This window comes from Nocardia sp. CDC160 (assembly GCF_035818795.1).
Classification (GTDB): Bacteria; Actinomycetota; Actinomycetes; order Mycobacteriales; family Mycobacteriaceae; genus Nocardia.
On the sequence record NZ_JAYKYT010000001.1, the window covers coordinates 1,324,119 to 1,439,461 of the forward strand.

General features: G+C 67.6%; 103 protein-coding genes, 3 tRNA genes and 1 pseudogene (2 of these 107 cut by a window edge). 51 read left to right on the forward strand and 56 right to left on the reverse strand.

Going from position 1 to position 115,343, the window contains the following annotated elements; translation table 11 throughout:
- Window positions 1-513 carry the final stretch of a stage II sporulation protein M gene (locus tag VMT40_RS05885; protein WP_326356902.1) on the forward strand. It extends 519 nt beyond the left edge of the window, so only the last 513 of its 1,032 coding nucleotides appear in the window; the start codon falls outside the window, past its left edge; the stop codon is at window positions 511-513.
- Between the two features lie 723 nt (window positions 514-1,236).
- Here VMT40_RS05885 and VMT40_RS05890 read toward each other — a convergent pair.
- A tRNA-Leu gene (locus VMT40_RS05890) sits at window positions 1,237-1,319 on the reverse strand.
- A gap of 293 nt (window positions 1,320-1,612) precedes the next feature.
- On the opposite strand from VMT40_RS05890, the gene VMT40_RS05895 reads away from it, so the two are divergent.
- The 7 genes from VMT40_RS05895 (at window position 1,613) to pknB (ending at window position 11,678) form a co-directional block, all read left to right on the forward strand.
- Complete coding sequence (locus VMT40_RS05895) at window positions 1,613-3,007, forward strand: DUF3662 and FHA domain-containing protein (RefSeq protein ID WP_326356903.1); 1,395 nt, start codon at window positions 1,613-1,615, stop codon at window positions 3,005-3,007.
- A gap of 229 nt (window positions 3,008-3,236) precedes the next feature.
- On the forward strand, window positions 3,237-3,704 hold the full coding sequence (locus VMT40_RS05900) for an FHA domain-containing protein FhaB/FipA (protein ID WP_040862589.1): 468 nt from the start codon (window positions 3,237-3,239) through the stop codon (window positions 3,702-3,704).
- Window positions 3,701-5,212 (forward strand): protein phosphatase 2C domain-containing protein, encoded by a 1,512-nt coding sequence (locus VMT40_RS05905; RefSeq protein ID WP_326356904.1) that lies wholly within the window; start codon window positions 3,701-3,703, stop codon window positions 5,210-5,212. Before VMT40_RS05900 ends, VMT40_RS05905 begins: the two co-directional genes overlap by 4 nt.
- Window positions 5,212-6,687, forward strand: coding sequence for an FtsW/RodA/SpoVE family cell cycle protein (locus tag VMT40_RS05910; RefSeq protein ID WP_326356905.1), 1,476 nt, complete (start codon window positions 5,212-5,214; stop codon window positions 6,685-6,687). Before VMT40_RS05905 ends, VMT40_RS05910 begins: the two co-directional genes overlap by 1 nt.
- The gene (locus VMT40_RS05915) at window positions 6,684-8,159 is read left to right on the forward strand and encodes a peptidoglycan D,D-transpeptidase FtsI family protein (RefSeq protein WP_326356906.1); all 1,476 of its coding nucleotides are present in this window, start codon (window positions 6,684-6,686) and stop codon (window positions 8,157-8,159) included. The genes VMT40_RS05910 and VMT40_RS05915 overlap by 4 nt, the downstream gene beginning before the upstream one ends.
- A 34-nt stretch (window positions 8,160-8,193) precedes the next feature.
- On the forward strand, window positions 8,194-9,783 hold the full coding sequence (locus tag VMT40_RS05920; protein ID WP_326356907.1) for a protein kinase domain-containing protein: 1,590 nt from the start codon (window positions 8,194-8,196) through the stop codon (window positions 9,781-9,783).
- Entirely contained in the window at window positions 9,780-11,678 is a 1,899-nt protein-coding gene (pknB, locus tag VMT40_RS05925) for a Stk1 family PASTA domain-containing Ser/Thr kinase (protein ID WP_326356908.1), read from the forward strand. Before VMT40_RS05920 ends, pknB begins: the two co-directional genes overlap by 4 nt.
- A gap of 84 nt (window positions 11,679-11,762) precedes the next feature.
- Here pknB and VMT40_RS05930 read toward each other — a convergent pair whose 3' ends face one another.
- Genes VMT40_RS05930 through VMT40_RS05940 form a run of 3 tightly spaced genes read right to left on the reverse strand, consistent with a single transcriptional unit; the run spans window position 11,763 to window position 13,535 of the window.
- Entirely contained in the window at window positions 11,763-12,224 is a 462-nt protein-coding gene (locus VMT40_RS05930) for a dCMP deaminase (protein WP_326356909.1), read from the reverse strand.
- Entirely contained in the window at window positions 12,214-12,882 is a 669-nt protein-coding gene (locus VMT40_RS05935; protein WP_326357213.1) for a RibD family protein, read from the reverse strand. The genes VMT40_RS05930 and VMT40_RS05935 overlap by 11 nt, the downstream gene beginning before the upstream one ends.
- A gap of 11 nt (window positions 12,883-12,893) precedes the next feature.
- The gene (locus tag VMT40_RS05940; protein ID WP_326356910.1) at window positions 12,894-13,535 is read right to left on the reverse strand and encodes an aminodeoxychorismate/anthranilate synthase component II; all 642 of its coding nucleotides are present in this window, start codon (window positions 13,533-13,535) and stop codon (window positions 12,894-12,896) included.
- Between the two features lie 147 nt (window positions 13,536-13,682).
- On the opposite strand from VMT40_RS05940, the gene crgA reads away from it, so the two are divergent.
- Both crgA and VMT40_RS05950 read left to right on the forward strand, forming a co-directional pair.
- Complete coding sequence (gene crgA, locus VMT40_RS05945; RefSeq protein ID WP_326312713.1) at window positions 13,683-13,949, forward strand: cell division protein CrgA; 267 nt, start codon at window positions 13,683-13,685, stop codon at window positions 13,947-13,949.
- A gap of 85 nt (window positions 13,950-14,034) precedes the next feature.
- Window positions 14,035-14,478 carry a PH domain-containing protein gene (locus VMT40_RS05950; RefSeq protein ID WP_326356911.1) on the forward strand — a complete coding sequence of 148 codons (444 nt, stop codon included), beginning with the start codon at window positions 14,035-14,037 and terminating at the stop codon, window positions 14,476-14,478.
- Here the strand turns inward: VMT40_RS05950 and VMT40_RS05955 are convergent.
- Window positions 14,475-15,365: a rhomboid family intramembrane serine protease gene (locus VMT40_RS05955; RefSeq protein WP_326356912.1), complete on the reverse strand. Its 891-nt coding sequence runs from the start codon at window positions 15,363-15,365 to the stop codon at window positions 14,475-14,477. The two genes, VMT40_RS05950 and VMT40_RS05955, sit on opposite strands and share 4 nt — an antisense overlap.
- Window positions 15,366-15,393: 28 nt before the next feature.
- Window positions 15,394-15,930, reverse strand: a complete 537-nt coding sequence (locus tag VMT40_RS05960) for a peptidylprolyl isomerase (RefSeq protein WP_326356913.1) — start codon at window positions 15,928-15,930, stop codon at window positions 15,394-15,396.
- Window positions 15,931-16,063: 133 nt separating this feature from the next.
- Between VMT40_RS05960 and VMT40_RS05965 the strand changes: the two genes are divergently transcribed.
- From VMT40_RS05965 to VMT40_RS05975, 3 genes are all read left to right on the forward strand, one after another.
- On the forward strand, window positions 16,064-16,333 hold the full coding sequence (locus VMT40_RS05965; protein ID WP_326356914.1) for a hypothetical protein: 270 nt from the start codon (window positions 16,064-16,066) through the stop codon (window positions 16,331-16,333).
- Window positions 16,334-16,347: 14 nt separating this feature from the next.
- On the forward strand, window positions 16,348-18,186 hold the full coding sequence (glmS, locus tag VMT40_RS05970; protein ID WP_326356915.1) for a glutamine--fructose-6-phosphate transaminase (isomerizing): 1,839 nt from the start codon (window positions 16,348-16,350) through the stop codon (window positions 18,184-18,186).
- 74 nt (window positions 18,187-18,260) lie between these two features.
- Complete coding sequence (locus VMT40_RS05975) at window positions 18,261-18,443, forward strand: hypothetical protein (protein ID WP_326312719.1); 183 nt, start codon at window positions 18,261-18,263, stop codon at window positions 18,441-18,443.
- On the opposite strand, the gene VMT40_RS05980 is transcribed toward VMT40_RS05975, so the two are convergent.
- From VMT40_RS05980 to dnaA, 13 genes are all read right to left on the reverse strand, one after another.
- On the reverse strand, window positions 18,429-19,217 hold the full coding sequence (locus VMT40_RS05980; protein ID WP_326357214.1) for an ABC transporter permease: 789 nt from the start codon (window positions 19,215-19,217) through the stop codon (window positions 18,429-18,431). The two genes, VMT40_RS05975 and VMT40_RS05980, sit on opposite strands and share 15 nt — an antisense overlap.
- 47 nt (window positions 19,218-19,264) lie before the next feature.
- Window positions 19,265-20,260: an ATP-binding cassette domain-containing protein gene (locus tag VMT40_RS05985; RefSeq protein ID WP_326356916.1), complete on the reverse strand. Its 996-nt coding sequence runs from the start codon at window positions 20,258-20,260 to the stop codon at window positions 19,265-19,267.
- Window positions 20,261-20,726: 466 nt separating this feature from the next.
- The gene (locus tag VMT40_RS05990) at window positions 20,727-21,752 is read right to left on the reverse strand and encodes an adenylate/guanylate cyclase domain-containing protein (protein ID WP_326356917.1); all 1,026 of its coding nucleotides are present in this window, start codon (window positions 21,750-21,752) and stop codon (window positions 20,727-20,729) included.
- Window positions 21,753-21,897: 145 nt separating this feature from the next.
- On the reverse strand, window positions 21,898-22,005 hold the full coding sequence (locus VMT40_RS05995; RefSeq protein ID WP_218003181.1) for a DLW-39 family protein: 108 nt from the start codon (window positions 22,003-22,005) through the stop codon (window positions 21,898-21,900).
- A gap of 69 nt (window positions 22,006-22,074) precedes the next feature.
- Window positions 22,075-22,147, reverse strand: a tRNA-Ala gene (locus VMT40_RS06000).
- 30 nt (window positions 22,148-22,177) lie between these two features.
- Window positions 22,178-22,251 (reverse strand) — tRNA-Ile (locus VMT40_RS06005).
- Window positions 22,252-22,389: 138 nt separating this feature from the next.
- Entirely contained in the window at window positions 22,390-23,352 is a 963-nt protein-coding gene (locus VMT40_RS06010; RefSeq protein ID WP_326356918.1) for a DUF3566 domain-containing protein, read from the reverse strand.
- A 45-nt stretch (window positions 23,353-23,397) separates the two neighbouring features.
- On the reverse strand, window positions 23,398-25,911 hold the full coding sequence (gene gyrA / locus VMT40_RS06015) for a DNA gyrase subunit A (RefSeq protein ID WP_326356919.1): 2,514 nt from the start codon (window positions 25,909-25,911) through the stop codon (window positions 23,398-23,400).
- 130 nt (window positions 25,912-26,041) lie between these two features.
- Entirely contained in the window at window positions 26,042-28,084 is a 2,043-nt protein-coding gene (gene gyrB, locus VMT40_RS06020) for a DNA topoisomerase (ATP-hydrolyzing) subunit B (RefSeq protein WP_326356920.1), read from the reverse strand.
- 412 nt (window positions 28,085-28,496) lie between these two features.
- Window positions 28,497-29,057: a DUF721 family protein gene (locus VMT40_RS06025; RefSeq protein ID WP_326357215.1), complete on the reverse strand. Its 561-nt coding sequence runs from the start codon at window positions 29,055-29,057 to the stop codon at window positions 28,497-28,499.
- A gap of 126 nt (window positions 29,058-29,183) precedes the next feature.
- Window positions 29,184-30,389: a DNA replication/repair protein RecF gene (gene recF / locus VMT40_RS06030; RefSeq protein ID WP_326356921.1), complete on the reverse strand. Its 1,206-nt coding sequence runs from the start codon at window positions 30,387-30,389 to the stop codon at window positions 29,184-29,186.
- 58 nt (window positions 30,390-30,447) lie between these two features.
- Window positions 30,448-31,617: a DNA polymerase III subunit beta gene (gene dnaN, locus VMT40_RS06035; protein ID WP_326356922.1), complete on the reverse strand. Its 1,170-nt coding sequence runs from the start codon at window positions 31,615-31,617 to the stop codon at window positions 30,448-30,450.
- A gap of 790 nt (window positions 31,618-32,407) precedes the next feature.
- Entirely contained in the window at window positions 32,408-34,351 is a 1,944-nt protein-coding gene (gene dnaA, locus VMT40_RS06040) for a chromosomal replication initiator protein DnaA (RefSeq protein ID WP_326356923.1), read from the reverse strand.
- A gap of 526 nt (window positions 34,352-34,877) precedes the next feature.
- Between dnaA and rpmH the strand changes: the two genes are divergently transcribed.
- From rpmH to VMT40_RS06085, 9 genes are all read left to right on the forward strand, one after another.
- Window positions 34,878-35,021, forward strand: coding sequence for a 50S ribosomal protein L34 (gene rpmH, locus VMT40_RS06045; protein WP_033085250.1), 144 nt, complete (start codon window positions 34,878-34,880; stop codon window positions 35,019-35,021).
- A gap of 87 nt (window positions 35,022-35,108) precedes the next feature.
- Window positions 35,109-35,495 carry a ribonuclease P protein component gene (rnpA, locus tag VMT40_RS06050; RefSeq protein ID WP_326356924.1) on the forward strand — a complete coding sequence of 129 codons (387 nt, stop codon included), beginning with the start codon at window positions 35,109-35,111 and terminating at the stop codon, window positions 35,493-35,495.
- Window positions 35,492-35,812 (forward strand): membrane protein insertion efficiency factor YidD, encoded by a 321-nt coding sequence (gene yidD, locus VMT40_RS06055; protein ID WP_442789912.1) that lies wholly within the window; start codon window positions 35,492-35,494, stop codon window positions 35,810-35,812. Before rnpA ends, yidD begins: the two co-directional genes overlap by 4 nt.
- A 4-nt stretch (window positions 35,813-35,816) precedes the next feature.
- Entirely contained in the window at window positions 35,817-36,917 is a 1,101-nt protein-coding gene (yidC, locus tag VMT40_RS06060; RefSeq protein ID WP_326356925.1) for a membrane protein insertase YidC, read from the forward strand.
- Between the two features lie 30 nt (window positions 36,918-36,947).
- The gene (locus tag VMT40_RS06065) at window positions 36,948-37,481 is read left to right on the forward strand and encodes a Jag family protein (RefSeq protein ID WP_326356926.1); all 534 of its coding nucleotides are present in this window, start codon (window positions 36,948-36,950) and stop codon (window positions 37,479-37,481) included.
- A gap of 118 nt (window positions 37,482-37,599) precedes the next feature.
- Window positions 37,600-38,337 (forward strand): 16S rRNA (guanine(527)-N(7))-methyltransferase RsmG, encoded by a 738-nt coding sequence (gene rsmG / locus VMT40_RS06070; RefSeq protein WP_326356927.1) that lies wholly within the window; start codon window positions 37,600-37,602, stop codon window positions 38,335-38,337.
- A gap of 307 nt (window positions 38,338-38,644) precedes the next feature.
- A complete protein-coding gene (locus tag VMT40_RS06075) occupies window positions 38,645-39,613 on the forward strand; it encodes a ParA family protein (protein ID WP_442789924.1) in 969 nt (322 codons plus the stop codon).
- Window positions 39,614-39,657: 44 nt separating this feature from the next.
- Window positions 39,658-40,674, forward strand: coding sequence for a ParB/RepB/Spo0J family partition protein (locus VMT40_RS06080; RefSeq protein ID WP_326356929.1), 1,017 nt, complete (start codon window positions 39,658-39,660; stop codon window positions 40,672-40,674).
- Window positions 40,675-40,834: 160 nt separating this feature from the next.
- Window positions 40,835-41,554 (forward strand): GNAT family N-acetyltransferase, encoded by a 720-nt coding sequence (locus VMT40_RS06085; RefSeq protein ID WP_326356930.1) that lies wholly within the window; start codon window positions 40,835-40,837, stop codon window positions 41,552-41,554.
- A gap of 145 nt (window positions 41,555-41,699) precedes the next feature.
- Here VMT40_RS06085 and VMT40_RS06090 read toward each other — a convergent pair whose 3' ends face one another.
- From VMT40_RS06090 to VMT40_RS06125, 8 genes are all read right to left on the reverse strand, one after another.
- Window positions 41,700-42,896, reverse strand: a complete 1,197-nt coding sequence (locus VMT40_RS06090; RefSeq protein WP_326312738.1) for an N-acetylmuramoyl-L-alanine amidase — start codon at window positions 42,894-42,896, stop codon at window positions 41,700-41,702.
- A 220-nt stretch (window positions 42,897-43,116) separates the two neighbouring features.
- Complete coding sequence (trxA, locus tag VMT40_RS06095; RefSeq protein WP_326312739.1) at window positions 43,117-43,455, reverse strand: thioredoxin; 339 nt, start codon at window positions 43,453-43,455, stop codon at window positions 43,117-43,119.
- A gap of 11 nt (window positions 43,456-43,466) precedes the next feature.
- A complete protein-coding gene (gene trxB, locus VMT40_RS06100) occupies window positions 43,467-44,450 on the reverse strand; it encodes a thioredoxin-disulfide reductase (RefSeq protein ID WP_326356931.1) in 984 nt (327 codons plus the stop codon).
- Between the two features lie 109 nt (window positions 44,451-44,559).
- Window positions 44,560-45,471, reverse strand: a complete 912-nt coding sequence (locus VMT40_RS06105; protein WP_326356932.1) for a hypothetical protein — start codon at window positions 45,469-45,471, stop codon at window positions 44,560-44,562.
- Between the two features lie 122 nt (window positions 45,472-45,593).
- Window positions 45,594-46,136, reverse strand: a complete 543-nt coding sequence (gene sigM, locus VMT40_RS06110) for an RNA polymerase sigma factor SigM (RefSeq protein WP_326356933.1) — start codon at window positions 46,134-46,136, stop codon at window positions 45,594-45,596.
- A 314-nt stretch (window positions 46,137-46,450) separates the two neighbouring features.
- Window positions 46,451-50,215, reverse strand: a complete 3,765-nt coding sequence (locus tag VMT40_RS06115) for a murein biosynthesis integral membrane protein MurJ (RefSeq protein WP_326357217.1) — start codon at window positions 50,213-50,215, stop codon at window positions 46,451-46,453.
- 566 nt (window positions 50,216-50,781) lie between these two features.
- The gene (locus VMT40_RS06120; protein WP_326356934.1) at window positions 50,782-53,304 is read right to left on the reverse strand and encodes a DUF6049 family protein; all 2,523 of its coding nucleotides are present in this window, start codon (window positions 53,302-53,304) and stop codon (window positions 50,782-50,784) included.
- On the reverse strand, window positions 53,301-53,927 hold the full coding sequence (locus VMT40_RS06125) for an NUDIX hydrolase (protein WP_326356935.1): 627 nt from the start codon (window positions 53,925-53,927) through the stop codon (window positions 53,301-53,303). Before VMT40_RS06125 ends, VMT40_RS06120 begins: the two co-directional genes overlap by 4 nt.
- A 174-nt stretch (window positions 53,928-54,101) precedes the next feature.
- Here VMT40_RS06125 and VMT40_RS06130 point away from each other — a divergent pair, with 174 nt between their 5' ends.
- Window positions 54,102-55,568: a CCA tRNA nucleotidyltransferase gene (locus VMT40_RS06130; protein WP_326356936.1), complete on the forward strand. Its 1,467-nt coding sequence runs from the start codon at window positions 54,102-54,104 to the stop codon at window positions 55,566-55,568.
- 18 nt (window positions 55,569-55,586) lie between these two features.
- On the opposite strand, the gene VMT40_RS06135 is transcribed toward VMT40_RS06130, so the two are convergent.
- Complete coding sequence (locus VMT40_RS06135; RefSeq protein ID WP_326356937.1) at window positions 55,587-56,354, reverse strand: hypothetical protein; 768 nt, start codon at window positions 56,352-56,354, stop codon at window positions 55,587-55,589.
- Window positions 56,355-56,471: 117 nt separating this feature from the next.
- On the opposite strand from VMT40_RS06135, the gene VMT40_RS06140 reads away from it, so the two are divergent.
- The 8 genes from VMT40_RS06140 to VMT40_RS06175 all read left to right on the forward strand — a co-directional run bounded on the left by VMT40_RS06140 (window position 56,472) and on the right by VMT40_RS06175 (window position 63,639).
- Complete coding sequence (locus tag VMT40_RS06140; RefSeq protein WP_326356939.1) at window positions 56,472-56,894, forward strand: TOBE domain-containing protein; 423 nt, start codon at window positions 56,472-56,474, stop codon at window positions 56,892-56,894.
- Between the two features lie 20 nt (window positions 56,895-56,914).
- Window positions 56,915-57,658, forward strand: coding sequence for a molybdate ABC transporter substrate-binding protein (modA, locus tag VMT40_RS06145; RefSeq protein ID WP_442789925.1), 744 nt, complete (start codon window positions 56,915-56,917; stop codon window positions 57,656-57,658).
- The gene (locus VMT40_RS06150) at window positions 57,658-58,455 is read left to right on the forward strand and encodes an ABC transporter permease (protein WP_326356940.1); all 798 of its coding nucleotides are present in this window, start codon (window positions 57,658-57,660) and stop codon (window positions 58,453-58,455) included. Before modA ends, VMT40_RS06150 begins: the two co-directional genes overlap by 1 nt.
- 10 nt (window positions 58,456-58,465) lie before the next feature.
- Entirely contained in the window at window positions 58,466-60,085 is a 1,620-nt protein-coding gene (locus VMT40_RS06155; RefSeq protein WP_326356941.1) for a DUF885 domain-containing protein, read from the forward strand.
- Window positions 60,078-61,205 (forward strand): sulfate/molybdate ABC transporter ATP-binding protein, encoded by a 1,128-nt coding sequence (locus VMT40_RS06160; RefSeq protein ID WP_326356942.1) that lies wholly within the window; start codon window positions 60,078-60,080, stop codon window positions 61,203-61,205. Before VMT40_RS06155 ends, VMT40_RS06160 begins: the two co-directional genes overlap by 8 nt.
- Before the next feature lie 81 nt (window positions 61,206-61,286).
- Complete coding sequence (locus VMT40_RS06165; RefSeq protein ID WP_326356943.1) at window positions 61,287-62,039, forward strand: LamB/YcsF family protein; 753 nt, start codon at window positions 61,287-61,289, stop codon at window positions 62,037-62,039.
- Window positions 62,040-62,056: 17 nt separating this feature from the next.
- A complete protein-coding gene (locus tag VMT40_RS06170; RefSeq protein WP_326356944.1) occupies window positions 62,057-62,779 on the forward strand; it encodes a 5-oxoprolinase subunit B family protein in 723 nt (240 codons plus the stop codon).
- Window positions 62,776-63,639: a biotin-dependent carboxyltransferase family protein gene (locus VMT40_RS06175; RefSeq protein ID WP_326356945.1), complete on the forward strand. Its 864-nt coding sequence runs from the start codon at window positions 62,776-62,778 to the stop codon at window positions 63,637-63,639. The genes VMT40_RS06170 and VMT40_RS06175 overlap by 4 nt, the downstream gene beginning before the upstream one ends.
- Window positions 63,640-63,665: 26 nt before the next feature.
- On the opposite strand, the gene VMT40_RS06180 is transcribed toward VMT40_RS06175, so the two are convergent.
- The 3 genes from VMT40_RS06180 to VMT40_RS06190 are packed head-to-tail and all read right to left on the reverse strand — an operon-like array spanning window position 63,666 to window position 67,185.
- Complete coding sequence (locus VMT40_RS06180) at window positions 63,666-65,303, reverse strand: DUF4185 domain-containing protein (protein ID WP_326356946.1); 1,638 nt, start codon at window positions 65,301-65,303, stop codon at window positions 63,666-63,668.
- 59 nt (window positions 65,304-65,362) lie between these two features.
- Window positions 65,363-66,718, reverse strand: a complete 1,356-nt coding sequence (locus VMT40_RS06185; RefSeq protein ID WP_326356947.1) for an MFS transporter — start codon at window positions 66,716-66,718, stop codon at window positions 65,363-65,365.
- Window positions 66,715-67,185, reverse strand: coding sequence for an NUDIX hydrolase (locus tag VMT40_RS06190; RefSeq protein ID WP_326356948.1), 471 nt, complete (start codon window positions 67,183-67,185; stop codon window positions 66,715-66,717). Before VMT40_RS06190 ends, VMT40_RS06185 begins: the two co-directional genes overlap by 4 nt.
- A gap of 281 nt (window positions 67,186-67,466) precedes the next feature.
- Between VMT40_RS06190 and VMT40_RS06195 the strand changes: the two genes are divergently transcribed.
- Both VMT40_RS06195 and VMT40_RS06200 read left to right on the forward strand, forming a co-directional pair.
- Complete coding sequence (locus VMT40_RS06195; RefSeq protein WP_326356949.1) at window positions 67,467-68,240, forward strand: pirin family protein; 774 nt, start codon at window positions 67,467-67,469, stop codon at window positions 68,238-68,240.
- A gap of 9 nt (window positions 68,241-68,249) precedes the next feature.
- The gene (locus VMT40_RS06200) at window positions 68,250-68,789 is read left to right on the forward strand and encodes a DUF4190 domain-containing protein (RefSeq protein WP_326356950.1); all 540 of its coding nucleotides are present in this window, start codon (window positions 68,250-68,252) and stop codon (window positions 68,787-68,789) included.
- Here the strand turns inward: VMT40_RS06200 and VMT40_RS06205 are convergent.
- On the reverse strand, window positions 68,779-69,252 hold the full coding sequence (locus VMT40_RS06205; RefSeq protein WP_326356951.1) for a hypothetical protein: 474 nt from the start codon (window positions 69,250-69,252) through the stop codon (window positions 68,779-68,781). The two genes, VMT40_RS06200 and VMT40_RS06205, sit on opposite strands and share 11 nt — an antisense overlap.
- Window positions 69,253-69,342: 90 nt before the next feature.
- Between VMT40_RS06205 and VMT40_RS06210 the strand changes: the two genes are divergently transcribed.
- The 3 genes from VMT40_RS06210 (at window position 69,343) to VMT40_RS06220 (ending at window position 72,671) form a co-directional block, all read left to right on the forward strand.
- Window positions 69,343-70,194, forward strand: a complete 852-nt coding sequence (locus VMT40_RS06210) for a Scr1 family TA system antitoxin-like transcriptional regulator (protein WP_326356952.1) — start codon at window positions 69,343-69,345, stop codon at window positions 70,192-70,194.
- Between the two features lie 31 nt (window positions 70,195-70,225).
- On the forward strand, window positions 70,226-70,606 hold the full coding sequence (locus VMT40_RS06215) for a DUF397 domain-containing protein (RefSeq protein ID WP_326356953.1): 381 nt from the start codon (window positions 70,226-70,228) through the stop codon (window positions 70,604-70,606).
- 82 nt (window positions 70,607-70,688) lie between these two features.
- Window positions 70,689-72,671 (forward strand): M13 family metallopeptidase, encoded by a 1,983-nt coding sequence (locus VMT40_RS06220; RefSeq protein WP_326356954.1) that lies wholly within the window; start codon window positions 70,689-70,691, stop codon window positions 72,669-72,671.
- Between the two features lie 4 nt (window positions 72,672-72,675).
- Here the strand turns inward: VMT40_RS06220 and VMT40_RS06225 are convergent, their stop codons facing one another.
- The 7 genes from VMT40_RS06225 to VMT40_RS06255 form a co-directional block, all read right to left on the reverse strand.
- Window positions 72,676-73,869, reverse strand: coding sequence for an alginate lyase family protein (locus tag VMT40_RS06225; RefSeq protein WP_326356955.1), 1,194 nt, complete (start codon window positions 73,867-73,869; stop codon window positions 72,676-72,678).
- Window positions 73,841-74,920, reverse strand: coding sequence for an ABC transporter ATP-binding protein (locus VMT40_RS06230; RefSeq protein WP_326356956.1), 1,080 nt, complete (start codon window positions 74,918-74,920; stop codon window positions 73,841-73,843). The genes VMT40_RS06225 and VMT40_RS06230 overlap by 29 nt, the downstream gene beginning before the upstream one ends.
- A gap of 25 nt (window positions 74,921-74,945) precedes the next feature.
- Window positions 74,946-76,277, reverse strand: a complete 1,332-nt coding sequence (locus tag VMT40_RS06235) for an ABC transporter substrate-binding protein (RefSeq protein WP_326356957.1) — start codon at window positions 76,275-76,277, stop codon at window positions 74,946-74,948.
- Between the two features lie 34 nt (window positions 76,278-76,311).
- Window positions 76,312-77,103 (reverse strand): carbohydrate ABC transporter permease, encoded by a 792-nt coding sequence (locus VMT40_RS06240; RefSeq protein WP_326357219.1) that lies wholly within the window; start codon window positions 77,101-77,103, stop codon window positions 76,312-76,314.
- A 53-nt stretch (window positions 77,104-77,156) separates the two neighbouring features.
- Window positions 77,157-78,086 (reverse strand): carbohydrate ABC transporter permease, encoded by a 930-nt coding sequence (locus VMT40_RS06245; RefSeq protein WP_326356958.1) that lies wholly within the window; start codon window positions 78,084-78,086, stop codon window positions 77,157-77,159.
- Between the two features lie 261 nt (window positions 78,087-78,347).
- A complete protein-coding gene (locus VMT40_RS06250; protein WP_326356959.1) occupies window positions 78,348-79,250 on the reverse strand; it encodes a L,D-transpeptidase in 903 nt (300 codons plus the stop codon).
- A 294-nt stretch (window positions 79,251-79,544) separates the two neighbouring features.
- Complete coding sequence (locus tag VMT40_RS06255; protein WP_326356960.1) at window positions 79,545-80,840, reverse strand: cytochrome P450; 1,296 nt, start codon at window positions 80,838-80,840, stop codon at window positions 79,545-79,547.
- A gap of 110 nt (window positions 80,841-80,950) precedes the next feature.
- On the opposite strand from VMT40_RS06255, the gene lppU reads away from it, so the two are divergent.
- Window positions 80,951-81,580 carry an LppU family putative lipoprotein gene (lppU, locus tag VMT40_RS06260; protein ID WP_326356961.1) on the forward strand — a complete coding sequence of 210 codons (630 nt, stop codon included), beginning with the start codon at window positions 80,951-80,953 and terminating at the stop codon, window positions 81,578-81,580.
- Window positions 81,581-81,649: 69 nt separating this feature from the next.
- Here the strand turns inward: lppU and VMT40_RS06265 are convergent, their stop codons facing one another.
- The gene (locus VMT40_RS06265) at window positions 81,650-82,315 is read right to left on the reverse strand and encodes a serine protease (protein WP_326356962.1); all 666 of its coding nucleotides are present in this window, start codon (window positions 82,313-82,315) and stop codon (window positions 81,650-81,652) included.
- Window positions 82,316-82,814: 499 nt separating this feature from the next.
- Here VMT40_RS06265 and VMT40_RS06270 point away from each other — a divergent pair, with 499 nt between their 5' ends.
- The 9 genes from VMT40_RS06270 (at window position 82,815) to VMT40_RS06310 (ending at window position 92,383) form a co-directional block, all read left to right on the forward strand.
- On the forward strand, window positions 82,815-83,633 hold the full coding sequence (locus VMT40_RS06270; protein WP_326356963.1) for an MlaE family ABC transporter permease: 819 nt from the start codon (window positions 82,815-82,817) through the stop codon (window positions 83,631-83,633).
- A gap of 3 nt (window positions 83,634-83,636) precedes the next feature.
- Window positions 83,637-84,500 (forward strand): ABC transporter permease, encoded by an 864-nt coding sequence (locus VMT40_RS06275; protein ID WP_326312772.1) that lies wholly within the window; start codon window positions 83,637-83,639, stop codon window positions 84,498-84,500.
- Between the two features lie 10 nt (window positions 84,501-84,510).
- A complete protein-coding gene (locus tag VMT40_RS06280) occupies window positions 84,511-86,004 on the forward strand; it encodes an MlaD family protein (RefSeq protein WP_326356964.1) in 1,494 nt (497 codons plus the stop codon).
- Entirely contained in the window at window positions 86,001-87,044 is a 1,044-nt protein-coding gene (locus VMT40_RS06285) for an MCE family protein (protein WP_326356965.1), read from the forward strand. The genes VMT40_RS06280 and VMT40_RS06285 overlap by 4 nt, the downstream gene beginning before the upstream one ends.
- Entirely contained in the window at window positions 87,044-88,039 is a 996-nt protein-coding gene (locus VMT40_RS06290; RefSeq protein ID WP_326357220.1) for an MCE family protein, read from the forward strand. The genes VMT40_RS06285 and VMT40_RS06290 overlap by 1 nt, the downstream gene beginning before the upstream one ends.
- Window positions 88,036-89,142 carry an MlaD family protein gene (locus VMT40_RS06295; protein WP_326356966.1) on the forward strand — a complete coding sequence of 369 codons (1,107 nt, stop codon included), beginning with the start codon at window positions 88,036-88,038 and terminating at the stop codon, window positions 89,140-89,142. The genes VMT40_RS06290 and VMT40_RS06295 overlap by 4 nt, the downstream gene beginning before the upstream one ends.
- Window positions 89,139-90,242, forward strand: a complete 1,104-nt coding sequence (locus tag VMT40_RS06300) for an MlaD family protein (RefSeq protein ID WP_326356967.1) — start codon at window positions 89,139-89,141, stop codon at window positions 90,240-90,242. The genes VMT40_RS06295 and VMT40_RS06300 overlap by 4 nt, the downstream gene beginning before the upstream one ends.
- The gene (locus VMT40_RS06305; protein WP_326356968.1) at window positions 90,239-91,411 is read left to right on the forward strand and encodes an MlaD family protein; all 1,173 of its coding nucleotides are present in this window, start codon (window positions 90,239-90,241) and stop codon (window positions 91,409-91,411) included. The genes VMT40_RS06300 and VMT40_RS06305 overlap by 4 nt, the downstream gene beginning before the upstream one ends.
- A gap of 90 nt (window positions 91,412-91,501) precedes the next feature.
- Window positions 91,502-92,383 (forward strand): hypothetical protein, encoded by an 882-nt coding sequence (locus VMT40_RS06310; protein ID WP_326356969.1) that lies wholly within the window; start codon window positions 91,502-91,504, stop codon window positions 92,381-92,383.
- A 372-nt stretch (window positions 92,384-92,755) separates the two neighbouring features.
- Here the strand turns inward: VMT40_RS06310 and VMT40_RS06315 are convergent.
- From VMT40_RS06315 to VMT40_RS06355, 9 genes and pseudogenes are all read right to left on the reverse strand, one after another.
- Window positions 92,756-93,184: pseudogene (locus VMT40_RS06315) on the reverse strand (ribonuclease H family protein); the annotation flags it as partial.
- 10 nt (window positions 93,185-93,194) lie between these two features.
- A complete protein-coding gene (locus VMT40_RS06320) occupies window positions 93,195-93,695 on the reverse strand; it encodes an SRPBCC family protein (protein WP_326356970.1) in 501 nt (166 codons plus the stop codon).
- A 66-nt stretch (window positions 93,696-93,761) separates the two neighbouring features.
- Complete coding sequence (gene lhgO, locus VMT40_RS06325) at window positions 93,762-94,970, reverse strand: L-2-hydroxyglutarate oxidase (RefSeq protein ID WP_326356971.1); 1,209 nt, start codon at window positions 94,968-94,970, stop codon at window positions 93,762-93,764.
- Window positions 94,967-95,683 (reverse strand): hypothetical protein, encoded by a 717-nt coding sequence (locus VMT40_RS06330; RefSeq protein ID WP_326356972.1) that lies wholly within the window; start codon window positions 95,681-95,683, stop codon window positions 94,967-94,969. The genes lhgO and VMT40_RS06330 overlap by 4 nt, the downstream gene beginning before the upstream one ends.
- A gap of 379 nt (window positions 95,684-96,062) precedes the next feature.
- A complete protein-coding gene (locus VMT40_RS06335; RefSeq protein ID WP_326356973.1) occupies window positions 96,063-96,854 on the reverse strand; it encodes a TIGR03084 family metal-binding protein in 792 nt (263 codons plus the stop codon).
- 75 nt (window positions 96,855-96,929) lie between these two features.
- A complete protein-coding gene (locus VMT40_RS06340) occupies window positions 96,930-98,285 on the reverse strand; it encodes a hypothetical protein (protein ID WP_326356974.1) in 1,356 nt (451 codons plus the stop codon).
- A 120-nt stretch (window positions 98,286-98,405) separates the two neighbouring features.
- On the reverse strand, window positions 98,406-99,245 hold the full coding sequence (locus VMT40_RS06345) for an alpha/beta fold hydrolase (protein ID WP_326356975.1): 840 nt from the start codon (window positions 99,243-99,245) through the stop codon (window positions 98,406-98,408).
- 53 nt (window positions 99,246-99,298) lie between these two features.
- Complete coding sequence (locus VMT40_RS06350) at window positions 99,299-99,871, reverse strand: TetR/AcrR family transcriptional regulator (protein ID WP_326356976.1); 573 nt, start codon at window positions 99,869-99,871, stop codon at window positions 99,299-99,301.
- Window positions 99,864-100,715, reverse strand: a complete 852-nt coding sequence (locus VMT40_RS06355) for an alpha/beta fold hydrolase (RefSeq protein WP_326356977.1) — start codon at window positions 100,713-100,715, stop codon at window positions 99,864-99,866. The genes VMT40_RS06350 and VMT40_RS06355 overlap by 8 nt, the downstream gene beginning before the upstream one ends.
- A gap of 279 nt (window positions 100,716-100,994) precedes the next feature.
- Here VMT40_RS06355 and lon point away from each other — a divergent pair, with 279 nt between their 5' ends.
- From lon to VMT40_RS06370, 3 genes are all read left to right on the forward strand, one after another.
- Window positions 100,995-103,379 carry an endopeptidase La gene (lon, locus tag VMT40_RS06360; protein WP_442789926.1) on the forward strand — a complete coding sequence of 795 codons (2,385 nt, stop codon included), beginning with the start codon at window positions 100,995-100,997 and terminating at the stop codon, window positions 103,377-103,379.
- Between the two features lie 128 nt (window positions 103,380-103,507).
- Window positions 103,508-104,317, forward strand: coding sequence for a heavy metal-binding domain-containing protein (locus VMT40_RS06365; protein ID WP_326356979.1), 810 nt, complete (start codon window positions 103,508-103,510; stop codon window positions 104,315-104,317).
- Complete coding sequence (locus VMT40_RS06370; RefSeq protein WP_326356980.1) at window positions 104,314-104,685, forward strand: DUF5073 family protein; 372 nt, start codon at window positions 104,314-104,316, stop codon at window positions 104,683-104,685. The genes VMT40_RS06365 and VMT40_RS06370 overlap by 4 nt, the downstream gene beginning before the upstream one ends.
- Before the next feature lie 82 nt (window positions 104,686-104,767).
- Here VMT40_RS06370 and VMT40_RS06375 read toward each other — a convergent pair whose 3' ends face one another.
- The 6 genes from VMT40_RS06375 to VMT40_RS06400 form a co-directional block, all read right to left on the reverse strand.
- On the reverse strand, window positions 104,768-105,760 hold the full coding sequence (locus VMT40_RS06375) for an oxidoreductase (protein WP_326356981.1): 993 nt from the start codon (window positions 105,758-105,760) through the stop codon (window positions 104,768-104,770).
- 52 nt (window positions 105,761-105,812) lie between these two features.
- On the reverse strand, window positions 105,813-106,595 hold the full coding sequence (locus VMT40_RS06380; protein ID WP_326356982.1) for an enoyl-CoA hydratase/isomerase family protein: 783 nt from the start codon (window positions 106,593-106,595) through the stop codon (window positions 105,813-105,815).
- A gap of 30 nt (window positions 106,596-106,625) precedes the next feature.
- A complete protein-coding gene (locus VMT40_RS06385) occupies window positions 106,626-107,711 on the reverse strand; it encodes a DNA polymerase IV (RefSeq protein ID WP_326356983.1) in 1,086 nt (361 codons plus the stop codon).
- Window positions 107,712-107,744: 33 nt separating this feature from the next.
- A complete protein-coding gene (locus tag VMT40_RS06390; RefSeq protein ID WP_326356984.1) occupies window positions 107,745-108,218 on the reverse strand; it encodes a hypothetical protein in 474 nt (157 codons plus the stop codon).
- 166 nt (window positions 108,219-108,384) lie between these two features.
- Window positions 108,385-109,344, reverse strand: coding sequence for a class I SAM-dependent methyltransferase (locus tag VMT40_RS06395; RefSeq protein ID WP_326356985.1), 960 nt, complete (start codon window positions 109,342-109,344; stop codon window positions 108,385-108,387).
- Between the two features lie 91 nt (window positions 109,345-109,435).
- On the reverse strand, window positions 109,436-111,316 hold the full coding sequence (locus tag VMT40_RS06400) for an ABC transporter ATP-binding protein (RefSeq protein WP_326356986.1): 1,881 nt from the start codon (window positions 111,314-111,316) through the stop codon (window positions 109,436-109,438).
- 129 nt (window positions 111,317-111,445) lie between these two features.
- Here VMT40_RS06400 and VMT40_RS06405 point away from each other — a divergent pair, with 129 nt between their 5' ends.
- Together VMT40_RS06405 and VMT40_RS06410 are read left to right on the forward strand one after the other, a co-directional pair.
- Entirely contained in the window at window positions 111,446-114,271 is a 2,826-nt protein-coding gene (locus VMT40_RS06405) for an FAD-binding and (Fe-S)-binding domain-containing protein (protein WP_326356987.1), read from the forward strand.
- Between the two features lie 77 nt (window positions 114,272-114,348).
- Window positions 114,349-115,245, forward strand: coding sequence for a DNA-3-methyladenine glycosylase family protein (locus tag VMT40_RS06410; RefSeq protein ID WP_326357221.1), 897 nt, complete (start codon window positions 114,349-114,351; stop codon window positions 115,243-115,245).
- A 17-nt stretch (window positions 115,246-115,262) separates the two neighbouring features.
- Here the strand turns inward: VMT40_RS06410 and VMT40_RS06415 are convergent, their stop codons facing one another.
- Window positions 115,263-115,343, reverse strand: partial view of an ABC transporter substrate-binding protein gene (locus VMT40_RS06415; RefSeq protein ID WP_326356988.1) — the end only. 1,209 nt of this gene lie beyond the right edge of the window; only the last 81 of its 1,290 coding nucleotides appear in the window; its start codon lies off the right edge, out of view — the gene reads right to left on this strand; it ends in the stop codon at window positions 115,263-115,265.

Consider the following 115,343-nt stretch of genomic DNA (forward strand, 5'->3'; position numbering starts at 1 on the left):
GTGCTGTTCCTCGGCGTGCTCATCCTGCCCGCGGTCTACATGCTGTTCATGAACGCGCTGAACCTCGGAATCAGTGCCGGATTGATGGCCGCGGCCGGACGCTTGGGCCCGTTCTTCGGCTGGCTGCTGCCGCACGGAATGCTGGAGCTCACAGCCGTTTTCGTGGCGGGCGGGGCCGGTCTGAAGCTGGGCTGGACGCTGATCGATCCGGGCCGGGAGAGCCGGGCGCGGGCGCTGGCCCGACAGGGCCGGGCGACGGCCGTGATCGCCCTCGGACTGGTGGGCGTGCTGCTGGTTTCCGGCTTCCTGGAGGGCTTCGTGACGCCCAGCGGACTGCCCACCGCACTGCGGGTCGGTATCGGGGCGCTGGCCGAACTCGGCTTCCTCGGCTACGTCCTCGGGCGCGGCAGGATCGCGGTGCGGGAGCTGGAGGCGGCGGATCGCCCGGAGCACATCACGGGCTATTCGATCGAGAAGGGTCCGGAACCGGTTGTGGGAGTGGCGACTTCGTAGTCGCGGAACCGTTCGGATTGAGTTCCACTGGCCGCAGCGAGTCCGGCTCAGCTGCGGCCAGCGTTGCCGATGACTCTACACAATCGTTATGGCTACGCAACCTCCGACTTGCCCCGCAAGCGTATATAGCGACCAGGCGAAACACCCCTTCCCCGTGGGGAACCCGGCAAGATCGCTAATTCTCGGCATCCACTTAGCGGACGGTCTGCCCGAGCCCAGAAAACTAGACTTGCGGTCGCCTTCGGACCCGAGTTTCAACCCCTTGCGCGCGATGCGTTTCGAACCTCGCCGAAAGGTTTGCGAAAAAGGCGCAAGTTTTCCGCTAACCATCGGTTCAACCCACGTTAAGCTGGCGTTTCGTCGCAGCTAGCGCCGTTTGCCCACCGATCGCCACAGATCAAACAAACCGAAAGTTTGTTTGGCACCGTTTTAGCCAAATGATCATCAGGCATTGCCCGGACGTAATCGGACGCATACCCCAAACGGCATCTTCCGGCAAACGATTTTCACCCCCGTGACGGCCCGAAATCACCCTCCGGCAACGCCTCCGGCGACCCTCCCCCACCAGGGTGTGCGATCTTCGTCACATCCGGTTTGACCTGGGAATTTCCGAGTCTCACCGAGCGGAATCCGCGCGGCGAGGACTCGGTCGCGCACACCGGACCGCGAACCCGGCCCGGACATAGCAGAAGGCCCCGATCCATTGGATCGGGGCCTTCTCGGTGGGCGAAGGGGGACTTGAACCCCCACGTCCTTACGGACACTGGCACCTGAAGCCAGCGCGTCTGCCATTCCGCCACTCGCCCGAGCGACGAGAAGAAAGTTATCACGGGGTACGGGCCAAAACGAAATCGCCTGGTTATCGGGGGTACGCGGGCGAGATCGTGATGTAGCTACGACCCGGGAACCTTGGCTCGCCGCCAAGAGTTACAGGTGTGGACGATCGTGGATATCATGCAATCACCGTGTCCCTGCGGCGACACGCCATGTCTGCGTGTTGCCACTTCGGATGCATCGCGCATGCCACGGCCGGTCACGAACGACACGACGCACGCTTCCTCGCGCGGGAGCGTCGAAACCCTGGAAGGGAGGGGGCTCAATGGGGATCGTTTCCCGATTCGAACGCCGTCTCCAGGGGGCTGTCGGGGATGTGTTCGCCCGCGCCTTCGGCGGGAGCGTGGTACCCCAGGAGGTCGAGGCCGCACTGCAGCGTGAGGCCGCCGACCATGTCCAGGATCTCGGCGGGGGCCATCTCTTGGCGCCCAACAGCTACGTCATCACCGTCAACGAGTCCGATCTACGGCAGCTCGTGGCGGGTGAGGGCCAGCCGGAACGCGATCTGGCCGCGCAGGATTACGAGCTCACCAAGCGCGCATTCACCAAACATCTGCAGGATTACATCCGTGAGCAAGGGTGGCAGACCTACGGCGAAGTGCACGTGGAGTTCGAGGCATCCCCTACGCTGCACACCGGACAGTTCAGGACACGCGGCCGGGTGGATCCGGACGCGGGTGGGCGGGCAGGCCCGTCACCGGGACCTGAACGTCCACAACGACCCAACCCGCAACCAGGAGCTGGCCCCATGACGCAGAACTCAGGCTACGACCCAAGCCGTGAGCCCGCGGAGTCCGATCCGCGGAACCGCGGGTACGCGCCCCCGCCTGCGGGCCGCCCCGGGCAGCAGGGGTACGCCGATTACGGCCGCGGTGGCCAGCAGCAGGGCTACGAGCAGGGCGGCTACGGCCAGTCCGAGCAGGGCTACGGCGAGTACCAGAACGGCTACGACTACCAGCAGCAGGGCGGCGGGTACGGCCAGCAGGGCTACGCCGACCAGGGCTACGGGCAGGCGGGCTACGGCCAGTCCGAGCAGGCCTACGGCCAGCAGCCGGGCTACGCCGATCAGGCGTACGGCCAGCAGCACGGCTACGAGCAGGGCTACGCCGACCAGGGCTATGGCCAGCAGGGCTATGCCGAGCCGGGCTACGGCCAGCAGCCGGGCTACGGCCAGCCGGGCTACGCGGACCAGGGCGGCTACGGCCAGCAGGGTTACGCCGAGCCGGGCTACGGCCAGCAGGGTTACGGCCAGCAGGGCTACGACCAGTACCCGGATCAGGCCGGTTACGGCGACGAGCCGGGCTACGGGCAGCCGGGCTACGGCCAGCAGGGCGGCTACGGCGCGGGTGCCGCGCCCGCTCGCGGCGGCTCGAGCTACTCGGCCACGCTGCAGCTGGACGACGGCTCCGGGCGCACCTACCAGTTGCGCGAGGGCAGCAACATCATCGGCCGCGGCCAGGACGCGCACTTCCGACTGCCGGATACCGGAGTTTCCCGGCGGCACATCGAGGTTCGCTGGGACGGCCAGACCGCGATGCTCTCGGACCTCGGTTCGACCAATGGCACGCTGGTCAACGGGTCACCCGTCCAGGATTGGCAGCTGGCCGACGGGGATGTGATCCGCGCCGGACATTCCGAGATCCTGATCCGGATCGTCTGATCCCGTAAGCTCGCGGTGCAGGTCACGATATGGCTAGGAATTCCTCGGTCGTATCGTGATCGCAACCGGTCGACGGCCCTATGATGCTGCCAACACTCGCGGCGGAGTCTGGTCGCGCTAACCAGCAGAGCACCGACGCTGACCAGCAACACACCGGTTGGGGGTCACGGAGCCATACCTCCGTAACTTGCCCGTACCTACGACACGGTCGAACAGGAGGTGGAGCACCGTGCAGGGACTGATCCTGCAATTGACCCGTGCGGGGTTCCTGCTGTTGCTGTGGCTGTTCGTGTGGGCGGTGCTCCGGACCCTGCGCAGCGATATCTACGCGGCATCCGGCCTCCGGGTCGCGCCTCGGGCCGCAGGCGGTTCCGCGGTGCTCCCATCGTTTCGCCGGGGCCAGAAGGGCGCCAAATATCTCGTGGTGACTCAGGGTTCTCTCGCCGGTACCCGTATCTCGCTCGGCACGCAGCCGGTGCTGATCGGGCGTGCCGACGACTCCACTTTGGTCCTCACCGACGACTACGCCTCCACCCGCCACGCGCGGCTGTCTCCGCGCGGTGAGGATTGGTATGTCGAGGATCTCGGTTCCACCAATGGGACCTACCTCGACCGGTCGAAGGTCACCACTCCGGTGCGAGTTCCGCTCGGCACCCCTGTCCGTGTCGGCAAGACAGTGATCGAGCTGCGATCGTGACTCTTGTTCTCCGCTACGCAGCGCGTAGCGACCGTGGTCTCGTCCGAGCCAACAACGAGGATTCCGTCTACGCGGGCGCGCGACTGCTCGCGCTGGCCGACGGCATGGGCGGCCACGCCGCCGGTGAGGTCGCCTCGCAGCTGATGATCGCCGCGCTGGCGCATCTGGACGACGACGAACCCGGAGACGATCTGCTCGGCAAGCTCAATCGTGCTGTGCACGAGGGCAATGCCGCCATCGCCGACCAGGTCGAGGAGGAGCCGGAACTCGACGGCATGGGCACCACGCTCACCGCCATCCTGTTCGCCGGGCGCAAACTCGGCCTCGCCCACATCGGCGACTCCCGCGCCTACATGCTCCGCGAGGGTCAGCTGACCCAGATCACCCGCGACGACACCTTCGTGCAGTCGCTGGTGGACGAGGGCCGAATCACGCCGGAGCAGGCCCACACTCATCCGCAGCGCTCGCTCATCATGCGCGCGCTGACCGGCAACGAGATCGATCCCACCCTGGTGGTGCGCGAGGCGCGGGCCGGGGACCGGTACCTGCTGTGCTCGGACGGTCTCTCGGACGTGGTCAGCGACGAGACCATCGCCAACACCCTGCGCGAGGGCACCACCGACGAGGCGGCGGACCGGCTCATCGAATTGGCCCTGCGCAGTGGCGGTCCCGACAATGTGACCGTGGTGGTCGCCGACGTCATCGACCTGGACTACGGCCAGAGCCACCCCATCGTGGCGGGCGCGGCGTCGGGTGAGGACGAGGACACGCCCCCGCCGAACACCGCCGCGGGCCGGGCCGCCGCCATGCGCCCGCCGCGCGCCACCCCGCGCCGCGCGATGCAGACGCCCGAACCCGAACCGCCCAAGAAGAGTCACAAGCTGCGCTGGCTGGCGCTCTCGCTGGCCCTGCTGGTGGCCGTGGGCGCGGGTCTCACGGTGGGCTACAACATGATTCGCAGCAACTACTACGTCGGCGTGGACGGCGAGAAGGTGGTCGTGCTGCGCGGCCTGCCCGGTTCGGTGCTGGGCTACTCGATTCGCGATGTGGATCAGGTCGGATGTGTCACGCGCGCGGGCGAATTGACGCTGACCGGGGCCGGTGACAAGTTTCCCGCCGGGTGCGCCCAGTTGACCCGCAACGATCTTCGCCCCAGCGGCCGGGATTCGGTCGACAAGGGTCTGCCGCCGGGCTCGCGCGACGATGCCGTGAAGCAGATCCGCAATCTGGTGCAGACCGAGCTGCTGCCGCCGTGTGAGAAGCCGCAGCCGCCCGCGCCGAGCACCCCGGTGCCCCCGCCCGCCACCGACCCGAATCAGCCGGGCGGCGCGGTCACCACCACGCCCGCCGCGCCGACCACCCCGGCCACGCCCGGCGGCCTCACCGGCGGTGAGCGCACCGGCGAGCCCCACACCCTGGAACCCCACAAGTCCGACCAGCCGACCGCTCCTGTCACCACCACCACGGCTCCGCAGACTCCGGGGCAGAACTGCAGGATGGCGGACTGATGTCCGCACCGGCACCGCCGTCCACTGGGGCCTTCCCCAGTCCGCCCGGCGGATTCGCTCCTGCGCCGCCGCCCGCCACCCGGCGCAATGTCGAGTTGTTGCTGCTGGGTCTGGCCGCCGTCATCACGACGGTGTCGCTGGTGCTGGTGGAGGCCAGTCAGGAGCAGGCGATCACCTGGGAGATCGCCAAACTCGGTGCCGCGTATCTGGCCCTGTTCGGTGTCGCGCATCTGGCGGTGCGGCGGTTCGCGGCCTTCGCGGATCCCCTCCTACTACCGATCGCGGCGCTGCTGAACGGGTTGGGCCTGGTGATCATTCACCGCGTCGACCTAGCACAGGCCCAGGACGCCGCCTTCGCCTCCCTGCCCATCCCCTCCCCCGACGCCAACCAGCAGGTGCTGTGGACGGGGTTGGGGATGGTGGTTTTCATGGGGTTGTTGATCGCGCTGCGGGACTACCGGAGCCTGGCCCGCTACGCCTACACCCTCGGGCTGATCGGCGTGATCGCGCTGGCACTGCCCGCGGTGCTGCCGGATCGGTATTCGATGGTGAACGGCGCGAAGATCTGGATTCGCCTGCCCGGCTTCAGCGTTCAGCCCGGCGAGTTCGCCAAGATCGCGCTGATCGTGTTCTTCGCGGGCGTGCTGGTGTCCAAGCGCGACCTGTTCACCGGTGCGGGCAAGCACGTGTTCGGCATGGAGTTGCCGCGCATGCGCGATATGGGTCCGGTGCTGCTGGTGTGGATGCTCTCGGTGGGCGTGCTGGTGGTGGAGAAGGATCTGGGCACCTGCCTGCTGATCTTCTGCACGGTGCTGTGCATGCTCTACATCGCGACCGAGCGGGTGGGCTGGGTCGTGGTCGGCATGGTGCTGCTGATGATCGGATTCGTGTTCGCCTACAACATGTTCGGGCATGTGCGGGTGCGGGTGGAGACCTGGCTGCATCCCTTCGCCGACTACTCCAATACCGGCTATCAGATCTCGCAGTCGCTGTTCGGGCTGGCCACCGGCGGATTGGCCGGGACCGGGCTGGGTAGCGGGCGGCCCTCGCAGGTGCCGTTCGCCAAGACCGACTTCATCATCTCCGCGATCGGGGAGGAGCTCGGCCTGATCGGGCTGACCGCCATCCTGATGTTGTTCTGCGTGTTCACCATTCGCGGCATCCGCACCGCGCTGGCCATTCGCGACAGTTTCGGCAAGCTGCTGGCCGCGGGTCTGGCCTTCACCATCGCCATCCAGGTGTTCGTGGTGGTCGGCGGTGTCACCAAGCTGATTCCGCTGACCGGTCTCACCACGCCGTTCATGTCCTACGGCGGTTCGTCGTTGCTGGCCAACTACGTGCTGCTGGGTCTGCTGATCAAGGTGTCCGACGCCGCGCGGCGTCCGGCCCCCGCGCGCAAGCGGGCCGAGCCGGTCGTCCCGATCGCCGACGCGTCGACGCAATTGCTGCGCAAGGTAGAGGGGGGTGCCGCGTGAACACGCCTCTGCGCCGGGTGGCGCTGGCGGTCATGGTGATGATCGTCGCGCTGCTGGCCAATGCCACCTACGTGCAGGTGTTCAAGGCGGACAGCCTGCGCAACGATCCGCGCAATGTGCGCGTCCTGTTGGACGAGTACGCGCGTCAGCGCGGCCAGATCTCCGCCTCCGGCACGGTGCTGGCGAGTTCGGTGGCCACCGACGACCGCTACAAGTACCTGCGCACCTACCCGACCGATCCGCTGGCCTACGCGCCCGCCACCGGCTACTACTCGATGCAGTACGGCAGCAACGGGCTCGAGCACGCCGAGGATTCGGTGCTGAACGGTTCGGACAACAGCCTTTTCGGGCGACGGCTCATCGATATGATCTCCGGCCGGGATCCGCGCGGCGGCAATGTGGTGACCACGCTCAACCCGGTCATGCAGAAGGTGGCCTACGAGCAGCTGACCGCCAAGAACCTGACCGGTTCGGTGGTGGCCATCGAGCCGAGCACCGGTCGCATCCTGACAATGGTGTCCACGCCGTCGTACGACCCGAACCTGCTGGCCGGGCACGATGGCGCGGCGACCCAGAAGACCTGGGAGCAGCTGCAGCAGGATCCGCGCCAGCCCATGCTGAATCGCGCCGTGTCGCAGACCTATCCGCCGGGTTCGACCTTCAAGGTGATCGTGACCGCGGCCGCGCTGTCCAATGGCATCGCCAAGCCGGACGATCAGTTCACCGCCGCGCCGCGCATCACGCTGCCCGACACCGCCACCACGCTGGAGAACTACAACGGCAGCCACTGCGGTCCCGGCGACGCCCAAACCGCTTCTCTCACCGAGGCTTTCAAGTACTCGTGTAACACCGCCTTCGCGGAGCTCGGTATGAAGGTGGGCGCGGCCAAACTCAAGGACGAGGCCAACGCGTTCGGAATCGGGACCCAGCATCCCAATATTCCGATCCCGTGGGCGGACAGCACCGTCGGCACCATTCCCGACAGTGCGGCCATGGCCCAGTCCAGCATCGGACAGCGCGATGTGGCGCTCACCCCGCTCGACAACGCGGTCGTCGCGGCCACCATCGCCAATGGCGGCGTGCGGATGAAGCCGTATCTGGTGGACCAGCTGCAGGCGCCCGACCTGAGCACGCTGGAGACCACCAAGCCGACCTCGGTGGGTCAGGCGGTCACCCCGCAGGTGGCAACCCAGATCACCAATCTGATGCTGGAGTCGGAGAAGAACACACAGGGAGGGACTCAGCCGCGCTCGTACCAGATCGCGTCCAAGACCGGTACGGCCGAGCACGGCAACGATCCGCGCAACACCCCGCCGCATGCCTGGTACATCGCCTTCGCACCGGCGCAGAACCCGAAGATCGCGATCGCGGTGATCGTGGAGAACGGTGGCGACCGCGCCCTGGCCGCGACGGGCGGCTCCGTCGCCGCGCCGATCGCCCGGGCGGTGCTGGACGCCGGGCTGGGGGGCTGAACGACATGAAAGTGCAAGGTAGACAGGGTCGAGAATGCTGAACAACGGTGCGATGATCGCGGACCGGTACCGGCTGCAGCGGCTGATCGCCACCGGCGGCATGGGCCAGGTCTGGGAAGCGCTGGACACCCGGCTGGACCGCCGGGTCGCGGTGAAGGTGCTCAAGGCGGAGTTCTCCACGGATCCGACCTTCCGGCAGCGTTTCCGTACCGAGGCGCGGACCACCGCGCAGCTGAACCACCCCGGCATCGCGAGCATCTACGACTACGGCGAGACCCAGGACCCGTCCGGCGGCGAGATCGCCTACCTGGTCATGGAATACGTGCAGGGCGAACCGCTCAACGCGGTGCTGTCCCGGCTCAACCGGCTCTCGGTCGCGCAGGGTCTGGACATGCTCGAGCAGACCGGGCGCGCCTTGCAGGTCGCGCATCAGGCGGGGGTCGTGCACCGGGATGTGAAGCCGGGCAACATTCTCGTGACGCCGACCGGTCAGGTGAAGATCACCGACTTCGGCATCGCCAAGGCCGTGGACGCCTCCCCGGTCACCAAGACCGGCATGGTGATGGGCACCGCCCAGTACATCGCGCCCGAGCAGGCCACCGGCGAGGACGCCACCGCCGCCTCGGACGTGTACTCCCTCGGCGTGGTCGGCTACGAAGCCTTCTCGGGCGCACGGCCGTTCACCGGTGACGGCGCGCTGACGGTGGCCATGAAGCACGTGCGGGAGACCCCGCCGCCGCTGCCCGCCGATCTGCCGCCGAACGTCCGTGAGCTCATCGAGATCACCATGGCCAAGAATCCGGCCCAGCGCTACGCCGACGGCGGCGAGTTCGCCGACGCGGTGGCCGCGGTGCGCTCGGGCCGCAGACCCACCCCGCCCGGCGGAATTCCCATGGCGCCGTCCATGACCGGGGCCACCCGGGTGCTGCCGCCCGGGCCGACCATGATCATTCCGGGGGCCCGGGCCGATCAGGCCACCACGCGCTACGCGCCGCCGCCGCAGGCCGTGCGGCCGCCGATCGCGCCGACCGGGTCCACCACCGTGATGTCCGGTCCGCGCACGCCGGTGGGTCCGATGACCTTCACCGGCGCGGACGACAAGACCGGCGGCGGTCGGTTCACCAATGGTCAGAAGGCGATGGCCGGTCTGGCCGTCGGTGCGCTGATCCTCCTCGCCGGTGTCGGGATCGTCTTGGCCAGCAGCAATACTCACGAGTCCACGCCGCCCGCGCGGACCAGCGCGGTGGTCGCCCCGCCGGTGGCGACGCCGAGCACCACCACGCCGACACCGACCACCACGACGCGCGAACGTCCGGTGCCGCCGCCCCCGGTGACGACCTACGAGCCGCCGCCGACCACCACGCCCGAGCCGACGACCACGCCGCCGCCGACCACCACCACACCGCAGAAGACCACGACCACCGCGCCGACCACGACCTCGCAGCGACCGACCACCACCGCTCGCTGGCCCTGGCAGCAGGGCGACATACCATCATGGCCAGTGACTCCCGGTGCGAACCCCGGCGGCGCGAACCCGGGTGGCGGTGTGAGTCCGGGCAGTGACCGCAGTCCGATGTACCAGGACCCCTATTCATCCACAGTCCCGCAGCAAGGATTGCCATGACGACCCCGAAGAACCTCTCCTCCCGCTACGAGCTGGGCGAGATCATCGGGTTCGGCGGCATGTCCGAGGTCCACAAGGCTCGGGATCTGCGGCTCGGCCGCGATGTCGCGATCAAGGTGCTGCGCGCCGACCTGGCCCGCGACCCCACGTTCTATCTGCGCTTCAAGCGCGAGGCGCAGAACGCGGCCGCCCTGAACCATCCGGCCATCGTGGCGGTGTACGACACCGGCGAGGCCGAGGTGGACGGCGGCCCGCTGCCCTACATCGTCATGGAGTACGTGGACGGTGACACCCTGCGCGACATCGTGCGCGGCAAGGGTCCGCTGCCGCCCCGGCGCGCCATGGAGGTCATCGCCGATGTGTGTGCGGCGCTGGACTTCTCGCACCGCAACGGCATCGTCCACCGGGACATGAAGCCCGCCAACATCATGATCAACCGGGCGGGCGCGGTGAAGGTGATGGACTTCGGCATCGCCCGCGCCATCGCCGACAGCTCCAATCCCATGACGCAGACGGCGGCCGTCATCGGCACCGCCCAGTACCTCTCGCCGGAGCAGGCCCGCGGCGAGCAGGTGGACGCCCGCTCGGACGTGTACTCGGTGGGCTGTGTGCTCTACGAGATCCTCACCGGCGAACCGCCTTTCACCGGCGATTCCCCGGTCGCGGTGGCCTACCAGCACGTGCGGGAGGATCCGCGGCTGCCGTCGCAGGTGCATCCGGGCGTGCCGCGCGAACTCGACTCGGTGATTCTCAAGGCCATGAGCAAGAACCCGGCCAACCGGTATCAGACGGCCGCGGAAATGCGCGCCGACCTGATCCGGGTGCTGGGCGGGCAGAAGCCCACCGCGCCCATGATCATGACCGACGAGGACCGCAGCTTCGACGACGAACTGCCGCCGCCGCGCAGCTACCGCACCGTCGAACGCCGCGACGACACCACCGAACAGGAGATCGTCGAGGCGAATCCGCGCCGCCGCACCGCGCTCATCGCCATCCTGGCCGCGGCCGCCGTCGCGGTGGTGGGCGTGCTGGGCTGGATGCTCATCGGGCCGGGCTCGCGGCCGGATCAGGTCACGGTGCCGGACGTGGCCAATCAGAATTATCAGCTGGCGCAACGGGATCTGGAGAAGGCCGGTTTCACGGTCGCCATCCAGCAGAAGAACGATCCCAAGGTGGCGCAGGGCAATGTCATCGCCACCCAGCCGCTGGGCGGTTCCCGGGTCGCCAAGGGCAGCACCGTCACCATTCAGGTGTCGGCCGGGCCGCAGCAGGTGCCGGTGCCGAAGCTGGCCGGGCTCACCCAGCAGCAGGCCGAGCAGACCCTGAATTCGCAAGGGCTGCGCCTGAATCCGGATGTGAAGCACGAGGCATCGGCCGCCGAGGACAAGGACAAGGTCGTCTCGCAGACCCCCGACGCGGGACAGAAGGCCGACTCCGACAGCCAGATCACCATCACCCTCGGCTCCGGCCCGGACAAGGTGCGGGTGCCCGATGTGGTGGGCCAGAGCATCGATGTCGCGCAGTCCACGCTGGCCGACACCGCCGGATTCAAGGTGACCGTCCAGGAGGTGCCGAACAACCAGCCCAAGGGCACGGTCATCGCCACCAATCCGGCCGCGGGCACCCAGGCCGACAAGGGGTCCAGCATTACCGTGCAGGTCTCCAGCGGCGACCAGTTGACCATGCCGGATCTACGCGGCCTGACCCCGGCGCAGGCCGTGGACATGTTGCGGCAGAAGGGCTGGAACGGTCAGATGAGCCAGAACACCATGAGCACGCTGAACGCGGGCGAGGTGGGGCGCATCCTGGCCCAGCAGCCCACCGCGGGCTCGGCGCTGGGCAAGACGCAGACCGTGACGATCACGACCGGTGTGCTGTCGCTCGGCCCGCCGTGATGCCGTCGTCCTGATGTGCAGCGCAAGGGGTCCCGGGCATTGCCCGGGGCCCCTTGTTTCATGTGAAACCTTCGCGATTGAAAACTAAAGGCGCAGATGCCGGTTCATCGACATCGCCTCGTCGGCCAGATCGTCCAGTTCGACGACCTCCACCCCGTGCTCGCGCAGCTTCTCCACGCCCACACAGTTGTCGACGAAGGTGGCGGGCTCGCGCCAGGCGATGACCACCCGCCGAATCCCCGCCGCCAGAATGCGATCCGTGCACGGCGACCGATCCTGACTGGCACGCTGCGAGCAGGGTTCCAGGGTGCTGTAGAGGGTGGCGTGCGGCAGCCGCGGATCGTCCGGCTCCAGCTTGTTCAGCGCCGATTCCTCCGCGTGCACCTTCTCATCGGTCTCCCGCGACCAACCGTGCTCGATCTCCACCCCGTCCGCGCCCACGATCACCGCGCCCACCGCGAAGGCGGTATCGCTGTGCGGGCACAGCCGTGCCAGACCGATGGCATGGCGCATCCATCCGCGATCCAGGCGCGCCTCATCCGACATCGGAATCCTCCTTGGGCAGATAGCGCAGCAACGCGATATCACCGATGCGGCCGACATCGGCCAACTGCATACGGTGATTCGGCCCGCCCGGGAAGGCGGCGGGCCCGAGAAAGCGCGGGGCCGCCGGATCACCGACCACCAAAGGCGCGACGGCCATCCAGATCTCATCGGCCAGACCGGCGGACAGCAACGCGGTGTGGATGGAACCGCCGCCCTCGACCATGAGCCGCGCGACACCGCGTTTGCCCAGATCGTCGAGGAGTTCCCCGAAATCGATTGCCGCGCCCAGGGATACGACCTCGGCCAAGCCGTGCAAGGTGTCACCGATCCGGACGGCCCCGGAATCGGTGGTGTAGACCAGCCGTTCACCGCCGCTGTGCCAGAAGCGCAGCGCCGGATCGAGATCGCCACCGGCGGTGACGATCACGCGCACCGGGTGGTCCGGCTTGCCCGCCGCGACCCGATGCAGCCGCCGGTCGGCGCTATTGACCAGCAGGCGCGGATTGTCCCGCCGCAGGGTTTCCGCGCCGATGAGGATGGCATCCGAGTCGGCGCGCAGGGCATCCACGCGATCGAAATCGGCCGCGTTGGAGAGCATCAGGCGATCCGGGCTCGCGTCGTCGATGTACCCGTCGATGCTGACGGCCACCGACAACATGACATGCGGCCTCATGACGCCAGCGCCGCTACCTCCGCCTCCAGGGTCTGCACCAGTCCCTCCGCCGGACGCGCGCCGCACACGCCCAGCCAGTTGGCGAGCATGCGGTGCCCGCCCTGGGTGAGCACGGATTCGGGGTGGAACTGCACACCGTGGATGGGCAGATCGCGATGCCGCAGGGCCATGACGATGCCGGATTCGGTGCGGCCCAGCACCTCCAGCTCCGGCGGCATGGTCTCCTCGAGGACGGTCAACGAGTGGTAGCGGGTGGCGGTGAAGGGGTCGGGCAGCCCGGCCAGCACGCCCGCGCCGATGTGGAAGACCTCACTGGTCTTGCCGTGCAGCAGTTCGGGGGCGCGGGTCACGGTCGCGCCGAACGCCTCACCGATGGCCTGATGCCCCAGGCACACCCCGAGCAGTGGGGTGCCGTGCTTCGCGGCGGCGTGCACCAGCGGAATGCTCGCGCCCGCGCGATCCGGACTGCCCGGCCCGGGGCTGATCAACACCCCGTCGAAATCCCGCACGACCTGATCCACATCCGCGAGCCGATCATCGTCGTTGCGCCAGACCTCGGCATCCACACCCAACTGTCCGAGATACTGAACCAGGTTGAACACGAAGCTGTCGTAGTTGTCGACGACCAGTACACGCATGATTCGAGAGTAGTTGCCCCGGCGCGCGCCGTCGCATGCAATACCGCCGAACCGTGTCACCACAATCGCCGGGACTCCCCGGCGACGCTTTCCACAGCGTTGCCGGGATAATGTCTACGCAGACAGAACGCCGATAACGAGGACGTCATGCCTAAGTCGAAGGTCCGGAAGAAGACGGATTACACGATCAACCCGTCCAGCCGCACGCCCGTGCGCGTGAAATCGGCCGGTCCGTCGCCGGTTTGGTACGTGGCCATCATGCTGGGCTTCATGCTGGCGGGGCTGGCCTGGCTGCTGGTCTACTACCTGGCCAATGAGCACATCGGCTGGATGAGCGATCTGGGCGCGTGGAACTTCCTGATCGGTTTCGGCCTCATGGTGGTCGGCCTGATCATGACCATGCGCTGGCGTTAACTCTCCGCGTGAGTGTCTTACATCATTGTTATTCATACACACCTGTGGATGACCTTGTGGACAACTCGAGGAGGGAGTGGGGACAGTGACAGCGACCGATCCCTCCTCCCGCCTGGCCTGGTCCACCCCCGGGGCCGCGCTCGCGGCCTGCGGCATCGGCGGCATCGCGCTGGCCGTGGCCGCTTTTCTCTCGAACGACGGTCCCGGCCGCCTGCTCATCGGGCTGGCCGCGCTGGGGCTGCTCTTCCTGACCGGCATGGGTCTGCGGCAGCGGCCGCGGCTCTCGGTCGAACCCGGTAACCCTGTGCATATCGTGGTGCGCGGACTGGCCGGGCCGCAGCGCTACACACCCCAGCAGATCCTCCGCGTCCGCGTGGTGAACTATCGGCGACTCGGTCGCCGCATGCCCATGCTGGAGATGGACGTGGATCACGACGGGGACGAGAAGCTCATCATCTTCGGCCGCTGGGATCTGGGCGCGCACCCCGAGGACGTGCTCGAGGTGCTGCGCATTCACCTGTCGCGCTAGACAGGCAGGTACGGGAGCACCGGCCCCGAGGGCGCGGTGAGCACCGCGACCAGGATCGCGATCACACCGACCGCGGCGACCGCCGCCCAGCCGATGTTCATGGCCGTCTTGGGGTTTCGCGCCCCCGCCCACCTCGGGAGGTAGAGGACGCCGGTGGTGGCGACCGTCCCGGCCAGCAGGCCACCCAGGTGCGCCCAGATCGAGATGCCCGGCACCGCGAAGGTGATGAACAGGTTGATCACCAGCAGAACGGCGATCTGGGTGAGGTTCTGCCGGGTGCGGAGCATGATCACGGCCACCGCGCCGAAAATGCCGAAGATCGCGCCCGACGCGCCGCCGGAATGGCTCTGCGCACCGTAGAGCGCGATCACCGCCGCCGAACCGCCCAGCAGCGACACCAGATAGACGGCCAGAAACCGCGCCCGCCCCAAGGCCACCTCGCAGTAGGGCCCGAGCATGTAGAGCGAGAACATGTTGGCCAGCAGGTGAATCGGACCGTAGTGCACGAATCCGGAGGTGATCACCCGGAACCATTCGCCATTGCCGACCTGGACGGGCACCAGTTCCAGGCTTCGGAGCAGGCTCGAGAGATCGTTGTTCGTCACGCTCTTCGCCTGGAAGGCGGTGGCGGCGAAGACAATCACATTGATCGCGATCAGCGCGTAGGTGACGTACGGGGTCGGTATCCGCGACACCTGTGTCCCGGCCGCGTTGCGCACCGGTCGAATGTCACTGCGTCCCTGCCGCACACACTCCACGCAGTGCTGTCCGACCGCGGCGGCGGTCAGACACTCCGGGCAGGCCGGTCGCCCGCACCTGGTGCAGGCCAGACCGGTGGGCCGGTCCGGGTGGCGGTAGCAGGTCGGTGCGGGCGGCTGGGGCTGCATGGGAATTCTCTTCGGGTCCGGCGTCGAGTCAGGAGATGGTGATGCTGTTGATCACGACCTCGTCCTTGGGCCGGTCGTTGCGGTCGGTGGCGGTCGCGGCGATGGCGTCGACCACCTTGCGGGAATCGGGGTCGAGGACCTCACCGAAGATGGTGTGCCGCCGGTTCAGGTGCGGTTGCGCGCCGACGGTGATGAAGAACTGGGAGCCGTTGGTGCCCGGTCCGGCATTGGCCATGGCCAGCAGGTAGCCGCGGTCGAAGCGCAGTTCCGGGTGGAACTCGTCCTTGAATTCGTAGCCGGGCCCGCCGCGGCCGGTGCCGGTCGGGTCGCCGCCCTGAATCATGAATCCGTCGATCACCCGGTGGAAGACCGCGCCGTCGTAGAACGGGCCCGAGTCGGTCCCGGACGCGTTCTTGGTGGTGTACGGCGCGGAACCGTCGGCCAGGCCGATGAAGTTCGCGACCGTCTTGGGGGCGTGGTTACCGAAGAGCGAGATCTTGATGTCCCCGTGGTTGGTGTGCAGCGTGGCCACGGCGGTCTGATTCGGTGAGGTCACGCCCGCCATCGTAGGTGCAGGCCGGATCTACACCCCGAATCGGCACACTCCCAGCAGCCGGAATCGCCGCACACTGTGATTCCCTGCCCGAATTCGGGCAGAAAAGTGGCGGAACTGGTCGCGGCATGGCAAGTTCGGTCGGGTGAATGACGGGGTTCCGGCCGATCTGGTCCGCCATGTGGCGGCCTCCACCGGCCTGCCGCCCGCCGTCGCGGCCCGCGTGGTCGCCGACGTCGCCGGATACTTCGACGAGACCGCCGAGCAGTTCGTGCGCCGCAGACATGCCGAACTCCAGGCCCGCCAGGTCCGCAATGCCGAGATCTGGCAGCGCCTGGCCGACGAACTCGCGCAGCGCCCGGTGGCCGCCCCCGAATTCACCGAACGACAACTGCGTCGCATCGTCTACGGGTAGGAGTCCGTCGCGCAATGTGTGGAATCGTCGGGTACATCGGACACCGTGAGTCCGTCCCGGTCCTGCTGGAGGGCCTGCACCGGCTCGAATACCGGGGCTACGACTCGGCCGGGCTGGCCGTGCCGCACCGGGGCCGCCTGCGCGTCACCAAGACCCAGGGCCGGGTCCAGGACCTGCGCGACCGGGTCGACGCCGAGGGCGCGCGGCTGAAGGGCAATGTCGGCATCGCCCACACCCGCTGGGCCACCCACGGCGAGCCCTCCGACGCCAACGCGCACCCGCACCTGGACGGCTCCGGCCGGATCGCGGTGGTGCACAACGGAATCGTGGAGAACGCCGAGGAGCTGCGCGCCGCGCTCACGGCCGAGGGCGTGGAATTCGTCTCCGACACCGACACCGAGGCCATCGCGCACCTGGTGGCCGCCGCCCTGGACGGCACCGATTCGCTCGAGGACGCGGTCCGCACCGCCCTGCACCGGGTCGAGGGCACCTACGGCCTGCTGGTGCTCGACGCCCGCCGCCCCGACGAACTGGTGGTGGCCCGCAACGGCTCCCCCATCGTGCTCGGCGTCGGCGACGGCGAGATGTTCGTGGCCTCCGACGTGGCCGCCCTGGTGCACCACACCCAGCGCGTGGTGTTCCTCGACGACGGCGAGCTGGCCACCGTGCGCGCGGGCGAATTCCGCACCAGCACACTGGGTCTCGAGGCGCGCCGCACCGACAAGATCCCGACCACCATCGAGATGGCGGCCGAGGATTACGCGCTGGGCGGGTACCCGGACTTCATGCGCAAGGAAATGGCCGAACAGCCCGACGCCGTGCGCCGGGCCCTGCGCGGCCGCCTCGACGAACGCTTCGCCACCGCCGTGCTGGGCGGGCTCAATATGGACGCGCGCGAACTGCGCGGCATCAGCAAGGTGGTGTTCCTGGGCTGCGGCTCGGCCTACTACGCGGGCCAGCTCGGCGCGCAGCTGGTCGAGGAGCTGGCCCGGATTCCGGCCACCGCCGAACCGGCCTCGGAATTCCGCTACCGCAATCCGGTGGTGGATCCCGACGCGCTGTACATCGCCATCAGCCAGTCCGGCGAGACGCTGGATACCCTTGCGGCCGTTCAGGAATTGCAGCGCAAGGGCGGCCGGGTGATCGGCGCGGTGAACGTGGTCGGCAGCGCCATCGCCCGCGAATGCGGTGCGGGCGTGTTCCTGCACGCGGGCCCGGAGGTGTCGGTCGCCTCCACCAAGGCGCTCACCAATATGACGGTCTCCTTCGCCATGTTGGCGCTGCTGCTGGGCCGGGTGCGCGATCTGTCGGCGGCCGGGGGCGAGCGCATCGTGTCCGGGCTGCGCGCGCTGCCCGACGCCATCGACGCGGTGCTCGCCGACGACGCGTCCATCGCCGAGATCGCGACCCGATACGCCAAGGCGCGCAGCATGTTCTTCATCGGCCGGGTGCGCGCCTGGCCGGTGGCGCGCGAGGGCGCGCAGAAGCTCAAGGAGATCTCCTACATTCACGCCGAGGCGTATCAGGGCTCCGAGCTCAAGCACGGCCCGCTGGCGCTCATCGACGCGGAGATGCCGAGCATCGTGCTGGTGCCCGACGACGAACTGCTGGCCAAGAACATCACCACCATCGAGCAGATCAAGGCGCGCGGCGGACCGGTCATCGCGGTCACCAATGCCGAGCTGCCGGATGAGTTGGCGGACGCGGTGATTCGGGTGCCGCGGGTGTGCGCGGAACTCGACCCGATCATCCTGACGATTCCGCTGCAGCTGCTGGCGTATCACACCGCCATGGCGCTGGGGCGGGACGTGGACAAGCCACGCAACCTTGCCAAGAGCGTCACGGTCGAGTGAGGCCGAGGGGTGTGAGGGCTAGGCCCCACACCCCCATCCGTGCACGAATTCCCTTGCTGTGCCAGCATGGTCGGATGGAGCTGGGGAGCGTTCGTAACAAGGTCATCGTGGCCGCCCTGATCGCGATTGCGGGCGGCGTCATAGCGTTCTTCGTGAGCAAGCGCCCGCAGCCGCCCGCACCGGCCCCGGAGCCGCCGCGCCTGGGCTACTCGCGCAACGGCTCCGCACCGACGCCGGACCTGTCAGCGGCTCACTGATTTTTTGTACTGCCGCAATGCCAGCGGCACGAAGATCGCCAGAATCACGACCACCCAGATGAGGGTGGTCGCGACCGGATGCCGCATGGGCCACACGTCCGGGGTTTGCGCCAGCGGACTGGTATTGCCGAACAGGACACGCGTCGCCTGCGTCACCGCGGATACCGGATTCCACTCCGCGATCACGCGCAGCACGGTGGGCAGATTCTCCGACGGCACAAAGGTGTTCGCGATAAAGGTGAGCGGGAAGATCACCATGAAGCTGGCGTTGTTGAAGACCTCCGGCGCCCGCACCAGCAGGCCCACCACGGCCATCATCCACGACACCGCGTACGCGAACAGCAGCAACAGCACGTAGGCCAGCACCGCGTCCAGGAACGAGCCGCGGATGCGCCAGCCCACCAGCAGACCGGTCAGCGACATGACCACCAGACTCACCACATTGATCACCACATCGGCGACCGTGCGCCCGATGAGCACCGCCGACGGGGCCATGGGCAGCGACCGGAAGCGGTCGATGATGCCCTTCTGCATGTCCTCGGCCAGACTCGAGCCGGTGAAGGTCGCGCCGAACACCACGGTCTGGGCGAAGATGCCCGCGATCAGGAATTCGCGATACGAGGTGCCCTGCAGCTTGATCGCCGAACCGAAGACGTAGGCGAACAGCAGCACGAACATGATCGGCGACAGCGTCGAGAAGATGAGCACGTCCGGGACGCGGCGAATCTTGATGACATTGCGCTTGGTGACGGTCACGCTGTCGGTGACCACCATGGCCAGACGCTGTGCGGGCGAAGGCTTCTCGGCGACGGCGAAGGCGGTCATCGGGCACCACCGCCGACCTTCTCATCGGCCTCGCGATCACCGTTGATCAGTTCCTCGGCCTCGTGCCCGGTCAATGTGAGGAACACATCGTCGAGCGAGGGCCGCCGCAGACCCACGTCGTGGATCTTCACCTCGTGCTTGGTGAGCTGACCGATGGCGTCGACCAGGGCCTGCGAACCGTCCTCGACCGGAACGATGATCCGGCGCATGCCCGGCTCGAGCCGAATCTCCCCGTGCGCCAAGCCTTCCAGCGCCTGCCGCGCGATGGCCAGATTGTCCACGTGATCGACCACCAGCTCGATGCGGTCACCGCCGACCATGGCCTTGAGCTCGTCGGAGGTGCCTTCGGCGATGACCCGGCCGTGGTCGATGACCGCGATGGAATCGGCCAGCCGATCGGCCTCCTCCAGATACTGGGTGGTCAGCAACAGCGTGGTGCCGCCCGCCACCAGCTCCTCGATCACGTCCCAAAGATCCAGGCGCGCACGCGGATCCAGGCCGGTGGTGGGTTCGTCCAGGAACAGCACCGGCGGATTCGCGACCAGCGCGCCCGCCAGATCGAGGCGGCGGCGCATACCGCCGGAGTAGCCCTTGACCGGGCGGTCGGCGGCGTCGGCGAGCCGGAAACGCTCCAGCAGCTCCCGCGCGCGCTCCTTACTGCGCTGCACACCCATGTGGTACAGCCGCCCGACCATCTCCAGATTCTCGAAGCCGGTGAGGTATTCGTCGACGGCGGCGTACTGGCCGGAGGTGCCGATGCGCGACCGCAGCAGCTGCGGATCCTTCAGCACATCCACCCCCGCCACGGTGGCGTGGCCGGAATCCGGGATCAGCAGGGTGGTGAGCACGCGCACCGTGGTGGTCTTGCCCGCGCCGTTGGGGCCGAGCAGAGCTGTCACGGTGCCTTCGGGAACGGACAGGTCCAGGCCGTCGAGGGCGACCAGGTGGCCGTACCTCTTGACCAGACCCTCGGCGACTATGGCGTCGGGCATGATTCTCCTGACTGTGCGCTGGTTCTGAACTGCACGAATACGGTCGAACAAGACCAAACGCTCTCGGCCAGTATGGCCGGATACAGAAGTGGCCGCATCCCACTGGGGGTCCGGCGGTGCTCGGGGTTGCCGGTGTGGGATGCGACCGATTCGATGATCCGCCCGGCCACCGGCCTCGATCGCGAGTAGTGCGCTACTCGAATCGAATTCGGCGAAGGACGCAATTCGGTCACAGTCGGATGTTCCCACTCGGGTACGACACTTTTTCCGCGAAAAAATCTTGGAACGCGGTGCCCCGATAGCCACACAATCCCAATTCGTCGCGTAGGATCGTTCCCGTCGGCCCCTCCCCCCCGGGCCGACCTTACGCGGGCCTCGGCTAACTCCCCCCCTTCGCCGAGGCCCGCCCCTATTCCCGGGGTAGGTTTCGCGCCCGGCGGCGACCGGCCTCAGATCAGCGGGCGAATCACACCAGCGGTCGAATCACATTGCGACGCAGCACATGCCCGTGCAGCCGATTGATGCCCTTCACCCGCACCGTCGCCAGATGCCGCAGCGTGAATTCCGGATCGTCCTCGATCGCTTCCGCCGCACCGTCATCCACCAACACCGTGCCCGGCCGCGCCACACCGGTGAGTCGCGCCGCGGTATTCACCACCGAGCCGTAGAGGTCGCCGAAGCGTTGCAGGACTTCGCCATACGCCACACCGACCCGCAATTCCTGGGTGACGCCGTGCGAGGCGATGGCGGCCTCCTGGACCGCGAGCGCGATGCGCGCGCCCTCGGCGGCGGAATTGGCCGCGAACATGACCTCGTCGCCGACATTCTTGATCACCCAGCCGCCGTGCGCCACGATCGCGTTGCTCGTGGCCGTCTCGAACGCCTCCAGCAGCGCCGACAGCTCATCGGGTTCCAGGTGGCGGGTCAGGCGGGTGTAGCCGACCATATCGGCGAAACCGACGGCCAGCACGCGCATCGTGTCGCCCGCGACCGCGCCCCCGTCCAGCGAACGCGCCAGGGCCGCGTCCAGATGCCGCCGGAAGGCATAGCGCTGCAACGTCTCGAACTCGGTGACCACCTCATCGGTGGCGATGCGCGCGGCCTGTTTCGGATCCAGCTCCGGCTGCTCCTTGGCCAACGTCGCGATCCGGTCCAGGATCTCCTCGGTCACCAGATCGACCTGCCACTCCGCCAGCCGGGCCATGGATCGGCCCAGCGTGCGGGCCGCGGTGGTCTGTCGATGAATGTCCGCACCGGCGAGCACGTGCAGCTTGGCGAAGGTGCGGGCGGCCTCGATATCGGACTCGGTGTACTCCACCGCGTTGTCGTCCGGATCGGCCGGGAAGCCCAGCGACACCCACAGCCGCCGGGTAATGGAATTGGGCAGTCCCGTCAGTTCCGAGACCTGCGTCCGGTCGTATTTGCGCGACCCACTGAGCAGGTACGGCTCCACCACGGACTGCACCAGCTCGGAGATCTCAGTGGACGCCATGCCTCGACGATACGGCGTTGACCGGGCAGTAAACCTCCGCATGTTCCGTGTCACAGTGCGGAAGTTCCGACGGTGCGCCAAACCCGTCCGTGCCGGACGAAATCAGCGCACCATCAGGGTTTTTCAGCACCCCATCCGGGGATTTTCAGCGCGTGGTGACCTCGTGCCAGAGATCGGCGTCATTGCGCTGGCGAAGCTTGCTGATTCCGAAGACCACGGCGGCGATCACGACGATCGTGAGAACGAATTTCATGAATCCCACAGTACTGGAACGACAAACACAAAAGCCGCAGACCGGATTCGGTCTGCGGCTTGTCGTCAGTGGAGCCTAGGGGAATCGAACCCCTAACCCCTGCCTTGCAAAGGCAGTGCTCTGCCAATTGAGCTAAGGCCCCTGGGAAGGCAGTTCGATCTTTACCTGTAAGTGGGCCTAGGAGGACTTGAACCTCCGACCTCTTCGTTATCAGCGAAGCGCTCTAACCGCCTGAGCTATAGGCCCTTAGTGGGTGTTCGAAGTGTGTCACTCGAACGAGGCAGAAGATTACCGTACGCAAGCGCCGATAACCAAAACGGCCGGTCAGCGGCCTGCGAGCAGCAGACCGGACCGGCCGTCACGGCGGATCGAAAGAGCGGTTTTCTAGTCGGGGTCGGCCAGGGTGACCTGGATGCCGCCGACCAGATCGGTGCACTGGTTGTAGACGAACACGCCCACGGTGGACAGCGCGGTCAGCAACACCACATTGATGAGGCCGATGACACCGGCGTAGCCGAAGACCGTGCCCGCGTCGATGAGCGCCGAGGACGAGCTGTCGGAGACCATATCGGTGAAGGTGGAGTTCAGGCGCTCCCACACACCCATGCCCTCGAGCACCAGGTACAGCAGGCCGACCGCCAGCATCCACACGAAGAACATGGCCACACTGATCACCAGCGAGACCTTCAGCGTGGACCACGGGTCGATGTGGCGCAGCTGCACGGTGGCGCGCAGCGGCTCACCGGTGGCCGCGGCCTGCGCCACCGCCGCGGGGGCGGACGGCGAGACCGGACCGGCCGGTGCGATCGGCTCCGGCGGCGGCAGCGGGTGCCGCAGCTCGGACAGATCGGGCAGATCCTTGACCAATTCGGGGCGGGCGATGCTGCGGGTCGGTCCGTCGATGCCGACGGACTTCACCATGGCCGCCTCCTTGCGCGCCGCCTTGGCCGCCAGGTCGGCGGTCGTACGCGCATTGGAGACACCGGCATTCAGGCCGCCGCCCTGCAGGCCACCGCCACCCTTGAGGCTGCCGGTGCTGCCCGGGGTCGGGGCCTGGCCCGGGCGGTACAGGTTGGACTGCGGCTCCCGCTGCGGCAGCTGCGACCAACCCTCCTGGAAGGGCGAACCGCCCTGCGCGTCCGCGGAATCCGCGACGGTACCGTCGGCCGAATTGTTACCTTCCGGCCCGAAATCGCCGGACTGATCCGACAATTCGGGTGATTGCGGAGCGCCGCCCTCGGGCGCGCCCGGACGCGGAATGGGCCGCGGCGGAATCGGAGACGGGGCGATTCTCTCGGTCACGCCATTGGCATGACCGCGCTGGTCATTCGGCTGATTCGTGGTCAATGGTGAATCCTTCGATCCGTGTGTGCCGCCGCTGCTGTGGTGAAACTACTGCTTCGCCGAACCGCTGGTGTCATCTTCGGCAACCTGGTCGGGCTCATCCGCGTTCCGAGCGATCGCGAGCAAAGTATCGCCCTCGCCCAGGTTCATCAACCGCACGCCCTTGGTTTGCCGTCCGGCCTTGCGAACCTGGTGCGCCAGCGTGCGAATGACACCGCCGCCGGAGGTGATCGCGTACAGCTCATCATCGTCATTGACAATGAGCGCCCCGACAAGACTGCCACGTTTCTCGTCGTACTGAATCGTCAGCACACCCTTGCCGCCACGACCCTGCGCGGTGTACTCGTCGATCGCCGTACGCTTGGAGTACCCACCGGCGGTCGCGACAAGCAGATAGATGCCCTCCTGATCGCGAACCACGTTGAGCGACAACAGTTCATCGTCGGCATTGAAGCGCATGCCCTGCACGCCGGAGGTGGCGCGGCCCATCGGGCGCAGCACCTCGTCATTGGCGGAGAAGCGGATGGACTGGCCGTGCGCCGAGACGAGCAGCAGATCGTCGTCCGCGGAACACAGTGCCGCACCGACCAATTCGTCCTCATCGCGCAGATTGACCGCCACGATGCCGCCGGTGCGGTTGGAGTCGAAGTCGGTCAGCTTGGACTTCTTCACCAGGCCCTTGCGGGTGGCCAGCACCAGGTAGGGCGCGTCCTCGTAGGACTTGATCTGAATGACCTGGGCGATCTTCTCGTCCGGCTGGAAGGCCAGCAGGTTCGCCACGTGCTGGCCGCGCGCGGTGCGGTTGGCCTCGGGCAGCTCGTACGCCTTGGCCCGGTACACCCGGCCCTTGTTGGTGAAGAAGAGCAGCCAGTCGTGGGTCGAGGTGATGAAGAAGTGCTTGACGATGTCGTCCTGCTTGAGGCCCGCGCCCTGCACGCCCTTGCCGCCGCGCTTCTGCGAACGGTAGAGGTCGGTCTTGGTGCGCTTGGCGTAGCCGGTCTCGGTGATCGTCACGACCACGTCCTCGCGGGCGATCAGATCCTCGTCCTGGACGTCGCCGTCGGCCGCGATGATCTTGGTGCGGCGCTCGTCGCCGTACTTGTCGACGATCTCGGCCAGTTCGTCACGCACGATCGCGCGCTGCCGTTCCGGCTTGGCCAGAATGTCGTTCAAATCCGCGATCTCGGCCTCGATCTTGGCCAACTCGTCGAGGATCTTCTGCCGCTCCAACGCCGACAGGCGACGCAGCTGCATATCGAGGATGGCGGTCGCCTGGATCTCGTCGATCTCCAGCAACTGCATCAGGCCGGTGCGCGCGGTCTCGGTGTCGGCCGAGCGGCGGATCAAGGCGATCACCGCGTCCAGCTGATCGAGCGCCTTCACCAAACCGCGCAGGATGTGGGCCCGCTCCTCGGCCTTGCGCAGCAGGTAGCGGGTGCGCCGGATGATGACTTCCAACTGGTGATTCACATACAGCCGGATCATCTGGTCCAGGCGCAGCGTGCGCGGCACCCCGTCCACGATGGAGAGCATGTTGCAGCCGAAGGAGGTCTGCAGCTGGGTGTGCTTGTAGAGGTTGTTCAACACCACCTTGGCGATGGCGTCGCGCTTGACCGTGATCACGATGCGCAGGCCGACACGGTCGGAGGACTCGTCGTGAATGTCGGAGACACCCGCGATCTTGCCGTCCTTCACCTGCTCGGCAATGGCATTGATGAAGTTGTCGGTATTGACCTGGAAGGGCAGCTCGGTGATGACGATCGTGGTGCGCCCGCGATTGTCCTCCTCGATCTCCACCACACCGCGCATGCGGACCGAACCGCGACCGGTGGTGTAGGCGTCGTGGATGCCCTGGGTGCCGACGATCAGGCCCGCGGTCGGGAAGTCCGGCCCCTTCACCCGCTCCATGCACGCCGCGAGGGTGGCTTCCTCGTCGGCCTCGTGATTGTCCAGCGCCCAGTAGATGGCCTCGGCCAGCTCGTTCAGGTTGTGCGGCGGAATGTTCGTCGCCATACCGACCGCAATACCGTTGGAGCCGTTCATGAGCAGCGCGGGCACGCGGCTCGGCAGAACCACCGGCTCCTGGGTCTTGCCGTCGTAGTTCGGCATGAAATCGACCGTCTCGTGGTCGATTTCGCGCAGCATCTCCATGGCCAGCGGCGTCAGACGGCACTCCGTGTAACGCATGGCGGCCGCGCCGTCATTACCGCGGGAACCGAAGTTGCCCTGGCCGTCGACCAGCGGGTAGCGCAGCGACCACGGCTGCGCCATGCGCACCAGGGTGTCGTAGATGGCCGTGTCACCGTGCGGGTGGTAGTTGCCCATGGTGTCGGCGACCGGGCGCGCGGACTTCACATAGCCGCGGTCGGGTCGATACCCGTTGTCGTACATCGCGTACAGGATGCGCCGGTGCACCGGCTTGAGGCCGTCACGCACCTCGGGCAGCGCGCGGCCCACGATCACGCTCATCGCGTAATCGATGTAGGAGTTCTGCATCTCCTGCTGAATGTCGACCGGCTCGATACGGTCGCCACCCGAAGGCGGCAGCGAAGTCTCAGTCATAGAAAGGTCTCCGTAGGAAGTCTGTGGTGGTCGGAATGCGGCGGCTGGTCCGGGGGTTCGGGGGCTTGCCCCCGAAAGGGGTTGGGGGCTTTGCCCCCTTCTCCCCTACCCCCGGGCTGGGGTGTCCCGATCACACATCGAGGAAGCGAACGTCCTTGGCGTTGCGAGTGATGAAGCTGCGCCGAGCTTCCACGTCCTCACCCATGAGGATGGAGAACAGCTCGTCCGCGGCGGCCGCGTCATCGAGGGTCACGAGGCGCAGGACGCGGACCGACGGGTCCATCGTCGTCTCCCACAGCTCCTTCGGGTTCATCTCGCCGAGACCCTTGTAGCGCTGGATGCCGTCGTCCTTGTTGATCTTCTTGCCCGCGGCCAGGCCGCGCTCGAGCAGCCCGTCGCGCTCGCGGTCGGAGTAGGCGAACTCCGGCTCGGACCGCTGCCACTTCAGCTTGTACAGCGGCGGCATGGCCAGATAGACGTGACCGTGCTCGACCAGCGGGCGCATGAAGCGGAACAGCAGCGTCAGCAGCAGCGTCGAGATGTGCTGGCCGTCCACGTCGGCGTCGGCCATCAGCACGATCTTGTGATAGCGCAGCTTGGCGATGTCGAACTCGTCGTGGATGCCGGTGCCGAAGGCCGTGATGATGGACTGGACCTCGGTGTTCTTCAGCACGCGGTCGATGCGCGCCTTCTCCACATTGATGATCTTGCCGCGCAGCGGCAGGATCGCCTGGTACATGGAGTCGCGGCCGGACTTGGCCGAACCACCGGCGGAGTCACCCTCCACGATGTAGATCTCGGACTTGGCCGGATCCTTCGAGCGGCAGTCGGCCAGCTTGCCCGGCAGACCACCCAGATCGGTGGCGGACTTGCGCCGCACCAACTCTCGCGCCTTGCGGGCCGCCACGCGCGCCTGCGCCGACGAAACCGCCTTCTGCACAATGGTCTTCGCATCGGCCGGGTTGGCCTCGAACCAGTGCGAGATGTGCTCGTTGCAGGTCCGCTGGACGAAGGACTTCACCTCGGTATTGCCGAGCTTGGTCTTGGTCTGGCCCTCGAACTGCGGGTCGGCGATCTTGACGCTCACGATGGCGGCCAGGCCCTCGCGGATGTCGTCACCGGTGAGGTTGCCGTCCTTCTCCTTGAGGAGCTTCTTGTCCTTCGCGTACTTGTTCACCACGGTGGTGAGCGCCGCGCGGAAGCCCTCCTCGTGGGTGCCGCCCTCGTGGGTGTTGATGGTGTTGGCGAAGGTGTGGACCGACTCGGAGTAGCCCGAGTTCCACTGCATGGCCACCTCGACCTCGTGGCCGGTGCCCTTGCCGGTGAACGCCACGATCGAGTTGTGGATCGGGGTCTTGGTCCGGTTGATGTGCTTGACGTAGTCCTCGAGCCCGCCCGGGTAGTGGTAGGTCCGGGTCTTCACCTTCGGCTCGGCGACCGGCGCGTTCTCGTCGAGATGCTTGGGGGCCTCGGCGGTTTCGCTGACCACCTCGTCGGTGATGTCGTTCTCGGCCACGCGCTGATCGGTCAGCGTGATGGTGAGGCCCTTGTTCAGGAACGCCATCTCCTGCAGGCGACGCGCCACCGTCTCGAAGCTGAAGGTGGTGGTCTCGAAGATCTCCGGATCCGGCCAGAACCGGATGGTGGTACCGGTGCGCTTGGTCGGGTCGCCCTGAACCAGCTTGCCGGGCTTGGAGTCCTTGTACTCCTGGGCCCAGTGGTAGCCGTCGGTGTCCACCTCGGCCTCGAGCCGGGTGGACAGCGCGTTCACCACCGAGATGCCGACGCCGTGCAGACCGCCCGAGACGGCGTACGACTCACCGTCGAACTTGCCGCCCGCGTGCAGCTGGGTCATGACCACCTCGATGGTGGGAACACCCTGCGCGTGCATGCCGACGGGGATACCGCGGCCGTCGTCGACGACCTCGACACCGCCGTCGGCCAGCAGGGTGACATCGACCCGAGAGGCGTATCCGGCCATCGCCTCGTCGACCGAGTTGTCGACGACCTCCCAGATCAAATGGTGCAAACCGCGCTCACCGGTGGAACCGATATACATACCGGGGCGCTTGCGCACCGCCTCGAGACCCTCGAGGACGGTGATGGAGTCGGCACCGTACGTCGTCTGCTTGCCTGACTTGGGCTGGGTCGAGCCGTCTGCGTTGGAGTCCATGGCAGCCACTGGTCGGTAGCTCTCCTTACTTGCTGATCCTCCCGACGCCGTGCGGTGGCACGCGTGAGGCCGTCAGACACTGTCTGCTCGAGCATCAGACTGTGTCTGCTCGAGAATTACGGGGGCTCACGCGCGGGCGCTGCGGAACGCGCCGGGAGGTATCGCCGCTAGTTACTCCCCCATCCTACTGGTACGACCGACAGAGAACCCACCTATGACACCCCTGAGTGGGCCGTAGGGTCATGAAATCGACCTGCGATATGACCGGTTATGGGTGCGGGCGGTTCCGGAAGCCTCAGACGGCGATGCGCGGGCGGCGCCCGACACCTCGGCCGACACCGCGGAGACCGTTTGCGCGCGGGTTCGCGACGATCTCCCCGGGCCGTCGGAAACGTTCCACGTGAAACAAGATCTACCCGTAGGTATCGCGCGGGCCTCGGCCTTTGACGTGGCGATCGCCGTGCCGCCAACTCGGGGCGGTCGGGCCATTGATCTTGAGCTGCTTCACCACCCCATTGCCGACCGCGGCCGCGATCTTGGCCAGGATCTGGGATTGGAACATGCGCAACTGGGTGGCCCAGGCCGTGGACTCCGCTTGAATACTCAGAATGCCGTTCTCCAGCGAGATGGGCTGGGCATGCGAGGCGATGTCCTCCCCCACCACGCTGGCCCAGCGGCCGAAGACCGTGCCCTCGGCGACCTTGGTGGACCAGCCGCGCCCCTTGGCCAACTGCATGGCCAAGGCCGACAGGGTCTGGGGGTCACGGTCGTCCGGGTGTGCGCCCGACCATCCGGTACGGCGGCGACGCAGGGCGCGAACACCGCCCTTGCGCGGCGAGGCCCGGCCCTGCCCGACCGACTTTCCGGCGGCGCGAGCCGCGGCGCGGGCCTCTTCGAGGGCGCGCCGGGCCAGATCGACGCCGCGCAATTCGGGTTCGGATCCCGTTGTCTCGGAACTCTGTTCGGAGCTCATGCGGTCGTCGGCGTCCGGCTGCTCGACCATCCACAACTCCTTCCACACTGGGGAATCCCGAACCTCACCATCGGTTCGTCACGTGATCTCGGTTCGCCACGTGATTCTGCCGCATCGGTCCGACGCTCACAGCGAAGCCGACTCGGCGGCGTCGACTCCCTCTTCGACAATCCGCGACGCACGCCGATCGGCCTCGCCGGTGGTCTCCACCCGCAGCGGCACCGCCGCCAATTCGGCGGGCACATCCTCGGCCACCGCGGCGGTGATCAACACCTGTTCCGCTCCCGCCGCGACGGCGGCCAGCGCGGTGCGGCGGCGGCGATCCAATTCGGCGAACACGTCATCGAGAATCAGGACCGGATCGGTTCCGGCCGAACGCAGTAGTTCGAACGCGCCCAGCCGCAAAGCCAGCGCGTACGACCAGGATTCGCCGTGGCTCGCGAATCCCTTGGCGGGCGCCGAACCCAGCATCAACTCCAGATCATCGCGATGCGGACCGACCAGACACACCCCGCGCTCCAACTCCTTGGAACGGGCGACGGCCAACTCCCGCAACAGGATTGCCTCGAGCTCCGATTCGTCCTCAGGCTGTGGAGAACGGGCGGGATCCAGCAGCTCCGGCGGCAAACTCGCACTTCGGTAAGCGATTGCGGCGGGCCGGGATTCGGGAGCGATACCTGAATAAGCCTGTGCAAGATGTGGATAAAGCTCGTGCACCAGCCGCAGCCGCTGCGCCAGTAGAACCGCGCCGTGCGCCGCGAGATGACCGTCCCACACATCGAGGGTGCTCATCTCCGCGCCCCGATGGCCCGAACGGGCATTGCGCCCAGCGGTTTTCAACAGGGCCGAGCGCTGCCGCAGCACCTTGTCGTAATCCGCGCGCACCCCGGCCAGCCGCGGCAGCCGAGCGGTGGCCAATTCGTCCAGGAAGCGCCGCCGCTCCCCCGGGTCGCCACGCACCAGGGAGAGATCCTCCGGGGCGAACAGGACGGTCTGCAGGATCCCCAGGATCTCCCGCGGCCGCCGCACCGGGGAGCGATTGATCTGGGCGCGATTGGCCGTGCCCTGATTCAGCTCCATGTCCACCCGGAGCTCGCGGCCGGTATTGACGACCGTCGCCCCGATCCGGGCCTTCTGCGCGCCGATCCGGATCAGGGGCGCGTCTGTCGACACCCGGTGTGAGCCGAGTGTGGACAGATAGCCGATGGCCTCGATCAGATTGGTCTTGCCATTCCCGTTGGATCCCAGGAAAACCGTTCTACCGGCCGAGAGTTCGAGTTCGGCGGCCTCCCAGGAGCGGAAATCGCGCAGCGACAGCGCACGCACGTGCATCCGGTCAGTCCATGTTTTTCACAGGTTTGTCAACACTGTGCACAGGTGAGTCGCCCGATCAGCCCGGCAACCGCACCGGCATCAGCAGGTAGATGTAGCTGCCCGACAGCGCAGAGAAGGCACCCGACTCCAGCTGGGCGGGCTCCTCCTCCGGCGCGGGCAGGAACACGGCCGGACGGCTGGGGGTGGTGAAGCCGAAGGTGACCCGGTCCGAATGCGAGGCGGACAGGCCGTCGAGCAGGTAGCCGGGATTGAAGGCGATGGTCAGCGGCTCACCGCGGAACTCGGCCTCCAGCCACTCCTCGGCGCGACCGGCGTCGTCACCACCGGCGGAGAGCAACAGGCCCTCCTCGGAGAACTCCAGTCGCACCTGCGCGCCGCGCTCGGCCACCAGGGCCACACGCTTGATGGCCTCGGTCAGCGAGTTCACCGCGAGGGTGGCGATGGAGGTGTGCTCCTTGGGGAGCAACTGGCGGAACTTGGGGAATTCGGCGTCGAGCAGACGGGTGGTGGTGCGGCGGCCGCCGTTCACGATGCCGAGCAGGCCGTCGGTGCCGGTGCCGAAGGCCAGCTGCACCGGCTGATCGGACGCACCAAGGGTTTTCGCGGCCTCGGACAGGGTGCGGGCCGGGACGAGCACCGCGGTCTCCACATCGGCGCGTCCGGGCTGCCATTCGAGTTCGCGCACGGCGAGGCGGAAGCGGTCGGTCGCGGCCAGGACCACCTTGGGGCCCTCGATCTCCACGCGGATACCGGTGAGCATGGGCAGCGTGTCATCGCGCCCGGCGGCCACGGCCACCTGGGAGACGGCCTCGGAGAACAGATCCACCGCGAGCTCACCGGTCTGCGGCGGCAGCTCGGGCAGCTGGGGGTAGTCCTCGACCGGCATGGTCGGCAGCGAGAACTTGGCGCTGCCGCAGGCGATGAGCACGCGGGTGCCGTCCACCGACACATCCACCGGCTTGTTGGACAGCGCCTTGGTGATATCGGCCAGCAGGCGGCCCGACACCAGCACCTGACCCGGACCGGCGACCTCGGCGGCCACGCGCATCTGCGCGGAGACCTCGTAGTCGAAGCCGGAGACCGTCAGTCCATCCTCGTCGGCCACGAGAAGCACGCCACCGAGCACGGGCACCGGAGGCCGCGACGGCAGGCTGCGGGCCACCCAGGCTACGGATTCGGCGAAGTCCTCGCGGGCGACCCGAAACTTCATGCTTGCAAGCTCCATCGCCCGGTCTGTCCTCTCCCAGTGTGTGATTCGTGAACTCTGCTGATCTGCGTCAGCCGCCTACGCAGGATCGCACAGGGGACTGACAGAGAACCGTACCCGCGAGAGCCCCGACTGCCTACGCCGACCCTCCGAGCCGTCTGCTGCGCTGGAATCCATCACCCCGCTTCTCCCTGCTGCCCGATCGGATGTGGAGGGGCTGCCCGACGGACCGTGCTCCCCCAACTCGAGTTTCCACACACCCTGTTTTAGAAGAACCTTCTCTAGATGAATAACTGAAGTAGTAGTAGGTCCTGTTAGTTCTGTGGACTTCGGCCGTTTACGCAGGTGGGGACGGGCGGCGTCGTGTGGATGTCGTCGGGGTGGCTCGAGGATGAACAACGGGTGGCTGTGGAGTCGATGCGCTGTTCCACATCCATCCTCGAGCCATCCTCGAGTTGCTCCCCCGCTCGAGGCCCGGTAGCCAACATCAGGATGAAACCGGGGACTACCTCGAGGATTCCTCGAGGACCTGACGAGGACTCCTCGAGGAATCCCCAGGGCACAACTCCCATCCGCCCAGTTCAGGGCTCGAGGATGAATTCCCCTGTTAGCCATGTGGACTAACGCCTGTGCACGGGTGGGGGTGGCGACCTGGGGGCAACCCCGTGGACAACAGTGGGAATCCTCGAGGAGTCCACACCCCTTCCTCGAGGACTCCTCGAGGAATCCACAACCCCGAAAAGCGAAGAACCCCACGTCAGGTGACGTGGGGTTCTGTGAATTGTGGATCAGTGCGCCGGACTGTGGATCAGCGCGAACGCTGTTTGATCCGGGCTGTGAGTTCCTGCACCTGGTCGTACACGCGGCGGCGCTCGGTCATCTCCTTGCGCACCTTCTTCTCCGCGTACATGACCGTCGTATGGTCGCGGCCGAAGGCCTGACCGATCTTGGGTAGGGATAGGTCGGTGAGCTCCCGGCACAGGTACATGGCGATCTGCCGGGCCTGCGCCAGCGGGCGGGCCTTACCGGGACCGGTGAGCTCCTCGAGCGTGGTGTTGAAGTACTCGGCGGTCACGGCCATGATCGTGGCTGCCGTGATCTCCAGCGTCGCGGTATCGGGCATGAGATCGCGCAACACCACTTCCGCCAGTGAGAGATCCAGCGGCTGGCCGTTCAGCGAGGCGAAGGCCGTCACGCGGATCAGCGCGCCCTCGAGCTCACGAATATTGCGCTCCACCCGGCTCGCGATCAGCTCGAGCACATCGTGCGGCACGTCCAGGCGGTCCATGCGCGCCTTCTTGCGCAGGATCGCGATGCGGGTCTCGAGTTCCGGCGGCTGCACATCGGTGATGAGGCCCCACTCGAATCGCGTGCGCAGTCGCTCCTCCAGCGTGGCCAGCTGCTTGGGCGGCCGGTCGGAGGACACCACGATCTGCTTGTTGGCGTTGTGCAGGGTGTTGAAGGTGTGGAAGAACTCCTCCTGGATGCCTTCCTTGCCCTCGATGAACTGAATGTCGTCGACCAGCAGAATGTCGGTCTCGCGGTAGCGGCGCTTGAACGCCACCTTCCGGTCGTCGCGCAGCGAGTTGATGAAGTCGTTGGTGAACTCCTCGGTGGAGACGTACTTCACCCGCATGCCCGGGAACAGCCGCTGCGCGTAGTGACCCGCCGCATGCAGCAGGTGCGTCTTCCCCAAACCCGAAGCGCCCCAAACGAACAGCGGATTGTAGGCGCGCGCCGGGGCCTCGGCGATGGCCACCGCCGCCGCGTGCGCGAAGCGGTTGGAGGCGCCGATGACGAAGGTCTCGAAGGTGTACTTGGCGTTCAGGCTGGCCGAGGACGACGCGGCGGGCGCGGGCTCGCGCTCGGGCGTCCGGTTGAAATAGGTCGGCCAGGAGTTGCGGACATTGACCACCGGCTCGTCGTCGTGGGCCTCGTCCACCGGTCGGCGGGCGGGTTCGTCCGGATACCGTTGTGGCGCGGGCTCCTCGGCGTAGCGCTGGGGCTGGGACTCGTCCGCGTAGCGCTGCGGGGACTCCTCGTACCGCTGGGCGGGCTCCTCGGCGTAGCGCTGCGGCGCGGGCCGGGCCGGTTCGTCGTCGGGTTCCGGCGAGAACAGCGACTCCTGGCCCGGCGGCATGGTCGAACCGCGGTGGTTCTCCCGTCGCCGAGGCGGTGCGGGCGGCTCGGCGACCGGCATCGGCAACTCTTCGGCCATCGGCTGCTGCCCGAATTCCACAGGTGGATAAGCATCCCGGTCGTCGTACTCGGCCGGGTAGTCCTGGGGAGGAAGGTAGCGCGGCGCGGCGTACTCCTGGGGTGCCTGGTACAGCTGCTGCGGCCGCTCGGCCAGGGGCGGTTCGGGCTGATACGCCGGGGGCGTCGGCTCGGGTTCGCGCGGGCGTTCCGGGCGCGAGGTCATGCGCGCGTGCCGGGGCGGATTGCCCGAGCGACCGGTCGGCGGATTCTGTTGTGCGCGAATGCGCACGCCCAGGCCCTCGACCTGGAGTCCGCGGCGGGCCAGGGATCGCAGAATGAGCTCCCGCAGGTCGCGCTCGACCGTGACCTGCGCCATCGTGCCCGGCACCGAGAGCAGGGCGAATCCCTGCGCGAAGGTGATCGGTTCGATAGTGTTGAGCCACGCCTTGTGCGCCTTGCTGACCGGCTGGATCTCCCCATCCGTGGAGCCGCTCGCCAGCTCGGCGATCACCTCCGGCCAGACAGCGGTCAGCACATTCTGCTCGTCGTCCACGAACGTAGTCCTCCCCGGATGTAGGTCGATAGGAGCAGACGGTCCGCACTGCTCGGCTCCCCCAGTAACCGGGCGTAGGCGAGGCACCGTCGGCCCTACGAATATGCCACTCCAGGGGTCTTTCCACACAATTATCCACAGATGTGGAAAACCTGGGGATACACGCGGCCGCGTGTCTGATTCCCCGAATCTGGCGCGTACCTGCGGGTTCACAGCTATCTGCTGGCAAAGTCAACCGCGGTCGCAACGGAGGTACCGTCGAAGGCCTGGAAAGGACCGTACACGAACCCCGCCCCGACACACGAACTCGCAGCAAGCGGCGCGCGGAACCGGTGTTCTACCCCCGAGTTTGACCCTCGTCCAGGGGGTAAGTACCCTTCTACAGTCACCCTGTGGTGCGGTGGCGGCTGTCTGCTGCCCGTGCCGACAAGGGTATTGCGCCGAGGGACTCCCGTCCGTCGAGAGCACGTTTCACCGAACAGCTTCGGGCGTCACCGGACGTCCACCACCTAGAGGAGTGTTGACCGTGGCCAAGGGCAAGCGGACGTTCCAGCCGAACAACCGTCGTCGGGCGCGTGTCCACGGCTTCCGTCTTCGTATGCGCACCCGTGCGGGTCGCGCCATCGTCTCGGCGCGCCGTGGCAAGGGCCGCGCCAAGCTGACCGCCTGATTCGGTAATCCCGGATGCGGCGTCGTATGAGCGACTCGCCGTCCGGTCTCCGGTCCCCCCTCCGCCCGCATTCCGCTGGATGCTCAGGTGCTGCCTGAGCCCTACCGGCTGCACCGGCGCACCGACTTTTCCCGGACGGTGCGCCAGGGCCGGCGGATCGGGAGACGGGACCTCGTTGTGCACGTACTGCTACACGACGACCACGAAAGCGGACCGACCCCGGCCATCCGGGTGGGCGGTCCGCATTTCGGCTTGATCGTCAGCAAGGCGGTGGGTCCGGCGGTGGTACGCCACCGGGTGGCCCGCCGCCTGCGTCATATCTGCGCGACCCTGACGGCCGAATTGCCCGGGGGCGCGGACATTGTCATTCGCGCCCTGCCCGGTGCCGCCGACGCGCCCTCCGAGGAACTGTTGCGGCAGTTGCGGAGTGGGCTGCGCAAGCTCGGCCTCCTCTCCGTCGGCAGTGAGTTGTGAACGCACTGCGCGCCGCTGCGCGCCTACCTGCCAAAGCTCTGATATTCCTCATCGAGCTGTATCGGACCTATATCTCCCCCACCCGCATGCCGGTGTGCCGCTTCACCCCCACGTGCAGTGAGTACGCGGTGACGGCGTTGCGCACCCGCGGACTGTTCGTCGGACTCGGACTGACGGCCGTCCGATTGGCGAAATGTGCGCCCTGGCACCCTGGTGGGTGGGACCCCGTACCGGAGCGCAAGCACCGGCACGCGGCATCAGCTTGTGAAGGGTCATCGCCCGCGGTGACCGGCGATTCGAACGACGGGAGTGCATAGCGCCGTGCTCGACTTCATCTATTACCCGGTGTCGGCCATTCTTTGGTTCTGGCACCAGGCATTCGGGTATGTGCTGGGCAAGAACAGCGGATTCGCCTGGGCCCTGGCCGTGGTGTTCCTGGTGTTCACATTGCGGCTCGTGCTCTACAAGCCGTTCGTGAAGCAGGTCCGCACCACCCGGCAGATGCAGGAGCTGCAGCCGCAGATCAAGGAACTGCAGAAGAAGTACAAGAACGACCGTCAGCAGATGACGGTCGAGATGCAGAAGCTGCAGAAGGAACACGGCTTCAACCCGCTCATGGGCTGCCTGCCCGTGCTGCTGCAGGTGCCGGTGTTCATCGGCCTGTTCCACGTGCTGCGCTCGTTCAACCGCGTCGGCACCGGCGGCTTCGGCGGCTTCGGCCACAGCGGCGGCATGACCGCGGAGCAGAACGCGAATACCGCGAACTACATCTTCAGCCCGGCGGACGTCCAGTCCTTCCTGTCCGCACGGCTTTTCGGCGCTCCGCTGTCGTCCTACATCACCCAGCCGATGGCACAGCTGGAGTCCTTCGCGCACTGGGGCGGCATGCCGAGCAAGGTCGCCATCGCGGCCGTGTCGATTCCGCTGATGATCATCGCGGGCCTGGCGACCCACTTCAACGCGCGCGCCTCGGTGGCCCGCCAGTCCGCGGAGGCGGCCGCCAACCCGCAGGCCGCCATGATGAACAAGCTGGCGCTGTACGTCTTCCCGCTCGGCGTCATGGTCGGTGGTCCGTTCCTGCCCGTCGCCATCCTGATCTACTGGGTGTCCAACAACATTTGGACCTACGGTCAGCAACATCTGGTCTTCGGCAAGATCGAAAAAGAAGAAGAAGAGAAGAAGAAGATCGCGCTCGAGCGCCGCGCCCAGAACGCCCCGAAGCCGGGCGCGAAGCCGGTCGACGTCCGTAAGAAGCAGGCGGCCGCCAAGACCGACGGTGTCGAGGACGCGGTCGAGGATGCCAAGACCGATGCGCCGCAGCCCTCGCAGAACGGCTCCAAGCCCGCCCCCGGTGCCAAGCCCGGGCAGGCCAAGAAGCGCTCCGGCAATCGTGGTCGCGCCAATCAGAAGCGGCGTCGCTGAGACTTACAACTCCAGATGAAGGAAACAACCATGACTGTTGAAACCGACGGAGGGGATCCCACTGTGACGGCTGCGACGGCGGCACCGGACGCGACCGACGCCGAGGAAGCACTCATCGAAGAGGGTGAGATCGCGGGCGATTACCTCGAGCAGTTGCTGGACGTGCTCGACTTCGATGGCGATATCGATCTGGATGTCGAGGGCGATCGCGCCGTCGTGAGCATCGACGGCGGCAAGGATCTGTCGAAGCTGGTCGGCCGTCGCGGCGAGGTCCTGGACGCGCTCCAGGAACTGACCCGCCTGGCCGTGCAGCAGGCGACCGGCGTGCGCAGCCGACTCATGCTGGACGTGGCGGGCTGGCGTGCCAAGCGTCGCTCGGAGTTGAGCGCGCTCGGCACCGAGGCTGCCAAGCGCGTGCTGGAAACCGGTGAGCGCGAGGCCCTCTCCCCCATGACCCCGTTCGAGCGCAAGATCGTCCACGACGCCGTGGCCGCGCTCGACGGTGTGGTGAGCGAGAGCGAGGGTGTGGAGCCGAACCGCCGCGTGGTGGTGCTCCCCGCCTGACACGCGGAACACTCGAGGTAGGGCCCCCGGATCGAAACGATCGGGGGCCCTACTCTTATCCAGAGGTGTGCGGGTGGGGACAGTTGAAGTTCGGTTGGGGGCAAGGCGTTCGGAAGGGATGTTTCACGTGGAACCAGAGACCGAGATGAGCGCGCCGGGTCCGGTCGATCCGCCCGCCGCGGCGACGGTCGTCTTCGGCGATCGGCTCGACAAGGCTCGGCTCTACTACACCGCGCTCGCGACCGCGGGTGTGGAGCGCGGGCTGATCGGTCCGCGTGAGGTGCCCCGGCTGTGGGATCGCCACATCCTCAACTGCGCGGTGATCGGTGACCTCATCCCCCAGGGCGTGCGCGTGGTCGATATCGGCAGCGGCGCGGGGCTGCCCGGCATCCCGCTCGCCATCGCCCGACCCGATCTCCGAATCACCTTGGTGGAGCCGCTGCTTCGCCGGACCGTCTTCCTCGCGGAGTTCGTGGCGGAGGCCGGGCTCGACAATGTGCTCATCGTTCGCGGCCGGGCCGAGCAGGCGGGGGTGAAGAAGGAGGCGGGCGGCGCGGACATCGTCACCTCCCGGGCGGTCGCTCCCCTGGCGAAGCTGGCGGGCTGGTCCATGCCGCTGGTCCACGAGCACGGACGGATGCTGGCGCTCAAGGGAATCAGCGCCGCGGAGGAACTCGAGCGCGATCGCGACGATCTGACCAAAGCGGGCGCGGGTCATGCCGAGGTCCTGGAATGTGGTGTGGGAGTGCTGGAGACGCCCACCTTCGTCATCAGTGCCGAGCGCCTCGACCGCGCGGAGCGCCGTGCGGAACGCAAGAGCGGACGGTCCGGGACCGGTCGACCGAAGCGTCACTGACGAAGCTCGCGGCGCAATGTTTCCCGTGAAACATGAACAGTTTTGCCGCTTTTGAGTGTGTCGCGGTGCGAAGGTGCCCGTTCAACTTCCGTATTGTGTCCTCTACTGGCAAGCTAGTGAACGTCGAGCGTGAACGACTTCCAGCCGATTCGAGCCAGCCCTCGGTAACAACGCAGCGTCGCGGCCGTTGCTGCCAGGTGCGCGAAATCCTGCTCGGCCACGTGTCTTTGAGTTCTCGGGGTTAGGAGCCTGTATGTCCAATCGTCCGGCGAATGTTTCACGGGAAACAACGTCCCGGGTGCCCGGCATGCTCGATAGCGGTCCCTTCGACACGGACGAGTTCAGCCGCACTCCGTTCGGAAACATCTCCCCCACCGAGACTCCGATCGCCGCCGAGGCGCAGCGCGCGAGCCAGGTGCTGTCCGGCACGAACGCGCACATTCCGCGCCCCAACGAACAGCGCATCCTCACCATCGCCAATCAGAAGGGCGGCGTGGGTAAGACCACCACCGCCGTGAACCTGGCCGCCGCGCTCGCCATTCAGGGCATGCGCGTGCTCGTCATCGATCTCGACCCCCAGGGCAATGCCAGCACCGCGCTCGGCATCGAGCACCACTCGGGCATCCCCTCCAGCTACGAACTCCTCATTGGCGAGTGCTCGGTCAGCGACGCCATTCAGCAGAGCCCGCACAATGAGCGACTGCTGTGCATCCCGGCCACCATCGACCTCGCGGGCGCCGAGATCGAGCTCGTCTCCATGGTCGCCCGCGAGGGTCGGCTCAAGGCCGCCATCCAGGAGGCCAACCTCGCCGGGTACGACATCGACTACGTCATGATCGACTGCCCGCCGTCGCTGGGTCTGCTCACCGTGAACGCGCTCGTCGCCGCCAAGGAAGTCCTGATCCCCATCCAGTGCGAGTACTACGCGCTCGAGGGCGTGGGTCAGCTGCTCCGCAATATCGGTCTGGTGCAGGCACACCTGAATCCCGAATTGCACGTCTCCACCGTGGTTCTCACCATGTACGACGGCCGCACCAAGCTCGCCGATCAGGTGGCCGAGGAGGTGCGCTCGCACTTCGGCGACGCGGTGCTGCGCTCGGTCATCCCCCGCAGCGTCAAGGTGTCGGAGGCTCCCGGCTACGGCATGACCGTCCTCGATTACGATCCGGGCTCGCGAGGTGCCATGAGCTATCTCGACGCCGGACGGGAGATCGCGTCGCGTACGGCGCGCCAGACCGCGACCGCGCGGGTTTCCGACGCACAATCCGGTGTGTAAGTGAATGTTGGTGGCGGTGAACAACGGAAGGGGTCGGTAGGCCGATGAGTCAGGCGAAGAAGGGTGGACTGGGGCGCGGTCTCGCGGCACTGATCCCGACCGGCCCGGCGACCACACCCGGCGGGCTCGGCAGTGCCGCCGCCAACGTCGTCATCGGTCTCGATCCGGTCGGGCCGCAGCCCGCGTCGGCGTATCTGCATCGCGTCCCCGATCCGGTCGACTCGGTCGAGTCGACCGACGCGGGCGCGGTGTACCGGGAGATCCCGCCGCTGCAGATCGAGCCCAATCCGAAGCAGCCGCGCTCCGTCTTCGAGGAAGAGGCGCTGGCCGAACTGGTGCACTCCATCAAGGAATTCGGTCTGATGCAGCCCATCGTGGTGCGCCAGATCGCGACCCTGCCGGAGCCGCGCTATCAGCTCATCATGGGCGAGCGGCGGTGGCGGGCCAGCCAGGAGGCGGGCCTGGATGCCATCCCGGCCATTGTGCGCGAGACCGCGGACGACTCCATGCTGCGGGACGCGTTGCTGGAGAACATCCATCGCGTGCAGCTGAACCCGCTCGAAGAGGCGGCGGCGTATCAGCAGCTGCTGGAGGAGTTCGGCGTCACCCACGAGGAACTGGCGGCCAAGATCGGGCGCTCGCGTCCGGTCGTCACCAATATGATTCGGCTGCTGAAGCTTCCGATTCCGGTGCAGCGCCGGGTCGCGGCGGGCGTGCTGTCCGCCGGACATGCCCGCGCGCTGTTGGCGCTGGAGGCGGGTGCGGACGCACAGGAGGCGCTCGCGGCGCGCATTGTGGCGGAGGGCATGTCGGTGCGGGCCACCGAGGAGGCCGTCACCCTGGCCAACCGGAACCCGGATGCCATCGCTCCCCCGGCGGCGCCCAAGCGCAAGCCGATTCAGATGCCCGGATTGCAGGATGTGGCCGAGCGGTTGTCGGCGTCCTTCGACACCCGCGTGACGGTGGCGCTGGGCAAGCGCAAGGGCAAGATCACCGTCGAGTTCGGTTCCATCGACGATCTGGAGCGGATCGTCAGTCTCATGGAGCAGTCGAAGCCCTAGAGTGGGCCCAGCCCGAGGGTCACAGTGGAAACGTCACTGTGACGTTCGGGTTTATGGCCCTGGAGAGGCGTAGAGCGTTGATCGCTTATTCTTGCTGGCGAGCACAGTGTGATGCGGCGTGAGTGTGGATGAATCGGACAGCTGGAGGCTGAGCAGAGCGGTGTCGACCAGCGTGACCGCACTTACCCTCGGCGGACTCGACAAACTTCCGGTACATGCGCGGCGGTGCGTGTTCTGGGAGATCGATCCGGCGGTGGCGGCGGATTCCCATGACTTCAGCGACCCGACCTTCGAGAAGGAGGCCTGGCTCTCCACCGTGATGCTGCAGTGGGGATCCTGCGGACAGGTCGCCATGGTGGAGGATCGCTCGGCTGGATGCGCGCTCTACGCGCCGCCCAGCGCGGTGCCGCGCTCCGGCCTGTTCCCCACCTCCCCCGTGAGCCCGGACGCCGTGCTGCTGACCACGCTGAGCGCCGAAATGCCGTACCAGGACACCGATGTAGCCCATCAGCTGATTCAGGCCGTGGTGGCCGATCTGGTGCGCCGCGGCGTGCGGGCCATCGAGGCGTTCGGCATTCGCAAGGAGCCGCCGACCACGCCGATGCCCGCCATCGGATCCATGTCGCTGCGCGAGCGGATCGGCACGCCCCTGCGCTCCTCGGCACCCGCCCCGGACGGCTGTTCGCCCGAGCGGTGCATGATCGAGGCCGACTTCCTCGAGGACGTCGGTTTCAAGGTGGTGGCCTCGCATCACCGATTCCCGCGGCTGCGGCTGGAATTGGATCACGAGCACCTGTGGAAGGAAGACGTCGAGCGGGCGCTCGATCAGCTGCTGGCGGCGGCGGAGCTCACCATGCCCACCCGCATCGCGACGCGGTGAGCGGCCTCCGGCCAGATGTTTCACATGAAACAAACCCCTCCAACCCCATTGGGGTTGGAGGGGTTTGGAAATTGGGGGTTCGGGGGCCGGGCCCCCGTACTCTTTCTTGGGGGTTTGGGGGCGTAGCCCCCATTCCGTTCAACATCTAGAGCCGGTCTGCGGCCGCTAATTCCTCTGCGAGCAGTTCGGCGAATGTGTAAGTCCCCGTGGGCTGGTCGTCCTGGCCCAGCAGGTACAGCCGCTTGACGGAGATCAGAATGGCCTCGGCGATCACGTCGCGCATGCGCGGGTTGGTCAGCACCGAGGCGTCGTAATCATTGGTGAGATAACCGATGTCGACCTGCACCGTCGGCATCTTGGTGAGCCGCAACAGATCCCAGGTGCGCGCGTGGGTCCGGCAGTCCTGCAACGAGGTTCGCGCCACGATCTCACGCTGAATGAACCCGGCCAGCACCTGCCCGATCATGGACGTGGAGCCGTGCGAATTGCCGAAGTGGAAGCTGGCGACACCGCTGGCCGAACCGCTGTCATTGCTGGCGCAGCGCAGCGAGATCATCAAGTCGGCGTCGAAGGTATTGGAGGTCTCGGCGCGCTCGGCGTCGGAGGGGTTGGCGCCCCACGGCCGGGACAGGAAGGTCTCCATTCCCGTTGCGGCCATGCGTCCTTCGAGGCGGCTGGCCAGATCCCAGAGGATCTCCGATTCGTAGACGTCGCCGAATTCGGTCGGCACCGCGGAGCCCTTGTCCGGTCCGCCCAGGCCCGGATCGATGACGATGCGCTTGCCGGTCAGCTGCGGTCCGGCGCGGTGCACCACCTCTTCCTCGGCAATGCGATGCGGGTTGCCGCCGGTGACGCGCGCGCCCAGCAGGTCCAACGAGCGCAGGGTGTCCGGACCGCAGATGCCGTCCGAGGACAGGCCGATCTCGCGCTGGAACGAGGTGAGCGCGTCGTGCGTGTGCGGCCCGAAGTAGCCGTCCACGCGGTGCACGTAGAAGCCCAGGTCCTGCAGTCGGCGCTGCAGGGTGGCGACATCGTCGCCGTACAGCGGTGCGGAGAGCTGGTAGATGAGGGTGCGCGCCCCGAGCCGGTAGGAGGCTTCCTTCAGCGCGCGGTAGGTGGCCGGACCGACCACGCCGTCGACCAGGAGTCCGCGGTGCTGCTGGAAGGCCCGCACGGCGGAGTCGAGATCATGGTCGAAGGTGGCGTCGGCGTCCTTCCAGTACTCCCCGATCGGACCCGAGGGGTCGGTATTGGGGTGGGAATGCAGGAACCCGAGGCTTGCCAGGGTGCTCCGAACCTCTGCTACGGCTGGACCTGTATCGCCGTGACGAAGTCGGTGCATGCGTGAGAGCCCTTTCCTTCCGCCAACCCGGGTACCCACTCATGCGGTGGTTCACACCTTCGCACGACCGGAGCGTCGAATGATTGTTTCAGACCCGGACCGAATTTCGGCAACTGTCGAGTGCAGGCATCCTAACCCCGGTACAGGTGTCAGGACCCCAAGGCGGAAGCCCGCGCGAATACGCGGGCTTCCACCGGCGCCGAAATTCTATCCAGCGTCGTTAAAGAACTTCTTGCAGTTCACGCAAGAGGGCCGCTTTGCCCTTTGCGCCCACGATGCGCTTGGTCTCCTTGCCGCCCTGGAACAGGACCATGGTGGGCAGGGACAGGATCCCGTAGTGCTTGGAGGTCTCCGGATTGTTGTCGGCGTCGAGCTTGGCGATGGTGATCTTGTCGGCATTGGCGGCCGCGATCTCCTCGAGCACCGGGGCGACCATCTTGCACGGGCCGCACCAGGCCGCCCAGAAATCCACCAGCACGGGCTTCTCGCTGAGCAGCACCTCGTCGGCGAAGGTGGCGTCGGTCACCGTCTTGGTGGCCGAGGTCTTGGCATCGGACATTGGCTTGCTCCTTAGTTGTTCACTTCCACCGGCGCACCGGCGTGATCGAGGGTGTTGGTGGTGATGTCACCCTGTTCGGCGAGCCAGCGCTCGGCGTCGATGGCCGCGCGGCAGCCGGTACCGGCGGCGGTGATGGCCTGCCGGTAGGTGTGGTCGACCAGGTCGCCCGCGGCGAAGACGCCGGGCAGCGAGGTGTAGGTGCTCTGCCCCTGGACCAGCACGTAGCCCTCGTCGTCGAGATCGACCTGGCCGCGCACCAGTTCGCTGCGCGGGTCGTGGCCGATGGCGACGAACAGGCCGGTGGCGGCGTGCTCGGTGGTCTCACCGGTGCGGGTGTCGCGCAGGGTCAGGCTGGTGACGCTGGTATCCCCGTGCACCGCAACGACTTCCGAGTTCAGGATGAAGCGGATCTTCTCGTTGTTCTTGGCGCGCTCGAGCATGATGCGGGAGGCGCGGAACTCCTCGCGGCGGTGAATGATGGTGACCGAGTTGGCGAACTTGGTGAGGAAGGTCGCCTCCTCCATGGCCGAGTCGCCGCCGCCGACCACCACGATGTCCTGGCCCTTGAAGAAGAAGCCGTCACAGGTGGCGCAGGCGCTGACGCCGCGGCCGAGCAGTTCCTGCTCGCCGGGGACGTTGAGGTAGCGGGCCGCCGAGCCCATGGCGAGGATCACGGCGTAGGCCTCGTACACCTCGCCGCCGACGGTCACCTTCTTGACGGGACCGGACAGGTCGAGGGCGTCCACGTCCTCGGTGCGGATATCGGTGCCGAAACGCTTGGCCTGCTCCCGCATTTCCTCCATGAGGTCGGGGCCCATGATGCCCTCGCGGAAGCCGGGGAAGTTCTCGACCTCGGTCGTTGTCATGAGCGCGCCGCCGAACTGGGTGCCCTCGAAGAGCAGCGGTTCGAGTTCCGCGCGGGCGGCGTACACCGCGGCGGTGTACCCGGCCGGACCGGAACCGACGATGATCAGGTCGCGAACAGGCGTGCTCAAGGGGCCCTCCGAAGCAGTTGTGCAGATTGGCTCGATGTGTTCGAGCGTGAGCGTGTCGGTCAACAACAGCCTAAACGCTGTTGTTCCCGCGCCTGTTCGACCTCGGACGTCAGCCGATATCGGCGCGTCCGAGCACCTGCGGATTGCCTGGGCCGCAGCCGGTTCCGAGCACGGCCGCGGTGATCTGCGGTGGTTTGGGTCCGGCGAGCAGTACCAGCACGCCGGGTGTGCCCGAGAACACAACGCTGCGCGAGCCGAGCACCTGCCGGTCCAGACCGGCCGCCTGCAGACAGGTGGTGAGGGCGTTTCCGGCGGCCAGCGGGCCGGTGATGTCGTGGTGGCCCATCGCGGTGAGCAGGGCAGTGGGCGGCATGGACGCGTCCAGATTGTCGCCTGCCGCCGGTTGGGCGGCGGGGGCCACCGTCCGGGTGCTGACGGCGTCCACGGCCACCACGGCACCCGCGATGACCGCCGCGGCGGCCGCGGCGACGGTGAGCCAGCGCAGGCGGCCGGACGGGCGCTCGAGCGGGAGGGGTTCGGCGAGCTCGGTATCCTCCGGCAGCTCGAGGTCGGGTTCGGGGTCTTCCAGGTCGCGGGGGTCGAGTCGGCCGGTGTCGAAGATGGACCCGTTGAGGATCGGGATCGGGGCGGTGGCGGCCGGGGCCGGGTGGGTGGACCGGGTGACGGGCGGCGGGGCCATGGGCAGCCGGGTGACGGTGGCGAGCTGGGTGGTCGGGGTCGCCGCCGGGGTGTCGTCATCGGCGGCAGCGAGGTCGTCGATCATGCGCTCGAGGCGGTCGGCCACCTCGGGGGGCATGGGATGCACGATCGTGTCGTCGCGGCCGAGGTCGCGCAGGCGTTCGTCGACATGGTCGAGGGAGCGCAGATAGCGCATGGCCTCGGGGTCCTGCCGGACCGCGGGCCAGAGCCGTTCGGATTCGTCCGTCGGCAGGCTGCCGCCGTGCAGATCGGCGAGCAGCTCGGTGGAGAAGGGCGGCGTGGGCACCGCGGTACCCGCCATTGCTCCTCCTGTGTCCTCCATTGCCCCTCCAGGGCTTCGAGTAGGAATCGCAGACCTGTCTTTGTATCCGACGCAGCGGAACCGTACAAGGTTCCCTCGAAATCACGGTGTTCCATAACGATTCATTGGTTTCGAAAATGCGCCGCGAGTCGCCGTCGACCCCGCGCACATCGGCTCTTGACCGTCCCCTCCGGAATGCCGAGCAGCGCAGCGGCATCCGTGATCGAGTAGCCCTCCAGCTCCACCGCGACCAGGGCGGTGCGCTGGTCGGCGGGCAGCGCGAACAGCGCCGCGTCGACCAGCAGGTTGGCCTCCAGTGCAGCGTAATCGTCTCGGGGACAACGGGGTTCGTCCGCGACGTCCTCCGACAGCGGTTCGGTGCGGCGCAGCTTGTTGCGGCGAATGCGGTCCAGGCAGGCATTGACCACGATGCGGTGCAGCCAGCTGCGCACCTCGGCGTCGCCGCGGAAGGCGGCGGCGCCCCGATGCGCGGAGAGCAGGGCGTCCTGGAGCGAGTCGTCGGCGTCCTCGGGGCTGTAGGAGGCGCGCAGCGCGGTCTGCCAGAGGTGGTCGCGGTGACGGCGAAGTAGCTCGGCGAAGGCGTAGGGCGCCCCGCTGGCATGGGCGGCCAACAGGTCGCGATCGCTGACCTGCGCTGCTTCCACGAGCTCGTTCGCTGACGACAATGCATCCCCTCAGACCGGTGCGCACGGCCTGACAACACGGACCGGACATCACCGAGTGTTTTGGCTGTGTCACCGAGTGTTTTTGGCTGTCATCCGGGACCGTAGAAGCCGGGTCCCCGGGCGCTCCCCTTTGCCGAGAGTACGCAAGATCATATCGAAGGTAACGATTCGATAGCAATGGATCGCGCGAAAAAAGCCCTGGTAGGCGGGTTGTTCGGGCGAATCGGACGGATGATGACCGCCCAGAATGTGGCTAACCGGGCGTCGTCACCGGCTGCGGAGAACCCCCGGAATTACGGTGCAGCTTCGTAGTTGATCTGAGCGATCGAGGACTGGAACTGCCCCCCGTTGTTGGCCAGCTGGGTGATCCACACCAGCACGTACCGGGCGGGCTGGTCGGCCCGCACCGGGATCTCCGTGGTGCCGTCGCCGAGCACCGCCGACCCGATCAGCTGGGTCTGATCGAGGGTCGGCGAGGCGGTCGGCGAGGTGCGGATCTCGACCTGCGTTCCGGGCGAGGGCGATTCGATGATCACCTTGGTCAGCTTGCTGGGGCTGCCCAGGGTGGTCAGCACGCCCACGCCCTTCTTCAGGGCCGGGAACTGCTGGAAATAGGCGTCGGTGCGCCAGGTGGTGGCCGGATTGTTGTCCAGCACCGCCCCGACGCTGCCGACATTGTCGGGGGTGCCCTCCGGGGAGAACACCGTGGCTCCCGTGACCGGCACCGGCACGCCACCCGTGGCCGGGGCACCGGCCGGGGTCTGGGACGAGCCGGGGCTGGGCGGCGGGGTGGCCGAGGTGGTCAGGCCGATATTGCGCTGCTCATTGAGCGGCGCGTTGGAGGAGCCGGGCGCGAACACGCTCAGCAGCCACCAGATGATGACGCCGACCACCAGCGCGGCCAGCACGCCCAGACCGACCAGGATCCACATCATTCGCTGCGAGCGTTCCTTCTCGGCCGCCAGCAGCTCCGGGTCCGCGAGGGTCTCGTCGGGTGCGCTGGGCGGCTTCTGGCCCAGTCGCAGCACCGGAATGAAGTCGGTCTTCTGGTCGACCACCGAGGCCTGCTCCAGCACGTGCTGTACGGTCGCGGCGGTGCGCACGCCCTTGTTGGACTCCAGCGAGCGCACCGCGACCGCGGAGATCTCGAAGGGCACCTCGGGCCGAATCGTCCTGGGCTCCACCGGAGTTCCGTCCGGGCCGAAGTCGGCCAGCGGGAGCCCGCCGACGGTCGCGGCGCTGCCGGACACTCCGCCGACGCGAATCGGCCAGTGCGCGGTGATGAGCGCGTAGAGCATCGCGCCGAGCCCGCGCACATCGGACTGGGCGTCCGAATCGGAGAGCGTGCCCGGGAACGCCAGCACGGCGTCGCCCGAGGCGCTGATGCGCACCCGGTCCGGATGGTCGATGGACAGCGAACCGCCACCGCGGTGGGCCATTTCGGCCGCGGCGGCCAGCGCCCGAATGGCGCGCGCGGCGCCGATCGGCGACGGGACGGTCTCGGCCATCTCCTTGAGCGAGCGGCCGGGTGTCCACTCGGCCACCACGATGCCGCCGGAGGAGCCGCGCACCACGTCCAGCACGCGGGCCAGGCCGGGCGAATTGATCCGGCCCAGGCGCAGCGTGCGGGACAGAATGGCCTGCGGCCCATCGTGTCCGGAGTTGTCGGTGGCCTGCTGGTCGGCGTCGACGAAGGTGAGAGCGACCTCGCGGTCGAGTTTCACATCCAGGGCCTGCCAGAACTTCAGCCCGCGCGCCCCGCCGTGGCTGGCCAGCAGCCGGTAGCGGCCACCGGCCACGGATGCGCCGGGGGTCAGCTTGGGGCCGCGCTGGATGCGCTTGCTCGGCGATTCCACCCGCATGGGCGGCATCTGCGGCGAGACGGCCTCGTACACACCGGTTTCCGGACCCGGGTGGTCCGCGTCCTCCGGTAGGTTCTCCGGTTCCGCCCGCTCGCCGCCGCCGGTAGGTGCCGCGGATTCGGCTCGGCCGCCGGACTTTCCGCCGGGCGTGCCGGGGGGAGGTGCGTCCGTGGAGAGCCCGCCGCCCGAGGCCGCTGCGGATTCGGCGGCCGGGACGCCGCCCGCCGCGTCGTCGCTCACCCTGGTTCCTCCTTCGCCGTGGTGTGTCGAAGACCGATGTGTGGGGCCCGGAACCGCCGCGTCCGGATATCCGCGGGGGCTGTCTGCGGGCATGCCGGAGCGGGCAGTTGCGTTTGCCTGCGGAACAGGGTACGGGAACTCGCCCGTCCCGGTGATGTCAACCGCATCGGGCCGGATGACGGGCAGCACCATGGTCTGCGCGTCGAGATACGGGTCGAAGCGGTAGTAGTACGGCGCGGCCCGCAGATCCGGCTTGGGCAGCAGCGTGGTCTCGTGGATGTCCTCGAGCGGCGTGCCGGACAGGTCGAGATCCGGTGCGGGCGGGGTGATGCCGAGGCGGCGCGAGATGGCGACGGTAATGGCCACGATCTCCGGAATGCCGAGCAGTCGCATCAGGCCGAAGGCCACGCCGAACATGACGATGGCGGTGAGGCCGACCCGCACCAGCGAGCCGAATCCGCCGAACGAATCCGAAAGCCGGTGCAGCCCCAGCACCTTGTCCACGATCAGCATGACGGCCCCACCGGCGAGTGAGGCGAGCACCACCCGGGTGATGGTCCGCCCGACATTGGTCATGCGAAGGTCGCCGAGGCTGCGATGCAGCAGCCAGCCGCCGATGATGGCGCCCGCGACGAAACCCAGCCCGCGGGCGACACCGACGGCGATGACCACGTGGTCGGGCGACACGAACATCGGCATCAGCATCGACAGGGTGATCTGAACACCGGTGATGCCGAGGATGATCCAGGTCGGGGTCCACGCCTGTTCCCGGGCGTAAAAGACGCGGAGGTGAATCAGCACCAGCGCGTAGGGAATCAGGGTGAAGGCGGACCAGGAAACGGCCTCGCCGAGCCGCGCGGCATCGCCACCGAAGCGTCCGTATCCGTACATCGCCTGCCCGATCTGGGGTCCGGCGAAAGTGAAGAAGGTGACGATCGGAACCAGCGCGATCATGGTGAGCCGGGTGGCCGAGCCGAGATCGTCCACCACGGCGGGCGTGTCGTCGGCGGCGGCATTGCGACTCAGCCTGGGCATGATGGCGGTCAGCAGGGTCACGCCGATGACGCCGTACGGCAATTGCAGCAGCGCCCAGGCATTCGCGTAGATCGCGGGACCCGCGACATCCCAGTGCGACGAGATCCGTGTCGCCACAGTGAGACCGGCCTGGCTGATGGCGACGTAGAGAATGATCGCCGCGCCCATGCCCGCGAACTGCTTGAGCCGCGCGTCCACGCCCCAGAGTGGCCGCAGGTCGATGCCTTCGCGGCGGATGGCGGGAAGCAGGCTGCCGACCTGCACGATGACACCGAGCGTCACGCCGAGGCCGAGCAGCAGCAGTTTCGGTTCGCTCATGCGGACCGGGTTCAAGGTGATCTCGCCCGGTGTCAGCGCGTACAGGCCGAGGACGACCAGCACCACGATGTTGTTCAGAACCGGAGCCCAGGCACCGGGTTTGAACCGGCCGTGGGTGTTCAGAATCGCCATCAGCAGCGCGGACATGCCGTAGAACAGGATCGCCGGAAGCAGCAGATAGGTCAGCGCGGTGGTGAGCCCCGTGTTCACCTTGCCGTCGTTGGACAGGAAGACGTGCGTGGTGAGGACCGGTGCCAAGGCCGTGGCCAGCACGGTTCCGGTGGCGAGCACCGTGAAAGCGGCTGTGACGAGCCGTCTTACGAAGGCGGCACCGCCGTCGGCGTCCTCCTTCTCGGCACGCACCAGTGTCGGCACGACGATCGCGGTCAGGACGGCACCGAGCAGCAGCTCGGAGATCATGGTCGGGATCGTGCTCGACACGGTGAAGGCACTAGCGATAGCGGGACCGAGCACGGTCAGCAACAGCACCTGTTTGCCGAATCCGGTGATGCGGCTGGCCAGCGTCGCGACGGCCATGGATCCGGAGTCGCGGACCAACTTGGCGTTCGCGCTCTCCGACTTTTCCTGCACCGCGACGGGCATTGCGCCCGTGCGCGGCTGGACGCGGCGCTGGGCTCCGCTCGGCGGTCCCGGGCGCTGGTTGCGCTGCGGTCCCGGCCGCGGATTCGACATCGGCGGCGTCGGGTAGCGCTGTGCGTCCGGCGGCAGCGAGCGCGGACCGGGTCCGGCCGGGCGGTTGCCCTCGTTGCCCGGATGTCCCCAGTGGTAGCGCTCTTCGGGCGGAATTCGCCCGCCCGCCGCGGGATCCGGTCGAGGCGGTTGCTGCCGGGGCCGGTGCATGATGGGCCCGGATTCGGGTCCCGGGGGCATCTGTCGTTGCGGACCGGTCGGTTGACCTGGATACGGACGGCCCGGATTCCCTTGCGGATTACCGGGAACCGCCCGCTGCTGCCCGGAGGGCGGAGGCTGTGATCCGGGTACGCGAGGCTGCTGCCCCGAGCCGGGGCCCTGCGGTCGGCGCGGCCCGGGCCGCGGCACCCCGCGCTCCCCCGGCACACCGCGTTCCCAGGGTGCGGAGGGCGCGCGACGCGGCGGTGGCCCGTCGGGTCCCTCCGGTCGGCCGGATGAGCGCGGCCCGCCGTACTCGCTCACCGTGCCTCCTGCTTCTGTCGCTTCAACTCCCGCTTACGTGCGCGCCGCTCCTGTCGAGTGCCGGGGTCGAACCCTTCGTCGGCCGGGTCGGACTGCCCGCGGAAGCGGTGCCACAGTCGGCGACCGACCAGCAGGAGCAGCAGTGCGCACGCGCACGCCGTAATTATTGCCAACACCTGACCGTAGGCGTTGGACCGCACCGATACCGATACCGCATTGCCGAGCGGCACGCCGTCCGGTGTGGTAAGTGCGATGGGTATGACCAGGTTTCGGCTGTCGGAAACCTCGGTGGGGATCTGGAAAGACCGATTGCCCTTGGCGGGCAGCTGCTGTTCACCGATATCGGTGATGTTCGTCTCGGCGGGCGCGTCGATCTTGAAGCGCACCCGGATGGCCACCGGCAGATCGTTGCGGGCCACCAGCAGCAGCGGACTCTGTTCGGAGGCAAGGGTGTAGACGCCGCCGGGCGGCAGCACCGTCACCGATCCGAACAGGTTGTCCAGGGTCTTGGTGGTTTGGTCGAGGCGGCGTTGGGCATTGGTGTCCGCGGCGGCTCCCCCGGCCCGGCGGTCCGACAGCGACAGCACCCGGATGAGATCGTCGCGCAGCGGGGTGAGGAAGTCGCGCGGGCTCAGTTCCTGCTGCGGGACGTCGACCAGCGCGCTCATCAGCTCGGTAATGCGCTGGGCCTGCTGGTGTACCGGTTCGGCGAAGTGGGCTGGTACCGCCTCGTCGGCGGCACCGGCGAGGTAGTCGAGCTCGTAGGGCTGCGGATCCGGTTGCTGGGCAAGCAGATCGGTGAACGGGCGCGCGGTGGCGAGATTGTTGCGCACCAGCAGGTCGAGCTGTCCGAGCACCGCGGTCGCCTCGTCGCGGTTGGCGCCCCACTGTTGCGGCGGCATCAGCAGCGCCGAGCGGGGCCGACCCGGTTGCGGGTTGAGCGCGGTCCAGGTGATGGCCCCGAGCGCGTCCTGCAGTCGGGCCGCGCGGGAGTCGACGGTGACGTCGTAGCGGACCTTCTCCGGCGTGAAAGGCGGTGTCGGCGGGTTGGATCCGATGGCGGCCAGGGCGGTGGCGGCCCAGATGTCGAAGGTGACGGCGTGCAGGTCGGCCGGTGCGGGCGGCGGCGTCGCACCGACCGGGGGCGGCACGGTGACGTCGGCGAGGTTCACCACGTCGGGGGTGCCCGCCTCGCCGCCGCTGGGCGGGGCCGGGGCCTTGGTGGCGGTGAGGTTGGTCCGGCCGTCGGCCGTGGTCACCGCATTGTCGGCGAGGACGGCGCTGGTGAAGCCGTGATGCGCGAACAGGGTCGCGCCGTCGGTGTCCACCGAGCCCGCGTCCGGAATGGCCGCGCCGCGCACCGATTTCACCCGGAGCGTGGTGTCCACCAGGTCGGCGGGCGCGTTGAGGGCGCGGTCGGCGAGCGTGACGTCACCGGCGGCGGCCAGCACCGACGGGTCGACCTGCGCGAACGGCAGTGCCACCACGCACATTCCGGGCGCGATCGCCCGCAGCCGTTCCAGCCACGCCTTGGCCGCGTGGGTGCCGGTGCCCGCCCGGGTGGGCCCGTCCGGATCCGAGGGGCTCGCCAGGACCAGGTAGTCGGTGGTCATATCGGTCACGGTGAGCAGCAGGTCCGGGTCGATGGCCAGGCAGATCGCGTTGATGAGGGTGCGATCGCGGCCGCTGTCCGGTTTGGCCAGACTCTCCAGCGCCGACAGCAATTGGTCGAGTCGCCCGCCCTGGGCCAGCGACGCGGCCAGGTCGTCATCGGTGAGCAGCGCCGGGCCGTCCGGGGATCCGGGCCGCCCGGCCACCAGGCGGGGGCGGTCGGCCAGCGGCCACAGCATGGTGGTGGCGACCGGCGGGGCGGCGTCACCGGCGGGCGGATTGGGCTGGGCGGCCTGGTGTTTCGGGTCGCCGCCGCCGGGCACGCCGAGCACGGGCAGCAGGAAGCGGGCGTCGTCGAGGCGGGCCTGGCCGCCGTAGTCGGGCTGGCCGTTCACATTCAGCAGCAGCGGGTAGACACCCGGCGCGGTGATGTCGACCGAGGAGATCCCGCCGGGCAGGTCGGTACCCGTGTGCAGGGCGATGGTGAGGCTGAACTGTTTGCGCTGTCCGGCCGCCAATTTGTCGGCGACGTCCTCGAATTCGCCGTTCACGTCGTAGTTGATCTGGTCCAGTCGCAGCGCGGAGCGCAGTCCGCTGGGGCTGGTGACGGCGGCCCCGCGCTGAATGCGGACGCTGATGTCGTTGACCGGCCGGTCCCCGATATTGGTCACCGTGCCCGACACCACGAAGTACGGGTCGCTGGTCGCCGTGATGGCGGTGGGCGTGACCGAATCCAGCGACAGTTTCAGGAATTTCGGCCCGCTGGGCTGCTGGCCGCTGCCATTGCCGGTGGGTTCGGCGGCGGCAATGGGCGTGCCGAGTCCGGGTCCGATGATTCCCAGCGTGAGCACCGCCAGCATTACCGCGACGAGTGAAAGCAGCGTGCGCTGCGATCCCGCACGCGTCATTGTCTGCCGTTCTCCATCCGGTCGATCAGCCGGTTGGCGACCTCGGCCAGCCTGCGTTCGTCAGCGTAGGCGAGCCGGGAGTCTAGTTCGCTCAACGGAACCCAGGCCACCTTGGTCACCTCGACGTCGGCGTCGGAGAGCTCACCGCCGAGGGAGCGCATCAGATAGTGGTGCACGGTCTTGTGTACCCGTCGGCCTTCGGTGACGAACCAGTAGTCGATGCTGCCGAGTTCGGCGACCACGGTGCCGTGGATGCCGGTCTCCTCCTGCACTTCCCGAATGGCGGTCTGCTCGGCGGTCTCGCCCGCTTCGATGTGGCCCTTGGGTAGCGACCACAGCAGTCGGCCGCGCCGATCGGTGCGGCCGATGAGGGCGGCGCAGCGTTTTTCCCGCGGTCCGTCGAGTCCGTCGACGACGAGTCCGCCCGCCGAGGTCTCCCGGACCGTGCGCATGCGCGGCTTCGGTGCACCGGCGGCCTTCGCAGCGCCCGTGGCCTTCGCAGCGCCGGTGGCCTTGGTGGCGCCGGTGGATTTCGTGGCGCCGGTGGATTTCGCCGCATTACCGGCCGAACCGCGCCGCCGGGGCTGGCGGCGTCGACTGTTCGCACGATCGGCCGGGGACACTGCGCCAGTCTATAGGGGACAGCGGGCGTGCCCGCCCCACCGCGGTAGCTCCCCTATATACAGAGCTCCCGTGCCAGGTAGACCCCGGTCGCGGCGCGGCACGCCGGATGCGCGGCATGGGGCGGCCGGACGCTTTTCGGGGATCGGACCCCGCAGCGACTAAGCTCCGATGTCGTGGTTTCGCCGAAGTCCGAGGAAGCAGCCGTGGAGGATCGTCGTACTCGCCTGCTGGCGGCGGCGGCGATAACCCTGGGGCGACTCTCGGATGTCCTGACCCCGCTGGGCGAATTGTTCGCCGCGCACGGTCACCAGCTGTATCTGGTCGGCGGCAGTGTGCGCGACGCGGTGCTGGGTCGGCTCGGCACCGATCTGGACTTCACCACCGACGCCCGCCCCGAGGTGGTGCAGGAGATGATGCGCGGCTGGGCCGACAATCTCTGGGACACCGGCGGCCTGGCCTTCGGCACGGTGAGCGCGTCCAAGGGCGGCCAGCAGCTCGAGATCACCACCTTCCGCAGCGACTCCTACGACCGGGTCTCGCGCAATCCGGAGGTCACCTTCGGCGACACCCTCGAGGGCGATCTGGTGCGCCGCGATTTCCGGGTGAACGCCATGGCGGTGCGCATCGGCGCGCTGGGCGAGCTGGAATTCGTGGATCCCCTCGGCGGCATCGAGGATCTGCTGGAGGGTGTGCTGGATACGCCTGCGCTGCCGCAGGATTCGTTCCAGGACGACCCGCTGCGCATGCTGCGCGCCGCCCGTTTCGTCTCGCAGCTGGGCTTCGAGCTGGCCCCGCGGGTGCGCGCGGCGATCGTGGCCATGGCCCCGGAGATCGATCGCATTACCGCCGAGCGGGTGCGCACCGAGCTGGACAAGCTGATCGGCGGCGAATACCCGACCGACGGCATCGACATCATGGTCGAGACCGGACTGGCCGCGCGGGTGCTGCCCGAGGTCCCGGCCATGCAGCTCGAGATCGACGAACACCACCAGCACAAGGACGTCTACCAGCATTCGCTGACCGTGCTGCGCCAGGCCATCGATCAGGAGCAGGGCGATCCGGATCTGGTGTTGCGCTGGGCCGCGCTGCTGCACGACATCGGCAAGCCGCCCACCAAGCGCAATGAGCCCGGCGGCGGCGTCAGCTTCCACCACCACGAGGTGGTGGGCGCGAAGATGGTGCGAAAGCGCATGCGCGCCTTGAAGTATCCCAAGCAGTTCACCGAGGATGTGGCGCGGCTGGTGTATCTGCACCTGCGCTTCCACGGCTACGGCAAGGGCCAGTGGACCGATTCGGCGGTGCGCCGCTACGTGACCGACGCGGGCGACCTGCTCCCCCGCCTGCACAAGCTGGTCCGGGCCGACTGCACGACCCGTAACCGGCGCCGCGCCGCGCTGCTGCGCTCCACCTACGACGATCTGGAAGCCCGCATCGAGCGCCTGGCCGAGCAGGAGGATCTGGCGCGGGTGCGCCCGGATCTGGACGGCAACGCCATCATGGAACTGCTCGACCTGCAACCGGGTCCGGATGTCGGTAAGGCGTGGCGCTTCCTGAAGGAGCTGCGCCTGGATCGCGGTCCGATGAGCCGCGACGAGGCCGAGGCGGCGCTGCTCGAGTGGTGGCCGACCCAGAAGGCTTGACGCTCAAAGGCTTGACGCTCAGAAGACGATGAGCGTCGTCCCGGCGACAATGGCCGAGCGGATCTGCGCCAGATCGAACGATCCGGTGATGGACGGCAGATCCGCGGCGAAGACCACGCGGTCGCCGACCCTGTGGGCGCTGCTGATGCGCGCCTGACTCGGCAGGCCGGTCAGCGGAATCGGATTCAGCACGGTGAATCGCTTGGGCGCGCGCACCTTTCGCCAATGCGCCCGATGCACCCGGATGGACAGCACATTGTCGGTGATCTCGGCCTCGGCCAGCGCCGTGATCCGGCGGCGGCGGTGCCGGGCCAGCACGAGCCCGTCGGCGGCCGGTTCCAGCTCCCAGTCGGGCTGCCAGGAATTGATCCATTCCAGCAGTGCCGCAACAGATATGACGCCCTCGAGGTCGAGCTGCGCGGCACGCACCTTGGTGGGCACGCCGGGGATGAGTCGCACGCCGTGCGCGATGACGGTCAGTTCCTCGATGGGATGCCGGTTCCAGAGCAGCCCGGTGAGAACGGTTTTGGTCTGGAAGTGCGCGCCGCGCCGCCGCACCTTGAGCGTCTGCAGCGTGGCCCGCAGGTCGTGCCCGAGCAGGGTCGCGCTGACCTCCTGGCCCCCGAACCGGCTGAGGATCCCCTCCGACAGCAGCGTCATGAGCACGTCGGGCATCAGTGCGGTGACCGTCCCGGCGCCGAAATCGGCGGCGGGCTCGAGCCAGGCGGTGGTGAAGCTCGTGAAGCTCGTCCACGACCAGGCCTTCGGATCGAAATACGTGGCCATGATTGGTTCGAGCGTACTGGCCTAAAGGGGTGTGGGGGCCTAGCCCCCACACCCCTTTACGTATATGCGGAGATATACGATTATTGCTTCCGAATCTGCGGAAGTATTCTTCCTGTCATGCCCGAAATTCGGATTCGTGACGCCGCCCAGCTCCTGGGCGTCAGCGACGACACCGTGCGTCGCTGGATCGACAGCGGCACGCTCTCGGCGCGCAAGGACGAATCCGGTCGCCTGGTGGTGGATGGCAAACAGCTCGCGGAACTGGCCGTCGAGCAGGCCCGCACTCCGCAGACCCGGATGGGTAGTGCCAGTTCGGCACGCAATCGATTTCCCGGACTGGTCACCAGGGTGGTGGCCGATACCGTGATGGCACAGGTGGAGATGCAATGCGGACCATTCACAGTCGTTTCGCTGATGAGCAGCGAGTCGGTGCGCGAGCTGGGTCTGCAGCCCGGCAGCGTGGCGTGGGCGAGCGTGAAGGCGACCACCGTGGTGGTGGAGACCGCCACCGAGGGGAAGGAAGCCGGTGGCACGGCCTAGGCGTCAAGTCCGGCGCGGCGCTGGCCGCGACCGCGGTGCTGGGCGCGGGTCTGCTGTCGGGTTGCGGTTCCTCGTCCACGAGCAGTGACACCAAGACCATCACGGTTTTCGCCGCCGCCTCGCTCAAGCAGGTGTTCACCCAGCTGGGCACCCAGTACGAGAGCGCGCATCCCGGCACGAAGGTGACTTTCTCCTTCGCCGGTTCGTCGGATCTGGTGGCGCAGTTGAACAATGGCGCGCCCGCCGACGTCTTCGCCTCCGCCGATCAGGCCAATATGGACAAGGCGGTGAAGGGTGGCCGGATCACCGAGAAGCCGCAGACCTTCGCCACCAATGTGCTGACCATCGTGACGCCGCCGGGCAATCCGGCGCACGTCAATTCCCTCGCGGACCTGTCGCAGTCGGGTCTGCGGCTGGTGGTGTGCGCGCCGCAGGTGCCGTGCGGTTCGGCGACCAAGAAGGTGACAACCGATGCGGGCGTGTCGATTTCGCCGGTGAGCGAGGAGTCCTCGGTGACCGACGTGCTGGCCAAGGTGACCTCGGGGCAGGCCGACGCGGGCCTGGTCTACGTCACCGACGCGGCCGGTGCGGGCAACAAGGTGCAGACCGTGAACTTCCCGGAGTCGGCCAAGGCCGTGAACACCTATCCGATTGCCACCGTGGCGGATTCGAAGAACGCCGCCGCCGCGAAGGACTTCGAGGCCCTGGTCACCGGGCCGGACGGGCAAAAGGCCCTGCAGCAGGCCGGTTTCGGTAAGCCGTAGTGAAACCCCCGGTCTGGCTACTGTTTCCGGCCGCCATCGGCTTCGTGCTGGTGGCCGGTCCCCTGGTAGCGCTGACCGGGGCGGTGGACTGGTCGCATTTCCTCGGCCTGATCACCTCGGAATCCTCGCGAGTGGCACTGGAATTGAGCCTGCGCACCTCGCTCGCCGCCGCCGTGCTGTGCATCCTGCTCGGGGTGCCCATGGCGGCGGTGCTGGCCCGGTCGCGCTGGCGCGTACTGCCGGTGCTGCGGGCACTCGTGCTGCTGCCCTTGGTTCTCCCGCCCGTGGTCGGTGGTCTGGCCCTGCTCTATCTGTTCGGCCGTCACGGTCTGGTGGGCCGGGAGTTGGAGTCGATGGGCATGCGCATCGCGTTCAGCACGACGGCGGTGGTGCTGGCGCAGACGTTCGTGGCATTGCCGTTCCTGGTGATCACGCTGGAGGGCGCCATGCGCACCGCCGGTGACCGCTACGAGCGGATCGCCGCAACCCTGGGCGCGCGGCCGTCGACGGTGTGGTGGCGGGTGACGCTGCCGCTGCTGCGTCCGGCGTTGGTGTCGGGCACGATTCTGGCCTTCGCTCGGGCGCTGGGCGAATTCGGTGCGACGCTGACCTTCGCGGGCAGCCTGCAGGGTAGGACCCGCACCCTGCCGCTGGAGATCTATCTGCAGCGCGAATCCGATCCCGATGCCGCCGTGGCGCTTTCCTTGCTCTTGGTGCTGGTGGCGGCGGTCATCGTGCTCGTGGCCTACCGCCGCCCCGGCCTCGCCGCGGATCGCGTGCCCGGCGGTGCGAGCTAGCGTGGCTGCCATGTCGTCTGTTTTCGTACCGCGCGCCGAGCGCATTGTCGAAGCGCTCTTGACTGCCGATCCGCACCTGGCCGCCTCGGTCGGTGATCACCGTTCCGACGAGCGGCTGCCGGACTGGTCGCGGGCCGCGGTGCGCGGGCAGGTGGCCATGCTGCGGGAGGCCTCGCACGCGCTGGCCGAGATCGACGACGAGGACCTCGCGACCGCCGATCGGGTGGATCTGGCGCTCCTGCAGCAACGGGTCGACGCCATGCTCTTCGAACGCGTCGACACCCGCGAGCACGAGTGGAATCCGCTGCTGCACAATCCCGGACCGCTGCTGTACCAGCTGCTGGCGCGTCCCTTCGCGCCCGCCGAGGTGCGATTGGAGGCGCTGCGCGTGCGGCTGACCGTGCTGCCCGACGCCTTGGCCACGGCCCGCGCGGTGCTCGGCGATATGCCGCGCGTGCACGTCGAGACCGCCATCGGTCAGTTCGGCGGGGTGGCGTCCCTGGTGCGCGATCAGCTCCCCGAGCTGGCCGCCCAGGTCCCGGGATTCGATATCGAACCCGCTGCGGGCGAGGCGATCTCGGCGCTGACGGAGTTCACCGCCTGGCTCACCGATCGGCTCGACGCCTCGGACCGTGACCCGCGCCTGGGCCGTCGGCTGTGGGAGGCCAAGCTCTGGCACACCCTCGACACCAATCTGAGCTCGCGGGAGATTCTGGAGCGCGCCTTCGCGCACCTGGAGCAGCTGACCGGCGAAATCCGGTCCGCCGCAGGGGAATTGCTGGGTGTGGCGAATCCGGACGACGACACCGTGCGCAAGGCGATGGATCAGCTCGGTGGCGACCGTCCGGACAATGCCACGGTGGTCGCCGTCGCGCGCGACGCCCTGGCGGAGGCCACCGCCTTCGTCCGCGAGCACGAGTTGGCCACCCTGGTCGACGATCCGCTGGTCATCCAGGAGATGCCGGAGTTCGCGCGCGGTGTCGCCATCGCCTACTGCGATCCGGTGGGCCCGCTCGAAACCGCGCAGCTGCCAACGTTCTTCGCCATCGCGCCCACCCCGGCCGACTGGACCGCCGATCGCGTGACCTCGTTCTATCGCGAATACAACAACCACATGATGCGCAATCTGACCGTGCACGAGGCCATGCCCGGTCACTACCTGCAGCTCGCCCGGGCCCGCCGCTACCGTGGCGCCACCCCGATCCGGGCGCTGTGCTGGAGCGGCACCTTCATCGAGGGCTGGGCCGTCTACACCGAGAAACTCATGGCCGACCACGGTTTCGGTGGTCTGCCGGTGCGCCTGCAGCAGTTGAAGTCCCATTTGCGCATGACCATCAACGCCATTCTCGACCAGTCGGTGCACTGCGAGGGCATGACGAAGGCCGAGGCCATGCGCCTCATGCTGGATCGCGGCTTCCAGGAGGAGGGTGAGGCCGCGGGCAAATGGCGGCGCACCCTGCTCAGCTCCACCCAGCTCTCCACCTATTTCGTGGGCTACACCGAGATCGCCGCCCTGGCCGCCGATCGCCCGGTCGTCACCTCCCCGCGCGAGTGGCACGACGCCATGCTCGATCACGGCTCCCCCGCTCCGCGTCACCTGCGCCTTTTGCTCGGGGTCGACGATGGCTGACGGACTGTCGGTGACCGCGCGCCTGGCGGACCGGGATCTCCAGGTGGCACTGGAGGTTCCGCCGGGCGAGGTGCTGGCGGTGCTGGGCCCCAATGGCGCGGGCAAGTCGAGTCTGCTGGATGTGGTGGCGGGCCTGGTGGTTCCGGACGCGGGCGAGGTGCGTCTCGGCGATCGGGTGCTCACCGATACCGCGAAAGGCATTGCGGTGCCCCCGCATCGGCGCGCGGTCTCGCTGCTGGCGCAGGATGCCCTGTTGTTCCCGCATCTGTCGGTCGAATCGAATGTGTCCTTCGGTCCGCGCAGCCGGGGCATGCGGGGCCGCGCGGCAGTGGCGCTGGCCCGGGAGTGGTTGCGGGCCGTGGACGCCGAGGACTTCGCGAACCGATCGCCCGGTTCGCTGTCCGGCGGTCAGGCCCAACGGGTCGCCCTGGCCCGGGCGCTGGCCGTCCATCCGGAGGTCCTCCTGCTCGACGAGCCCATGGCCGCACTGGACGTGACCGCCGCCCCGGCCATGCGGACCCTCCTGCGTCGGGTCCTGCGGGACACCGGTGCGCACCAGCTCGCGGCCCTGCCGGACTCCCGCCCGACCGGAACGATTCTCGTCACCCACGACATCATCGACGCGGTCACGCTCGCCGACCGGATCGCCGTGCTCGAGGCCGGGCGGGTCATCGAATCCGGCCCGGTGGCACAGGTTTTGGCACGGCCGCGAAGCCGGTTCGCGGCGCGCATCGCGGGAGTGAATCTGCTGCTGGGCACCGCCGCGAGTGGTGGCAGCCCCGGGCTGGGCGCGGTCGCGGCGGGCGAGCTCGAGATCGTCGGCCGCTGCGCGGCGGAGTGGCCGCCCGGCGCCCGGGCGGCGGCGGTGTTCTCGCCGACCGCGGTGGCGGTGCACCTGGAGCATCCGGAAGGCAGTCCCCGCAATGTGTTCCGGGTGCGCGTCGCGGAACTGGAGGATGGCGGCGGCGTCATCCGGGTGCGCGCGGTGGACGGTCCGGGCGCGGCCGCGGGGCTGGCCGCGGATCTCACTCCGGCCGCGGTGGCCCAACTCGGCGTGGCCCCCGGCATGGAGGCGCACTTCGCGGTCAAGGCGACCGAGGTCGACGTCTACCTCCATTGACCGGGCTGCGAGACATGAGATTCTTGTCGCCGGATGCGGGCGCGCCCACAATCGGATCACGACGACAGCTGGAGGACGCGGATGACGCTGGATTTGAACAGCGACCTGGGCGAGGGCTTCGGCGACTATGTCATGGCCGATGACGCCGCCATGCTGGACGTGGTCACCAGCGCGAACATCGCCTGCGGCTTCCATGCCGGGGACCCGGCCATCATGCGCCGCACCTGCGCGCTGGCCGTCGAGAAGGGCGTCCGGATCGGCGCGCACGTCGGCCACCGCGATCTGCCCGGCTTCGGCCGCCGTGCCATCGCCATCTCCCCCGCGGACCTGCGCGACGAGACGCTGTATCAGATCGGCAGCCTGGACGGCTTCGCCCGCGCCGCCGGTGACCGGGTGCGCTACGTGAAACCCCATGGCGCGCTGTATCACCAGGCCGCCGCCGATCGCGCGCTGGCGGACGCCGTGGTCGCCGCGCTGCGCGAGTTCGACACCGAGCTGATGCTGCTCGGCCCGGCCGCCACCGAACTCGACCGGGCCGCGGCGGACGCCGGAATCCCCTTCGTCGGTGAGGGTTTCGCCGACCGCGCCTACACGCCGGAGGGTCTGCTGGCCCCGCGCGGCCTGCCCGGCGCGGTGCTCGACACGGATGCCGCGGTGGCGCAGGCACTCTCGATCGCCCGCGACGGCAAGGCCACCAGTGTGGACGGCGGCACGGTCGCGGTCCACGCCGCCAGCATCTGCGTGCACGGCGACACCCCGGCCGCGGTCGAGATGGCCCGCCGCATTCGGGCCGCCCTCGACGAATCCGGCACGCCCGTGCGGGCTTTCGCCTGAGCGCGGGGTGAACGGGCATGACCGGTCCGGAACGATTCGACACCGTCGGCGAGGTGCGGACGGCGGGTGACCGCGCGCTGCTGGTGATTCCGCCGGTGCACGCCATGGTCGCCGACCTGGTATCCGCCCTGCGCAAGCGGCCGTCCGGCGTCGTGGATGTGCTGCCCGCCGCCGAGACCGTGCTGGTGACCCTCACCTCGCCCGCCGTCGCCGACCGGGTCCGAGAGCAGTTGCGGGCGTTGCTGGCTCGCCTCGATGCCCGGGCCCGGGTGGCGGTGGGTGACCGCGCGCGGCCGGGCCGTCCCGACCGAGATCCCTTCGGTTCGGTGGACGAGGAGGACTCCCCCGAGGAGCCGCTGCTGATCCCGGTCCGTTACGACGGCGCGGACCTGGCGGAGGTCGCGCGCCTGCTCGGCCTCACCGTGGCCGAGGTGATCGCACAGCACACCGACACCGTATGGCGCTGCGCCTTCGTGGGTTTCGCGCCGGGGTTCGGCTATCTGGAATCCCCCGACGGCCGGTTGAGCGTGCCGCGCCGCACCCAGTCCCGCACCGCGATTCCGGCGGGCGCGGTGGCGCTGGCGGGCGGCTATTCGGCGGTCTACCCGCGCAGCAGTCCCGGCGGGTGGCAGCTGATCGGCACCACCGAACTCCCGATGTGGGCGGTGGATCGGGATCCGCCCGCCCTGGTGCGGGCGGGCACCAGGGTTCGTTTCGTGCCCGCGGAGGTGCGCTCATGAGCGGATTGCGGGTCGAGCGGGTGGGGCCCCTGGCCACCATTCAGGATCTGGGTCGTCCCGGCTGGTTCGATTCCGGGGTGGGCACCGCCGGTGCGGCGGACCGGGCCTCGTTGCGGCTGGCCAATCGACTGGTCGGCAATGCGGAGGGTGCGGCCGGAATCGAGGTGCTGCTGGGCGGTCTGGAACTGTTGGCGCGGCGGCACGTCACGGTGGCGGTGACCGGCGCCTCGGCCCCCATCACGGTCGACGATCGGGCCATGGGCACGGCCAGTGTGCTGGAAATGGCAGAGGGCCAACGGCTTCGGCTCGGCTACGCGAGCACCGGCCTGCGCAGCTACGTGGCGGTGCGCGGCGGCATCGAGGTCGCGCCGGTGCTGGGTTCCCGCAGCCGCGACACCCTGTCGGGCATCGGACCGGACCCGCTGCGCGCGGGTGACGAACTGCCGGTGGGCAAGCCGCCGCGCAACTGGCCCATCGTGGATGTCGCGCCGGTGCCGATGCTGGGCAACGACCTGCTCACGGTGCGCGCCATCCCCGGCCCGCGCGCCGACTGGTTCGCCGACGCCACAGCGCTTTTCGCGGGTGAATGGACGGTGTCGGCCGATACCGACCGGATCGGCGCGCGCCTGGACCGGCGCAGCGGGCCGACGCTGCGGCGCAGTGTCACCGCCGAATTGCCCACGGAGGGCATGGCATTGGGTTCGATCCAGGTGCCGCCCAGCGGCCAGCCGGTGGTGTTCCTGGCCGATCACCCGATCACCGGCGGCTATCCGGTCATCGCCGTGGTGGTCGATGCCGACGTGGATTCCGTCGCCCAGGCCCGACCGGGTCAGGCCCTGCGTTTCCGCCGAGTCGAATAGCTGTATCTCACTTCAATAGAGTTGTCTCACTTCAACTTCGCGTGCATGAGATACACGTTGTAGCTGTTCCACGCCGACATGGTGAAGTACAGATCGTTCCCGGTCGACCAGGGATGGATGTATCCGCCGTAGGTCGTCGGATAGTCGTCGGTGTCGACCAGGGTCACCGGATCGGTCCACGCGCCTTGCGGTTCGGCGGCGGTGCGCAGGGCGATGGCGTGGTGGTCGAGATCCAGATAGACCATCTGCCACTGTCCGCTCGACGCGTCGTAGCGCACCGACAGTTCCCCCGCGGTCCCGGAAAGCACCGGCGTGGCCAGTAATTCGTCGGGTCCGATGGCGGGCACCCAGGTGTCGTGGATCCAGTACTGATAGGCCGTCTTGTTGAGGACCTGATCGGTCGGCACCCGTGCCAGCCCGATGGTCCCGAAGCGGCCGTTGGGTGTGCCGAACATGTAGACGTATCCGTCGTGTGGCGCCATGGCCTGCACCTGGAAGCGTCCGAGCCCGAAAATATTGTCCCAGCGCGCCCATTCGGATTTGGTCCAGGTGCTGCCGCCGTCGTCGGACCAGGCCAACCCGCCCAGATTGGTCCACCACATGCCGGGCTTGTGGCGGCTCCACCGCGCCACCGACATATAGGTGAGGTACTGCCGCCCGTCGAGCGCGAAGCCCGAGGTCGGAATGGTGGTGATCTCGAAATTGTCGATCTTGCGGCTGCTCAGGATCTCCGCGGCATGGCAGCGGCCGTTCTGCACGAAGGTGTCGAGACCCAGGCCCTGGGACAGATCGCGGGTGCTGCTGAAGGCGAGGCTGTTGCTACGCCAATCCTGATCCCCCGCACCCGCTCCCGGCGGCTCCCACCCCTTGCCGAAGGTGTCGCCGAACGCGACCGCGATGGTGCCGGGCGCGGATTCCCAGAGAATCCCGAGGTCGGTGCCGTCCACCGACCACCGCATGTCCGTGCGGTTGGTCGACCCGTGCCCGGTCACCTGATTCACCAGGGTGAGGGAGTCGAGTTCGCGCGGGGCCACCGGCGCGGCGACGGGCGCGGGGGCCGGGGGTTGGGTGGCCGGTGCGGGCTGGGGCTGCGGATCGAGGGGGTCGCCGCCGGGCACCGGGATCGGGACGGTCTCGGGAATCTGGTCGAATTGCACCTTCGGCAGCCCGGGCAGCGAAAGCGCGTCGCCACCGGTGCCCGAATCGCCCGGTGGGTCGGCGGGTGCGCCCGAGGTAACGGCCGGATCGACCGGATCAGCCTCCGGCACAGCCTGTTCCGGCTGCTCCGACTGTTCCGGTTTGGGGCTCTGGTCGTTGCGCAGGTCCGGGCACGGGTTGGCGCACGGGTCCGCGGGCAGGGGCGCGGGTTCGATGCGGGTGTTGTCCGGCCGCGGTCCCGGAATGGGGACCGGCGTGAACTGCGGCACCGGTATCTGGACGTGAATGGTGTCGTCGGGCGGGGGCGGCGTCGGTGTCGGCAGTTTCGGATCGGGTTGGCGCGCCAGCGGATCGAATTCCGTTTCGCCGCAGGCGTTCATGGACGGCGGCACCCAGGGCGCCAGGGGTGAGGCCAGCGCCGGTGCGGCGGGCAACAGCATGACGGCAAGGACGGCCGCACCCGAGAGTGCCAGGGCGGCAGTCGGTCTGGAGCGTGCCGGTCGCATCCCTGTCACGGTAACCGCCCGGACCGGCATCCGGGTAGCGATCTTGGCGTGTCGCCCGGTCAGGGGTTCGCGTGCCGTCGCGAATTCGCGGCGATGGCAAGGATTCCGCACGCGTAGACCGCCGCCGCGGCCGCCACCATCGCCGGTGAGCGCCCGTCGGCCGGGACGACGAGCGCGGTACCCGCCAGCGCCAGCACGAAGGTGATATTGAATACGGTGTCCTGCAGCGCGAAGACCTGCCCGCGATGCGCGTCGTCGATATCGATCTGCATGGCCGCGTCACCGGTCAGCTTGATCACCTGGCCCGCCAGCCCGAGCAGGAACGCCGCGGCCAGCAAGGACAATTCGGCCCACCGCTCGGCCGCCCCCGTGGCGATGGTGATGGGCGTGACCAGCGCCAGCTGCACCGCGATGGCGGCGATCAGGCAGGTCACCACCGTGCGTGCCCGGCCCAGCCGCGGGATCAGGATCGGCGCGACCACGGCCGCGGTCAGCATGCCCGACCCGGTGGCGGTGATGGCCGCGCTGAACTTGGCGATGTGCGTCCCCACCGCGGCCTCGTCGCCGCGCCGCAGCGCCAGCACCATGAGCAGGGTGTCCGCGCCGAAGACGATCCGGTGCGCGCCGATGCCGAGGAAGGTGGTGGTGACCTCGCGCGAGTGCCAGGCCGCGGTCGCTCCCTCCCGCAGTCCCGCGGCAATGGCGCGCACGGTATTCCGTTCGCCCCCGGACCCCTTGTCGCGCTCCGGTCCCAGCGCGCGGGGCCGGAATCCGGCCGCCGCCAGCGCGCCCACCACCGAGCCGGTGGCGCTGACCGCCGCGGCCACCGCCGAGGCCAGGTCGCCCGCGCCGATCAGTCCGATGAGCGAGAAGGCCAGGCCCGCGCCGAGAATCGCGCAGCCGGAGGCCACCGTGGCCAGCACCGAGTTCATCGGCACCAGCCAGCGCTGCGACAGCACCCGGGGCAGGGCGGCCGACACGCCCGCGCCCACGAACCGGCTCACCCCCACCACCGCCAGCGCGCCCAGCAGCAGCGGGGTGGAGCGGATTCCGGCCAGCAGGCCCACCGCGGTCAGCAGGATGAACAGTCCCCGCAGCAGGTTGGCGACCAGCAGCACCAGGCGGCGATCCCAGCGGTCGAGCAGTGCGCCCGCGTAGGGCCCGATGATCGAATACGGCAGCAGCAGCGCCGCGAAACCGCCCGCGATGGCCAGCGGATCGGTCTCGCGTTCGGGATTGAACAGGATCGCCCCCGACAACGCGGCCTGGAACATGCCGTCCCCGAACTGTCCCGCCAGCCGAACCGCGGTGAGCCGCAGCGTGCCCGGATTCTCGCGCAGCCCGGTGCGAGCCGCCGCGAGCCGGTCGCGCAGCCTCGGCCGACCGACCGATTCCTGCGGGGCGGGTGCGGTCATCGGCTCGGGTGGGTGGTCACCAGGGCGAAGACCGCGGCGCGCATATCGTCGGCCATGGGTAGGTTGTCGACGGTGTCGGCGTCGATCCACTGGTAGCGGTCGTGTTCGGTGGGGTCGAGCCGCACCTCGCCGTCCTGCGTCTCGACCACGAAGCTGTACTTGCGCACCCGGGACTTGGTCCGGGTGGCGTAGTCGAAGCCGCCCAGCACGTCGGTGATGCGCACGACGCGCAGCCCGGTCTCCTCGTAGAGTTCGCGGGCCACGCAGTCGGCGAAGGATTCCCCGGATTCCACTCCGCCACCGGGCAGTTCCCACATGCCCGCATTCGACCCGTCCGCGACACGCCGCACCACCAGCAGTTTGCCGTCCCGGAAGACGGCCACGCCCACCACGAAGTGAGCGATCCCCGCACTCTCGGCCTGCTGTCGGAGTTCGCGCTCGATGCCCGCGAGTACCTCGGGTCGCATCCCCCTGCTCTCCCTCCCGTTTCGCTTGCGGCACATCATGATACGGTCGCCGACTCGAGCCCGCCGGGGCGCGGGCGGGCCGGAGCCCGCCGTTCACCGTCGCGCCATGTGGTCGCCGCGCGTTTGCCCGAACCTACTACCCGGGGTGTATGGCCTGGTCGGCAGCGGGCGGGGCGGCGGTGCTCCCACGCTAGACTATTTACCTGGAGTTCAGCGCGAGGCATGGATTGTGCCCCTACCCTGGAACCCGATCGGTGCTCGCCGGTGAGAGGAGTACGGCGGTGTCCACCCTCACGACACCACACATCGATGTCCATCGTGGCGGCGACCGCATGAAAACCCGTGTGGCGTGGCTGGATTCGAAGCATTCGTTCTCGTTCGGAGAACACTACGACCCCGACAACACCCATCACGGCCTGCTGCTGGTGAACAACGAGGACATCGTCCTGCCCGGCGAGGGTTTCGAGACCCATCCGCATCGCGACATGGAAATCGTCACCTGGGTCTTGAGCGGCAGCCTGGTGCACCAGGATTCGCTGGGCCACAACGGCGTCATCTATCCCGGTCTGGCCCAGCGCATGAGCGCGGGCACCGGCATTCTGCATTCGGAGAAGAACGATTCCTGGCGGATCAGCGCCGCGCCCGAACATCAGGAGCCGGTGCACTTCGTCCAGATGTGGGTGGTGCCGGACGAATCCGGCCTGACCCCCGGCTATCAGCAGCTGGAGGTCGACGCCGAGTTGGCGGGCGGCGGCCTGGTCACCGTGGCCTCGGGCCTGCCCCGCTATCGCGATCGGACCGCCATTTCCATTGCCAGCAGCCACTCCGCGCTGCATGTGGCGCGGCTGCCCGGCGAGGCGGCCGAGGTGCGCCTGCCCGAGGCGCCGTACCTGCACGTCTTCGTCGCGCGCGGTGAGGTGGAGATGGAGGGTGTGGGCACGCTGTACGAGGGTGACGCCGTGCGGCTGACCCGCAGCGGCGGTCAGCGGGTCACCGCGAACCTGCCGTCGGAAATCCTGGTGTGGGAAATGCATGCTCGCCTCGGCGGGCAATAGCATCGCACCATGAACCAGTACCCGCCACCGGACCAGCAGGGACAGTACGGTCCGCCCGGTCCCTACGGTCAGTACCCGCCGCAGGGTGGCGGCTATCCGCCGCCCGGGGGCCAGCAGTACTCGCCCGGGGGCCAGCAGTACTGGACCGAATCGCCCAAGGGCAAGGGCATGGCGATCACCGCCCTGGTCTTCGGCATCGTCGGCCTGCTCACCTGCTGGACCGTGCTGCTGACCGTCATCGGCATTCTGTGCGGGCTGGTCGCCCTCGTGCTGGGCGTGATCGCCATGGTGCGGGCCCGCCGCGGTGCGGCCGGTGGGTTCGGCATGGCGCTCGGCGGCGTGATCACCGGCGCCCTCGCCCTGATCATCGGCGTCATTGTCGGTGCGGTGGTGTGGATCTTCTTCAAGGACACCGGCGGCACCGATCTGATCGACTGCCTCAACAAGGCGGGCAACGACCAGTCCAAGATTCAGCAGTGCCAGGACGAATTCAACAAGCGCGTCGAGGACAAGTTCAGCGTCACCCTGACGCCCGCGCCTACCCGCTGACCGGGCGGCACTCGCGGGTGGCCGCGAGCACGTCCGCGAGGTCGGGGCGAAAGTCCCCCTCCGGCGGGTGAATCCACGCGCGGTAGCCGCTGTGCTCATCCGACGGTGAGGGCAGCACGATGCTGCTACCCGGCAGCGCTACGGAGGCGCAATCGCGGAAAAGGTCGGAGAACAGGGCCATGTCGAGGTAGGAGTCGTCCATCGGACCGGTGAGGAAGGTCCAGCGGCCCGAGCGCGGGTGGGCGATGATGGGTCCGCAGCACTGCCGGGCGGCCAGCGCGTCGCGGACCCGGCCGCCCAGGTCGGCGGGCATGGTGACGGCTCCGACGGCCCCGACCTCCAACATGATTCGACCGAGGGTCGAGTCCACCACGCCGTAGAGGCCGTGCTCCTTGCGGTAGCGGCGGCACCGGGCCAGCGCTTCCTGGGTGGCGGTATACGAGGACGGGTCCAGCGCGCTCATGGCGAACCTCCTGCTACCGACCCTATGCCCGGGTAATCGCTATGACAATAGTCACACGCCCGCGAGTTGGCGGGCGTAGGATCGCTGGTCATGGCACCCGTCTCGCCCACGGTCGCCCGGTGGGAGCTGGTCCTGCGGTTGCGCGAACTGCGCGAGCAACGCGGCTTCGATTCGGCGACCTTCGCCAAGCGCGTCGGCTTCACTCCGGCCAACTGGTCGCACGTGGAGAAGGGTCGCCGCGTGCTCACCGCGACCACCATCCGCCCGGTGTTGGAGCTGCTCGAGGTGGAGGGCGAGGAGCGCGAGGAGCTGCTGGAACTGCTGGCGCTGAGCAAGGAGCGCGGCTGGTGGGCCAAGTACTCCGTGCTGATCGGGCCGGAGCTGCAACGGTATTACGGCATGGAACTGGGTGCGGAGAGTATTCGCAGCTACGACTCCCTGGTGGTGCCCGGGCTGTTGCAGACCGAGGACTACGCCCGCGCGCTCATCAGCGCCGACGTCATGATCCGGCCGGTGCAGGTGGAACAGCTTGTGGCGGTACGACTCCGGCGGCAGGAGCGATTACGCGGCGATGACCGGGTGGAGCTCACCGCGGTCATCGGCGAGGCAACGCTGCTGCAACAGATCGGCGGCCCGAAAGTATTGCGCGGGCAACTCGAACATCTGGCAACACTGCTGGACGAACTGGATTCCATTTCGGTGCGGGTGATTCCGTTCACCGCGACCCGCGGCGCACTGCTGGGCGGGTCGAGTTTTCATCTGCTGGATTTCGCTTCCGAATATCTGCCCACGTTCACCTGGGTGGAGAGCGCGGTTTTCGGTGGGGCCGTGGAGGATCCGGAGCAGATTCGCGATCTGCGGTTCGCATTTGTGCGTGCACTGGACCAATCCCTCGGTCGCGCAGAATCTTTGGAGTTGATCAAACGCTATTCGCAAGGGTAGGAGACGCATGCGTAACTGTAAAATGCTGCCCATGCAAACCACCGCGAAGTACCAGCCGAAATCCACCGGCTGGTTCACGTCGTCTCGTACCAATAACGGAAATCAGTGCGTGGAGGTTCGATTCGACGGTGATGCGGTGCTCATCCGCGACAGCAAGTACCGGCGCAATCCGGAACATCGCCTTGACGACGAGCCCATCATCACCGTCACCGCGTCCGAATGGATGACATTCCTGGACGCCGTGCTGGGCCGCCATATCCACCGCACCGCGCTCATCGCGGAGACCGGTGCGGACGGCCACACAACTCTCACGCACGAACGGATCACCCTCCTTTACACCCCCGGCGAATGGGATGCCTTCGTCGCCGGGGTCCGCGACGGAGAATTCGACCGGGTGCCGCTTCCCGCCTAGGTGCGTTCACCGATCGTGAACGCACGGGTGCGAAGTTCACAGCGCCCGGCCGTGTGCCACCGGAGTGGGCATACTGGGGTGCGTGACTTCGCAGCTGACGCCTCCCTCCGGTATCGACCTGTCCTTCCGTGACGCGGATGTGCGGGTGCAGGACGACCTGTTCGCGCACGTCAATGGCAAATGGCTGGACAGTTACGAGATACCGGCGGACCGGGCGGTCGACGGTGCCTTCCGCACGCTGTACGACCAGGCGGAACTGGACGTGCAGAAGATCATTCAGGACGCCGCGGCCTCGGGCGCCGCCCCCGGCAGCGAAGAACGCAAGATCGGCGACCTCTACAACAGCTTCATGGCCGCCGACGCCATCGAGGCCGCGGGCCTGAGCCCGATCGCCGAGGAGCTGGCCGCCGTGGCCGCCGTGTCCGACCGTTCGGACTTCGCCGCGCTCATCGGCCGCCTGCAGCGCACCGGTGTGGGTGGCGCGCTGGCCTTCTACGTCGACACCGACGACAAGAACTCCACCCGCTACCTGGTGCACGCCACCCAGTCCGGCATCGGCCTGCCCGACGAGTCGTACTACCACAAGGACGAGTACGCGGAGATCCGCGAGAAGTACGTCGCCCACATCCGCCACATGTTCGAGCTCGCGGGGCTGTCCTACGACGCGCAGCGGGTCTTCGACCTGGAGGCCAAGCTGGCCGCTGGCCACTGGGATGTGGTGCGCCGACGCGACGCCGAATTGAGCTACAACCTCGTCACTTTCGACGATCTGGTCGCCGAGAATCCCGAATTCGACTGGACCGCCTGGACTTCCGCGCTGGCCGCGGGACTGGATCGCTCCGGCCCGGAGCTGTTCGCGGAACTGGTGGTGCGCCAGCCGGATTACGTGCGCGCCTTCGCCCAGGCCTGGGCCTCGGAATCGCTGGACGACTGGAAGGCCTGGGCGGCCTGGCGGGTCGTGAAGGCTCGCGCGCCGTACTTGACCGCCGCCCTGGTCGAGGCCAATTTCGACTTCTACGGCCGCACGCTGACCGGCGCGCAGGAGAACCGCGAGCGGTGGAAGCGCGGGGTGTCGCTGGTGCAGGACCTGCTGGGCGAGGCGGTGGGCAAGCTCTATGTGGCCCGGCACTTCCCGCCGGAGGCCAAGGCCCGCATGGTCGAGCTGGTGGCGAACCTGCAGGAGGCCTACCGCCGCAATATCTCCCGGCTGGAGTGGATGGGTCCGGACACCCGGCAGGCCGCGCTGGCCAAGCTGGAGAAGTTCACCCCCAAGATCGGCTACCCGGATGAGTGGCGCGACTACTCCGCCGTCACCATCGATCCGACCGATGTGGTGGGCAACTACCGCAACGGCTATGCCGCCGAACACGATCGGGACCTGAACAAGCTGGGCGGTCCGGTGGACCGCGGCGAATGGTTCATGACCCCGCAGACGGTGAACGCCTACTACAACCCGGGCATGAACGAGATCGTCTTCCCCGCGGCCATTCTGCAGCCGCCGTTCTTCGATATGAACGCCGACGACGCCGCCAACTACGGCGGCATCGGCGCGGTCATCGGCCACGAGATCGGCCACGGCTTCGACGATCAGGGCTCGAAGTACGACGGCGACGGCAATATGGTCGACTGGTGGACCGAGTCGGATCGCACCGAATTCGCCAAGCGCACCAAGGCCTTGATCGCCCAGTACAACCAGTTCTCCCCCAAGGACCTCTCCGACGACCACAAGGTCAATGGCGAGTTCACCATCGGTGAGAACATCGGCGATCTGGGCGGACTCTCGATCGCCCTGGAGGCGTACAAGATCGCCATGGCGGGTAAGGAATCCCCCGTCCTCGACGATCTCACCGGGCTGCAGCGCGTGTTCTTCGGCTGGGCGCAGGTGTGGCGCACCAAGGCTCGCCCGGAGGAGGCCATTCGCCGCCTGGCCGTCGATCCGCACTCGCCGCCGGAGTTCCGGTGCAATGGCGTGGTGCGCAACCTGGACAGCTTCCACGAGGCGTTCGACGTGAAACCCGGTGACGAGCTCTACCTGGATCCCGCTGAGCGCGTGAAGATCTGGTGAGCGGCTAGTTGGGATTCTGGGCGTGGGTCAGGGTCTCCCAGAGGCTGAACATCAGGACGCCCTCGGGGCGGAGCTGATCGGTCAGCCGCTGGGTTTCGGGTAGATCCTGACCCATGCGGTTGTGCAGGGCGTTCAAGGCGACCTCGGTGATCGGGCCCAGCTTCTTGTCGAACTTGCCACCGCAGATATCGGCCGGGAGTGGTTCGCCCAGTTGGTATTTGGCGTGGAACTCGAATGCCGCCCGCAGCCGGTCGCCGACCTGCGGGTACAGGTCCTCATGCTGGATGCGGCTGGTTTCGGCGAGATGGGCGATGCTCGAGAGCCCGTAGCCGGTGTGCTCGAAGTCGCGGCAGGTCTCCTGGGCCAGCCCGTCCACGAACACGGACTGGTTCTGCCAGTACTTGATCACGGCCTCGGGCGTGCGCAGGTTGCTGCGCGCCGAGACCCTGGGCATCGGACCGTCCGAGGACAGGTAGATGTAGGCGGGCACCCGATCCAGATACATGGAGACGGCCTTGTCCCAGGTGGGCCGGTCCTCGGTGTAGACCGCGATGCCGAGCGTGGCCTCCAGTTCGACCAGTTCCCAATTGCCATTGGACTGCGAACCATTGATCACCTTGGGCAGGTAGACGTTTCGCAGCATGTCCCCGAAGCGACCCGCGCCGGGCCAGTCGTGGCTGTAGCGGATGATCTCCGCCGCCCGAGTCCAGATGGACGCCGCCCAACCGCTCTGGATCGGCGCATTGGAATTTGTGTGATCGGTGACGGTGCCGGACCAGGCGTCCATGATCTCGATCGCCTTGTCCGCGTAGCGATTGTCACCGGTCAGATACCAGGCCAAGGCGTCGGTGTAGGCCGACACCGCGTCCTTGCGCTCGTCGGTGCAGCCATTGTCGGGCTTGGAGTACGAGCCGCAATCCACCACGGCCCGCGGCACGGGCGCGTGATCCAGTGCGGCGTAGGGGCTTGCGACCAATTGGTCGAACGCGCCCTTCCACGGTTGTGCCCCGGCCGCCACCTGTTGCTTGGCGAAGTCGAGTTGTTCGCGCGAGACCAGCACGCCGGGGTGCGCGAACAGCAGCGGCGCGGCATGGGTCGGAGCTGCCGCCGGGGTGCACCCCGGCAGCAGGCTCAGGACAGCGGTGGTCGCGAACGCGACCAGCCCTCTATTAGCGAAGGCGCGCTTCGGTTTCCGCATCGAAGAAGAACAATTCATCCTGTTTGGGAGTCAAGTACAGACGGTCGCCGAGCGCCACTCGGAAGCGGCGATCCACCCGCGCGACCACCCGCCCCGAGCGGCTGGACCATTCGTCGGCGATGCCGTGCGAGTAGAGGAACGATTCCGAGCCCAACTCCTCGAGCAGTTCCACCTCGACCGGGAGCGCATTGCTCGGATCGGTGGTGACCTCCCAGGATTCGGGCCGGATGCCGACCACCACATTCTTGCCCTCGACCGTGCGCGGGAGCGGAATGCGCAGCTCGTTGAGCACGGCCTCGCCCTCGCGCACCGGCGCGGTGAGCAGATTCATGCCCGGTGAGCCGATGAATCCGGCCACGAAGGTATTGACGGGATCGGCGTAAAGCTCACGGGGAGCGGCGATCTGCTGCAGCTTGCCGTCCTTCAACACCGCCACCCGATGCCCCATGGTCATGGCCTCGACCTGATCGTGGGTCACGTAGACGGTGGTGGTGCCGAGTCGCTTCTGGAGCGCCGCGATCTGCGAGCGGGTCGAAACCCGCAGTTTGGCATCGAGATTCGACAGCGGTTCGTCCATGCAGAACACCTGCGGCCGCCGCACGATGGCCCGTCCCATGGCTACGCGCTGGCGCTGGCCGCCGGACAGCCGCGCGGGCTTGCGGTCGAGCAGCTCCTCGAGCTCGAGCATGGCCGCCGCCTCCTTGACCCGAACCAGGGTGTCGGCCTTGCTCATGCCCGCATTGCGCAGCGCGAAGCCCATGTTCTCGGCGACGGTCATATTCGGGTAGAGCGCGTAGCTCTGGAACACCATGGCCACATCCCGCGAGCGCGGCGGCAGGCCGGTGACATCCAGTCCGCCGATGCGGATCTGCCCGGCGGTCACCGCCTCGAGACCCGCCAGCATGCGCAGACTGGTGGACTTGCCGCAGCCCGAAGGCCCGACCAGCACCAGGAATTCGCCGTCGGCGATATCCAGGCTCAGGCCGTCGACCGCGGGGCCGGGCGCACCCGGATAGGTGAGGGAAACACCCTCGAACTGCACAGTCGCCATGCTGGCGCGTCTCCTCGCTCGCTAGTTACTTGGGCAGCTTCGGCGTGATCTGCCGGTCGATAATGGTCTGCAGCTGGTTGGTGATGTCGCCGAAAGCGCTTGCCACATCCCGGTTCTGCAGGCCGATCTGCTCGAGCCCGGTCCCGATGATCTGGTCGCCGCCCGGCACGAAGACGCGGGCGTAGTTCTGCGGCTTGGTCAGTGCCAGCTGGTCGATCGCGGTCTTGGAGTTCGGGTTCTTGGCCAGGAAGTCCTGCTCGCTGGGATCGTTCACCGCCGACTTGCGCACCGGCATGTATCCGGTCGCCTGGGAGAAGTAGGCGGTGTTGGCCGCGTTGGTGATGAAATCGATGAACTTGAGCGCGTTCTCCTTGCGGGCGTCGCTGATCCGCGACGGAATCGCCAGGCCCGCACCACCGGTGGTGGCACCCGCGCCATTGGGGTGCGGCAGGAAGCCGGTGCCGAACTCGATCTTGCCCTCGGCATTGGTCTTGATGCTCTTGAGGTCACCGGTGGAGCCGATGGCCGAGCCGATGATGCCGTTGCCGAAATCGACCGCGTAGGTGGGCCGAATGCTGGCGTACTTCTTGGTATTGATGGAGTCGCGCAGGTAGTTTCCGGCCTTGATGGTGGCCGGGTCGCTGAACTTCAGCTTCCACTCGTCGGAGTACGCGCCGCCGAAGGTCCAGCACGGACCCTGGAAGGTCCAGGCCAGGTAGTTCTTGGCGTCACCCCAGCCGTGCGCCCACTTCTCGCCGCCGCCCATCACGCTCTGGATCTTCGGGCCCCACTCGTCGAACTCGTCCCAGCTGTTCGGGGTGCGGTCGGGCAGTCCGGCCTTGGACCACAGATCCTTGTTGTAGTAGAAGATCTGGGTCGAGCGCGAGTACGGCAGCGCCCAGGTCTTGCCATTGAACTTGTAGTCGCCGACGAAGGTGTCCACGTAGTCGGACACGTTCACCCCGGCCGAGGAGAAGTGGCTGTCCAGCGGTTCGATGGTGCCGTTGAGCGCGTAGTTGAACCACCACACGTCGGACAGGATCACCACGTCGGGCAGCTCGCCACCGGAGAGCGCCGCGTTGAACTTGGTCGCGACCTCTTCGTAGTTCTTGCCCGCGTCGACGAGATTGACCTTCAGGTCCGGGTATTTCGCCTGGAACCGATTGATCAGTTCGATCTCCTGGTCCTTGGAGGTGCCCGGGTGGTTGGACCAGAACGTGATCGTCTTGGAATCACCACCCTTGGTGCCGCCACCACCGGAACCGGCGCACGCCGTCAGCGCGACCGCGCCCGCGGCCGCACCGGCGAGGCCGAGAAACCCGCGGCGCGACAGCGCGGGGAGACGAGAATCGGACACGGGAATCTCCTTCTGGGACTTCATTTTCGGACGCTCAGCCCTTGACCGCACCGGAGGTGAGGCCCTTGATCATCTGGCGCTGGAGCACCAGAAAGACGATGAGGATGGGAAGCATGGTCAGGATGACCCCGGCCATGACCGGACCCCAGTTGGTGACGCTGGGGTTCTCGGTGTTCTGCAGGAGGGTGAGGCCGACCGGCAGCGTGGCCACGCGCGCGTCGTCGGCCATGAGGAACGGCCACAGGTATTCGTTCCATTCGTTCACCAGCGTGACCACCGCGAACGCCACCATGGTCGGCCCGGACATGGGCAGCACCACCCGGGTCAGCAATCGCCACCAGCCCGCGCCGTCCATGCGCGCGGCCTCGATGACCTCGCTGGGCAGCGACAGGAAGTGATTGCGCATCAGGAAGGTGCCGAAGGCGACGCCGCAGAGCGGAAGAATGATGCCCGCGAACGTGTTTCGCAGTCCGGCCTGGGCCATGAGCGCGTAGTTGGAGATGATGGTGATCTGGTTGGGCACCATGAGCGCCGCGATGATCGTCAGGAACAGCACGTTCTTGTACGGGAAGCGCAGGAAGACCAGACCGTAGGCGCTGAGCACGCCCAGCACGAACTTCACCGTGGACACGACGGCGGTCACGATGATCGAGTTGCGCAGGAACTGCCAGAACGGCAGCACGGTGGTGGCGTCATGGTAGTTCGACCCCAGCCAGGTCTTCGGCCAGTAGCTGACCGGCTGGGAGTAGACCTCGGCGTGCGCCATGAACGAGCGCGTGAGGATGTAGTAGAGCGGGACGCCCACGATGATCAGAACGCACGCCATGGCGGCATAGCCGAAGATCTTGGCGAACAACTCGCGATTGGCATTGAGCCGGTTCACTTCTCGTCCCCTCGGTCCATCATGCGCACCTGCACCACGGTCACCAGCAGCAGCACCAGGAACATGATGGTGGCCACCGCCGCCCCGTATCCGGCGCGCTGGTTGACCCAGGACTCGCGGTAGACCTGGTAGATCATGGTGGTGGTGCCGGTGCCGATCGGCCCGCCGCGCGTCATCACATTGATCAGGTCGAAGACCTGCAGTGAGTTGAGCAGCACCGTGATCGACAGGAAGTAGGTCGTGGGCCGCAGCTGCGGCAGCAGCACCCGGGTGAAGGTGGTCCAGCGGCTCGCGCCGTCGATCTCGGCGGCCTCCATGAGGTCGGTCCGAACCCCTTGCAGCGCGGCCAGATAGATGACGAAGCTGTAGCCCAGGTTCTTCCAGATGTAGGTCACCGTGATCATGAACAGTGCCCAGTGCGGATTCTGCGCGAAGTCGGGCGAGTGAATCCCGAGGCGCGCCAGGATATCCGGGACCAGGCCGAAGCCGGGATCGAAGATGAACTGGAAGCCCACGCCGATGGCCGCGCCCGAGATGACATAGGGCGCGAAGATCGCCGAGCGAACCACATTGCGCCCGAACAGCTTGCGGTCCAGCAGCATGGCCAGCGCCAGGCCCAGCACCATGCTGCCGAGCACCGCGGCCACCGTGAAGACCACGGTATTGCCCACGATCTGCCACGAGTCGTCGCGCTGGAACCATTCGGTGTAGTTGTCGAACCCGATGTAGGACAGGCTCGTCGCCGAGATGTTCCAGTCCGTGAACGACAGGCGAATGTTGTCGGCCAGCGGGCGATAGACGAAGACGCCCAACAGGATCAGGTTCGGCGCGACCAGCACGACGAACAGCGCATAGTCCTGCCAGGGTCTGCTTCGCCACCCGCGCCCCGGGGGCGTCGGGAGTACTCGTTCGGGCCAACTTCGCACCCGCGCAGCCTTGCGATCTCGTGCAAATGTCTGGTTAATTCCGGATGGTAACTCGCTTAACTGTCGGGCGGCTCCCGCCACCGACTGTTCACCGGTCACACCCTCAGTCGGCGCGGACATGGGCGAATAGTACGGTTACTCAAACGATTACGTGACCAAAATCATGTGAACGCACGACCAACTCTTGGGACTTTCATTCCATTGCACGACGAAGGCCCCGCTCGTTCGAGCGAGGCCTTCGAGGTGGGAGGCGGCGAAGCGTTAGTTCCAGTCGCCCCAGCCGTCGGAGGTGCTGAAGGTGCCGATCGAGTTCTTGACGATGACCGGGTCGCCCTTCTTCACGTTCTCCTGGAACCACTTGGCGTCCTCGGTGGAGACGTTGAGGCAGCCGTGCGAGGTGTCGGAAACACCCTGCTGCGCAACGCTCCACGGGGCGGCGTGCACGAAGATGCCGCTATTGGACATGCGGGTGGCGTACTCGACCTCGAGCTTGTAGCCCTCGGGAGCGGTCACCGGCACCCCGTAGGTGGACGAGTCCATGATCATCTTGCGGTTCTTCTCGCTGACGATGTAGGTCCCGTTCGGGGTCTCGTGCCCCTTCTTGCCCATGGAGGTCGGCATGGTCTTGATGACCTCGCCATTGCGGGTGATGGTGATCTCGTGGGTGGCGTCGTCGGCGGTCGCGATGAACTCGTCGCCGATCTCGTAGGCCACCTTGGTGTCACCGGCCTGCACGGTCACCTTGGACCCGGCGGGCCAGAAGTCCTCGGGCCGCCAGCGCACCTGCTTGTCGCCCATCCAGTAGAAGTGGCCGGTCACCTTGTTGGTGGAGGTGATGCGAATGGACTTCTCGGCGGCGGCGTGATCGCTCACCGGGTCCTTGAAGTTGATGATGACCGGCATGGCCACGCCGACCACGTCCCCGTCGCCGGGGCTGATGTTCGGGGCCGCGAAGTTGGCGGGCGGAATCGGCGCCTTGGCATTCGGATCGGTGGGCAGCGAGCCCGGTTCGGGCTGCGGCATGACCGCGGAGGGTACGCCCGGGACATCGGGACCGCCCGGCCATAGCGGGGTCGCTGACGCCGGTGCCGCCACCACTGCTCCGGTCGCCGCGATGGCGGCGAGGGCGATCAGTCCCGTTCTCCGATAGCGGGTATGGCGCACAGCTCGGTCCTCTCAGATCTTCGTTCACACTCAGATTGCGGGCACAGTTCACCCGCGTAAGTCCCAACCCCGCGTCCATTACTACAGTGATCGGTCAGGCAAGCCAATTGGCTTCTGCCGGTTATGCATACCGACCTCTTGGTGTGTGCCACGTCACAGGTCTGCGGGTGGGATGCGGGGGTGGCGCGTATGCGCCGATGGCATCGGCGATTCCCCGAAAGTGACACCGCTGCGGCCAGTTTCGCCGCACGCACACGTCGAAACGTTACTGTGAGTCAAATCACTTATGCCGCTTCAGGGTTGAACGTCGAAGGTGATCGCGGTGCGGGGACCGACGGTAATGGTGTGCGGTACCGACAGCGGTGCGGGCCCGCGCGCGAAGCGCGGTGCGAGCCGCAGCCGCACGCTGGTCAGTACAGTAGCCAACACAATCCGGAGTTCAAAGTCGGCCAGCGCCGCGCCCACACACCGCCGATGTCCGCCGCCGAACGGCGCGAATTCGAACGGGCTGTAGCGCCGCTCCAGGAACCGTTCCGGTGCGAATCGGTGCGGGTCCGTCCACACCTCGGGGTCGGTGTGCAGCAGATGCATCGAAATCCCCATGGTGTCCCCCGCCTTCAGCGGCACCCCGCACAGCGTGAAATCACCGGTGAGCCTGCGCAATACGATCGGCACCGGCGGATGCAGCCGCAGCGTCTCCTGACACACCGCGTCCAGATACGGCAGCTTCATCAGCTCCGCGGGATCGGAAACGGTTGCGGCCGAATCCAATTCGTCCAGCAGGCGGGCCAGCGCCTCCGGCGTGCGGTGCAGCCGGTACAGCGCCCACACCAGCGCCGTCGCGGTGGTCTCGTGTCCGGCCACCAGCAAGGTCCGCAATTGTTCCCGTAGATCCTCCGCGGTGATGGCGGTGCCGTCCTCGTAGCGGGTCTCGAGCATGAGCGCGAGCAGATCGTTCCCGCCGCCCCCGTCCGCCCGCCGCCGCGCCACCTCGGCATCGATGAGCTCGTCGAGCCGATCCCGGGCCGCGCTGAATCGCTCCCAGCCCGACAGTCCGAAGATATTGCGCCGCAGGGCCGGGACCAGGAACAGCGTGCTGCCGAACGACTCCAGGAAATCCGTTGTCACAGCGGTGTATTCGGCCCGTCGCACCGGTTCGTCGATGCCGAACACGGCCGCCAGGATCACCCGCAGGGTCAGGGCCCGCGCCGCCGCCCGGGCGTCCACGCGGGTGCCCGGCCGCCACGGATTCCCGGTGCGCTCCCCGGTCAGCTCCGCCCGCGCGGCCTCGCGAATCGCGTTGCCGTAGGCGCTGATTCGATTGCGATGGAAGGCGGGCGCGAGCAGCGCCCGTTCGCGCCGATGGCGCCCGCCGCGCGCGAGAATGAGCGAGGCCGCGCCCACCATGGGTTCGATGGGATTGGGCAGCGGCGGTTCGAGCAGGTCGACCGGTGCGCGGAATACCTCGCGCGCCCCGTCCGGGGTGCCGGTGAACAGCACCGATCCCAGCGCGGGAATGCGCACGCGGAAGGGATCGCCGTCCCGCCCGCGCCGCCACCGCGCATAACGCTCCAGGATGTCGCCGCTCATGAGTGCCTACACGAAATTGTTCGCCACCTCGGTTCGATCTCCCGTGTGCCCGACGTGATATGCATGGGCGCGAAGTCAAATCTGTTTGTTTCGAAATATAGGACTCTTCCGTGTTGCGTCAGCAGCTTTCCGCCCGGATCGCCCTCCCCGCGATCTCCGCCGCCGCCCTGCTGCTCGCGGGCTGCGGGACCACCGTCACCGGCAATCCCGTCGCGGCCCCCGGCGACAACCTGCTCCCGAGCCAGGCCCCGCTCACCACCCCGGCCAAACCCCCGGGCAAGCCCGGCTCCGGCGTGCCGACCACCACCCCGCGCGCGGACCGCGGCGGCCACACCGACTTCCACGCCAATATCGGCGACTGCGTGAAGCTGGGCGGCACCACCACCGACGCCACCATCGACAAGGCCACCTGCGGCAGCCAGGACGCCAACTACAAGGTGACCGGCAAGGCCCCGCAGAATGCCCAGTGCGGCAAGGGCGCCGACCAGGTCTACTACGAGACCGTCAATGGCGTGGAGACCGGAGCCCTGTGCCTGACCATCGACTGGGTGGTCGGCGACTGCATGGAGGTGGGCACCGATGTCGCGCACCGGATTCCCTGCACCACCCGCACCGCCACCGACGGCGTGAAGGTGGTGTCGATTCTGCAGAACACCACCAGCGTCGACGACTGCCCCGGGGACAACCAGGGTTACGTCTACGACGAGCGCCAGGTCGTCGTCTGCGTGAACACCCTGTAGATCGAGCACCCGGTAGATACAGAAAAGGGCGGTGATTCGCGAATCACCGCCCTTTTCACTGCCTTTCGCTCAGATGGGGTAGTACCCCGAGCCGATGCCACCGCGGCCGTTGAGGTCCGCCATGATCGAGCTCATATTGGTGCCGACCTCGGGCCCGAAGCAGGCCACCGCCAGGTAGGCGTTCACCATGCCGACCAGGGTGGTGCCGACGACGACCGGCGCCCCGGAATCGCCCTCCACCACGCACATCTGGCTCCAGGTCTCGACGCTGGTGTCGAAGACGTCACCCCAGGAGATGCCGCAGGTATTGCCGGTGGTCCGGCCCTCCTTGCAGACGATCATGGGGAATCCCGGCGGGCCCCCGAGCCCGGTGATGGTGACATTGCCGATCCGATTGACCGGGATGACGCGGCCCGGATCGAACTGGATGACCGCGTAGTCGAGGTCATGGTTGGAATAGACGAACTGGCCGATCTGACCTGCGCCACGGTCCTTTTCGGCCCAGACCTTGGCCCCGGCGTCGCCACAGTGCCCGGCGGTGAGGCCGACCAGGCGGCCCGCGCCGTCGTGGCCGACGGTGGTCACCGTGCATTCGAACTGATCGTCGATGATGATCCCCGAGCCGCCGCCGATGACGGCGGGAGCGGGATCTGCGTGGGCGGCTCCGATGCCGAAGAACGCGGTGCCCAGGACGACGGCGAACGTACCGGCCGCCCCGGCGATTTTCTTGATCATGTCCCTCCAGACGTCGGAAGCCGCGCGAATCTCGAGTTGCGGTTACTCATCCTGTCAGTATTCGAGCCCGGTTGCCTCTTGTACTGCCACATGTTGCCGAGCCGTGTCCTGCCGAGGTTCGTCACGGATACCTAGTTGGATGGAGATATCGGAACAATACGCAAGCGCTATCGAATTCCAATAAAATTGTTCCTACAAATTGTTACCCGGTAGATGTTCACATCTGCCGGTACATAGTGAAAAACTAGAACAAGTTCTAGATCTCTGCCAGGTTCTTTGGGCGCGAAACCAACCCTGATGTGGCTGTTCACAGCTATACGACGAAAGTGATCCGGGTCTATGACCGGAACCACAATCGGTGATGTGTTTTTACTAACTCCGTAGTAAGGTGCGTCAAGCAAACAGTCGCCGGAGGCGGGTAACCCGGCGTCGAGAGGGGTAGTCAGTGCAGTTGACCACGAGCCCGGGGGACCAGGGGAGTCCACCGTCGGCGTCACGGATGAACGCGGCCGTGGATTGGGCCAAGGGGTACTGGCAGGATCATCCGAAACGATCGCTGGAAACCGGCGGTCGGATGATGACCATGGGCGTGTCGGCGGTCGCCGAACTTTTCATCGCGATCTTTCGCCGCCGGTTCCCCTATCAGGAGTTCATCCGGCAGTGCGCCTTCATGGCGAATGTCGCGGCCGCGCCAACCCTGTTGGTGGCCATCCCGATCGGCGTGATCGTCTCCATTCAGGTCGGCTCGGTCGCCGGGCAGGTCGGCGCGACCTCGTTCATCGGCGCGGCCAACGGCCTGGGCATCATTCAGCAGGGCGCGCCCCTCGTCACCGCGCTGATGATCTCCGGCGCGGTCGGTTCGGCCATCTGCGCCGACCTCGGCTCCCGCACCATCCGCGAGGAGATCGACGCCATGCGGGTCATGGGCGTCGACCCCATGCGCCGCCTGGTGGCCCCCCGCCTGGGCGCGGCCATGCTGGTGTCGGTACTGCTGTGCGGCTTCGTGGTTTTCGTCGGCTTCCTGACCGGCTACGTCTTCAATATCTTCGCCCAGAACGGCACCCCGGGCTCCTACATCGGGACCTTCTCGTCGTTCGCGGTCACCACGGACCTGATCGTGGCGCTGCTGAAGTCGCTCATCTACGGCCTGCTCGCCGCGATCATCGCCTGCGATTCGGGCCTGAACGCCAAGGGCGGCCCGGGCGGTGTCGCCAATGCGGTGAACACCGCGGTGGTCATGTCGGCGGTCATGCTCTTCGGCGTCAATCTGATCATCACGCAGCTCTACAACTCCCTTTTCCCGCCGCAGGTGGTCTGAGTCGTGTCAGCAACGTATGTACCGCCGCTGCTGCGGCCGCTTCAACGGTTCAAGGGTGCGGCCGGTGCGCCGCGCGACTGGCTGGCCCGCATCGGCCACCAGGTCTTCTTCTTCCTGCGCTCGGTCGGCTCCATGCCGATGGCGTTCAAGCACTACCCCAAGGAAGTCTGGCGGCTGCTGTCCGACGTCACCTGGGGCAACGGCAATCTCGTCGTCGGTGGCGGCACCATCGGCGTGGTGCTGATCCTGTCGGCGTTCGGCGGCATGACCGTCGCCATTCAGGGCTACACCTCGCTGAACCTGTTGGGCCTGAGTCCCTTGACCGGCGCCATCTCGGCCTTCGCCACCACCCGTGAGCTCGGACCGCTGCTCGCGACCGTCGCCTTCGCCGCGCAGGCGGGCTGTCGGTTCACCGCGCAGCTGGGCGCCATGCGCATCTCCGAGGAGATCGACGCGCTGGAATCGGTTGCCATTCGGCCGCTTCCGTACCTGGTGAGCACCCGCATGATCGCGGCCATGATCGCCATCGTGCCGCTGTACTGCCTGGCGCTGCCGCTGGCCTACATTTCCTGCTCGCTGACCGTGGCCCTGGTGGGCGGCACCGCGACAGGCACGTTCCAGCACTACTTCTATCAGTTCCTGATCCCCCACGATGTGCTGTACTCACTGCTGAAGGCGATCCTCTTCGTCGCGATCACCACGTTCATCCAGTGCTACTACGGGTTTTTCGCCTCCGGCGGCCCGGAGGGCGTGGGTGTGGCGGCCGGTCGCGCGATCAAGCTCTGCATCATCGCGGTCGTCTTCGCCGACCTGTTCATGACCTTGGCCATCTGGGGCGTCAACCCCGGCATCCGGATCTCGGGATAGGGGGCGCACGATGATCATCGATCCGAGCGGGCGCGGACCGACGATGCGGCAATTGCTCATCGCCGGGGTCTGCGGCCTCACCGTCATCGCCGTCGTACTGGGCTTCCTGTTCGCGCGGTACCGCGGCTACTTCGTCGAAAAGGTCAATGTCACCGCGAATCTCACCACCACCGGTGACGGTCTGCCCGCCAACGCGGACGTGAAGTTCCGCGGGGTGCTGGTGGGCGCGGTCAAGGATGTGTCGGTGGCGGCCAAGGGCGAGAAGCAGGAGGTGCACATCGAGATGAAACCCGAGTACACCGACGGCATCCCGGCCAATGTCACCGCGCGCGTGGTGCCCTCCAACCTGTTCGCCGTCACCTCGGTCGAACTCGTCTACAACGGAGCCGATTCCGCGCATCTGAAGGAGGGCTCGCAGATCGCCGAGGACACCTCCACGGGCACCATCGCCCTGCAGGACACCCTCACCAAGGTCCGCGACATTCTCGGCAAGATCGATCCGGTGCAGTTCGGCCGGGTGCTGGGCACGCTGTCCTACGCGCTCGACGGCAGCGGGCGCATGCCCGGCTCCACCATCGAACGCGTCGACCGCTGGCTCGACGGGGTGCGCACCTCGGTGCCCAATGTCAGCGGCTTCCTCGACGACCTGACGGCCTCCATGCACGCGCTCAACCAGTCCGCGCCGGAACTCATGGGCGTGCTGCGGGATTCGGTCGAGACGGCCAAGACCATCTCCGACCGCCGCGCCGAGCTGACCGCGCTCATCTCCGGCTCGGAGTCGACCATCGACAAGGTGAACGGTCTGTTCGCCCGCAACCCGAATGTCGGCAAGGACGTCACCATCGGCTCCAGCGCCCTGTTCGGCGCGCTGTCGGACAACCCGGACGCCATCCCGCAGGCCATCTCGAATCTGAACGACTCGGTGCGCAAGCTGAGTTCGACCTTCCACTGGGGTCCGCAGAACCAGATGGTGTGGAACATGGGCATCACCTTCACGCCCTACAAGCCCTACACCCGCGACGACTGCCCGCGCTACGGCGACCTGGCCGCGCCCAGCTGCGCCACCGCGCCGCTGGTCTCGGATCCGGGCACGCTGCCGGAATCCATGCGGCCCAGGGCCATCGACGCGGCCAAGGACCTGCCGGTCACCGCGCCGCCGCCGGGCTTCCCGCTCATCCCGGGCCTCACCACCACCGGCACCCCGACGGACAAGCCGAGCGACACCCAGAAGCCGGGCACCGACCCGCTCGCGGGCACACCGCTGCAGGGCCTGTTCCCCAACCTGGTACCGGCCGCCCCGGCACCCGCCGCCCCGGCCGGTCAGCCGGGTTCGGTTCCCACCGGCGGCAATTCGGTCCCGACCGCTGGCGATATCGCCCTCTCCGGTGACGACGCCATCACCGCCCTGCTGGGTCGGCGTCCCACCGCGGCCGAATACCTGCTGTTGAGCCCGATCCTGAAGGGTGCGACCTTGCAACTGACCAAGAGCGAGGCCGGACGATGAGCATTCGCAAGCCGCTCATCGGGTTCGGCATCTTCGCGATCGTGTCGATCCTGGTGACCGCGGTCATCTGGAACACGCTCGCGCGAACGGTGAAGGGCGACACCAACACCTACTCCGCCACCTTCAGCGACGTGCTCGGCCTGCGCGAGGGCGATGACGTCCGCATGGCGGGCGTGCGCGTCGGCAAGGTGGAGAAGATCGACCTGGACAAGAAGAACCAGGCCGTGGTGACCTTCATCGTGCAGCGCGATCAGACGGTGTTCGGCGACACCAAGGCGCTGGTCCGCTACCAGAACCTGATCGGCCAGCGCTATCTCGCGCTGGCCATGCCGCCCGCGGGCAAGCCCAAGACCGGGGATCACGTGCCGCTGAAGAACAATGGCTCGATCCCGCTGGAGCGCACCGAGCCGTCCTTCGACGTCTCGGCTCTGCTCAACGGTTTCCAGCCGCTGTTCCAGGTGCTGCAGCCGGAGCAGGTGAACAACCTGTCCAACACCTTCATCCAGGCGCTGCAGGGTGACAATGTCTCGCTGAGCGCGTTCATCACCCAGGCCGCCGCGGTGGCCTCGGATTTCGAACGCCGCGACGGGATCCTCTCCGACGTCATCACCAACCTGTCCGGCGTGATGTCGGGTCTGGCCAAGCGCGGTGACGAACTGGAGACGCTGGTCACCCAGACCCGCGCCCTGATCGGCGGGCTGTACGCGCAGGGCCAGTCGTTGCAGGCCTCGACCGTTCAGATCGCCGACGCCACCACGGCTCTGGTGAACATGTTCGGCACCATCCAGCCCAAGCTGGTGCTGGCGCAGAACGCCACCCACGATGCGCTGGCCCTGCTGCTGGCCAATGGCGCCAAGCTCGATCAGGCGGCGGTGGACCTGCCCGCCATCCTGTCCAATGTCGGCAAGTTCACCCAGAACGGCACCTACGCCAACGCATATCTGTGCAGCCTGGACGTCTCGCTGTACGGCATCCTCTTCCCGCGCGGTCTGTTCTCGCAGATCGGCGGCAACTCCCACTCGGCGGTGTGCCGACCATGATGGCGACTCTCAAATCCCGCTTCAACGCCAACCGCAACTTCTGGCTCGGCACGCTCGGCGTGGCGCTCATCGCCGCGCTGCTGCTCGGCTCCACCCTGTACAAGCAGGTGGGCATCGGAAAGCAGAGCATCAAGGCCGAATTCGTGCAGACCGCCGGTATCAAGGTGGGCGACAAGGTGGACGTTGCCGGTGTCGCGGTCGGCTCGGTCTCGGGCGCTGAGCTCGAGGGCGATCACGTGCTGATCACCTTGAACGTCGACAACAAGGTGAAGCTCGGCCCCGACGCCAAGGCCTCGATCAAGATGGCCACCCTGCTGGGCGCGCGCTACATCGACCTCACGCCCGGCGACGGCTCCGGCCTGAAGGGGAACCGAATCCCCAAGTCCAACACGGTCGTTCCCTACAACCTGGCCGATGTGGTGCAGGAGGGCACGCCCAAGTTCGAGGAGCTCGACACCAAGAAGCTCGCGGACTCGCTGAATCTGATCAATCAGCAGATGGGCGACACCCCGCAGATGACGGTGCAGGCGCTCGACGCCATCGGCGCGCTGGCCAAGACCATGAACAACCGCAAGGATCAGGTCGACCAGCTGCTCAAGGATCTGGACCGGGTCACCCGGATCCTCGGTGACAACCGCAACAGCCTGCTGCTGGTGATCACCCAGGGCGAGGCCATCGCCAACCGGGTGATGGAACGCCAGGGCCTGTTGAAGTCGTTGCTGGACAATATCGCCGCGCTCAGCGGTCAGCTGCAGCAGATCGGCGCGCAGAACGACAACCAGTTCGGGCCGACCCTGCAGCAGCTCAACACCATGGCCGAGGGCCTGCAGAAGAACAAGGACAATCTGGATCGGCTGCTGTCGATCATGCCGCCGTCGATTCGCCAGTTCAACAATGCCTTCGGCAATGGCAACTACGGTGAGGTCGCGCTGCCCTGGCTGTTCCCGGACAACTGGTTGTGCTTCGCGCAGGTGAACGAGGGGTGCCACCAATGAGATTCAGTCGCATCGCATTCAGTCGCATCGCCAAGGCCGCCATGATCGGTGCCGCCGCGTTCGCGGTGGGCTCCTGCTCCATCGTCCCGCTCGGGGTGAAGGACGCCGCGGGCCAGACCAAGCACTTCACCGCCGACTTTCTCAATATCGCGGGCATGTTCGAGGGCAACCCGATCACCGTGCTCGGGCTCGAGGTGGGCCGGGTCGACAAGATCGTGCCCAAGGGGCAGTACGTCGAGGTCCACATGACCGTGGACAAGGGCGTGGACATCCCGAAGAACGTTCAGGCCGCACTGGTTTCGCCGTCCATCGTGACCGACCGGCACATCGAGCTCACCCCGCGCTACACCGGCGGTGACAAGCTGCCCGACGGCGCGCACCTGACCACCCAGCAGACCAAGACCCCGGTCGAGCTGGACACCATGATCAAGACCATCGACAGCTTCGCCGCCGCCCTGAAACCCCAACCGGGACAGGAGGGCGTGGGTCCGCTGTCGGGTCGGGTGCTGTACCCGATGATGAACGGCAATGGCGAGAAGATGCGCGATGTGCTCAACGCGCTCTCGGGTGCGTTGAAGACCGGCGTCGACAACAAGGACGCCATCTCCACCATCATCATCAAGCTCAACGAGCTCACCACCATGCTCGCCGACAATGACGATTCGGTGCGCGGCTTCAGCAACAAGATCACCCAGATGACCGGGCTGCTGGCCGATCAGGCGCCGGGCCTGCAGGCCACGCTGGATCAGCTGAACGCCTTCCTGGCCAACACCAGTGGCGCGTTCTCGCAGTACTCCGATCAGCTCAACGGCACCCTCACCGGGCTCACCAATGTCACCAACCAGCTGCGCGCCAACGCGGCCGGGATGACCGAGGTGGTCGACGTGGCGCCGCTGCTCATGCAGAACCTGGACCGCTCGGTCAATCGGCAGGGCAACTTCATTCGCCTGCACGGCCTGATCGGCACCGCGTTCTCCGGTGAGATCGTCAGCCTGTTCTGCGAGCGCATCCAGATGAAGTCGGATGGCTGCCGCACCGGGAAGATGGAAGATTTCGGACCCGACTTCGGGCTCATGGCGGCGATGCTGGGGATGACCAAATGAGCAATCGATTTCTTCGGCGAACCGCCCTGCGGCGCACCATTGTCGCCGTCGCGGTGTCGGCGACCGCGGTGGTCGCCACCGGTTGCGGTGTGACCGTGGAGAGCCTGCCGCTGCCCAAGCCGGGCGCGGGCGGCGAAACCTACACGGTGCACGCGGTTTTCGACAACGCCCTGAACCTGCCCGATCAGGCCAAGGTCAAGATCGGCGGTTCCGACGTCGGCGTGGTCACCAAGATCACGACCAAGGATTACAAGGCCAATGTGGACCTGGCCATCCGCAAGGACATCGAACTGCCCGAGGGCAGCACGGCCGAACTGCGCCAGGCCACCCCGCTCGGCGACGTCTTCGTGGCGGTGTCCAAGCCCAAGACCGCACCCGGCGCGGCCATGATCAAGGACGGCGGTCAGCTCACCAACACCTCGGCGGGCGCGACCGTCGAAGAGCTGCTCATGTCGATCTCGTTGCTGTTCAACGGCGGTGGCATCGCGAGCCTGTCCAAGCTGACCGCCGAGTTGGACTCCATCGTCGGCGGCCGCGGCGACCAGCTGGCCCACGTGCTCACCCAAATGACCAGTGTGATGACCAGTCTCAATACCAACAGCGCGCGCATCGACGGCACGCTGGCCGGATTCAGCGCGCTGGCCGACACCATCGAGGCCAACCACCAGCAGCTCGGTCAGGTGGCCGACAGCCTGCCGAGCATGATCGGCGCCATCGCCGAGAACAACCAGGCGCTCGGCGATCTGCTCACCAAGGTCTCCACCACCAGTGCGGCCCTGGGCGATTACGCCAACACCACCTCCGACTCGCTGGCCAGCCTGCTCGACAATGTGAGCCAGTTGATGACGGCGCTGTCCAAGACCGACCAGACCCTCGGGCCCGCGCTCGACGCGCTGCACGAGATCCGGCCCAAGGCCGACGCCTCGTTCAAGGGCGACACCCTCGCCGTCGCGGCCACCGCCACCATGCTCGATATCGGTCTGCTCACCGACCCGGCCAACAGCAAGTTCCCGGATCTCAAGGACCTCAACGACTTCGGCGGGTCCCTGATCCAGGTGCTGCAGATCATTTACGGCCGGATCAACGGGGGACACCGATGAACTGGGTGAAGAGCCACAAGAACCTGGTGTCCAACACCGCGCTGGTGCTGATCCTGCTGCTGGGTGCGTCGTACTTGGCGATCAGCGTCATGCGGGTGAACCCGCTGCGCCAGACCTACAAGGTGACGGTCAATCTGGACCGTTCCGGCGGTCTGCAGTCCGGCAATGACGTGACCCTGCGCGGCTATCGCATCGGCAAGGTCACCGATATCAAGCTGATCGACAATGGCGCGGCCATCGCGGCCACCGCCGAAATCGACAGCAAGTACTCCATTCCCAGCGACACCCTGGTGGCGGTCGGCGCGCTCTCGGGCGCGGGCGAGCAGTACATCGACTTCCGCCCGAATGTCGATCAGGCGCCGTACCTGCACAACGGTTCGGTGATCCAGTACGACGCCAACAAGGTCAAGACGCCGACCCCGGTGTGGTCGGTGCTCGACAATGCCAGCGCCATGATCTCCGAAATCGATCCGGACAAGTTCAGTGTCATCCTGACCGAGCTGGACACCGCGCTGTCCGGCGGGCCGGATCAGCTGCGCTCCATGATCGACGCCATCTCGGTGGCGACCACCGGCCTGGACAACCTGCTGCCGCAGACCACCAATCTGCTCAAGAATCTGCAGACCATCTCCGGCACCACGTCGCTGGCGCAGCCGGATCTGGGTACGCTGACCCGTAATTCGAGTGTGTTGTTCAAGCAGTTCAACGACGCGAATGCCGAACTCCAGAAGATCCTGGAGCAGGCTCCCGGCCAGATGCAGACCCTCGGCGCGGTGTTGGACAAGACCGCTGACCCGGCGACCAGTCTGCTCACCAACTTCGCGGCCATCACCAGGGCCGCGCAGCTGCGCACCCCGGCGCTGCGGGCACTGTTCCCCTCGCTGGTGGTCGGCACCTCCGCCATGGGAGTGCCCGCGCACGACGGTGAGTTCTACACCATCGTCGACATCTGGCCGCGCACCTGGTGCGACTACGTGACCAAGAAGGTGCGGCCGGACGTGGCCACCGAGAACACCTTCCCGAAGTGGGCGAGCTACTGCCAGAACCCGCCCATGGATCAGCAGATCCGCGGCTCCGGCAACGCACCGCGCCCGGATGTACCCAACAATGGCGCGCTCCCGCCCGCGGGATCGGACCCGAACGAACGGACTCTGCCGCCGCTCAAGTGAGTGCCCCGAGTCAGCTGCTGTGCGCAACAGGCATACTCGCTGACGAAACCTAGACGGTGCGCCGCAGCGCACCGGGAAAGTGATCGATACATGACGGACGACGCTGCCCAGGACAAGAAAACCGAAGACGATTCCATCGCCGAGGCCGATGCCCAGGGCAGCGCCAGTGCCGACCAGGCCGCCGAGAAGCCGGAGCTGACGAAGGAGACGGCGGCCGCGGAATCGAAGGCCGACGAGCCGAAGGCCGAGCCCGCCGAGAAGCCCGCACCGGCTGCCGAATCGAAGTCGACCGACGAGAAGAAGTCCTCGACGTTCGGCGCCAAGGTCGCGGTGCCGATGGTCGCGCTCATCGCGCTCGGCGTGCTGCTGGTCGCGGCGCTGGCCGGGTTGGCGGCGTTCGCGTGGCAATCGCATTCCAAGAGCAACGAACTCGCCGACCGCGATTCGGCGTCCAAGGCCGCCTGCGATTTCGCCAAGGCGGTCTCGGTCTACGACCAGAACACCTGGAACGACTTCGGCCCGCGCGTGCAGGCGCTCATCACCGGTGAGTTCAAGCAGATGTTCGATCCCATGGCGGGCGACGTGAAGGACATCCTGTCCCAGGCGCACGCCAAGTCCTCGCTGAACGTGCTGCGCTGCGGCTGGGAGTCCGGCGACTCGAACAAGGCCACGGTCCTGGTCAGCCTGACCCAGACCTCCACCAACGATTTCCACAACAAGCCCATCGTGCTCACCATCCCCACCTACGTGGAACTCGAGAAGCACGACGGCAAGTGGCTGGTCTCCAAGTTCCAGCCGGTGTACTCCGGCGACGAGAACCCGCTGTTCCCCGGGGCGACCGGTGGCGGCAACGACCAGCAGGGCGGTGCCCAGCCCTCCGGCCAGGCCGCCCCGTCGGGCCAGCCCGCCCCCTCGGCGACCCAAGCCCCCCAGCCCGCTCCCACCAGCGCGGCCCCCAAGCCCGGCAACTGAGCCACGGCCCCGTCGGCAGAGATAGAACGGCCCGCATCCACTCGGATGCGGGCCGTTCTCGTGGGCGGATGGATCCTCCGGTATTCGCCGTATCGCTCAGAAGAGCGTGAGCGCTTCGGGCGCAGCGGCTTTCGCGGTGGTGGCGCGGTGGCGCGGGGTGGCGGGTTTGGAATGGGCTGCCGCCGTGACCTTTTCGGCCGCCACCGTGACTTTTTCGGCTGCCGCCGCGATGCGCTCGGCCGCCGCTCCCACCGTCGTGGTGTCGGCGGGCTTGGTGATCGGCAGCGGCTCGGTCTTGGGTTCCTGCACCGGCAGGGGCTCGGTGATCGGGTCTAAGGGGGCCGGATCCTCGGGCTCGGTGGCGACACCGGTGGCGGCGACGTGGCGGGCGGCCTGCCCGGCCAGCGCGTCGGCCTGTTCGTTGAAGTAGTTGCCGACATGGCCGCGCACCCAGCGGAACCGGACCGGGCCGGGACGGGTGGCGATGGCGCGGTCGATCTGCTGGATCAGCTCGACATTCTTCACCGCGCCGCCCGTGGAGGTCTTCCAGCCATTGGTGCGCCAGCCATTGATCCATTCGGAGGCGCACTTGATGGCGTAGAGCGAATCGCTCTCGATGAGCAGGGGTTCCGCGCCGGGATGCGCCCGGATGGCCTCCAGGAGCGCGCGCAATTCCGCGATCTGGTTGGTGCCCGAGGGTGCACCGCCACTGGCCGAGCCGCCCGCGTGATTGACCCAGGCCCAGCCGATCGCGCCGCCCGGATTGCGCAGGCATGATCCGTCGGTGCTCACGATGATCATGCGGCCTACCCTACGCGATCCGGCCGACAAGATCCGTGCCGTGGAATTCCTCTATCTCCCTACGCAATTGCGACTCCGTTCGCCGGACCGTGGCCTGCACCAATGCGGCCGCCATCGCCCCGAGCAACTTGCCGGTGAGTCCGCGCGGCACCCAGTACTCGGTTTCCGAGGTCAGCACCGCGCGGCCGTAGCCGAGCGGATCGAAGCGCAGGGTGATCACGCAGAAGGTGGAGTACGCCGACGCCGACTTCCCCGTCCGGCGTCGGCGCAGTGTGTACTCGATGACCGCGTTGCGGCGGTAGTCGGTGATCTCACACTCGATGGTGGGATGCCACAGGCCGACCCGCAGGGTCGCGGCGAAGACGGCTCCGGCGCCATGATCGGAATCCCCGATCGGCTCGAAGGCGGCGACGCCGAAGGCCCAGTCCGGCACGAACTGATGATTGTCCGTGTATGTGAACGCGACTTCTACCGGTGCGCCGACGTCACTCGCGTACTTGAAATGGCCCATAGGCTGCTCCCTGTCCCACGGCTGCCTCAAAAGTACTACAGCAATCCTATTTATTGAACGGAGTCCTCAAATGGACACCGCGTCCAATCGATCGGCGATGTACTCGGCGATGGGCAGGGCGGAGGTGGCCGCCGGGGAGGGAGCATTGAGCACGTGCACCGAACGCGGGGTGCGCTCGAGCAGGAAATCGTGCACCAGGGTGCCATCGCGCAGGACGGCTTGGGCGCGAATACCGGCCTCGCGGGGCAGGAGGTCGGCCAGGGTCAGGTCGGGACAGTAGCGGCGGCACTCGGCCAGATACCCGCGCTTGAACAGGGAATTCCGCAGCTCGCGCGCGCCGGTGCGGACATTGGCGGCGGCCACCCGATGAAAACCGCGGTAGCCCAGGATCTCTCGGGCATCCCGCAGATTCACGCTGCCCTTGCGATAGCCTTCCCGCGCCAGGCCCAGCACCGCATTGGGCCCGACCGTGAGCTCACCGTCGATGGTGGGACTCAAATGCACGCCCAGGAACGGCAATTCGGGATCCGGGATCGGATAGATGAGGGTGTGCACCAGATCGTTGCGCTCCGGCGGCAGCGTGTAGTACTCGCCGCGGAACGGCACGATGCGCAGATCGACAGCCAGGCGCGCCAGCCGGGCCAGGCGATCGGCCTGCAACCCCGCGCACACCACCATTCGCCGGGCCTGCCAGCTGCCCGCGGGGCCGGAAATCGTGATGGCCGAGTCCGTTTCGACAATGGCCGTGATCTCCGCGCCGAGCACGACCTCGCCCCCGGCAGCGCGCACCTCCGCGGCGAGCGCCCGGGTCACCCGGCCGTAGTCGATGATGCCGGTGCTGGGCACGAACAGCGCCCCGACGCCGGTGATCCGCGGCTCGCGCCGCACCAGTTCGGCGGCGTCGAGCAATTCCACCTCGACGCCATTGGTCACCGAGCGCTCGTAGAGCGCCAGCATGCGCGCGTGCTCGGCGGCATCGGTGGCCACCAGCAGTTTTCCGCACACCCGGAACGGAATGTCGTGTGCCGCGGCGAATTCCTTGGTCAGTTCCGCGCCGCGCACGCACAGCCGCGCCTTCAGGCTGCCGGGCTCGTAGTAGATGCCGGAGTGGATGACCCCGCTGTTGTGCCCGGTCTGGTGCAGGCCCAAGCGCTCGGCCTTCTCCACCAGCAACAGGCTCGCCCCCGGATGGCGTTCGAGAATGCGGTGCGCGGTGGCCACCCCGACGATGCCGCCGCCGATCACGCAGTAGTCGTACACACCGGGAAGTCTCACACAGCGACGGCGGTGGAGTCCTCCCCCTGGGGCGACTGTTTGCCCGGATTGGTCACCGGGGCCGGAACCTGATGGCGCGCGATCTGCACGCCGTAACGACCCAGGCCCGGATCCGACACGGTCAGCGTCACGTCGCCGCGGCTGTCCACATCGGTGCGCAGCTGGGTATTGGCGCTCGGATCGGCGTTGATGCCCAACTGCTCCCCGAGCGGGGTGCGCAGCAGCACGTCCGCGAGGGTGGCGAAGACATTGGTGTCGACGGTGAGGGTCACCGAATCGTGCTGTGCCGCCGCCACATGAGCGCCCAGATATGCGGTGCCGAGATGGAATTGGCCGCCGACCGGATGCGGTACCTCGGTCGCCGCGGCCGCACCCGTGCCGGGCACGCGGTCCGAATTCACCTTCAGCACGGCCTGTTCCACCGGTCGCGTGCTGAAAAGCGCGGCCAGGCCCACGGTTTCGGGCAGCGGCGCGGCGGGCTGGGCGACCGACGGATCGTTCCCGCGGCCGAGTTCGATGAGCGCCGGACGGTTGCCGGGCGGGGTGGTGGCGAGTTTGCCGGGTTCGTGCGCCATCTCATTGGCGATATACGAACCGGCGGCGACGGTCAGCCCGATGCTGGCCATGCTGGCGGTGACAATGGCGCTGTAGCGGAACGCCTGGGCCGTTCGCCGGGTCGACCCGGCGGCCTGTGCCGCGAGTTGATGCGACATGACTGGTGCGTCCTTTCCTCTCCCCTGTCCCCCTGCGCCTGTTCGGCGCAACGACCCGCACCTTTGAAAGTCGTACGCCCGTCCAGGTTACGGCGGCCCAGAGAACGTCCGGTAAACCGACTCACCAAAGAGACCAGGATCACAGAATGGAAAGGTTGGACATCATCAGGTTTTCCCCGTCGAAAGCGTGGGTAAAAAAGCTGTTAGCGGCGAGCGTCAACTCGACTGCCATCGAAGAGACCTCCGGCCAACGGCGTCCGGTCGGCACCAGGCACGGCGCACCCAAGCTGGCGCTCGTTCGCTCCCTCCCAGGTGACCTGGGAACAAATGCCCAAGTGGGAATTGGGATTTCTGGTCGGAGGCCGGGATAGACGGCGGGTCAGGCGAACTGGCCCGCCGTTCGGCCGCTTCCGGGGGGACCCGCGAAAGCCTGTGCGAGGCCGAGCCACTCGCGGGCGTCGGCTCCGATCACGGTCAGCCCGAGATCGTCGAAGTGTCGCCGCTGCGTGACCAGCAGGCAGAAATCCAAGGCCGGACCGGTGATTCGCTGCTCGGCGTCCTCGGGACCCCAGCTCCACACCTCGCCGTCCGGCGCGGTCAGCTCGACCCGGAACTCCCCGGCGGGCGCGGTCTTGCCGTGTGTCATGTACGCGAAGTCGCGGGTCCGCACGCCGATATGGGCGATATGCCGCAGGCGGGCGGTCGGCTCCCGGGTGATACCCAGGGTGTCGGCCACGTCCTGCCCGTGCGCCCAGGTCTCCATCAGCCGCGCGGTCACCATCGAGGCCGGGCTCATGGGCGGCCCGAACCACGGCAGCTTGGTGCCCGCCGGAACCGTGCGCAACGCCTCGACCAGGGCCGCGCGATCGCGTCGCCAGTCGGCGAGCAGTTGCGGCGCAGGGGTTTTCGCCCCTTCCGCGGCCGCCTCGTCCACGAAGGTGAGTGCCTTGGGCGGTGCGGCCTGCACCAGTCCGTCGAACGTGGCGGGATCCGTGGCGGCCACGGCGGCGACCCGGTCGGTCCAGTTCAGGTGGGCGATCTGATGGGCGATGGTCCAGCCCGCGGCCGGGGTGTCGCGCCGCCACTCGGCGGGATCGAGGTCCGCGATCAGCCGATCCAGATCGGCGCATTCGGCGGTGAAGTCGGCGAGCAATGCCTCGAGATCGGCCACCGGGTCAGCATCGCAGCCGGACCCCAAAAATGCAAGCACGCGTGCTTGATTTCAGGGGCCTCGGAAAAAGGCTGTCTACCAGCCGAAAAGGATCAAATGCACGAGCCCGACCCCCAGGCCCAGCGCCGCACCGTGCAGGTACAGCAGCCACGCGTCCTGCTCCACCGAGGCGTAGAACATCTCCATGAACTCGCCCGGGGTGAGCTGCTGCAGCTTGCGGGCGGCGAACTCGTCGATCTTCTTGGCCTGGGCGGCCGCGAATTCCGGATCGTCGGCCAGGCTCGGGGCCAGGCCCACCGCGGCCGAGGTCGCGCCGACCTTCAGATTGTCGAACTGTCGCTTGCCGAAGACGGTGCGCACCACCGAGTGGGTGGGGCCGAGCTGGCGGTGGATCTCCTGGGAGATGAGCCGCTCGAGCAGCTGCCGGGTCTTGTCGCCATTGGGGCCGTCGAGCAGTTCGCGGGCCAGGTTGGGCAGCGTGAGCACCTGGTAGGCAAGGATATTCGCCAGATCGGCGGCCGCCTCGGGCTGCCGCTTGGCCAGCAGCGCCTGCTTCCACAGGTATTTGTAGCGCGGCTGCGGATCGCCCGGCTCGAACACCATCTTCACGGCGATGACATTGACGATCACGCCGATCGCGGCCGCCGCCGTGAGGATGACGAACCACCCGGGCAGCCAGCCCAGCACCGGAATGGTGTGGTGCACCTGCATGTACAGGGCCAGCAGCAGACCGAAGGGCGCGCCCAGCAGACCGATGCGGACCATGAACTTCAGTTCCGGCGCGGCGATGGTGGTGGTCAGGTCCTTGAGGATCGTCGGGTTGTCCCGCAGGTACCGGATGACGAAATCCTTGATGTCGATGAGCTGATCGACATTGTCGCCGAGCTGTTCGAAGGCGCGCCGCGCCAGCGTCGGCAGCTCCCGCTCGATGCGCTGGTAGAGCACATTGCGCACGGCCTTGGGCACCGCGCCCCAGAGATCCGGGTTCTCGTGGTTCATGATCTCGTCGACCATGGCCGGAACCTGCTTGCGCCCCACCTCGGCGATGTAGTCCGCGATCCCCTCGAGGTCCAGTTCGTGAATGAAATCGCGCGGACTCCCGATCCGCATGAGCGCCTTGTCCACGCAGATGCTGGCCATCTTCTCGGCCCGCGCCGGAATGAACCCCTGAAACCCCAGCCGCTTCCCATCCCCGGAGAACGTTGGCAGCACCTGCACCCGCCGCGGAAAGTACGGATACAGATACTCCAGCCCCGGGACCCGGAACCCCTTGAAGTAGATCGGCCAGAACAACATCAGCACGCCGGTCCAGTTGGTCAGCCACCCGGCGATCGCGCTGAAGATCGGAAAGCTGATCAAATCGACGACAACCTTCGGCTGCCCGGTCATCTGCTCCCAATCCAGGAACAGCCCCGAGGCCAATGTCGTCATAGCAGCGTCCCCCTACGGCCGAGCTGATGGTGAGAAAACGGACTCCCAACACTCTCATCGCCCGGTGACCCTGTCAAAAGCTCCTGGCCTGGAAGAACCCGACGTGTCGCCGTCGATTCGTCAGTGGACGCTGTCGGCCGATAGGTGGGCGGCGAGGAATTCGGTGACGATCGCGGTGACGTCCGCTGATCGTTCGAGCATCGGCACGTGGCCGCAGCCGTCGAGGTACTCGGCGCGGTCGGGGCGCAGCCGGTCGTTCACCGTCCGACCGGCCACCGCCGACAGCACGCGATTCTGATTGCCCCAGATCACACAGACCGGTGGCAGCTCGGCGCGATCGGGCCAATCGTCCAGGGCCGCAAAGGAAGACAGGTCGCGCACCAGGTAGACGAGCGCCCGCGCCGGGAACCCGGAGGACAGCGGCGCGACGTACGGGCATTCGCGGTAGGCGCGGCGGGTGGTGAACCAGGAACGCGCGGTGCCCTTGGCGACCCAGCGCGGGGTGTGCCAGCCGCTGAGCGCCCGCGCGGTGCCGTCCGGCACCCGGCGCACCAGGTGGGCGGCGTGCCGCCAATCCCCGTGCATGGCAGTCGATTCGGTCAGCGGATTGATGGCCACCACGGCCCGGAACAATTCCGGATAGCGGCGGGCGAGGGTGAGGCTGATGGCCGATCCGACGCAATTGCCGACCAGCCCCGCGTCGGTGAGCCCGTGCTGCATGAGGAAGGCGCAGATCAATTCGGTATAGCGCTCGAGGGTGTATCCGTCGGCGGGCCGGTCCGACTCCCCGTATCCCGGCAGATCGACCGCGTAGCAGCGGTAGTCACGCGCCAGCGCCGCCATCAGCGGCGTCCAGATGATGTGCGAGGATCCCGCGCTGTGCAGCAGCACGACCGGCGGCCCGGTCTCCCCCTGCCGCGTGTAGGCCAGGTGCGTTCCGTCGAAGATGAATCGTTCCATGACACCCCAACACCTTCGTTGCCAGTGTTGTAGTCATGGTCCCGCAAGCCGGTTCAGCGCGAGCCGATTTCGCTGAGCCCGCGATCCAGGAAGCGAATCATCCAGTCGAAGCTGTCCTCGGAGTCGCCGCTCCACTGGAAGCCGTCGGAGGATTGCAGGGTGGCGAAGCCGTGGAAGGTGCACCGCAGCGTCCGCAGGGCGTGCACCATTTCGCCCTCGTCGATGCCGTAGCCGCGCAGGACCGCCGCCATGGAATCCAGCACGCGCGAACCCGATTGCAGCAGTGGATCATCCGGCCCGCGGAACTTCGCCCCGATGGTGGCGGCGTAGCGGCCCGGATGCTCGACGACGTACTCCCGGAAGGCATTCGCGAAGGCGGCCAGCGCGGCGCTGCCGGAGAGCCCGTGCATGGCGTCGCGCACCTTGCGGTCGAGCTCGGCCATGGCCAGCGCGGCAATGCCATGCTGCAGGTCGGCCAGGCTCTCGATGTGCTTGTACAGCGAGGGGGTTCGCACCCCGACCCGCTGTGCCAGCGCGCCCAGGGCCAGATTGCCGAAACCGACCTCGTCGGCGAGGGCGGCCCCCGCGGCAACGACGTCGGCTCGGCTCAGGCCCACCCTAGGCATGGTGTTCCTTCAGGAATGGCAGCACCAGATCGGCCACCTCCTGCGGCTTCTCGAACTGCGGGTAGTGGCCGGTGCCCTCGACCAGGCCCAGGCTGCCCAGCCCGGCGGGCAGGGCGGCGACGATGCGCTGACCCTCGCCCTCGGGGCTCGGGAAGTCCGGGTCGGCGCTGCCCATGATGATGAGCGCGGGCCGAGTCACGTTGGGCACCTGGGCTTCCGCGTCCGCGGGGGTCGACTTGCCGGTCTTCATGAACTCGGCGAAACGGCCGGGCTCGGTCAGCTTGGCCTTCACCTCGGCGAGGTACTCGTCGCGGTCGGCGGGCTGCGAGGGCATGGCCACCGTCAGGTACTTCAGCCATTGGCCGAGGCTCTTGAACATCATCGTGGACATCAACGGAATCATGCCGCCGCGGTGGCGGGCGTTGAACAGCAGGGCCCCGAGGTCGGCCTTCTGGGTGAGGGTGAAGGGGTTGATCTCCACCACGGCCCGCACCAGGTCCGGGCGCTGTGCCGCGGCGATCGTGACCGACCCGCCGGAGAGCGAGTGCCCGATCAGGATGGCGGGCCCGCCGCCCAGCTTCTCGATGACCGCGAGCAGATCATTGGCCACATCGGTGCGGCTGATGGCCTCCTTGCCGGTGACCGAGGCCCAGCCCATGCTCGACTCGCCGTGGCCGCGCATATCGGTGTTGACCACCCGGTATCCGGCGGCGGCCAGCAGCGGCACCAGGTGCTTGTTGACGTTCCGATCGATACCCATGCCGTGCGACAGCACGACCAGCGGACCCTCGCCCGTCTCGTCGTAGGCGATCCGGCCACCGTCGATATCCACGTACTGCGTCATGGTCTTTCACTCTCTGGGAGTAGCTAACTGCGATAGCCATAAAGCTAATCGCTTTAGCCATGTAGGTCAAGCGTTGTGCGGAAATTGCCTCTCGAGAATCGGCTGAATGCGACTGACCTGCTGATATGTATGTTCGCCCCCGGCGAACAAGGTCGCGGAACAATCGGTATACCGCTGAGGTTGAGTAGGTAACGCTCAACCTTGGAAGGGGTCGAAGACGTGACTACACCAACGAACCTGCCGGTCCTGTTCCTGACCGATCCGATCGTGCTGCCCGGCATGGTCGTCCCGATCGAGCTGGACGAGTCGTCGCAGGCCGCCATCGATGCCGCCCGCGCGGGCAAGGTCAACCAGGTGCTGGTCGCGCCGCGCCTCGATGAGGGGTACGCCACCTACGGTGTCGTGGCCACCATCGAACAGGTCGGTCGGATGCGCGGTGGCGCACCGGCGGCGGTGCTGAAGGCCGAGAGCCGGGCCAAGATCGGCCACGGCGTGACCGGGCCGGGCGCGGCGCTCTGGGTCGAGGCCGAGCCGGTCGAGATTCCGGCCGCCGACGGACGCACCAAAGAGCTCGCGGCCGAATACAAGAAGCTCGTCGTGTCGGTGCTGCAGCGCCGCGAGGCCTGGCAGGTCATCGACGCGGTCAATCAGATGAACGATCCGTCCACGCTGGCCGACGCGGCCGGGTGGGCGTCGTACCTGACCAATGATCAGAAACGCGAAATCCTGGACACCCCGGACACTTTCGCGCGGTTGACCAAGCTGATCGAGTGGACCACCCAGCACATCGCCGAGACCGAGGTCAGCGAGAAGATCAGCGAGGACGTGCGCGAGGGGCTGGAGAAGCAGCAGCGCGAATTCCTGCTGCGCCAGCAGCTCAACGCGATTCGCAAGGAACTGGGCGAGGACGAGCCCGACGGCGCGGAGGACTACCGCACCCGCGTCGAGAACGCCGACCTGCCCCCGGCCGTGAAGGAAGCCGCCCTGCGCGAGGTCGGTCGCCTGGAGCGGTCCAGCGATCAGAGCCCCGAGACGGGCTGGATCCGCACCTGGCTGGACACCGTCCTGGAACTGCCGTGGACCGTGAAAACCACCGACTCCACCGATGTTTCGGCCGCCCGCGCCCAGCTGGACGCGGATCACCACGGCCTCGACGAGGTCAAGGACCGCATGGTCGAATACCTGGCCGTGCGCGCCCGCCGGGCCGCCCGCGGCCTGGAGGTGGTCGGCGGACGCGGCTCCGGCGCGGTGCTGGTGCTGGTCGGCCCGCCCGGCGTCGGCAAGACCTCGCTGGGTGAATCGGTCGCCAAGGCCCTGGGCCGCAAGTTCGTTCGCGTCGCCCTGGGCGGCGTGCGCGACGAGGCCGAGATCCGCGGTCACCGGCGCACCTACGTGGGCGCGCTGCCCGGCCGCATCGTGCGCGCCATGAAGGAGGCGGGATCGATGAATCCCGTTGTCCTGCTGGACGAGATCGACAAGGTCGGCAGCGACTTCCGCGGCGATCCCGCGGCGGCCCTGCTCGAGGTGCTGGACCCGGCGCAGAACCACACGTTCCGCGACCACTACCTGGACCTGGATCTGGACCTGTCCGACGTGCTGTTCATCGCGACCGCGAACGTCCTCGAGACGATTCCCGGCCCGCTGCTGGACCGCATGGAACTGATCAGCGTGGACGGCTACACCGAGGCCGACAAGGTGGCCATCGCCCGCGACTTCCTGATCCCCCGGCAGCTGGAGCGCAACGCCCTGACCGCCGAGGAGGTCTCGATCACCGAGGAGGCGCTGCGCGAGATCGCCGCCAACTACACCCGGGAAGCCGGTGTGCGGCAGATGGAACGGCTGATCGCCAAGGCGCTGCGCAAGGCCGCGACCAAGCTCTCGGAGTCGGCGGACATCTCCGACACCGAAAGCCCGGTCGGTAAGGGCGAATTCGTGCCGGAGGGCCTGGGCTACGACAAGGATCTGGGCTACGACACCGAATCCGCCTCGGCCACCGGCAATCTGGTGATCGACCTGGGTGACCTGAAGGACTACCTGGGCCGTCCGCGCTTCACCCCCGACGGGGTGGAACGCACCGCGGTTCCCGGTGTCGCAACGGGTCTGGCCGTGACCGGCGCGGGCGGCGACGTCCTCTACATCGAGGCCAATGCCGCCGAGGGCGAGCGCTCGCTGACCCTGACCGGCCAGCTGGGCGACGTCATGAAGGAATCCGCGCAGATCGCCCTGACCTACGTCCGCTCCCACCTGGAGGAAATCGGCATCGAGCCGAAGGTGCTGGATCGCAATATCCACATCCACTTCCCGGCGGGCGCGGTCCCGAAGGACGGACCGTCCGCGGGCGTCACCATGGTCACCGCCCTGGTGTCGCTGGCCCTGGGCCGCCAGGTCCGCGCGGATGTCGGCATGACCGGCGAGGTCACCCTGAACGGCCGGGTGCTGCCCATCGGCGGCGTGAAGCAGAAGCTCCTGGCAGCCCAGCGCGCCGGACTGAAGACCGTGTTCATCCCGGCCCGCAACGAGCCGGACCTGGACGAGGTCCCGGCCGAGGTGCTGGCCGCCCTGGATGTCCGCCCGGTCGCCGACGTGGCGGAGATCCTGGCCTACGCCATCGAACCGGTGGCGGAACCCGCCTACGACGGTCGTCAGCTGAGCGCCACCGCGTAAGTCGCTCGAGTGGGAGCCGTGCGTGTGCTGTGAACACGCACGGCTCCTTCGTTTTCGATGGGTCGGAACCGGACCGGTCGTACCCTCGTTTAGGGATCTATCGGAGATCCGACGGAGGGCGATCAGCAATGCAACCCAACCAGCCCACTCAGCAACCGCAGCAGCTCGATCAGGTCGCGGGCGAGCGCCTCTCGCACGCGAACCGCATCTTCACCTCGGACCTCTCGGTCAACGAGTTCGCGCTACTCCACGGTGCGGGCTTCGAACCCATCGACCTGGTGATGGGCGTATCCGTCTATCACGTCGGCTTCCAATTCACCGGAATCCGTCAGCAGCAAGAACTTCCGGTTCTCACCGAGGCCACCTACCGGGCGCGCTGGAATGCCATGTCGCGCATGCAGGCCGAGGCCGACGCGCTCAAAGCCGACGGCGTGGTGGGCATGCGACTGGAATGGCGGCAGCACGGCGAATCCATGGAGCACCTGGAGTTCATCGCCGTCGGCACCGCGGTCCGCTACGCGAAATCCCCCGGCAGCTACCGGCGTCCGAACGGCCAGGCCTTCACCAGCCATCTCTCCGGCCAGGACATGGTGACCCTCATGCGCACCGGCTATGCCCCGGTCGCCTTCGTCATGGGCAACTGCGTATTCCACGTGGCCGTGCAGAGCTTCCGCCAGATGCTCAGCCAGATGGGCCGCAATATGGAGATGCCCCAGTGGACCCAGGGCAACTACCAGGCGCGCGAGCTGGCCATGTCCCGCATGCAGGCCGAAGCGGAACGCGATGGCGGAACCGGCGTCACCGGCGTGAGCTTCGATATCTCCAACTACGCCTGGGGATATCACACGGTCGAGTTCTACGCCTCCGGCACCGCCATCCGCCGTATCGGCGACGGTGACCCGATCGCACCGACCTTCACCCTCGGAATGGACTCGTGACCGACTTCGATATCGAGACCGCCACCCGGGCCATCGATGCGGCGCTCGGCGGCCCCGGCGGTCTCGGCCTGGTCTTCACCGTCTTCGCGGGCGTCCCCGGAGTTACCCGAATCCCGGCCCGCAAATCACTGTTCCGCTCGGATCCCGAACGGGTCCAGATCGGTTCCTGGCGTTACGAGGTCACCCGCGATCAGCGCATCCGGGCCGACCACATCGTCGGCGGAATCGTGCTGGCCGAGGAGCTGCTCCCGGCCGCCGCGATCGCACCGCACCTGGCCCGCGCACTGGCCGAGATCGCGACCTCCTACGGCCCGCCCGCGCTGCCCCACCTCGCGGCGGCCCTGGAGGTGCTGGCCGACGCGGGGTGAGATGACAGGTGCGGGGCGAGGGGGCAACTATTTAGCGAATATTCTTCGTTTCACATGAAACAAGAACCGACCAGGCCGTCGGTCAGAACTCCCCCGCCACGCCGAGCACCGTTCGGCCCGAGTGGGTTCCATCCAGGATGGAGTGCAACACCGATTCCGCGTCGGTGATCGGCGCGTAGTTCTCCAGCAGCGAAAGATGTTGGGGCTTCAGGTCCTTGGCGAGGCGCGCCCACAGCTCGCGGCGCTGCACGATCGGGAAGTGGGCCGAGTCGATGCCGAGCAGCGAGACCCCGCGCAGAATGAACGGCATGACCGTGGTGGGCAGGTCGGACCCGCCGGTCAGCCCCGAAACAGCCACCGCGCCACCGTATTTGACGGTGCTGAGGATGTGGGCCAGGGAGGTGCCGCCGACACTGTCGACGGCGGCCGCCCACTGGGCCTTGCCGAGCGGGCGCAGCTTCTCCCCCTCGCCGGGCAGACGGCCGATGACCGCGTTCGCGCCCAGGGTCGAAAGCAGTTCGCCAGCACCGAGTTTGCCGGTGGAGGCGGTCACCTCGAAGCCGAGGCCGGAGAGAATGTCGACCGCCACGCTGCCGACACCGCCGGTCGCGCCGGTGACCAGCACCGGGCCGTCCTCGGGCGTGAGGCCCCGATCCAACAGCGCCTGCACGCTCATGGCCGCGGTGTATCCGGCGGTGCCGATGGCCGCGGCCTCGCGCGGGGTCAGCCCCTCGAGCTTGACCACCCAGTCGGCGGGGACGCGCGCGTATTCGGCGAAGCCGCCGTGATGGGAGACGCCGATCTCGTACCCGTGCGCGACCACCAGATCGCCGGGCGCGAATTCGGGATCGGTGGAGGCGAACACCTCACCGGTCAGATCGATGCCCGGAATGAGTGGGTATTGGCGCACCACACCGCCGCGCGGCGTGATGGCCAGCCCGTCCTTGTAGTTGGCGCTCGTGTAGTGCACCTTGATCGTCACCTCACCCGGCATGAGGAAGTCGTCGCCGACCTCCTCGCGGATGAGCGAGATCCCGTCCTTGGTCTCGTGTGCCACCATCGCCTGGAACTCCATGATCCGAGCATAGGGCTCGCGATGCTGGTCAGGTCGGTGAAAGCGGCCGAGCTCAGGCGAATTTCGGCGCCCGTTTGTCGACGAAGGCGGCAATGCCCTCCTGGCCGTCGGCGGATTCGGCGCAGCGGGTGATGAATCCGGCCTCGGTGTTCAGCTGCTCCTCGAGGGTGTGCTGGGACGAGACCAGCAGCAGCTTCTTCACATTCGCGTTGGAGCCCTTGGGCCCGGTGGCGAACTCCCGCGCCAGCGCCTCGACCGCGTCGGTGAGCTCCACATCGCGCACCACCCGGTGCAGCAGACCCCAGTCGAGGGCCTCGGCCGCGGACAGCGTCCGGTTGGTGAGCATGAGCTCCTGGGTCCGGCGCAGCCCGATCAGCCGCGGCAGGTAGTAGGACGCGCCGCCGTCCGGGCTCAGGCCGACCTTGGTGTAAGCCATGGTGAACGAGGCGGATTCGGCCGCGACCACCAGATCTCCGGCCACCGCGAGGCTCATGCCCGCCCCGGCCGCCGTGCCGTTCACGCCGACGATCAGCAGGGCGTCCATGCGGGCGAGCGCGGACACCGCCTGATGCAGGGTCGCGGCCAGCTTCTCGATGAACTCCCCGGTGTCCGCGCTGGCCGCCATCGCCCGCACATCGCCGCCCGCGGAGAAGAACCGCCCGGCACCGGTCAGCACCACGACCTTCACGGCCGGATCCTCGGAGCAGTACTCGGCCGCGCGCACCAGTTCGTCCGCCAGCGCCTGATCGATGCCATTGGCGGCATTGGGCCGGTTCAGCGTGATGCGCGCGATCGGGCCATCGTGCTCGAAAAGGATGTTCTCGTACTCACCCATCGTGAGAAGCCTTCCGTCGGTGGAACTTGATCACAGCATGGCGTATTCGACGCGGACACCCAGCAACCGGATGGGCCGATCCAATTCGAACGAGTGCAACACTTCCAGCGCCGTCTGCACGATCTCGTCCACATCCGCGGTGGGCTTGGGTAGTTTCCGCTGTTTGCTGCGGGTGAAGAAGGTCTTGGTCCGCACCGTCACACTCACCCGGCCGACGCCGCGCCCCTGCGCCACGGTCTCCTCGGCGACCTGGGTCGCCAATCGCACCACGGCCGCGTCGATCTCCGCGGGTTCGGTGAGGTCGCTCGGGAAGGTCTCGGATCGACTGTGGCCCACCGGTTCTCGTGGCTCGGAGATATCGGTGTCACCCGCACCGTGGCCGAGTACCCACAAATAGGGGCCGGTATTGGGTCCGAACTCGGCCGCCAGTTCGTTGCGATCGGCCGCGGCCAGATCGGCCACGGTCTCGATGCCCAGGCTGCTCAGACGTTTCGCGATGCGTGCCCCGATGCCCCAGAGCGCACTGGTCGGTCGGTGGGCCATCAATTCGACCCAGTTGTCGGCGGTGAGTCGGAAGATTCCCGTGCCGGTGTGGTCCGAGGCGTCGTCGGATGCCCCGGCCTTGCCCACCGCCTTGGCGAAGCCGGTCGCCAGCTTGGCCCGAGTCTTGTTGTCGCCGATCCCGACCGCGCAGGTCAAATCCAATTCCCCGATGGCGGATCGAATCTCGCGCGCCAGTTGCTCGGGATCGTCGGTGTCCACCGCCAGGAACGCCTCGTCGAAGCCGAGCACCTCCACTCGCCCGGGAAAGGTGCGCAGCAGCGCCATGATCTCTTCCGACGCCTCGGCGTAGAACGCCAGATCCTGCGGTAGGAAGACACCCTCCGGGCAGATCCGCGCGGCGGTGCGCAGCGGCATGCCCGCGCGCACCCCGAAGGCCCGGGCCGGATAGGAGGCGCAGGACACCACCTTGCGGGGTTCGGTGGGATCCCCGTTCCCGCCCACGATGACCGGTTGCCCGCGCAGCTCCGGATGCCGCCGGAATTCGACCGCGGCCTGGAATTGGTCGAGGTCGACGTGCAGCAGCCAGCGCGTCACCCCTCCGTCATACCGCATGGTCTCCCGAAATGCCGGGAACCCGGGGAACGGTCAGCGGGAACGGCGGAACCACGGGAGCGGGGAGCGATAGGCGTAGCGCGCCTTCACCACCCCGGTGTCCACCTGGCCGACGACCCGGATCAGCGGAGCGCCCGGGAAGCGCGGCAGCTTGACCCGATTGGCCACCGTGCCATTGCCCGGCAGCACCGCGTCCATATCGACACGCCAGCCGCGTGGCACGATGAGCACGATCGTCCCCGCACCGGCCACGGCCTGGATGTCGATTTCGCGCCGCGAGCACCGGGCCCGGGTGAAGTCGATGACCAGCTTGCCCGAAACCGCCTCGGCCACCAGCTTTTTCGGGACCGTCCAGTCGTCGTCGGTGCGCCGCCGGGTGCCGTCGGTCACCCGTAGTTCCAGGGGCGGCGCGTCGGCGGCGGGCTGGGATCGACGGGCGCCGAACATGCGCTCGATATCGTCGACGCGGGTAGCGGGCGTGTGCCGCTGCTCCTTGGTACGGGTCACCGAAACTCCTCCCCCGGCATGTGAAACGATCATGCGGGTGATGCCATGGGGCTCGAATTATGCCGTATGCCAGGGCATTTCGGGAGGTCAGGGGCGCTTCGGCGGCCACAACAGCATTGCGGTTAGGGCACGGTCGGGTCACGACCGTGCCGGTCATATCGTCCCGCTATCGGCGGCCCAAGAAAACCGTGGTCGCGCCGAGGATGTAAATGTCTTCGCGCGCACCGACATACGTCTCGGCGGACGCGTCCAGCAGCGCCTCGAGGGTGGCCCGATCGTCCTCGCCGAGCCGGTCGCCGACCCGCTCGCGCAAGCCGTCCAGCCACGCGATGACGCTGGCGCGCACGGCCGGTGACGGCGGCGCGGGATGATCGGTGAGCACGCTGAAGGAGGTCACCTCGTCGAGCCCGGCCCGGCTCAGCGCCACATTCCAGCCGTAGGGCATGGGCGTGGAACCGGTGATCTCGGCCCGCATCTGGGCGAAGCCCGCGTCGCGCACCGCCAGCAGGCGATCCTGCAGGCCGGGCGCGCCGATGCCCAATTCCCATGGCAGACAACGCACGGGGAGTCCGCCCTCGGCCAGGGCCAGCCAGCCGCCGGGCCGCAGCAGTCCGGCCAGGCGGGTGGTGCCCGCCTGCTGATCGGGCAGGTGATGCACCGAGCGCGAGGCCCACACCAGATCCGCGGCCGGAACGTCGGTGCCGAAGTCCTCGGCCGCGGCATCGGCGCGCAGCGTCTCGACCCGCACCCGATCGTCGCCGCCGAGGGCCACCTTCACCGCCTGCGCTGCCACCTCGAGCAATTCCGGCACCGCGTCGACGAGGATCAGTCGCCCGCCGCCGCGCGCCGCCAGCTCCCGGGCGAAGGCCACACTCTGCCCGCCCGCCCCGGCCCCGATATCGACGACGGTCGGCTCGGCCACCTCGGGAATCAACGCGATCAACCGCTGCGCGATCTGCGCATTGGCCTCGGCCGCCATGGCGTCGTCGCGCTGCAGGTCGGGGATCATGGTCGCCCAGTCGATGCTGTCGTGGGTGTGACCGTGGCCGTGCCCGTGGGTGTGGCCGGGACCGTGGGAATGCCGGTGGCCGTGGGTGTCTGCCTGTCCGTGTGAATGCGAGCCCATGCTCCCGACGCTATCCCCGGTGGCGTCGGGAGTCACAGTTCTTTTGCCGATTCGGCAAGCTCCGTTTCCGATCGGGTCGCGGACCTTCCGGTCAGGCGGCCGCGGGCGCGCTCGCGTCGGCGAACTGGGTGCGGTACAGCTCGGTGTAGCGACCCTCGGCCGCGAGCAGCTCGGCATGCGTGCCGCGTTCCACGATGCGGCCGTGCTCGAGCACCAGGATCTGGTCGGCATTGCGGATGGTGGACAGCCGGTGCGCGATGACCAGCGCGGTACGCCCGTCGAGCGCCTCGGCCAGCGCCTCCTGCACGGCGGCCTCGGAGGTGGAGTCCAGTGAGGCGGTGGCCTCGTCCAGAATCACCACGCGGGGCTGCTTGAGCAGCAGCCGCGCGATGGTGAGCCGCTGGCGCTCGCCGCCGGAGAGCCGGTAGCCGCGCTCGCCGACCACGGTGTCCAGGCCGTCGGGCAGGGATTCGATGAGATCGCGCAATCGGGCCCGCCCCAACGCATCCCACAGCTCCGCCTCGGTGGCCTCGGGCCGGGCCAGCAGCAGGTTGGCGCGAATGCTGTCGTGGAACAGATGACCGTCCTGGGTGACCAGGCCGACGGTGTCCCGAATGGACTGCGCGGTCAGCTCGCGCACATCCTTGCCGCCCAGCAGCACCGCGCCGGAGTCCACGTCGTAGAGCCGCGAAACCAATTGCGCGATGGTCGATTTCCCGGCGCCGGAGGAGCCGACCAGCGCCACCATCTGCCCGGGCTCGGCCCGCAGCGAGACCTGATGCAGCACTTCCTCGCCGCCGCGGGTGTCCAGCGTGGCCACGTCCTCGAGCGAGGCCAGCGACACCTTGTCCGCCGACGGGTAGCCGAAGCTCACGCCGTCCAGCTCCACCGCCACCGGCCCGTCCGGTACCGGCACCGCGAGCGGCGAATCCTGAATGAGCGGGCGCAGATCCAGGATCTCGAAGACCCGCTCGAAGCTCACCAGCGCCGACATCACGTCCACCCGGGCGCTGGCCAGCGCGGTGAGTGGCGAGTACAGCCGGGTGAGCAGCAGCGAAAGCGCCACCACCGCACCGGGTTCCAGCTGCCCCTGCAGCGCGAGGTAGCCGCCGAGCCCGTACACCAGGGCCAGCGCGAGCGCCGACACCAGCGTGAGCGCGGTGACGAACACGGTCTGCAGCATGGCGGTGCGGACGCCGATGTCGCGCACCCGCCCGGCGCGCAGGCCGAATTCCGCGGACTCCTGCCGCGGCCGCCCGAACAGCTTCACCAGCGTCGCGCCCGGTGCGGAAAAGCGCTCGGTCATCTGGGTGCTCATGGCCGCGTTCAGCCCGGCGGCCTCGCGCTGGATCCCGGCGATGCGCTCACCCATGCGCCGGGCCGGGATCACGAACACCGGCAGCAGCACCAGCGCGAGCAGGGTGATCTGCCAGGACAACCGCAGCATGACGGCCAGGGTGAGCGCGAGGGTCACCACATTGGTGACCACCCCGGACAGGGTGGTGCTGAACGCCCGTTGCGCCCCGATGACGTCATTGTTCAACCGGCTCACCAGTGCGCCGGTCCGGGTGCGCGTGAAGAAGGCGATGGGCATCTTCTGGACGTGGTCGAACACCGCGGTGCGCAGATCGAAGATGAGCCCCTCCCCGATGCGCGCCGACAGCCAGCGAATGACGATGCCCAGCCCGGCATCCAGCACCGCGACCGCCGCGATGATCACGGCCAGGGTGATCACCGTGCGGGGCGCGCCGTGCCCGACGATGGCGTCGACCACCCGCCCGGCCAGCACCGGGGTGGCCACCGCCAGCAGCGCGGAGGCGATGCTGAGGACCAGGAACGCCACCAGCCGCCGGTGATGCGGGCGCGCGAAGGCCAGAATCCGGCGCGCCGTCGCCAAGCGCAACGGCCGCTGCTCGGTGGGCGCGTTCATCTGCCGGTACAGCTGGTTCCACGCCACGGATTCGATACTCATCCCCGCTCCTCACGTCCGGGTTCCATCGAACCCCACGGCACCGACAGTAAGACCTCAACAAAGGTTCAGATCAAGGGCTTCCGGGCAGGTCGGGCTTTCGCGCACAGCGAAACGCCTAGGGTTGGGGACGTGGCCGGGGTGTGGAAGAAGACCGAGGCGTGGGAGAAGACAGTGCGCGGGGCGATCACCGGCGAGATCGAGACCGATCCGCGGCGGCGCGCCGAGTACTCCTCGGATGCCTCCAACTATCGCGTGCTGCCGCGCGCGGTGGTCTTTCCGCGCGATGCCGCCGATGTCTCGGCGACCCTCGACATCGCGCGCACGCACGGCTTGGCCGTGACCGCGCGCGGGGCGGGGACCTCGGTGGCGGGCAATGCCATCGGGCCGGGACTGGTGCTGGACTTCAGCCGACACATGAATGCGATCCTGGAACTCGATCCAGAGCAACGCATTGCCCGGGTGCAACCGGGCGTCGTGTTGTCCACGCTGCAGCGACAGGCGGCGGCCCACGGACTGCGCTTCGGTCCGGACCCGTCCACCCAGAACCGCTGCACGATGGGCGGGATGATCGGCAACAATGCCTGCGGCCCGCACGCCGTGGCCTGGGGCCGAACCTCGGATACGGTGCGGCGCTTGCGAATTCTGGACGGCCGCGGCCTCGAACGGGTCCTCACCGACGACCTCTCGGCCATCGCCGGTCTCCCCGAATTCACTCGAAACCGAATGGCGCTCATCCGCACCGAACTGGGCCGCTTCGAACGCCAGGCGTCCGGCTATGCCCTGGAACACCTACTGCCGGAACGGGGTTCGTCGATCGCCAAGGCGTTCGTCGGCACCGAGGGCACCTGCGGTCTGCTGCTGGAGGCGACGGTCGACCTGGTGCCCGTGCCCGCCGCGACCGTGCTGGTGCTGCTCGGATACCCCGACATGCCCACGGCCGCAGACGATATCGCGGCCGTCATGGCGGTGCGTCCGCTCGCCGTGGAGGGCATGGACGCCCGCCTCGTCGATGTGGTGCGGACCCATCGCGGCGCGGTGCCGGACCTGCCGCGCGGCGGCGGCTGGCTGCTGATCGAGATCGATGGCGCCGATCCGCACGAGGCCCGGGACAAGGCGGAACTGCTGCGGTCCCGCGCGCACGCCCTGGATTCCCGAATCGTCACCGACCAGGCGGAGGCGCGGGCGCTGTGGAGCATTCGAGCCGACGGCGCGGGCCTGGCCGGTCGCACCCCCGACGGCAATCCGGCCTGGCCGGGCTGGGAGGACGCCGCGGTGCCGCCCGATCGACTGGGTGACTATCTGCGGGACTTCGACGCCCTGATGCGCGAACACGGGCTCGACGGCCTGCTGTACGGCCATTTCGGCGACGGTTGCATCCACGTCCGCCTGGATCTGCCGATAGCCGATGCGCCGCAACGCTTCCGGGCCTTCCTCGAGGACGCCGCCCGCCAGGTCGTGAAGTTCGACGGATCGCTCTCGGGCGAACACGGCGACGGGCGTGCCCGCTCGGAACTGTTGCGGCACATGTATTCCCCGCAGGCGCTGGATGCCTTCGCGGAGTTCAAGGCCCTCTTCGATCCCGAGGACGTGCTGAATCCCGGTGTGCTCGTACAGCCGCGACCCATCGATGCCGATCTGCGGCTGGCCGGACTACGCCCGCTGCCGACGACGGGCGGTTTCGCCTTCCCCGCCGACGGCGGTCTGGCCACGGCGGTGCACCGCTGCGTCGGGGTCGGCAAGTGCCGCGCCGACAATCACGCGTCCGGCGGTTTCATGTGCCCCTCGTATCTGGCCACCGCCGATGAGAAGGACAGCACCCGGGGCCGGGCCCGTGTGCTTCAGGAAGTCGTTCGGGGAGCGCTGGATTGGCGGTCCGAGGCCGTCGCGGAGTCCCTCGATCTGTGCCTGTCCTGCAAGGCCTGCCATTCCGACTGCCCGGCCGGTGTGGACATGGCGACCTACAAGTCGGAGACGCTGTACCGCCGCTATCAGGGCAGACGCCGCCCGATGGACCACTATTCGCTGGGGCGGCTCCCGCGGTGGCTGGCCGCGGCCAGCCGGGCACCGCGCCTGGCCAACCTGCTCGGCACCGCCGGACCACTGCGCCGCACGGGCCTGCGCCTGGCCGGAATGGACCCGCGCCGCGCGGTACCGACCCTGGCGCACAAGAGTTTCCGTCGATCCTGGCGGCCGAGCGCGCCGACGGCCCCGGGAGCGGATGTCCCGACCCCGGGATCGGATGTCATGCTGTGGATCGACACCTTCACCGATGCCTTCGACCCGGAGATCGCCCGGGCGACCGTGACGGTGATCGAATCCCTGGGCCATCGCGTCACGATTCCCGAGCGCCGCGTGTGCTGCGGCCTCACCTGGATCAGCACCGGCCAACTCGACGATGCCCGAAAACGCCTGCGCGCCACCGTCGATGCCCTCGCCGACCATGTCGGTGCGGGCGGGGTGGTCGTCGGCCTGGAACCGTCGTGCACGGCCGCCCTCCGCGAGGACCTCCCCCGACTGCTCCCGGACGATCCCCGCGCCGCCGCCGTGGCGCGTGCCGTCCACACCCTGTCCGAATTCCTGGAGACCCAGCCCGACTGGCAGCCCCCGGATCGCAGCGGCCACACGGTCCTGGTCCAGCCCCATTGCCACCAGCACGCCGTGCTCGGCTTCGACGCCGACCGCCGAATACTGCGTCGCACCGGTGCGACGGTGACCGAGATCACCGGATGCTGCGGGCTCGCGGGCAATTTCGGCATGCAGCGCGGCCACTACGACGTCTCGGTCGCGGTGGCCGAGAACGGCCTGCTCCCGGCCCTGCGCGCGGCACCCGAGAAGACGATTCTGCTCGCCGACGGCTTCTCCTGCCGCACCCAGGCCGAGCAGTTGGCGGGCCGTCGCTTCCGTCATCTCGCCCAGTTCCTGCTGGAGGACGGTCCCCCTAGAATGACGCGGTGACTCCAGCGCCGCCCGCACAGACCAGCACTGCGCCGTGCGCACAGACCAGCACTGCGCCGTGCCGCGAGCACACCCGGGTGCTGCACTGCGATCGTCCGTTCGATCTGGCCGCCACCATCTCTCCACTGCGCCGCGGCTTCGGTGACCCCTGTCACCGGCAGACCCCCGACGGCTCGCACTGGCACGCCTCCCGCATGCCGTCGGGCGAGGTCACCTACCGACTGCGGCAGTCGGAGCGCGACGCGGTCGAGGCCCGGGCGTGGGGTCCGGGCGCGGAGGAGTTCCTCGAGCGATTGCCCACCATGCTGTGCCTGGACGAGGACCTCAGCGACTTCGCCCCCGAGCACCCCAAGGTGGCCGAGGCGCACCGGCGCAATCCCGGCCTGCGCATGCTGCGTACCGGCCTGGTGTGGGAGGCGCTGGTTCCGGCGGTACTGGAACAGAAGGTGCACACCAAGACCGCCCACGACTCGTGGCGGAAACTGGTGTGGCGCTATGGAACTCCGGCACCGGGACCGGCCCCGCGCGGGTTGCGTGTCATGCCGGACGCCGAGACCTGGCGTCACATTCCGTCCTGGGTCTATCACCGCGCCAATGTCGGCCCGCAACGGTCGAAAACCATTGTGCTGGCGTCACGTATCGCGTCGAAGCTGGAGGAGGCGGCCGCGCTGAGCCACGCCGACGCCGCGCAGCGGCTGCGCACGGTGCCCGGAATCGGGGTGTGGACGGCGGCCGAGATCGCCCAGCGTGCCTTCGGCGACGCGGATGCGTTGTCGGTGGGTGATTTTCACCTGTCGTCCATTGTCGGCTGGACCCTGCTGGACCGACCGATCGACGACGACGAGATGGTCGAATGCCTCGAACCCCTACGCCCGCACCGGTATCGGGCCGTGCGGCTGCTCGGCCTGGCGGGCTTCGCGCGGAAACCGAAATTCGGGCCGCGCACCCCGTACACCGATCACAGCCGCATCTGAGCGGGTGACCCTCGGGCTTACTGCTGCGCGGCCGCCGAATCCGCTTCCCGCTGCGCGCGGGCCAGCGCCTCGGGCACCGGGATTCGGCCCAGATACAT

Bases quoted from the DNA above. Each gene is read 5' to 3' on its own strand.
- VMT40_RS05895 (WP_326356903.1), top strand. From the start codon at position 1,613: ATGGGGATCGTTTCCCGATTCGAACGCCGTCTCCAGGGGGCTGTCGGG.
- VMT40_RS05910 (WP_326356905.1), top strand. From the start codon at position 5,212: ATGTCCGCACCGGCACCGCCGTCCACTGGGGCCTTCCCCAGTCCGCCC.
- VMT40_RS05920 (WP_326356907.1), top strand. From the start codon at position 8,194: ATGCTGAACAACGGTGCGATGATCGCGGACCGGTACCGGCTGCAGCGG.
- pknB (WP_326356908.1), top strand. From the start codon at position 9,780: ATGACGACCCCGAAGAACCTCTCCTCCCGCTACGAGCTGGGCGAGATC.
- VMT40_RS05930 (WP_326356909.1), bottom strand. From the start codon at position 12,224: ATGTCGGATGAGGCGCGCCTGGATCGCGGATGGATGCGCCATGCCATC.
- VMT40_RS05935 (WP_326357213.1), bottom strand. From the start codon at position 12,882: ATGTTGTCGGTGGCCGTCAGCATCGACGGGTACATCGACGACGCGAGC.
- VMT40_RS05940 (WP_326356910.1), bottom strand. From the start codon at position 13,535: ATGCGTGTACTGGTCGTCGACAACTACGACAGCTTCGTGTTCAACCTG.
- crgA (WP_326312713.1), top strand. From the start codon at position 13,683: ATGCCTAAGTCGAAGGTCCGGAAGAAGACGGATTACACGATCAACCCG.
- VMT40_RS05955 (WP_326356912.1), bottom strand. From the start codon at position 15,365: ATGCAGCCCCAGCCGCCCGCACCGACCTGCTACCGCCACCCGGACCGG.
- VMT40_RS05960 (WP_326356913.1), bottom strand. From the start codon at position 15,930: ATGGCGGGCGTGACCTCACCGAATCAGACCGCCGTGGCCACGCTGCAC.
- glmS (WP_326356915.1), top strand. From the start codon at position 16,348: ATGTGTGGAATCGTCGGGTACATCGGACACCGTGAGTCCGTCCCGGTC.
- VMT40_RS05975 (WP_326312719.1), top strand. From the start codon at position 18,261: ATGGAGCTGGGGAGCGTTCGTAACAAGGTCATCGTGGCCGCCCTGATC.
- VMT40_RS05980 (WP_326357214.1), bottom strand. From the start codon at position 19,217: ATGGTGGTCACCGACAGCGTGACCGTCACCAAGCGCAATGTCATCAAG.
- VMT40_RS05985 (WP_326356916.1), bottom strand. From the start codon at position 20,260: ATGCCCGACGCCATAGTCGCCGAGGGTCTGGTCAAGAGGTACGGCCAC.
- VMT40_RS05990 (WP_326356917.1), bottom strand. From the start codon at position 21,752: ATGGCGTCCACTGAGATCTCCGAGCTGGTGCAGTCCGTGGTGGAGCCG.
- VMT40_RS05995 (WP_218003181.1), bottom strand. From the start codon at position 22,005: ATGAAATTCGTTCTCACGATCGTCGTGATCGCCGCCGTGGTCTTCGGA.
- gyrA (WP_326356919.1), bottom strand. From the start codon at position 25,911: ATGACTGAGACTTCGCTGCCGCCTTCGGGTGGCGACCGTATCGAGCCG.
- gyrB (WP_326356920.1), bottom strand. From the start codon at position 28,084: ATGGACTCCAACGCAGACGGCTCGACCCAGCCCAAGTCAGGCAAGCAG.
- VMT40_RS06025 (WP_326357215.1), bottom strand. From the start codon at position 29,057: ATGAGCTCCGAACAGAGTTCCGAGACAACGGGATCCGAACCCGAATTG.
- recF (WP_326356921.1), bottom strand. From the start codon at position 30,389: ATGCACGTGCGTGCGCTGTCGCTGCGCGATTTCCGCTCCTGGGAGGCC.
- dnaN (WP_326356922.1), bottom strand. From the start codon at position 31,617: ATGGAGCTTGCAAGCATGAAGTTTCGGGTCGCCCGCGAGGACTTCGCC.
- VMT40_RS06065 (WP_326356926.1), top strand. From the start codon at position 36,948: ATGACTGTTGAAACCGACGGAGGGGATCCCACTGTGACGGCTGCGACG.
- rsmG (WP_326356927.1), top strand. From the start codon at position 37,600: ATGTTTCACGTGGAACCAGAGACCGAGATGAGCGCGCCGGGTCCGGTC.
- VMT40_RS06075 (WP_442789924.1), top strand. From the start codon at position 38,645: ATGCTCGATAGCGGTCCCTTCGACACGGACGAGTTCAGCCGCACTCCG.
- VMT40_RS06080 (WP_326356929.1), top strand. From the start codon at position 39,658: ATGAGTCAGGCGAAGAAGGGTGGACTGGGGCGCGGTCTCGCGGCACTG.
- VMT40_RS06090 (WP_326312738.1), bottom strand. From the start codon at position 42,896: ATGCACCGACTTCGTCACGGCGATACAGGTCCAGCCGTAGCAGAGGTT.
- trxA (WP_326312739.1), bottom strand. From the start codon at position 43,455: ATGTCCGATGCCAAGACCTCGGCCACCAAGACGGTGACCGACGCCACC.
- VMT40_RS06105 (WP_326356932.1), bottom strand. From the start codon at position 45,471: ATGGCGGGTACCGCGGTGCCCACGCCGCCCTTCTCCACCGAGCTGCTC.
- VMT40_RS06115 (WP_326357217.1), bottom strand. From the start codon at position 50,215: ATGCCCGTCGCGGTGCAGGAAAAGTCGGAGAGCGCGAACGCCAAGTTG.
- VMT40_RS06120 (WP_326356934.1), bottom strand. From the start codon at position 53,304: ATGACGCGTGCGGGATCGCAGCGCACGCTGCTTTCACTCGTCGCGGTA.
- VMT40_RS06135 (WP_326356937.1), bottom strand. From the start codon at position 56,354: ATGGCCACGTATTTCGATCCGAAGGCCTGGTCGTGGACGAGCTTCACG.
- VMT40_RS06140 (WP_326356939.1), top strand. From the start codon at position 56,472: ATGCCCGAAATTCGGATTCGTGACGCCGCCCAGCTCCTGGGCGTCAGC.
- VMT40_RS06155 (WP_326356941.1), top strand. From the start codon at position 58,466: ATGTCGTCTGTTTTCGTACCGCGCGCCGAGCGCATTGTCGAAGCGCTC.
- VMT40_RS06160 (WP_326356942.1), top strand. From the start codon at position 60,078: ATGGCTGACGGACTGTCGGTGACCGCGCGCCTGGCGGACCGGGATCTC.
- VMT40_RS06165 (WP_326356943.1), top strand. From the start codon at position 61,287: ATGACGCTGGATTTGAACAGCGACCTGGGCGAGGGCTTCGGCGACTAT.
- VMT40_RS06170 (WP_326356944.1), top strand. From the start codon at position 62,057: ATGACCGGTCCGGAACGATTCGACACCGTCGGCGAGGTGCGGACGGCG.
- VMT40_RS06175 (WP_326356945.1), top strand. From the start codon at position 62,776: ATGAGCGGATTGCGGGTCGAGCGGGTGGGGCCCCTGGCCACCATTCAG.
- VMT40_RS06180 (WP_326356946.1), bottom strand. From the start codon at position 65,303: ATGCGACCGGCACGCTCCAGACCGACTGCCGCCCTGGCACTCTCGGGT.
- VMT40_RS06185 (WP_326356947.1), bottom strand. From the start codon at position 66,718: ATGACCGCACCCGCCCCGCAGGAATCGGTCGGTCGGCCGAGGCTGCGC.
- VMT40_RS06190 (WP_326356948.1), bottom strand. From the start codon at position 67,185: ATGCGACCCGAGGTACTCGCGGGCATCGAGCGCGAACTCCGACAGCAG.
- VMT40_RS06200 (WP_326356950.1), top strand. From the start codon at position 68,250: ATGAACCAGTACCCGCCACCGGACCAGCAGGGACAGTACGGTCCGCCC.
- VMT40_RS06205 (WP_326356951.1), bottom strand. From the start codon at position 69,252: ATGAGCGCGCTGGACCCGTCCTCGTATACCGCCACCCAGGAAGCGCTG.
- VMT40_RS06210 (WP_326356952.1), top strand. From the start codon at position 69,343: ATGGCACCCGTCTCGCCCACGGTCGCCCGGTGGGAGCTGGTCCTGCGG.
- VMT40_RS06215 (WP_326356953.1), top strand. From the start codon at position 70,226: ATGCAAACCACCGCGAAGTACCAGCCGAAATCCACCGGCTGGTTCACG.
- VMT40_RS06225 (WP_326356955.1), bottom strand. From the start codon at position 73,869: ATGCGGAAACCGAAGCGCGCCTTCGCTAATAGAGGGCTGGTCGCGTTC.
- VMT40_RS06230 (WP_326356956.1), bottom strand. From the start codon at position 74,920: ATGGCGACTGTGCAGTTCGAGGGTGTTTCCCTCACCTATCCGGGTGCG.
- VMT40_RS06240 (WP_326357219.1), bottom strand. From the start codon at position 77,103: ATGGCGTGCGTTCTGATCATCGTGGGCGTCCCGCTCTACTACATCCTC.
- VMT40_RS06255 (WP_326356960.1), bottom strand. From the start codon at position 80,840: ATGAGCGGCGACATCCTGGAGCGTTATGCGCGGTGGCGGCGCGGGCGG.
- VMT40_RS06265 (WP_326356962.1), bottom strand. From the start codon at position 82,315: ATGATCAAGAAAATCGCCGGGGCGGCCGGTACGTTCGCCGTCGTCCTG.
- VMT40_RS06270 (WP_326356963.1), top strand. From the start codon at position 82,815: ATGAACGCGGCCGTGGATTGGGCCAAGGGGTACTGGCAGGATCATCCG.
- VMT40_RS06280 (WP_326356964.1), top strand. From the start codon at position 84,511: ATGATCATCGATCCGAGCGGGCGCGGACCGACGATGCGGCAATTGCTC.
- VMT40_RS06285 (WP_326356965.1), top strand. From the start codon at position 86,001: ATGAGCATTCGCAAGCCGCTCATCGGGTTCGGCATCTTCGCGATCGTG.
- VMT40_RS06290 (WP_326357220.1), top strand. From the start codon at position 87,044: ATGGCGACTCTCAAATCCCGCTTCAACGCCAACCGCAACTTCTGGCTC.
- VMT40_RS06295 (WP_326356966.1), top strand. From the start codon at position 88,036: ATGAGATTCAGTCGCATCGCATTCAGTCGCATCGCCAAGGCCGCCATG.
- VMT40_RS06300 (WP_326356967.1), top strand. From the start codon at position 89,139: ATGAGCAATCGATTTCTTCGGCGAACCGCCCTGCGGCGCACCATTGTC.
- VMT40_RS06305 (WP_326356968.1), top strand. From the start codon at position 90,239: ATGAACTGGGTGAAGAGCCACAAGAACCTGGTGTCCAACACCGCGCTG.
- VMT40_RS06310 (WP_326356969.1), top strand. From the start codon at position 91,502: ATGACGGACGACGCTGCCCAGGACAAGAAAACCGAAGACGATTCCATC.
- VMT40_RS06320 (WP_326356970.1), bottom strand. From the start codon at position 93,695: ATGGGCCATTTCAAGTACGCGAGTGACGTCGGCGCACCGGTAGAAGTC.
- VMT40_RS06330 (WP_326356972.1), bottom strand. From the start codon at position 95,683: ATGTCGCATCAACTCGCGGCACAGGCCGCCGGGTCGACCCGGCGAACG.
- VMT40_RS06340 (WP_326356974.1), bottom strand. From the start codon at position 98,285: ATGACGACATTGGCCTCGGGGCTGTTCCTGGATTGGGAGCAGATGACC.
- VMT40_RS06345 (WP_326356975.1), bottom strand. From the start codon at position 99,245: ATGGAACGATTCATCTTCGACGGAACGCACCTGGCCTACACGCGGCAG.
- VMT40_RS06350 (WP_326356976.1), bottom strand. From the start codon at position 99,871: ATGCCTAGGGTGGGCCTGAGCCGAGCCGACGTCGTTGCCGCGGGGGCC.
- VMT40_RS06355 (WP_326356977.1), bottom strand. From the start codon at position 100,715: ATGACGCAGTACGTGGATATCGACGGTGGCCGGATCGCCTACGACGAG.
- lon (WP_442789926.1), top strand. From the start codon at position 100,995: ATGGTCGTCCCGATCGAGCTGGACGAGTCGTCGCAGGCCGCCATCGAT.
- VMT40_RS06365 (WP_326356979.1), top strand. From the start codon at position 103,508: ATGCAACCCAACCAGCCCACTCAGCAACCGCAGCAGCTCGATCAGGTC.
- VMT40_RS06375 (WP_326356981.1), bottom strand. From the start codon at position 105,760: ATGGAGTTCCAGGCGATGGTGGCACACGAGACCAAGGACGGGATCTCG.
- VMT40_RS06380 (WP_326356982.1), bottom strand. From the start codon at position 106,595: ATGGGTGAGTACGAGAACATCCTTTTCGAGCACGATGGCCCGATCGCG.
- VMT40_RS06385 (WP_326356983.1), bottom strand. From the start codon at position 107,711: ATGCGGTATGACGGAGGGGTGACGCGCTGGCTGCTGCACGTCGACCTC.
- VMT40_RS06395 (WP_326356985.1), bottom strand. From the start codon at position 109,344: ATGGGCTCGCATTCACACGGACAGGCAGACACCCACGGCCACCGGCAT.
- VMT40_RS06400 (WP_326356986.1), bottom strand. From the start codon at position 111,316: ATGAGTATCGAATCCGTGGCGTGGAACCAGCTGTACCGGCAGATGAAC.